General features: G+C 70.7%; 134 protein-coding genes and 2 tRNA genes (2 of these 136 cut by a window edge). 23 read left to right on the forward strand and 113 right to left on the reverse strand.

Annotated features, from left to right (window positions below; genetic code table 11):
• On the reverse strand, window positions 1-1,325 hold the start of the coding sequence (locus JOL79_RS11265; protein WP_210155698.1) for a coiled-coil domain-containing protein. Its footprint begins 3,850 nt before the window's first position; the window shows 1,325 of its 5,175 coding nt (coding positions 1-1,325); it begins with the start codon at window positions 1,323-1,325; the stop codon falls past the left edge of the window.
• Window positions 1,326-1,397: 72 nt separating this feature from the next.
• Here JOL79_RS11265 and JOL79_RS11270 point away from each other — a divergent pair, with 72 nt between their 5' ends.
• Window positions 1,398-1,991, forward strand: a complete 594-nt coding sequence (locus JOL79_RS11270; RefSeq protein WP_210155699.1) for a DUF4190 domain-containing protein — start codon at window positions 1,398-1,400, stop codon at window positions 1,989-1,991.
• Here the strand turns inward: JOL79_RS11270 and JOL79_RS11275 are convergent.
• From JOL79_RS11275 to JOL79_RS11385, 23 genes are all read right to left on the reverse strand, one after another.
• Complete coding sequence (locus JOL79_RS11275) at window positions 1,988-2,332, reverse strand: hypothetical protein (protein ID WP_210155700.1); 345 nt, start codon at window positions 2,330-2,332, stop codon at window positions 1,988-1,990. The two genes, JOL79_RS11270 and JOL79_RS11275, sit on opposite strands and share 4 nt — an antisense overlap.
• A gap of 53 nt (window positions 2,333-2,385) precedes the next feature.
• A complete protein-coding gene (locus tag JOL79_RS11280) occupies window positions 2,386-2,928 on the reverse strand; it encodes a hypothetical protein (RefSeq protein ID WP_210155701.1) in 543 nt (180 codons plus the stop codon).
• Window positions 2,928-3,407: a phage tail tube protein gene (locus JOL79_RS11285; RefSeq protein WP_210155702.1), complete on the reverse strand. Its 480-nt coding sequence runs from the start codon at window positions 3,405-3,407 to the stop codon at window positions 2,928-2,930. Before JOL79_RS11285 ends, JOL79_RS11280 begins: the two co-directional genes overlap by 1 nt.
• A 3-nt stretch (window positions 3,408-3,410) precedes the next feature.
• Entirely contained in the window at window positions 3,411-3,644 is a 234-nt protein-coding gene (locus tag JOL79_RS11290; RefSeq protein WP_210155703.1) for a hypothetical protein, read from the reverse strand.
• Window positions 3,645-3,655: 11 nt separating this feature from the next.
• A complete protein-coding gene (locus tag JOL79_RS11295) occupies window positions 3,656-3,982 on the reverse strand; it encodes a hypothetical protein (RefSeq protein WP_210155704.1) in 327 nt (108 codons plus the stop codon).
• Between the two features lie 70 nt (window positions 3,983-4,052).
• On the reverse strand, window positions 4,053-4,487 hold the full coding sequence (locus JOL79_RS11300) for a hypothetical protein (RefSeq protein ID WP_210155705.1): 435 nt from the start codon (window positions 4,485-4,487) through the stop codon (window positions 4,053-4,055).
• Window positions 4,480-4,929 (reverse strand): HK97 gp10 family phage protein, encoded by a 450-nt coding sequence (locus tag JOL79_RS11305; protein WP_210155706.1) that lies wholly within the window; start codon window positions 4,927-4,929, stop codon window positions 4,480-4,482. Before JOL79_RS11305 ends, JOL79_RS11300 begins: the two co-directional genes overlap by 8 nt.
• Before the next feature lie 3 nt (window positions 4,930-4,932).
• A complete protein-coding gene (locus JOL79_RS11310) occupies window positions 4,933-5,367 on the reverse strand; it encodes a DUF6093 family protein (RefSeq protein ID WP_210155707.1) in 435 nt (144 codons plus the stop codon).
• 8 nt (window positions 5,368-5,375) lie between these two features.
• Complete coding sequence (locus JOL79_RS11315) at window positions 5,376-5,744, reverse strand: hypothetical protein (RefSeq protein WP_210155708.1); 369 nt, start codon at window positions 5,742-5,744, stop codon at window positions 5,376-5,378.
• Window positions 5,745-5,754: 10 nt separating this feature from the next.
• Window positions 5,755-6,084 (reverse strand): hypothetical protein, encoded by a 330-nt coding sequence (locus JOL79_RS11320; RefSeq protein ID WP_210155709.1) that lies wholly within the window; start codon window positions 6,082-6,084, stop codon window positions 5,755-5,757.
• A gap of 1 nt (window position 6,085) precedes the next feature.
• Entirely contained in the window at window positions 6,086-6,397 is a 312-nt protein-coding gene (locus JOL79_RS11325; RefSeq protein WP_210155710.1) for a hypothetical protein, read from the reverse strand.
• Between the two features lie 2 nt (window positions 6,398-6,399).
• Window positions 6,400-7,617: a phage major capsid protein gene (locus tag JOL79_RS11330; RefSeq protein ID WP_210155711.1), complete on the reverse strand. Its 1,218-nt coding sequence runs from the start codon at window positions 7,615-7,617 to the stop codon at window positions 6,400-6,402.
• 12 nt (window positions 7,618-7,629) lie between these two features.
• Complete coding sequence (locus JOL79_RS11335) at window positions 7,630-7,974, reverse strand: DUF2190 family protein (RefSeq protein WP_210155712.1); 345 nt, start codon at window positions 7,972-7,974, stop codon at window positions 7,630-7,632.
• A gap of 6 nt (window positions 7,975-7,980) precedes the next feature.
• A complete protein-coding gene (locus tag JOL79_RS11340; RefSeq protein ID WP_210155713.1) occupies window positions 7,981-10,608 on the reverse strand; it encodes a hypothetical protein in 2,628 nt (875 codons plus the stop codon).
• Entirely contained in the window at window positions 10,608-11,684 is a 1,077-nt protein-coding gene (locus JOL79_RS11345) for a structural protein (RefSeq protein ID WP_210155714.1), read from the reverse strand. The genes JOL79_RS11340 and JOL79_RS11345 overlap by 1 nt, the downstream gene beginning before the upstream one ends.
• Before the next feature lie 166 nt (window positions 11,685-11,850).
• Window positions 11,851-13,704, reverse strand: a complete 1,854-nt coding sequence (locus tag JOL79_RS11350) for a DUF7218 family protein (RefSeq protein ID WP_210155715.1) — start codon at window positions 13,702-13,704, stop codon at window positions 11,851-11,853.
• A gap of 28 nt (window positions 13,705-13,732) precedes the next feature.
• A complete protein-coding gene (gene terL / locus JOL79_RS11355) occupies window positions 13,733-15,250 on the reverse strand; it encodes a phage terminase large subunit (protein ID WP_210155716.1) in 1,518 nt (505 codons plus the stop codon).
• Window positions 15,247-15,552, reverse strand: a complete 306-nt coding sequence (locus tag JOL79_RS11360; RefSeq protein ID WP_210155717.1) for a hypothetical protein — start codon at window positions 15,550-15,552, stop codon at window positions 15,247-15,249. The genes terL and JOL79_RS11360 overlap by 4 nt, the downstream gene beginning before the upstream one ends.
• Window positions 15,553-15,554: 2 nt before the next feature.
• The gene (locus JOL79_RS11365) at window positions 15,555-17,801 is read right to left on the reverse strand and encodes a hypothetical protein (protein ID WP_210155718.1); all 2,247 of its coding nucleotides are present in this window, start codon (window positions 17,799-17,801) and stop codon (window positions 15,555-15,557) included.
• Window positions 17,802-17,865: 64 nt separating this feature from the next.
• On the reverse strand, window positions 17,866-18,510 hold the full coding sequence (locus JOL79_RS11370; RefSeq protein ID WP_210155719.1) for a hypothetical protein: 645 nt from the start codon (window positions 18,508-18,510) through the stop codon (window positions 17,866-17,868).
• Between the two features lie 249 nt (window positions 18,511-18,759).
• Window positions 18,760-19,014: a hypothetical protein gene (locus JOL79_RS11375; protein ID WP_210155720.1), complete on the reverse strand. Its 255-nt coding sequence runs from the start codon at window positions 19,012-19,014 to the stop codon at window positions 18,760-18,762.
• 181 nt (window positions 19,015-19,195) lie between these two features.
• A complete protein-coding gene (locus JOL79_RS11380; RefSeq protein WP_210155721.1) occupies window positions 19,196-19,627 on the reverse strand; it encodes a hypothetical protein in 432 nt (143 codons plus the stop codon).
• A gap of 239 nt (window positions 19,628-19,866) precedes the next feature.
• On the reverse strand, window positions 19,867-20,244 hold the full coding sequence (locus tag JOL79_RS11385) for a hypothetical protein (protein ID WP_210155722.1): 378 nt from the start codon (window positions 20,242-20,244) through the stop codon (window positions 19,867-19,869).
• Window positions 20,245-20,464: 220 nt separating this feature from the next.
• Between JOL79_RS11385 and JOL79_RS11390 the strand changes: the two genes are divergently transcribed.
• The 3 genes from JOL79_RS11390 to JOL79_RS11400 all read left to right on the forward strand — a co-directional run bounded on the left by JOL79_RS11390 (window position 20,465) and on the right by JOL79_RS11400 (window position 21,548).
• Window positions 20,465-20,668, forward strand: a complete 204-nt coding sequence (locus JOL79_RS11390) for a hypothetical protein (RefSeq protein WP_210155723.1) — start codon at window positions 20,465-20,467, stop codon at window positions 20,666-20,668.
• A gap of 85 nt (window positions 20,669-20,753) precedes the next feature.
• On the forward strand, window positions 20,754-21,239 hold the full coding sequence (locus tag JOL79_RS11395) for a hypothetical protein (protein ID WP_210155724.1): 486 nt from the start codon (window positions 20,754-20,756) through the stop codon (window positions 21,237-21,239).
• A gap of 84 nt (window positions 21,240-21,323) precedes the next feature.
• Window positions 21,324-21,548 carry a hypothetical protein gene (locus tag JOL79_RS11400; protein ID WP_210155725.1) on the forward strand — a complete coding sequence of 75 codons (225 nt, stop codon included), beginning with the start codon at window positions 21,324-21,326 and terminating at the stop codon, window positions 21,546-21,548.
• Here the strand turns inward: JOL79_RS11400 and JOL79_RS11405 are convergent, their stop codons facing one another.
• The 31 genes from JOL79_RS11405 to JOL79_RS11555 all read right to left on the reverse strand — a co-directional run bounded on the left by JOL79_RS11405 (window position 21,549) and on the right by JOL79_RS11555 (window position 36,762).
• The gene (locus JOL79_RS11405; protein ID WP_210155726.1) at window positions 21,549-21,824 is read right to left on the reverse strand and encodes a hypothetical protein; all 276 of its coding nucleotides are present in this window, start codon (window positions 21,822-21,824) and stop codon (window positions 21,549-21,551) included. It abuts the gene before it with no gap.
• 62 nt (window positions 21,825-21,886) lie between these two features.
• Window positions 21,887-22,327: a hypothetical protein gene (locus JOL79_RS11410; protein WP_210155727.1), complete on the reverse strand. Its 441-nt coding sequence runs from the start codon at window positions 22,325-22,327 to the stop codon at window positions 21,887-21,889.
• Between the two features lie 166 nt (window positions 22,328-22,493).
• The gene (locus JOL79_RS11415) at window positions 22,494-23,087 is read right to left on the reverse strand and encodes a hypothetical protein (protein WP_210155728.1); all 594 of its coding nucleotides are present in this window, start codon (window positions 23,085-23,087) and stop codon (window positions 22,494-22,496) included.
• Window positions 23,084-23,872 carry an FAD-dependent thymidylate synthase gene (gene thyX, locus JOL79_RS11420; RefSeq protein ID WP_372446749.1) on the reverse strand — a complete coding sequence of 263 codons (789 nt, stop codon included), beginning with the start codon at window positions 23,870-23,872 and terminating at the stop codon, window positions 23,084-23,086. Before thyX ends, JOL79_RS11415 begins: the two co-directional genes overlap by 4 nt.
• Window positions 23,869-24,321, reverse strand: a complete 453-nt coding sequence (locus JOL79_RS11425) for a hypothetical protein (protein ID WP_210155730.1) — start codon at window positions 24,319-24,321, stop codon at window positions 23,869-23,871. Before JOL79_RS11425 ends, thyX begins: the two co-directional genes overlap by 4 nt.
• A gap of 44 nt (window positions 24,322-24,365) precedes the next feature.
• Entirely contained in the window at window positions 24,366-24,569 is a 204-nt protein-coding gene (locus JOL79_RS11430) for a hypothetical protein (protein ID WP_210155731.1), read from the reverse strand.
• A gap of 44 nt (window positions 24,570-24,613) precedes the next feature.
• Complete coding sequence (locus JOL79_RS11435; RefSeq protein ID WP_210155732.1) at window positions 24,614-24,994, reverse strand: hypothetical protein; 381 nt, start codon at window positions 24,992-24,994, stop codon at window positions 24,614-24,616.
• A complete protein-coding gene (locus JOL79_RS11440) occupies window positions 24,991-25,434 on the reverse strand; it encodes a DUF6221 family protein (RefSeq protein ID WP_210155733.1) in 444 nt (147 codons plus the stop codon). The genes JOL79_RS11435 and JOL79_RS11440 overlap by 4 nt, the downstream gene beginning before the upstream one ends.
• Window positions 25,427-25,606: a hypothetical protein gene (locus JOL79_RS11445; protein WP_210155734.1), complete on the reverse strand. Its 180-nt coding sequence runs from the start codon at window positions 25,604-25,606 to the stop codon at window positions 25,427-25,429. Before JOL79_RS11445 ends, JOL79_RS11440 begins: the two co-directional genes overlap by 8 nt.
• Window positions 25,596-25,736, reverse strand: coding sequence for a hypothetical protein (locus JOL79_RS11450; protein WP_210155735.1), 141 nt, complete (start codon window positions 25,734-25,736; stop codon window positions 25,596-25,598). Before JOL79_RS11450 ends, JOL79_RS11445 begins: the two co-directional genes overlap by 11 nt.
• A 51-nt stretch (window positions 25,737-25,787) precedes the next feature.
• Window positions 25,788-26,954 carry a hypothetical protein gene (locus JOL79_RS11455; RefSeq protein ID WP_210155736.1) on the reverse strand — a complete coding sequence of 389 codons (1,167 nt, stop codon included), beginning with the start codon at window positions 26,952-26,954 and terminating at the stop codon, window positions 25,788-25,790.
• 53 nt (window positions 26,955-27,007) lie between these two features.
• Window positions 27,008-27,295 carry a hypothetical protein gene (locus JOL79_RS11460; protein WP_210155737.1) on the reverse strand — a complete coding sequence of 96 codons (288 nt, stop codon included), beginning with the start codon at window positions 27,293-27,295 and terminating at the stop codon, window positions 27,008-27,010.
• Window positions 27,288-28,013, reverse strand: a complete 726-nt coding sequence (locus tag JOL79_RS11465) for a hypothetical protein (protein ID WP_210155738.1) — start codon at window positions 28,011-28,013, stop codon at window positions 27,288-27,290. The genes JOL79_RS11460 and JOL79_RS11465 overlap by 8 nt, the downstream gene beginning before the upstream one ends.
• Window positions 28,006-28,242: a hypothetical protein gene (locus tag JOL79_RS11470; protein WP_210155739.1), complete on the reverse strand. Its 237-nt coding sequence runs from the start codon at window positions 28,240-28,242 to the stop codon at window positions 28,006-28,008. The genes JOL79_RS11465 and JOL79_RS11470 overlap by 8 nt, the downstream gene beginning before the upstream one ends.
• Complete coding sequence (locus JOL79_RS11475; protein ID WP_210155740.1) at window positions 28,235-28,594, reverse strand: MazG-like family protein; 360 nt, start codon at window positions 28,592-28,594, stop codon at window positions 28,235-28,237. The genes JOL79_RS11470 and JOL79_RS11475 overlap by 8 nt, the downstream gene beginning before the upstream one ends.
• Window positions 28,591-29,034, reverse strand: a complete 444-nt coding sequence (locus tag JOL79_RS11480) for a hypothetical protein (RefSeq protein WP_210155741.1) — start codon at window positions 29,032-29,034, stop codon at window positions 28,591-28,593. Before JOL79_RS11480 ends, JOL79_RS11475 begins: the two co-directional genes overlap by 4 nt.
• Window positions 29,027-29,182 (reverse strand): hypothetical protein, encoded by a 156-nt coding sequence (locus JOL79_RS11485; RefSeq protein WP_210155742.1) that lies wholly within the window; start codon window positions 29,180-29,182, stop codon window positions 29,027-29,029. Before JOL79_RS11485 ends, JOL79_RS11480 begins: the two co-directional genes overlap by 8 nt.
• Window positions 29,175-29,540, reverse strand: a complete 366-nt coding sequence (locus tag JOL79_RS11490; protein WP_210155743.1) for a hypothetical protein — start codon at window positions 29,538-29,540, stop codon at window positions 29,175-29,177. Before JOL79_RS11490 ends, JOL79_RS11485 begins: the two co-directional genes overlap by 8 nt.
• Window positions 29,533-30,534: a hypothetical protein gene (locus JOL79_RS11495; protein WP_210155744.1), complete on the reverse strand. Its 1,002-nt coding sequence runs from the start codon at window positions 30,532-30,534 to the stop codon at window positions 29,533-29,535. Before JOL79_RS11495 ends, JOL79_RS11490 begins: the two co-directional genes overlap by 8 nt.
• Window positions 30,535-30,688: 154 nt before the next feature.
• Window positions 30,689-30,877, reverse strand: coding sequence for a hypothetical protein (locus tag JOL79_RS11500; protein WP_210155745.1), 189 nt, complete (start codon window positions 30,875-30,877; stop codon window positions 30,689-30,691).
• Between the two features lie 61 nt (window positions 30,878-30,938).
• Complete coding sequence (locus JOL79_RS11505; RefSeq protein WP_210155746.1) at window positions 30,939-31,163, reverse strand: hypothetical protein; 225 nt, start codon at window positions 31,161-31,163, stop codon at window positions 30,939-30,941.
• A 23-nt stretch (window positions 31,164-31,186) separates the two neighbouring features.
• Window positions 31,187-31,900 (reverse strand): hypothetical protein, encoded by a 714-nt coding sequence (locus JOL79_RS11510; protein WP_210155747.1) that lies wholly within the window; start codon window positions 31,898-31,900, stop codon window positions 31,187-31,189.
• Window positions 31,893-32,357 (reverse strand): hypothetical protein, encoded by a 465-nt coding sequence (locus tag JOL79_RS11515; RefSeq protein ID WP_210155748.1) that lies wholly within the window; start codon window positions 32,355-32,357, stop codon window positions 31,893-31,895. Before JOL79_RS11515 ends, JOL79_RS11510 begins: the two co-directional genes overlap by 8 nt.
• 73 nt (window positions 32,358-32,430) lie before the next feature.
• On the reverse strand, window positions 32,431-32,703 hold the full coding sequence (locus JOL79_RS11520; protein WP_210155749.1) for a hypothetical protein: 273 nt from the start codon (window positions 32,701-32,703) through the stop codon (window positions 32,431-32,433).
• Window positions 32,703-33,494: a hypothetical protein gene (locus JOL79_RS11525; RefSeq protein ID WP_210155750.1), complete on the reverse strand. Its 792-nt coding sequence runs from the start codon at window positions 33,492-33,494 to the stop codon at window positions 32,703-32,705. Before JOL79_RS11525 ends, JOL79_RS11520 begins: the two co-directional genes overlap by 1 nt.
• Window positions 33,491-33,784 carry a hypothetical protein gene (locus JOL79_RS11530; RefSeq protein ID WP_210155751.1) on the reverse strand — a complete coding sequence of 98 codons (294 nt, stop codon included), beginning with the start codon at window positions 33,782-33,784 and terminating at the stop codon, window positions 33,491-33,493. The genes JOL79_RS11525 and JOL79_RS11530 overlap by 4 nt, the downstream gene beginning before the upstream one ends.
• A gap of 3 nt (window positions 33,785-33,787) precedes the next feature.
• Entirely contained in the window at window positions 33,788-34,225 is a 438-nt protein-coding gene (locus tag JOL79_RS11535) for a hypothetical protein (RefSeq protein WP_210155752.1), read from the reverse strand.
• On the reverse strand, window positions 34,222-34,692 hold the full coding sequence (locus JOL79_RS11540; protein WP_210155753.1) for a hypothetical protein: 471 nt from the start codon (window positions 34,690-34,692) through the stop codon (window positions 34,222-34,224). Before JOL79_RS11540 ends, JOL79_RS11535 begins: the two co-directional genes overlap by 4 nt.
• Complete coding sequence (locus JOL79_RS11545; RefSeq protein WP_210155754.1) at window positions 34,689-35,084, reverse strand: hypothetical protein; 396 nt, start codon at window positions 35,082-35,084, stop codon at window positions 34,689-34,691. The genes JOL79_RS11540 and JOL79_RS11545 overlap by 4 nt, the downstream gene beginning before the upstream one ends.
• A complete protein-coding gene (locus JOL79_RS11550; RefSeq protein ID WP_210155755.1) occupies window positions 35,081-35,689 on the reverse strand; it encodes a zinc finger domain-containing protein in 609 nt (202 codons plus the stop codon). Before JOL79_RS11550 ends, JOL79_RS11545 begins: the two co-directional genes overlap by 4 nt.
• The gene (locus tag JOL79_RS11555; protein ID WP_210155756.1) at window positions 35,686-36,762 is read right to left on the reverse strand and encodes a phage replication protein O; all 1,077 of its coding nucleotides are present in this window, start codon (window positions 36,760-36,762) and stop codon (window positions 35,686-35,688) included. Before JOL79_RS11555 ends, JOL79_RS11550 begins: the two co-directional genes overlap by 4 nt.
• Before the next feature lie 75 nt (window positions 36,763-36,837).
• Between JOL79_RS11555 and JOL79_RS11560 the strand changes: the two genes are divergently transcribed.
• Window positions 36,838-37,071 carry a hypothetical protein gene (locus JOL79_RS11560; RefSeq protein WP_210155757.1) on the forward strand — a complete coding sequence of 78 codons (234 nt, stop codon included), beginning with the start codon at window positions 36,838-36,840 and terminating at the stop codon, window positions 37,069-37,071.
• 2 nt (window positions 37,072-37,073) lie between these two features.
• On the opposite strand, the gene JOL79_RS11565 is transcribed toward JOL79_RS11560, so the two are convergent.
• The 25 genes from JOL79_RS11565 to JOL79_RS11685 form a co-directional block, all read right to left on the reverse strand.
• Entirely contained in the window at window positions 37,074-37,649 is a 576-nt protein-coding gene (locus JOL79_RS11565; RefSeq protein WP_372446751.1) for a helix-turn-helix domain-containing protein, read from the reverse strand.
• Window positions 37,650-37,689: 40 nt separating this feature from the next.
• Window positions 37,690-38,622 carry a DUF5131 family protein gene (locus JOL79_RS11570; protein ID WP_210155759.1) on the reverse strand — a complete coding sequence of 311 codons (933 nt, stop codon included), beginning with the start codon at window positions 38,620-38,622 and terminating at the stop codon, window positions 37,690-37,692.
• On the reverse strand, window positions 38,622-38,849 hold the full coding sequence (locus JOL79_RS11575) for a hypothetical protein (protein ID WP_210155760.1): 228 nt from the start codon (window positions 38,847-38,849) through the stop codon (window positions 38,622-38,624). The genes JOL79_RS11570 and JOL79_RS11575 overlap by 1 nt, the downstream gene beginning before the upstream one ends.
• Window positions 38,839-39,075 carry a hypothetical protein gene (locus JOL79_RS11580; RefSeq protein WP_210155761.1) on the reverse strand — a complete coding sequence of 79 codons (237 nt, stop codon included), beginning with the start codon at window positions 39,073-39,075 and terminating at the stop codon, window positions 38,839-38,841. The genes JOL79_RS11575 and JOL79_RS11580 overlap by 11 nt, the downstream gene beginning before the upstream one ends.
• Window positions 39,066-39,689 (reverse strand): winged helix-turn-helix domain-containing protein, encoded by a 624-nt coding sequence (locus JOL79_RS11585; RefSeq protein WP_210155762.1) that lies wholly within the window; start codon window positions 39,687-39,689, stop codon window positions 39,066-39,068. The genes JOL79_RS11580 and JOL79_RS11585 overlap by 10 nt, the downstream gene beginning before the upstream one ends.
• Window positions 39,686-39,847, reverse strand: coding sequence for a hypothetical protein (locus JOL79_RS11590; RefSeq protein WP_210155763.1), 162 nt, complete (start codon window positions 39,845-39,847; stop codon window positions 39,686-39,688). Before JOL79_RS11590 ends, JOL79_RS11585 begins: the two co-directional genes overlap by 4 nt.
• A gap of 32 nt (window positions 39,848-39,879) precedes the next feature.
• Entirely contained in the window at window positions 39,880-40,629 is a 750-nt protein-coding gene (locus JOL79_RS34975) for a hypothetical protein (protein ID WP_210155764.1), read from the reverse strand.
• Window positions 40,626-41,033, reverse strand: a complete 408-nt coding sequence (locus tag JOL79_RS11600) for a hypothetical protein (RefSeq protein ID WP_210155765.1) — start codon at window positions 41,031-41,033, stop codon at window positions 40,626-40,628. Before JOL79_RS11600 ends, JOL79_RS34975 begins: the two co-directional genes overlap by 4 nt.
• On the reverse strand, window positions 41,033-41,251 hold the full coding sequence (locus JOL79_RS11605) for a hypothetical protein (RefSeq protein WP_210155766.1): 219 nt from the start codon (window positions 41,249-41,251) through the stop codon (window positions 41,033-41,035). Before JOL79_RS11605 ends, JOL79_RS11600 begins: the two co-directional genes overlap by 1 nt.
• A complete protein-coding gene (locus tag JOL79_RS11610) occupies window positions 41,248-41,694 on the reverse strand; it encodes a hypothetical protein (RefSeq protein ID WP_210155767.1) in 447 nt (148 codons plus the stop codon). The genes JOL79_RS11605 and JOL79_RS11610 overlap by 4 nt, the downstream gene beginning before the upstream one ends.
• Entirely contained in the window at window positions 41,687-41,920 is a 234-nt protein-coding gene (locus tag JOL79_RS11615) for a hypothetical protein (protein WP_210155768.1), read from the reverse strand. Before JOL79_RS11615 ends, JOL79_RS11610 begins: the two co-directional genes overlap by 8 nt.
• A gap of 33 nt (window positions 41,921-41,953) precedes the next feature.
• Window positions 41,954-42,097, reverse strand: coding sequence for a hypothetical protein (locus JOL79_RS11620; protein WP_210155769.1), 144 nt, complete (start codon window positions 42,095-42,097; stop codon window positions 41,954-41,956).
• A complete protein-coding gene (locus tag JOL79_RS11625) occupies window positions 42,094-42,771 on the reverse strand; it encodes a hypothetical protein (protein WP_210155770.1) in 678 nt (225 codons plus the stop codon). The genes JOL79_RS11620 and JOL79_RS11625 overlap by 4 nt, the downstream gene beginning before the upstream one ends.
• Before the next feature lie 75 nt (window positions 42,772-42,846).
• The gene (locus JOL79_RS11630; protein ID WP_210155771.1) at window positions 42,847-43,992 is read right to left on the reverse strand and encodes a glutathionylspermidine synthase family protein; all 1,146 of its coding nucleotides are present in this window, start codon (window positions 43,990-43,992) and stop codon (window positions 42,847-42,849) included.
• Window positions 43,992-44,330 carry a hypothetical protein gene (locus tag JOL79_RS11635; protein WP_210155772.1) on the reverse strand — a complete coding sequence of 113 codons (339 nt, stop codon included), beginning with the start codon at window positions 44,328-44,330 and terminating at the stop codon, window positions 43,992-43,994. Before JOL79_RS11635 ends, JOL79_RS11630 begins: the two co-directional genes overlap by 1 nt.
• Window positions 44,323-44,637, reverse strand: a complete 315-nt coding sequence (locus JOL79_RS11640) for a LexA family protein (RefSeq protein ID WP_210155773.1) — start codon at window positions 44,635-44,637, stop codon at window positions 44,323-44,325. Before JOL79_RS11640 ends, JOL79_RS11635 begins: the two co-directional genes overlap by 8 nt.
• Complete coding sequence (locus tag JOL79_RS11645) at window positions 44,634-45,329, reverse strand: hypothetical protein (RefSeq protein ID WP_210155774.1); 696 nt, start codon at window positions 45,327-45,329, stop codon at window positions 44,634-44,636. Before JOL79_RS11645 ends, JOL79_RS11640 begins: the two co-directional genes overlap by 4 nt.
• On the reverse strand, window positions 45,326-45,847 hold the full coding sequence (locus JOL79_RS11650) for a hypothetical protein (RefSeq protein ID WP_210155775.1): 522 nt from the start codon (window positions 45,845-45,847) through the stop codon (window positions 45,326-45,328). The genes JOL79_RS11645 and JOL79_RS11650 overlap by 4 nt, the downstream gene beginning before the upstream one ends.
• Window positions 45,844-46,509 carry a hypothetical protein gene (locus JOL79_RS11655; protein WP_210155776.1) on the reverse strand — a complete coding sequence of 222 codons (666 nt, stop codon included), beginning with the start codon at window positions 46,507-46,509 and terminating at the stop codon, window positions 45,844-45,846. The genes JOL79_RS11650 and JOL79_RS11655 overlap by 4 nt, the downstream gene beginning before the upstream one ends.
• Window positions 46,502-47,071: a hypothetical protein gene (locus JOL79_RS11660; protein WP_210155777.1), complete on the reverse strand. Its 570-nt coding sequence runs from the start codon at window positions 47,069-47,071 to the stop codon at window positions 46,502-46,504. Before JOL79_RS11660 ends, JOL79_RS11655 begins: the two co-directional genes overlap by 8 nt.
• Window positions 47,064-47,717, reverse strand: coding sequence for a hypothetical protein (locus JOL79_RS11665; RefSeq protein ID WP_210155778.1), 654 nt, complete (start codon window positions 47,715-47,717; stop codon window positions 47,064-47,066). Before JOL79_RS11665 ends, JOL79_RS11660 begins: the two co-directional genes overlap by 8 nt.
• Entirely contained in the window at window positions 47,710-48,210 is a 501-nt protein-coding gene (locus JOL79_RS11670) for a hypothetical protein (RefSeq protein ID WP_210155779.1), read from the reverse strand. Before JOL79_RS11670 ends, JOL79_RS11665 begins: the two co-directional genes overlap by 8 nt.
• An 80-nt stretch (window positions 48,211-48,290) precedes the next feature.
• Entirely contained in the window at window positions 48,291-48,428 is a 138-nt protein-coding gene (locus JOL79_RS11675; RefSeq protein WP_210155780.1) for a hypothetical protein, read from the reverse strand.
• Window positions 48,425-48,763: a MerR family transcriptional regulator gene (locus JOL79_RS11680; RefSeq protein ID WP_210155781.1), complete on the reverse strand. Its 339-nt coding sequence runs from the start codon at window positions 48,761-48,763 to the stop codon at window positions 48,425-48,427. The genes JOL79_RS11675 and JOL79_RS11680 overlap by 4 nt, the downstream gene beginning before the upstream one ends.
• Window positions 48,763-49,065, reverse strand: coding sequence for a helix-turn-helix domain-containing protein (locus tag JOL79_RS11685; RefSeq protein WP_210155782.1), 303 nt, complete (start codon window positions 49,063-49,065; stop codon window positions 48,763-48,765). The genes JOL79_RS11680 and JOL79_RS11685 overlap by 1 nt, the downstream gene beginning before the upstream one ends.
• A gap of 198 nt (window positions 49,066-49,263) precedes the next feature.
• Between JOL79_RS11685 and JOL79_RS11690 the strand changes: the two genes are divergently transcribed.
• The 4 genes from JOL79_RS11690 (at window position 49,264) to JOL79_RS11705 (ending at window position 52,837) form a co-directional block, all read left to right on the forward strand.
• Window positions 49,264-49,830, forward strand: a complete 567-nt coding sequence (locus tag JOL79_RS11690; RefSeq protein WP_210155783.1) for a hypothetical protein — start codon at window positions 49,264-49,266, stop codon at window positions 49,828-49,830.
• 194 nt (window positions 49,831-50,024) lie between these two features.
• Window positions 50,025-50,363 carry a hypothetical protein gene (locus tag JOL79_RS11695; protein ID WP_210155784.1) on the forward strand — a complete coding sequence of 113 codons (339 nt, stop codon included), beginning with the start codon at window positions 50,025-50,027 and terminating at the stop codon, window positions 50,361-50,363.
• Window positions 50,360-51,103: a hypothetical protein gene (locus JOL79_RS11700; RefSeq protein ID WP_210155785.1), complete on the forward strand. Its 744-nt coding sequence runs from the start codon at window positions 50,360-50,362 to the stop codon at window positions 51,101-51,103. The genes JOL79_RS11695 and JOL79_RS11700 overlap by 4 nt, the downstream gene beginning before the upstream one ends.
• Before the next feature lie 111 nt (window positions 51,104-51,214).
• On the forward strand, window positions 51,215-52,837 hold the full coding sequence (locus JOL79_RS11705) for a site-specific integrase (RefSeq protein WP_210155786.1): 1,623 nt from the start codon (window positions 51,215-51,217) through the stop codon (window positions 52,835-52,837).
• Window positions 52,838-52,844: 7 nt separating this feature from the next.
• Here JOL79_RS11705 and JOL79_RS11710 read toward each other — a convergent pair.
• From JOL79_RS11710 to JOL79_RS11725, 4 genes are all read right to left on the reverse strand, one after another.
• Window positions 52,845-52,918, reverse strand: a tRNA-Thr gene (locus JOL79_RS11710).
• 68 nt (window positions 52,919-52,986) lie between these two features.
• On the reverse strand, window positions 52,987-54,513 hold the full coding sequence (locus JOL79_RS11715; protein WP_307848486.1) for an alpha/beta hydrolase: 1,527 nt from the start codon (window positions 54,511-54,513) through the stop codon (window positions 52,987-52,989).
• A 135-nt stretch (window positions 54,514-54,648) separates the two neighbouring features.
• Window positions 54,649-55,314: a response regulator gene (locus JOL79_RS11720; RefSeq protein WP_210155788.1), complete on the reverse strand. Its 666-nt coding sequence runs from the start codon at window positions 55,312-55,314 to the stop codon at window positions 54,649-54,651.
• Window positions 55,311-56,516: a sensor histidine kinase gene (locus tag JOL79_RS11725; protein ID WP_307848487.1), complete on the reverse strand. Its 1,206-nt coding sequence runs from the start codon at window positions 56,514-56,516 to the stop codon at window positions 55,311-55,313. Before JOL79_RS11725 ends, JOL79_RS11720 begins: the two co-directional genes overlap by 4 nt.
• 119 nt (window positions 56,517-56,635) lie before the next feature.
• Here JOL79_RS11725 and JOL79_RS11730 point away from each other — a divergent pair, with 119 nt between their 5' ends.
• On the forward strand, window positions 56,636-57,718 hold the full coding sequence (locus tag JOL79_RS11730; RefSeq protein ID WP_210155790.1) for a DUF418 domain-containing protein: 1,083 nt from the start codon (window positions 56,636-56,638) through the stop codon (window positions 57,716-57,718).
• Here JOL79_RS11730 and JOL79_RS11735 read toward each other — a convergent pair whose 3' ends face one another.
• Window positions 57,719-59,104, reverse strand: coding sequence for a sensor histidine kinase (locus JOL79_RS11735; RefSeq protein WP_210155791.1), 1,386 nt, complete (start codon window positions 59,102-59,104; stop codon window positions 57,719-57,721).
• Window positions 59,105-59,380: 276 nt separating this feature from the next.
• Entirely contained in the window at window positions 59,381-60,028 is a 648-nt protein-coding gene (locus JOL79_RS11740; RefSeq protein WP_210155792.1) for a hypothetical protein, read from the reverse strand.
• 654 nt (window positions 60,029-60,682) lie between these two features.
• Here JOL79_RS11740 and JOL79_RS33935 point away from each other — a divergent pair.
• From JOL79_RS33935 to JOL79_RS11760, 4 genes are all read left to right on the forward strand, one after another.
• Window positions 60,683-61,810 carry a lectin gene (locus JOL79_RS33935; protein ID WP_307848488.1) on the forward strand — a complete coding sequence of 376 codons (1,128 nt, stop codon included), beginning with the start codon at window positions 60,683-60,685 and terminating at the stop codon, window positions 61,808-61,810.
• Between the two features lie 150 nt (window positions 61,811-61,960).
• Window positions 61,961-64,045 (forward strand): lectin, encoded by a 2,085-nt coding sequence (locus JOL79_RS11750; RefSeq protein WP_210155793.1) that lies wholly within the window; start codon window positions 61,961-61,963, stop codon window positions 64,043-64,045.
• A gap of 168 nt (window positions 64,046-64,213) precedes the next feature.
• Window positions 64,214-66,202, forward strand: a complete 1,989-nt coding sequence (locus JOL79_RS11755; RefSeq protein ID WP_210155794.1) for an alpha-L-fucosidase — start codon at window positions 64,214-64,216, stop codon at window positions 66,200-66,202.
• Window positions 66,203-66,469: 267 nt separating this feature from the next.
• Window positions 66,470-67,597, forward strand: a complete 1,128-nt coding sequence (locus JOL79_RS11760) for a lactonase family protein (RefSeq protein ID WP_210155795.1) — start codon at window positions 66,470-66,472, stop codon at window positions 67,595-67,597.
• A 355-nt stretch (window positions 67,598-67,952) separates the two neighbouring features.
• Here the strand turns inward: JOL79_RS11760 and JOL79_RS11765 are convergent, their stop codons facing one another.
• The 7 genes from JOL79_RS11765 to topA form a co-directional block, all read right to left on the reverse strand.
• Window positions 67,953-68,810 carry a PSP1 domain-containing protein gene (locus JOL79_RS11765; protein WP_210155988.1) on the reverse strand — a complete coding sequence of 286 codons (858 nt, stop codon included), beginning with the start codon at window positions 68,808-68,810 and terminating at the stop codon, window positions 67,953-67,955.
• Between the two features lie 175 nt (window positions 68,811-68,985).
• Window positions 68,986-70,452, reverse strand: a complete 1,467-nt coding sequence (locus JOL79_RS11770) for a hypothetical protein (RefSeq protein WP_210155796.1) — start codon at window positions 70,450-70,452, stop codon at window positions 68,986-68,988.
• On the reverse strand, window positions 70,449-70,961 hold the full coding sequence (locus JOL79_RS11775) for a SigE family RNA polymerase sigma factor (protein WP_230984637.1): 513 nt from the start codon (window positions 70,959-70,961) through the stop codon (window positions 70,449-70,451). Before JOL79_RS11775 ends, JOL79_RS11770 begins: the two co-directional genes overlap by 4 nt.
• A gap of 97 nt (window positions 70,962-71,058) precedes the next feature.
• Window positions 71,059-72,237, reverse strand: coding sequence for a DNA polymerase III subunit delta' (locus JOL79_RS11780; RefSeq protein ID WP_210155797.1), 1,179 nt, complete (start codon window positions 72,235-72,237; stop codon window positions 71,059-71,061).
• Window positions 72,238-72,316: 79 nt separating this feature from the next.
• The gene (gene tmk, locus JOL79_RS11785; protein WP_210155798.1) at window positions 72,317-74,377 is read right to left on the reverse strand and encodes a dTMP kinase; all 2,061 of its coding nucleotides are present in this window, start codon (window positions 74,375-74,377) and stop codon (window positions 72,317-72,319) included.
• Window positions 74,378-74,562: 185 nt separating this feature from the next.
• Window positions 74,563-75,885, reverse strand: coding sequence for a metallophosphoesterase (locus JOL79_RS11790; protein ID WP_307848489.1), 1,323 nt, complete (start codon window positions 75,883-75,885; stop codon window positions 74,563-74,565).
• Window positions 75,886-76,005: 120 nt separating this feature from the next.
• Window positions 76,006-78,711 (reverse strand): type I DNA topoisomerase, encoded by a 2,706-nt coding sequence (topA, locus tag JOL79_RS11795; protein ID WP_210155799.1) that lies wholly within the window; start codon window positions 78,709-78,711, stop codon window positions 76,006-76,008.
• Between the two features lie 231 nt (window positions 78,712-78,942).
• Between topA and JOL79_RS11800 the strand changes: the two genes are divergently transcribed.
• On the forward strand, window positions 78,943-79,149 hold the full coding sequence (locus JOL79_RS11800) for a DUF5703 family protein (protein ID WP_230984638.1): 207 nt from the start codon (window positions 78,943-78,945) through the stop codon (window positions 79,147-79,149).
• 237 nt (window positions 79,150-79,386) lie between these two features.
• Here JOL79_RS11800 and JOL79_RS11805 read toward each other — a convergent pair whose 3' ends face one another.
• The 3 genes from JOL79_RS11805 to JOL79_RS11815 all read right to left on the reverse strand — a co-directional run bounded on the left by JOL79_RS11805 (window position 79,387) and on the right by JOL79_RS11815 (window position 83,605).
• On the reverse strand, window positions 79,387-81,381 hold the full coding sequence (locus JOL79_RS11805) for a chaplin family protein (protein WP_210155800.1): 1,995 nt from the start codon (window positions 81,379-81,381) through the stop codon (window positions 79,387-79,389).
• Between the two features lie 207 nt (window positions 81,382-81,588).
• Complete coding sequence (locus JOL79_RS11810) at window positions 81,589-82,119, reverse strand: hypothetical protein (RefSeq protein WP_210155801.1); 531 nt, start codon at window positions 82,117-82,119, stop codon at window positions 81,589-81,591.
• Window positions 82,120-82,306: 187 nt separating this feature from the next.
• On the reverse strand, window positions 82,307-83,605 hold the full coding sequence (locus JOL79_RS11815) for a M20/M25/M40 family metallo-hydrolase (RefSeq protein WP_210155802.1): 1,299 nt from the start codon (window positions 83,603-83,605) through the stop codon (window positions 82,307-82,309).
• Window positions 83,606-83,811: 206 nt separating this feature from the next.
• On the opposite strand from JOL79_RS11815, the gene JOL79_RS11820 reads away from it, so the two are divergent.
• Window positions 83,812-83,897, forward strand: a tRNA-Leu gene (locus JOL79_RS11820).
• 106 nt (window positions 83,898-84,003) lie between these two features.
• Here the strand turns inward: JOL79_RS11820 and JOL79_RS34980 are convergent.
• Together JOL79_RS34980 and JOL79_RS11825 are read right to left on the reverse strand one after the other, a co-directional pair.
• The gene (locus tag JOL79_RS34980) at window positions 84,004-84,135 is read right to left on the reverse strand and encodes a hypothetical protein (RefSeq protein WP_269143787.1); all 132 of its coding nucleotides are present in this window, start codon (window positions 84,133-84,135) and stop codon (window positions 84,004-84,006) included.
• A 240-nt stretch (window positions 84,136-84,375) separates the two neighbouring features.
• A complete protein-coding gene (locus tag JOL79_RS11825) occupies window positions 84,376-85,290 on the reverse strand; it encodes an SDR family oxidoreductase (protein ID WP_210155992.1) in 915 nt (304 codons plus the stop codon).
• A 235-nt stretch (window positions 85,291-85,525) separates the two neighbouring features.
• Here JOL79_RS11825 and JOL79_RS11830 point away from each other — a divergent pair, with 235 nt between their 5' ends.
• Window positions 85,526-85,900 (forward strand): DUF8711 family protein, encoded by a 375-nt coding sequence (locus JOL79_RS11830; RefSeq protein ID WP_210155803.1) that lies wholly within the window; start codon window positions 85,526-85,528, stop codon window positions 85,898-85,900.
• A gap of 110 nt (window positions 85,901-86,010) precedes the next feature.
• Here JOL79_RS11830 and JOL79_RS11835 read toward each other — a convergent pair whose 3' ends face one another.
• From JOL79_RS11835 to JOL79_RS11850, 4 genes are all read right to left on the reverse strand, one after another.
• Window positions 86,011-86,613, reverse strand: coding sequence for a hypothetical protein (locus JOL79_RS11835; protein WP_210155804.1), 603 nt, complete (start codon window positions 86,611-86,613; stop codon window positions 86,011-86,013).
• A 78-nt stretch (window positions 86,614-86,691) separates the two neighbouring features.
• Window positions 86,692-87,501 carry an SAM-dependent methyltransferase gene (locus tag JOL79_RS11840; protein WP_210155805.1) on the reverse strand — a complete coding sequence of 270 codons (810 nt, stop codon included), beginning with the start codon at window positions 87,499-87,501 and terminating at the stop codon, window positions 86,692-86,694.
• A gap of 119 nt (window positions 87,502-87,620) precedes the next feature.
• Entirely contained in the window at window positions 87,621-88,448 is an 828-nt protein-coding gene (locus tag JOL79_RS11845; RefSeq protein WP_210155806.1) for a GNAT family N-acetyltransferase, read from the reverse strand.
• 128 nt (window positions 88,449-88,576) lie between these two features.
• Window positions 88,577-89,509, reverse strand: a complete 933-nt coding sequence (locus JOL79_RS11850; RefSeq protein ID WP_210155807.1) for an RNA polymerase sigma factor — start codon at window positions 89,507-89,509, stop codon at window positions 88,577-88,579.
• Window positions 89,510-90,269: 760 nt separating this feature from the next.
• Between JOL79_RS11850 and JOL79_RS11855 the strand changes: the two genes are divergently transcribed.
• Window positions 90,270-91,649, forward strand: a complete 1,380-nt coding sequence (locus JOL79_RS11855; RefSeq protein ID WP_307848491.1) for a lectin — start codon at window positions 90,270-90,272, stop codon at window positions 91,647-91,649.
• Window positions 91,650-91,733: 84 nt separating this feature from the next.
• Here JOL79_RS11855 and JOL79_RS11860 read toward each other — a convergent pair whose 3' ends face one another.
• Window positions 91,734-92,198, reverse strand: coding sequence for a carboxymuconolactone decarboxylase family protein (locus JOL79_RS11860; protein WP_210155808.1), 465 nt, complete (start codon window positions 92,196-92,198; stop codon window positions 91,734-91,736).
• Between the two features lie 99 nt (window positions 92,199-92,297).
• Between JOL79_RS11860 and JOL79_RS11865 the strand changes: the two genes are divergently transcribed.
• Complete coding sequence (locus JOL79_RS11865; RefSeq protein WP_210155809.1) at window positions 92,298-93,170, forward strand: sigma-70 family RNA polymerase sigma factor; 873 nt, start codon at window positions 92,298-92,300, stop codon at window positions 93,168-93,170.
• A gap of 71 nt (window positions 93,171-93,241) precedes the next feature.
• Here the strand turns inward: JOL79_RS11865 and JOL79_RS11870 are convergent, their stop codons facing one another.
• The 3 genes from JOL79_RS11870 to JOL79_RS11880 form a co-directional block, all read right to left on the reverse strand.
• A complete protein-coding gene (locus JOL79_RS11870; protein WP_210155810.1) occupies window positions 93,242-93,808 on the reverse strand; it encodes a copper resistance CopC family protein in 567 nt (188 codons plus the stop codon).
• Window positions 93,805-94,446 (reverse strand): hypothetical protein, encoded by a 642-nt coding sequence (locus JOL79_RS11875; protein ID WP_210155811.1) that lies wholly within the window; start codon window positions 94,444-94,446, stop codon window positions 93,805-93,807. Before JOL79_RS11875 ends, JOL79_RS11870 begins: the two co-directional genes overlap by 4 nt.
• A gap of 75 nt (window positions 94,447-94,521) precedes the next feature.
• The gene (locus JOL79_RS11880; RefSeq protein WP_210155812.1) at window positions 94,522-94,752 is read right to left on the reverse strand and encodes a hypothetical protein; all 231 of its coding nucleotides are present in this window, start codon (window positions 94,750-94,752) and stop codon (window positions 94,522-94,524) included.
• 84 nt (window positions 94,753-94,836) lie between these two features.
• Between JOL79_RS11880 and JOL79_RS11885 the strand changes: the two genes are divergently transcribed.
• Window positions 94,837-96,699 carry an Ig-like domain-containing protein gene (locus JOL79_RS11885; protein ID WP_210155813.1) on the forward strand — a complete coding sequence of 621 codons (1,863 nt, stop codon included), beginning with the start codon at window positions 94,837-94,839 and terminating at the stop codon, window positions 96,697-96,699.
• On the opposite strand, the gene JOL79_RS11890 is transcribed toward JOL79_RS11885, so the two are convergent.
• Together JOL79_RS11890 and JOL79_RS11895 are read right to left on the reverse strand one after the other, a co-directional pair.
• On the reverse strand, window positions 96,692-97,471 hold the full coding sequence (locus tag JOL79_RS11890; protein WP_210155814.1) for an MIP/aquaporin family protein: 780 nt from the start codon (window positions 97,469-97,471) through the stop codon (window positions 96,692-96,694). The genes JOL79_RS11885 and JOL79_RS11890 overlap by 8 nt on opposite strands.
• A 17-nt stretch (window positions 97,472-97,488) precedes the next feature.
• Window positions 97,489-98,151: a hydrolase gene (locus JOL79_RS11895; protein WP_210155815.1), complete on the reverse strand. Its 663-nt coding sequence runs from the start codon at window positions 98,149-98,151 to the stop codon at window positions 97,489-97,491.
• A 122-nt stretch (window positions 98,152-98,273) separates the two neighbouring features.
• Here JOL79_RS11895 and JOL79_RS11900 point away from each other — a divergent pair, with 122 nt between their 5' ends.
• Window positions 98,274-98,618 (forward strand): winged helix-turn-helix transcriptional regulator, encoded by a 345-nt coding sequence (locus JOL79_RS11900; RefSeq protein ID WP_210155816.1) that lies wholly within the window; start codon window positions 98,274-98,276, stop codon window positions 98,616-98,618.
• 84 nt (window positions 98,619-98,702) lie between these two features.
• On the opposite strand, the gene JOL79_RS11905 is transcribed toward JOL79_RS11900, so the two are convergent.
• Window positions 98,703-100,187, reverse strand: a complete 1,485-nt coding sequence (locus JOL79_RS11905) for a glycoside hydrolase family 10 protein (protein ID WP_210155817.1) — start codon at window positions 100,185-100,187, stop codon at window positions 98,703-98,705.
• 613 nt (window positions 100,188-100,800) lie between these two features.
• On the opposite strand from JOL79_RS11905, the gene JOL79_RS34985 reads away from it, so the two are divergent.
• Complete coding sequence (locus tag JOL79_RS34985) at window positions 100,801-104,463, forward strand: hydantoinase B/oxoprolinase family protein (RefSeq protein ID WP_307848492.1); 3,663 nt, start codon at window positions 100,801-100,803, stop codon at window positions 104,461-104,463.
• Between the two features lie 36 nt (window positions 104,464-104,499).
• Here JOL79_RS34985 and JOL79_RS11915 read toward each other — a convergent pair whose 3' ends face one another.
• A complete protein-coding gene (locus JOL79_RS11915; protein WP_210155818.1) occupies window positions 104,500-105,360 on the reverse strand; it encodes a hypothetical protein in 861 nt (286 codons plus the stop codon).
• A 4-nt stretch (window positions 105,361-105,364) separates the two neighbouring features.
• Window positions 105,365-106,009 (reverse strand): hypothetical protein, encoded by a 645-nt coding sequence (locus JOL79_RS11920; RefSeq protein WP_210155819.1) that lies wholly within the window; start codon window positions 106,007-106,009, stop codon window positions 105,365-105,367.
• Window positions 106,010-106,185: 176 nt separating this feature from the next.
• On the opposite strand from JOL79_RS11920, the gene JOL79_RS11925 reads away from it, so the two are divergent.
• Entirely contained in the window at window positions 106,186-106,656 is a 471-nt protein-coding gene (locus JOL79_RS11925) for a hypothetical protein (protein ID WP_210155820.1), read from the forward strand.
• Between the two features lie 41 nt (window positions 106,657-106,697).
• Here JOL79_RS11925 and JOL79_RS11930 read toward each other — a convergent pair whose 3' ends face one another.
• Both JOL79_RS11930 and JOL79_RS11935 read right to left on the reverse strand, forming a co-directional pair.
• Window positions 106,698-107,372, reverse strand: coding sequence for a V-type ATP synthase subunit D (locus tag JOL79_RS11930; RefSeq protein ID WP_210155821.1), 675 nt, complete (start codon window positions 107,370-107,372; stop codon window positions 106,698-106,700).
• Window positions 107,369-107,881, reverse strand: the 3' portion of a protein-coding gene (locus JOL79_RS11935) for a V-type ATP synthase subunit B (RefSeq protein ID WP_210155822.1). 855 nt of this gene lie beyond the right edge of the window; only the last 513 of its 1,368 coding nucleotides appear in the window; the start codon falls outside the window, past its right edge — the gene reads right to left on this strand; its stop codon occupies window positions 107,369-107,371. Before JOL79_RS11935 ends, JOL79_RS11930 begins: the two co-directional genes overlap by 4 nt.

Genomic DNA, 107,881 nt, shown 5'->3' on the forward strand with positions numbered 1-107,881 from the left:
TCTTGGGCGTCGCGGACCCGGTCGCTGGCCTCGGCCAGGGACAGGGCCTGCTGCGCGGCGCGGGCCTGCTTGGACGCCAGGGACTCCGCCGCCCCGCCGGCGCCGCCGGCGGACGACTCCTGCTGCTTGAGGGCCTCGTTGACGCGGCCGAGGGCGGGCACGGCGACCGCGGCGAACCCGGCTGCGCCGGCTCCGGCCGCGCCGAACGCCGCGGCGGCGACACCCACGGTCGTGGCCGCGGGCAGGGATGCCAGCGCGGCCGCGACGAGCCCGATGTTCCGCAGGGCCCCGGACACGTCGGCGTCGACCCGCGGGCGGGCGGTGCGGGACCCGACCTGGGCCAGCTCGGCCTGCATGGTCCGCACGTCGGCCAAGGCGCGGGCGCTGTCGATGCGGATCTGCGGGTTGGCGTTGCTGCGGTTGAGCGCCTCCAGGGCGCGCTGGATCTCCGACAGTTCGGCTTTCGCCGCGCCGGCGTCCAGGTCGACGCCGATGGTCCGGCCCCGCAGGGTGTCCAGGCGGGCGCGTAGGTCGTCGAGCTGCCGCTGCGCCTGGTCGGCGTTGAGGCGGTTCAGTTCGTCCTGCAGGGTGCGGAGATCGGCCAGGGCGCGGGCAGAGTCCACCTGCAGCCGGGGGTTGACGTTGGTGCGGTTCAGGCTTTCGAGCTGCCGCTGGATGTCGGCCAGCTCCGCCTTCGCGGCGCCCGCGTCAAGGTCCACGCCGATGGTGCGGCCGCTGAGGGAGTCCATCCGCGCCCGCAGCTGGTCCAGCTGCCGCTGCGCCTGGTCGGTGGTGAACCGGTCGACCTCCGCCTGCAGCGCGGTGATCTCGCCGAGCGCGGCGCTGGTGTCGATCCGCAGGTCGATGTCGGAGGAGGTGTCAACGGTCTCCAGTTCCGACTTGATGGCCTGGAGCTCGGTCAGGGCGGTGGCGGCGTCGATGTCGACACCGACCGTCTTGGTCGACAGCTCTTGCAGGGCGCCGCGGAGCTTTTGGACCTTGATCTGGGCGTCGGTCGAGTCGGCGTTGACCTGCGCCTTCGGCAGGGCGCGGAATGCGGTCTCAAGGCGGCGGGAGAAGGAGCGGGCGAACGCGCCGGCGGTTTCGTCGCCGTCCTTGGTCGGGCGGTCCTTGGGGACCTTGGGGAGGGGCAGCTCCTTCGGCATCTTCGGGAGCGGCCACTCTTTGGGCAGGCCCTTAAAGGGGTCCGACAGTCCTTCGAGGCTGTCACGGAACCGTTTGGCGGCGGCTTCGGCCTGGGCCAGGCCGGCGATGAAGCTCTTGTTGTCGAGGCGCAGTTTCACCGTTACGGTGCGGTCCGCCAAGGAGCTCACCCCCTCGCGGCCTGGGTCTGGTATCGGCTGATTTCCGGATGAAGGGGGTGATGGTGTGGGAGCGTGCCAACCGATCCGGCGTGCGAGGCGTCCTACGCCCTGTCGGCCCCCAGCCCTCTGGAGCACCTCATGAGCACTCCCTACGGCCCGCAGGGGCCGCAGCAGCCCCTGCCGCCGTTAGGCGGTCACCGGCCCGGCCCTGCGCCCTACCCGCAGCAGTACGCGCCGCAGGGGCCGTACCAGGGCCCGCCGCAGGGGCCCCCGCCCGGCTTCTACGCCACCCAGCCCGCGCACGGGTATCCGCCTCCGCCGGCAGCGGAGCCGCGCAACGGGTTGGGCTTGGCTGCGATCATCTGCGCATTGGTGGCTGTGCCCTGCGCCTGGGTGCCGATCCTTTTCTTCGTCGGCGGGCCGCTGGCGATCGTCGCGATCGCGCTCGGCGCCGCCGGGCAGGCCCGGGTCAGCCGCGGTCGCGCCACCAACGGTCGGATGACGGCGTTCGCGATCTTGCTCGGCATCTTCGCCTTGCTCGGCGCGTTCAACAACGCCCGGACCATCCTCACCTACACCGACAGCGTGAAGGACAGCCAGCAGCAGATGATGGACTGCGTGAACAAGGCCACCAGCCCGGACGAGATCGCCGCCTGCGCCCCCTAACGCTCCTGCAGGCGGGCGTGGAACAGGTGCCCCGGTTCCACGTCGTTGGCCCGGTACGGGGCCTTGGCCTTCTCGAGCGCCCGGCAGGCGAAACACACCGTCGGCTGGGGGACCTCCCACTGCCCCGCACGGTCAGGGTCGGTCGACTCGTCCAGGTAGTTGCCGCACCCGGCCGGGCACATGCTCGCGGCGTTAGCCTTGTCCGCTTGGGCCCAGGCCCGGTCCTCCTCGGTCCACGCCGCGTCATGCACGGTGACCGACCGGATCAGCCGGCCGCGGAGCACGACCGCGCCGGTCTCGTCTACCAGGTCAGGCTCATACTCGTGTGTCGTCTCCGACACGCGGCGGCGGCCGAGGAGGACCGACCGGGGCACCTGGTAGGCGCGGGCGAGGGTCAGCTCGTCTTGGTGCCGGGCAGATGCTCGGAGGCGCTCCTGGAGAAAGGGACGTCGACGGAGCTCCTGTTGAGCAGCCAGCACGTGTTGAACAGGTCGTTCCATTGGCCCTGCGTGATGGCGTCGACGAGCCGCCCCGCCTGCTCCTCGGTCATCTCCGGCGCCGCAGCGCTGGCCGCGAGCAGCGCGACGCCGAAGGTGTCCGGGTTGAAGATCTCGTCCTTGCCCTTGCGTGCGGGGTGTGCGGCCAGCAGGTCGGAGAACCGTTTGGCGGAGAGGCCGCGCAGCAGCAGCGTTTCGGTGCTGGCCTCCATCTCCTCTTCCAGCGCCCGGCACTGCTGGGCCAGCTCACGCGTCTTCTTCGACTTCCCGGCCAGGGAGTTGACGTTCTCCCGTTCGGCGAGCTTGAGCTGCCGCTCGGTCTCCTCCCACTGGGACTGCAGGTCGGCCCGCAGGCACAGCCGGTAGGTCCGCTCGGGCCGCTGGATCTTGCCGAGGATGGCGTCGATACCCAGCGTGGTCGGGGCCGCCTGGTCGGCCATCAGGCGACCACCGCGACCGGGTCCGGCGCTGTGTGGTTGAACAGCTTGACCTTGAAGGTCTGCGGCGTGTTGATGGCCGGCGGCTGCTTGCGGGGACGGCCGCAGCGGACGGGGTAGATCTCGACGGGGTCGCCGGCCTCGTAGTCGTCCTCGTGGGGGCGGTTGCGGCGCACCGCCAAGTAGAGCTTCTGCCGGTCGACGAGGGTCGTCGTGCCGACGTCGTCGACCTCGTCCTCCTGGATCTTCACGGTGAGCTCCAGGGAGTATTTCGTCGTCCCCGCGTCTTCGGTCTCGTCGCGGGACGCCAGGGAGGTGTTGTCAACGGCGGCCTGCTCGGGGCTGATGTCGAGCCCGTCCTTGGTCAGGACTTCCTGCAGGTCGACGCCGGCGTTGAGCTCCGCGGCGGGGGGGTTGGAGAGGTTGGACAAGGTCGGGACGACGGTGACCTTGATGTTGCCGTCGCCGAGGAGGTCGGACATGGGTTACTCCTTGTCGTTCTTGCCGGGGGCGCGGCGTGCGGGCGCGGGGGCGGGAGGGGCGGCCGGTGTGGTGGGCGCGGCCGGGGGGTTCTCACCGGCGGCGGGCGCGGAAGCCTGCGTCCCCGCCGTCGGGGCCGGGGCGGCGTCGACGCGCTCGTAGTACTCGGCGAACAGCGGGAAAGCCTGTTCGGAGACGTATGTGGTGTCGCCGCTGAGCTTCGACCGAACCTTGATCATCCGGGCGGGCATCAGCCGATCACCGCCCACGTCACGTCGGTCGTCGCCGACCACGACAGGGCGATGAGGTTGCTGTCGGCCGGGTCCCGGTACGACGGGAGCAGCAGCAGCTGGAACGTGCTCGTCGCCGGGATCGTGTACGTCTTGGCCGGGTTCGCCACCCCGTACTCGGTGGTGCCGGGCGGGTCGATCGTGAGAGTGACCGAGGAATCGCCGTCGTTGACGACGGTCATCCGGGTGGTCTTCTTGATCCCGGACACCTTGTCCCCGGCCGCGGCCGGATGCATCGTGATCGCGGCGCCGTTGACGACCGCGACCTGAGGTCCATGGGTAGCCATGCGGGGGCTCCTTCAGGGCATGCGAAACAGCCCGCGCATCAGGTGATGCCGGGCCACGAAATGGGGGCCGTCAGACGGCTTGGGAGCGGAAGGCGATCTCCACCACGGCGCGGAACTCCGGCGGTGGAGGGGTGTCGATCCGGGCGGTCGGAGGTGACCCGGGCGGTTGCTGCACCGGGTAGCAGGACCGGCCCGGCACGGTCAGCCGTTTGCCGATCAGCGGGGCCCTGACCTGGTCCGCGCACGTCTCCGCCTGGTCGGCGTCCGCCCCCCAGCAGTTGATCTGCGCGGTGTAGTCGAGGTAGGCCACCGGCTCGGCGACGTTGCCGTCCGGCACCCCCGGCGACGGGTAGATCACCGCGTACGGCACGTAAGGCGAGTGACCGGGCTCGCCCTGCCAGCCGCCCCCCTCGGGTGCCGTGGCCCGCCCGACGAGGACCCCGGCGGCTTCCAGCGCGGCGACCACCGCGGCGGTGTGCGGCGCGCTCGGGGCGACGTCACCCATCGAGGGCCTTCTGTCCGACCTGGGCGAGGATCTCGGGCAGCGGTTCGATCGCGGCGTCGAACGATGGCCGCATGTACGGCTGCGGGCTGGTGCCCGGGTGGTGCACCACCCGGGCGAACACGTCGTCGCCGTGCTCGTTCACCCAGTGCAGCGCCTTGGCGTTCCGCGGCCGGATGACGTGCGGCTTCGTGCCATATTCGCTGTGGGCTCCGTAGGAGGCGGTGGGGCCGGCTTCGAAACCGAGACCGTCGTCGTCGAAGTCCACGCCGATCGTCGATTTCAGGTGCCCGGTGTCGACCGCCACCCGGTCCTGCCCGCCGGCCACCGTGTCGAAGCCGGTCTTCCGCACCACCACCGAGCACAAGGCGTCAGCTTTCGGCCCGGCCGCGACCAGCACCTTGATGAGGTCGTTGACCTCGGAGGCGTCCCAGGAGGCGTCCACGGATCACACCTCCCGCCGGGTGAGGTCATCAGTGCAGGCCAAGATCCGCTCCCAGCCTTCGGAGGCGTAGCGGGCGTTGGTGACGCGAAACCGCCGCCCGGCCAGGCCGGGGACGGATGCCTCCAGCAGGGTCACGATGTCGCCCTCGAGGACCTCGGCCGCGTCCCACTCGATCGCGACCGTGTGGACCGTCGTGGACACCTGCCGGTCGCCCATGATGGCCGGGCTGGCGGTAGGCGCCGACCCGACCCTGCAGGGGCCGGTGTAGACGGTGGCCGGTGCGGCGGGGTGCCACACGTTGTTGGCGTCGGTGGCGCCCCCCGCGGTGGTGCGGGTGATCTGACAGCGGGCGGTCTGCAGCCCGGTCGATGTCGGCCGGTGGTGCTCCGACCAGCGGGGGTGGATGGGGGTGTGACCGGCGAACGGCACCCGGATCACCCCCCTTTTCACCAGTAGTGCCGGTGGTGGCGGCGGTATGCGGCGGCCGGGTCGAAGTCCACGATGAGGAGCCCGGCGTTGTCGTCGCCCAGCCCTTCGGCGACCTGGTCCCGTAGCGCCTGCGCGCGGGCGCGGAGCTCGGCCGCGACGGCGGGCCCGTCGGTGGACGCCCCGTCGATCGTGGTGAGCTTCTTGCTGATCAGCGCCTCGGAGCTGGCGACGGCGTCGAGGGCCTGGGCGGCGGCGAGTTTGACGTCGCCGCCTTCCATGGCCAGGTAGCCGCGGATTTGGGCGTCGTCGAGGAGCAGGTTCGGCTCGTCGGTGTCCGGGATGAGGAGACGCACCCGCCCGACATCCGACTCGTAGTCGATCGCCATGCGCCGCCTCCTACTGGAAGACCGAAACCTTCCAGGTCGCCGATGACGGGTCGATCGAGCCGCCGGTCGGGTTGTAGAGGCGGATCGTGACCGTGTTCGCCGCGCTGACATGGGCGCACCACATAAGGCTGGCGTTGACGGTGGTCGGCGCGCCGACCGCCACCCGGTCCCCGGCAGCCGCGCCGGCGACGGTGATGGTGAGCGTGGCGACGGTCCCCGCGGAGATCGAGGGGAAATCGAGGGTGGCCGACCCTTGAAGGGCCACCTGCGAGGCGGGGAGCTGCCCGGATGCGTTGAGGGTGGCAAGGCCAGACGGCTGGCCCTTGGAGGTGATGCCCATGTCAGGTCTCCGTGTTCTTCGTGCTGGTGCGGGACCGGCCCTGCCCGCCTGAACGGCGGGCAGGGCGCTTCGCAGCGGAGGTAGGCGCCGCCTGGTCGTTCCCGGAGGCCGGGGCAGCTGCGGGAAAGCCCGGCCCGGGCGCCGCCGATTCCGCCGGTTCGCGGAGCTCGACCACGCCGTTGTCGGCCTGCTGGTCCGGCTGTGCCGGGGCGCGGTCGATGAGGGCGCGCAGCAACTCGTTCGTCTCCCCCAGCCGCTCATGCACTGCGGCGAGGTACTCCTCAGCTCCGGTGATCGGCCGCGGAAGCGCCATGGTCAGGACCCGGCGCCCGTCGAGGCGACCGCCATCTTCGGGTCCATCAGCGTCCCGCCGAGGACGTGCCGCACCCGGTAGCGGATCCCGTCGTGCTCGAAGTCGCCTTCCTCCGGGTTGACCGCGCCGCCGCCGACGCGGACCGCGTCCGGCGACTTCATCCACAGCTCCGGCGTCTCGTGGCCGATGAGGAAACCCACCTCCATCGGGGGCCGGCCCGACGACGGGGAGGCGAACAGGTACCACGCCGAGTTGCCCGTGGTGGTGTCGATGATCGGCAGCCACGGGTTGACTCGCACGGTCACCCGGTTCCGCATCCAGTTCTGCACCCGCAGCTGGTCGTTGCCGGTCCCGTCGCCGCCGCCCGTGGCCGAGACGATCTCCGTGGAGTTGATGATGTTGTTCGCCGCGACCTCCAGGGCCGGGGGGACCTCAAGCACGACGGACTGGACGTAGATGGGGCCACCGTCGGAGTCGACCTGCTGGCCCATGATCTGCATCGCGTACTGCAGTCCGCTGATCGTCAGCGCCGGGTTGGTCGGCACGTCGGCGCCGCCGACCGTCGCGTTGATCAGGTTCTTGTTCGCGTTGGAGAAGAACGTGGAGTTCGGGCCGGAGGAGGTCACGTACAGGGCGGTCGCGAAACGCTCCTCGGTGCGGCGCGCGGCCAGGCCCAGGGCGCCCGGGAGTTCCGACAGGGCGTCCAGGTCGTCGTTGACGACCGTCTCCCAGCTGATGGGGATCTCCGCGCCGTGCTTGCCGATGGCGTATTCGTAGGCGCCGTCGACGACCGCCCGCGCCGTGTACGGCTCCAGCTCGCCGACGGGGGCCAGGACGCCCTTACCGCCGTCGAGGGTGAACCGTTTGACAGTGCGGAAGTCCCGCACCCGGCCGCGGCGGGCGGTGATCGACCAGTTCACCGGCATCGTGTTGTAGCTGCCGAGCAGCTGCCGGTCCAGGACGTCGCCGAACAGGAACTGGAAATCCGAGCGGGTCATCGCCTCCTGGAAGTCCAGGGCGGCGCGGCGGCTGCCGGTCAGGACCCGCTCGTACAACCGCAGCGCCTCCGACAGGGAACGCTGGTAGCGGGCGTCCTGGGTTCGGCGGTTGATGCGGCGGCCCTCACCGGCGTAGATACGGCCGGTGGAGGCGTCGTCGGTGCCGCCCGTGTAGGTGTCGAGCAGGCCGAGTCCGGGGCCGGCGTCGAGGGTGAGCGTCATGGGGTTGGTCTCCTAGTAGCCGACGCGGACGGGGATGGTGGTGGTGGCGCCGGACGACACCCCAGCGAGGGCGTAGCCGAAGCGGGTGCCGTTGGTGGAGTCCTTGTTGATGACCCCGAGGTCGTAGTACAGGGTGTCGCCGGCCGAGATGGCCGCGTTGGTCGTGGTCTCACCCTTGACGGGGAGGTTCCAGGTGCCGTCGAGCGCGATGGTGGTGTAGCCGTCGTCGTCCTCGTCGGTGAGGGCGACGCCGGGCAGCTGCCCGAACACCACAGGGTCACCGGAGGCTGGGGTGGTGGGTGCGGTGCACTGCACGCGCAGGGTCTCGTTCCACATGTGGACGTTGTTGGTCGCCATTGGTGATTACCGCCTTCCCGTTGCCGCGATCTTGGCGGCGTCGTCGCTGAGGCCGAGCCGCTGGAAGCTCTCGGCGAGGCTGGTCTCGAAGTCGGACTCGGTGAGGGGCTCGGCGCGGCTCTCGCCGAGGCCGCGGACGTGGCCGGCGCCGCTCTCCTCGAGGAGGGAGGCGATCTCGGTCTGCTTGTCGGTGATGGCCGACTCGACGACCGTGGTGAAGGCGTCGGTGTCGAGGCCGCCGGTGTCGGTGGTGGGCAGGTCGCGCAGGACGGACTCGATGAGGCGGCCCTGGCTGGCCGCGGGGATGCCGGGCGTGTTCTTGAGTGCCTCGGTGACGAGGCGGCGGGCGGTCTTCTCGTTCTCCAGCCGCTGGGCCTTGGCGTCGGCGGCGTCCGCGCGGGCGTCGGCCGCGTCAGCGCGCTCGGTCAGCTGGGCGATCTGCCCGGTGGCGGAGTCGAGCCGGGCGATCGCCTCGTTCAGGCTGGTCTTCAGGGTCGCGGCCTCGGCGAGCTGCCGGGCCTGCTCCTCGGTCATCTCGGGCATTGCGCCCTCCTCCATCTGTGCGGTGCCCGGCGCGGTGCCCGGCGCGGTGCGGTTGGTGGTCGTCCCGGTGCCGCGGTCGGCGGGCTCCGGTTGCGGCTCGTAGGTGGTCACGGCGGTCACCTCTGCCGGCTCGCCGGTCAGGGTGACCGTGCGGCCGGTCAGGGTGAACGGCTGCTGGAACAGGCCCCCGTCGGAGGGCTCGGTGTTGTCCTCCAGCGAGAACACGACCCACTCGTCGGTGTAGTCGCGGACCCACACCCAGATGTCCTTGCCGCCGTAGGTGTCCCGCAGCGCCTGGTTGAGGGCATCACGCAGGTCGTTCGCGGTGATGCCGGTCGCCTCGGCCAGGCGGCGCGCGGCCTCCGACATCGCGGCCGGGGCCGCTTCTTCAGCGTCGGGGTCGTCGTACAGGTCGCGTTGGAAAAGCTGCGGCTGCGCGGCCTGCACTTCGGCGGTGAACGCCATCAGGGCCTGGTTGATGCCGCCGGACAGGCTGATCCGCTCCTCGCGTGTCAGCCGCCCGTTGCCGTACATGTCGTCGGCCAGCTGGGTGAACGCCAGGTGCAGGCGGGATTCGATCCAGGCGCCGATGTTCCTGGACTCGGCCAGCGGAACGGGCATGGTGTGCTCCTTGGCGGTGGTCTCGGTTGGCACGGCGGGCGGGGCGGCGGACTCGCTGATGCCGCTGTTCGTGGAGATGGTGCTGACGGCGTCATGCCAGTCACGCTGCTGGGGGCCGTCGACGACGATGCCCCAGTCGCCCTGCTCCGGGAGGATCTCCAGCCGGTCCTTCAGCGGTCTGCCGCCCGTCCAGGTGCCGTGGATCTCGACCGACACCTTCCCGAGGTTCGTGGTGAGTTCCCGCTTCGTGGTCGGGTTCGTGATGTCCGGGTCGTCGATGTCGTCGATGATCCGGTCGATCGCCCGGTCGACCTTCGTCCAGGACGCCCGGTCGAACACGGCTTCGACTGGGGTGCCGTCGGTGCCGAGCATGCGGAACGCGATCTTTTTCCGGGCGGGTGAGTAGACGTCGAGGTCGCCGTTGCCCGTGTCGACGCGGGCCGCGGAGTCGAGGCCGTCCAGCGCCTGTTCGAGCTTGACGTTGTCCCGCCGGGTCAGGTTCAGGGTCGCGCCGTCGTGCAGGGTGACTTCGTATTGGCCGGCGCCGGTCTTGTGGATGCGGCCCACACCGTCGAAGGACTCTTCGTCGCCCTTGTCCCAGTCGTCGGCCAGGTCGAGCTGCCGGGCCAGGGTGTGGGCGTTGTCCCTACTCATGGCGGTGGTGTGGCCGTTGTGGGTGAGGGTGATGCGGTCGCCGTCCTGGTGGCGGTCCACAGTGAGGGTGCCGCCTGACTTCAGGGGGACCTCGGTGGTCGCGAGCACGCTGGGCATGCCGCGGCCGGACCCTCCCCCGCCGCCGGTCGAGCCGGCCCCGGTGGTGGGGGTGTGGCCGCTCGACCCCCCGCCGCCGTGGTCGGAGCCGGTGTGCGAGGCGCCGCCGCCGTGGCCGAACCGGCCGTGGTAGCCGCGCGGGTGGTCCTGTTCCTTCCAGGTCCCGCGTTCCGCGAGGGCCTGGGCGCGGGCGGACTCCAGCAGTTCGACGATCCGGCCGCCGCGGCCCGCCTTCGTGACGAAGTCCACCGATTCCACCGAGGTGATGGCCGTGACGATCGGCCCTTCGCGCCCCTCGGCCTGCCCATACTCCACGGTGCCGGACGCCCGGATGGATACGCCGATGTGTTTCTTCATCTCGGCCAGGAACTGCTGGTAGGCGGGGAGCACCTCGTTCGTGGCGAACAGGCCGCGCTCGGCCGGGTCATACACGGCGGTGCTGTCCAGCACGGCGGCCAAGTCCCGCAGCGACCGCTCCGGCCGCTCCTCATCTTCGGACCGGGTCGGGTGGTCGATGTACTGGTGGATGCCTGCCTCGAACAGGGGGGCGGCCCGGCGGAGGACGTCCGCCGAGTAGTAGCCCGAGCTGCCCCAGCCTTCGGAGATCAGCAGCAGGCGCTGGCGTCTGCCCAGCTGGTCGATGCTGGTGGTGGCGGCCTCGGCGAGGAGACGCGACTCTGCGAGCGGCTGGTTGGGCATCACGCCTCCTCTCGGGTGCGGTCGATGAGGTCGGCGACGGGCGTGACGTGCCATGAATCCCGCCAGTCCGGTGTGGTGCGGCGCACGGACAGGTCGGCCCACTCGATCGCGCCGTCATCGAGGAGCTGGAGCCGGGCGGGACCCATGATCTGCAGCTGCTCCTCCCGGGGCAGGCTGTCGAAGATGGCGCGGGCGTCGGGCAGCTCGTCGGCCGGCTCGTCCAGGTCGAAGCCGAGGTCGGCCCAAGACTTGGTCTTCGGGGTGCGGGAGCAGCGGCCCTGGTGGTGGTCCAGCGGGCCGGGCTCCGACATCGGGTGCAGCGTGCCGTGCTTCGACCAGCAGGACGGGCACGTACGGGCGCGGCTCGGCCCGGTGACCTCCGCGTGCCACACCCAGCCGTCGAGGACGTCGGCGTGGTCCTGCTGGCCGATCTCCGCCGCCTGGCGGTGCGCGTCCAGCGTCTCGGTGCGGGCGATCACCAGGGCCCTGCTGAGCCCGCCGTTGAACTGCCCTTCGACGCGTTTCACCATCGCGTCCGCGGCGTCGCGCGGGTTGTCGCCGGTGACGACGCCGCGGACCAGTTCGCGTTTCATCGCTTCCGTCGCGGCGGGTTCCAGGTGCCAGGCGCGGACGGTGACCTGTTCGGCCGTGCGGCGGACGATCGTGTCGACGGCGTCGGCCTGGTGCTGCCGGTGCTCGGCGGCGGCGGGGAGTGTCGAACCGTACGGCAGCTGGGAGGACACGATGTCCGTCTGCCCGGTCAGGCCGATGGTCGCGGCTTGCCGGGCGGCGGCGGGCACGTCGTCGCGGACCTGGGTCGCGAGCCGCTCCAGGGCGGCGCTGGACTGCTCCAGGGCGTGGAGGGTGCGTTCGGCGCGTAGGACGGTGCCGCGCGCCGGCCACTGGTCGGGGCTGCCGCTGAGGAGGTCTTGTACGGCGGTGAGGAAGAGGGGGGAGAGGTCGTCCCAGGTGTGGACCCAGGAGGCGGTGAGGCCGCGGACGAGGTCGTCGGTGATGCGGTCGACAGCCCGTCGCATGCGGGCGATGAGGCGGAGCGTTTTGCGGGTGATCGGCATGGCGGTCACCTCGTTTCATGCGCCTCACGGCCGTCGACGGGGCGGTGGATGACCGCCGGCCGGATCGAGCCGTCCTCACGCTCGAGTGGGCGTTGCTGCGGCCCGCATGGGCAGGTGTCGGTGGTTTCGTGCTCGATGAGGTCACCGAGCGGGATGACGTGGAGGCTCACCCGCCTCGCGCCTTCCGCGTCCGCGCAGCTTTCCTGGCCATGCGGGACCGCTGCTCGCGCGTGCGTCCCGCGTTCGCGATCTTCGCGGCTTTCGCCTTGCTGTACCCGCGGTCCCGGAGCGCCCGGTAGGTGTCCTCCCGGCCGGAGGTGATACCGCGCACATGCCCGGCGCCGGCTTCGCTGACCGGCGCGCCGCCGCCGTCTCCCGCGTCCTGGCGTGGTTTCGGTGGTCTCGGTGGGGCGTTCCCCGCGACGCTCGCCGGGTCCTCACCGCGGCGGAACGCGTCCGCCGCAGCCTGACCGGCCGACACCCCTGGGGAGACGAAATTGCCGTCGGCGTCCGTCAGCTTCTTGAGGATCCCGTCGACGTCCCGCACGCCGAGAGCCTCCAGCAGCAGCCGGGCGGTCACCTCAGGCGGGAAGTGCGACGTCGAATCGGCCTTGACGATCGCGTCCACCAGCGTCGCGATGTCGACGTCGTCAACGTCGGGGAAGCTGATGTCGACGATCGTGTCGGCGCCGCCCCGCAGCCTGACGGTTTCCCGCCCGTCGTAGGGGTCGACCTCGATGACGCCCTTGAGGATGCCCTGCGGGGCGCGGACGGACTCCAGGATGACGTGCCGCAGGATGGCCTGGTAGGCGTCGGCCCACACGTCCTGCCGCAGCTCCATGGTCCGCTCAGTCGGCGTGTCCAGCGTTTCGGCGGTGGCGCGGGCCCCGGTGGTGCCGGGGTCGCCCAGCAGCATCGTCACGGGTACGTCGAGCGCCGCGGCGGTCATCGCGGCGAGCGGCCGCCCGGACTCGGAGTCGATGGTCGCCCCGCTCTTGGGGACGGCTTCCAGCGCCATGTCGGCGGTCATGATGGCGGTCGCGCCGGCGTGCTGGGCGTCGCCCGTGACGGGGTCGCGGGTCGGGGCGGCGGCGATCCGGGCGCGTGCGGCCTGCTGCTTGGACCCCTTGCTGGTGAGCCTCCACGCGAACCGCGACAACGCCTTGACCAGCCGCGCCCAGTCGGTCAGGAAGTCCTTGTAGGCGTGGGCCCAGTCGATCGCCGCGTAGCAGTCGCCAAGGCCGAACTTCCACCCGTCGTGGCCGCCGACACGCACGTGGTAGACCGGGGCGTCCCATCGGACGGGCCCGGTGCTGCCGTCCCGGCCGCGGATCGTCTTCGGCCGGGACTTCGGCTTGTAGCCGAGGGCGGGGTAGAACACGATCCGCCGCTCGGTGATGACGGCGCCGGTGGCCGGGTCGAGGCGCTCGGTCCACCCGTCCTGCTGGTAGTACCACGGTTCGGACGCGTCGTCGGGGTTGGTGATGACGTCGACGATCTCGTCCCACGGCAGGCGCCGAACCTGGACGCGGCCGGTGGTGGGCGCGGTGAACAGGGCGAACATGACGTTGCCGTCGGTGAACAGGCCCCTCTCCAGTGTTTCGTGGGCCTGGCCGCCGGTCAGGGCGCGCTGGTTACCGGGGTCGTCGAGGAAACGCTGGACGACGTCGTTGACCTTCTTGTCGCGGGCGACGATGTGGACGCCTTGCCCCCACACGTACGCGGTCCGCAGGGCGAGGCCGCGCTTGAGGAGGGGCGACTTGAGGGTGCTGACGCGGGCGACGGCGGTGATCTGCCGGAGCCCGTCGCGGGTGAATTCCTGCTCGGCGAGGGCGGTCAGCCGCCGCCAGCCGGGTTCGTACATGCGGTTTTCGAGGTCGCCGATGCTTTCGCGGAGCCAGGCGTTGTCTGCGCGTTCCTGGCGGATCTGCTCGGCGAGGTCGGCGTTACCGGTCAGGCGGGCCAGGCCCTCCCGGATGGGCAGGACGAACGACTCCCGAAGGGCGGCTACAACGGCCATCCGGCTCACCTCCCCTGGCGATCCACGGTCAGTAGGGCGATATCTCGTATCCGTCGAGTTCGTCGTCCAGGTCCTCATCGCCGACGATGTGGTCACCGGACAACAGCGGGGCAAGGAGTAGCCGGTTCAGCGCTTGAGACATCGCGTCGACCTGGTCGTCGTGCGCGCCGTTGGGGAACGCCGCCGCCTCGTCGATGAAGTCGCCGACCCAGGGGCACAGCTTCGGGTCGGGAAGGAATACCTGCCCGGCCTCGATGAACGGCACCACGGCGGACGCGCGGGCCGCTTTCCCGCCGTCCGGTTCAACGGGAACCATCCCCTGCACGGACCGGGCCAGGCTGTTGATGACCGCTGTGCCGTTGGCCTTGTCTTCGACCAGCTTCAACACGGCCTGCGGCCACTTCGCGGCGAGCGCCTTGAACGCCTTGCGGGTCTCCACGAACGCCATGCGGGCGCGGATCTGGTCCAGCAAGAACGCCTGCAGCCCCCACCGCCCCCACACCTGGCCGACGACGTAGTCAGAGGAGTCCAGGTCTTTGAACGTCATGTCCCACGACAGCAGGAGCTCGTCGGCGCCGATCGCCCAGTGGGAGCCGTCGTCCCGGACCACCCAGCGGGGATCGCGGTACTCGCGCCACCACGCCCGATTGAACAGGTCACCCTCAGGTGGGGCGGGTTTGCCCTGGTAGAGGGCGTTCCAGACGCGGGAGCCAACCGCGACGCGGATCTGCTGCCACTGCTCGACGCTTCGGCCGCGGGCCGATTGGAGGAACTGCCCCGGCTCCCGGCCCAGCGGGTCGGCCTCACCCTTGGCCGGGTCGTGGTCGGCCTGGGCGGGGATGTTGAGGACTCGCCACCGGCCGGCGTCTTCGGCGTCCAGCACGCGGCCGGCGAGGTCGTCTTCGTGCCAGCGCGTCAGGATGATCACCACGGGGGCGCCGGGCGCCAGCCGGGTGTTGGCGACCGCCTGCCAGAACCCCCACACCACTTCGCGCCAGGCCTTGCTGTCGGCGTCCCGCATGTCCTTGATCGGGTCGTCGATGAACAGAGCGTCGGCCGGCTTGCCGGTCAGGCCGGAGGTGATGCCGACGCTGCGTACGCCGCCGCGATGCCCGTCCAGGCGCCAGCGGCGGGCTGCGCCGTTGTCGGGGGCGATCCGCAGCCCGAGGTCGAGGGTTTCGTCGGTGCCGTCGTTGGTGGTGATGTGGTTGCGGATGTTGCGGCCGAACTCGTCGGCGAGGTCCTGGGCGTAGCAGGCGATCGCGATGCGGAGGTCGGGGTTGCGGGTCAGCATCCACAGCGGGCCCATGGTGGTAACCCGCGTGGACTTCCCTTCCTGAGGCGGCATCGTGATGACGAGCCGGTCACAGCGGCCTTCGGCGACGTCGACGAGCGCGGCGTCGATGAGGTCGAGCGCGGGAGTTTGGATGGTCGTCGGGTCGATGGCCAGGGCGAGCTGCCCAGGCGTGGCCCACTTCGGGGCCTCAGGCTCAGCGGGTGGTTGGAATTGCCTGGAGGCAACCTCCCAGGGGGACAGCACGGTCATGTGATGTCCAGCGGTTGCCCCTCGATCACCGGGGCCTCGTCATCCGTGGTGACCCGCACCCACGGAATGTAGGTGCCGGGCGCGCCGGAGAAGTCGAAGCCCGTGCCGGGGCCTATGAGGATCTTCGCGATCGTCTGGCCGTCGTCGTCGACGTCCCACGCGGCCTGCTGCCACTCGTCTTCGCCGGGGCGGACACCGTACGGCAGGACCTGCATCTCGACGGGAAGGCCGGTGAGGGCCTGGTCGCCTTCGACGGCGACGGGCAGGTACTCCCGCGACTCCCGGGGGATCCGTTCAGGCACTGTCAGCTCCCCTCCGGTGTGTCCCAGCTGCGGCCGGTCTGCCCGGACCATGGCCGGCCGGGCCCTGTCGCGGGCGGCCAGCCGCCGGTGCGGGTCTGCCCGGACCAGCGGCGGCCCGATGCTTGGCCGCGCCAGAGCCGCTTGGTGGCGGCCGGGCGGATCGTGATGTCGTCGATCTGGCCGGGCACGGTCACGGCCGCGGCCTCGGCCATCACCGCGCCGTCGGCGGTGCCGGCCTGCGCGGCGACTGTGGCGAGGAACGCGGCCAGCGCGGCGTCGGTCAACGCAGGCGCGGCGAGGACCTGCGCGAGGTCGTCCAGCGTTGCGGTGTCGGCAGCGGTGAGGTCGGTGCCGGGCACGGTCACGGATGCCGTTTCCGCGAGCGTGGCCAGGTCCTGCCCGGACATGGTCGCGGTGAGGTCGGCGTGTTCGCTGGTGACCGCCTCATCCGGGCCGGCGGGCTGCGCGGTCAGGTCGGCGGTGTCGGTGACGGACGCCGCGTCGTCAGCGGTTGGGCCTGCGGTTTCCTCGGTGGTGGCGTTGTCGTCGAGCGACGCCGCGTCGGCGAGGGCGAGGTGAATGCTCGCGGCGTCGGCCAGCAGCGCGCCGTCCGCGAGGTCCGTGGTGGCGGTGACCGTCGCGGAGTCGTCCAGGGCCGCCGCGTCGCCGGCGGCCGGGCCGGCGGACTGCTGGACGGCTGCCACCTCGTCGAGGGCCGCGAGGTCTGCGCCGGTGAGGGTGGCGGCCGCGGTGCTGGCGTCGAGCAGCTGCGCGGAGTCCGCCGCGCCGGTGGCGGCGTCCAGGCTGCTGGTGGTGGTGAGTGCGCCTTCGTCGGAGGTGGACGTGCGTTCGGTGCGGGCGACGTCGGCGAGCTCGTCGAGGGACGCCGCTTCGGTGCTGGTTACATCGGCGGTGAGGGCAGCGCTGTCGTCGGCCGCGCCGGCGTCTGCGGCGGGGATGCCGAGGGTGGCGGTCTCGGCGAGCGTCCCGGCGTCTGTTCCGCTGGCCGTGGCGGTGACCGCGGCCTGTTCGTCTGCCGCCGCCTGGTCGGTGACGTCCTGGCCGATGATCGGCTGCTCAGCAAGGGCGGCGGCGTCGCCGGCTGACAGCGCGGCCGCGGTAGAGGCTTGCTCGTCGAGCTGTGCGGCCTCTGCCGCCGGCGCGGTGATGGTGGCCGTCTCGCCCAGGCCGGCGCTGTCCCCGATCGCGAGGGCGGCCGCCGGGGCGGACTGCTCGACGAAGACGGCCGAGTCCGTGAGGGTGCTGGCGGAGGCTACCGCTGTCGTCTCGCTGAGGACACCCTGGTCCACGCTGGGGAGAGCAGCCGCGGCGGCCGCTTGGTCGCCGAGAGCGGCACTGTCGGCCGTGGACAGGGCGACGGTCGCGGTCTCCTGGACGGAGCCCGTGTCGGTGGCGGCGAGAGCCGCAGCGGCGGCGGATGTCTCGCCCAGGGTGGCGGAGTCCGACGTTGCGGCCGCGGCCGTCTGCTCGACCGCCGCAGACTCGGCAAGGGCGCCGGTGTCAGCGCGGCCCGTGGACGCGGTCAGGCTGCGCGACTCCGACAGTGAGCCGCTGTCGCTGGCGGTCTTGTCGACGGGGGCGGAGACAACCGGGCCGAGCCAGTCGACGTCGGTGGCGCCGATGTCGTCGAGGGTGTAGGCGGTGCCGAGGCCTTGCCAGCCGACGACTGTGGGGAGGGTAGTGCCCAGGTTCTTGCTGGTCAGCGTGATGCTGTCGGTGGCCGTATCCGAGTCGGCGCTGTTGTACAGCCGCAGCTCGGCCGCGCCGTTGCTGGTCGTCGTGCCGATCACGAGCTTGGCCTCGACCCGCACCCACTGGTTCAGCGTGATCGCTGTGGCGACGGTGCCGAGAAGCGTGTTGCCGTTGTTCCGGATCTCAAGCTTGCCGGACGACGAGATTGATATGAAATTCGCGGCGCTGTAGGCGGAATTGGACGCGTAACCGAGGTAGATCTGCGAGGGCGGGTTCGCGGCCAACCGGATGTACGCGCGCATGTACACGGTGCGCGCGGCCAGGGTCAGGCCCTGCCACTCCAGGCTGGGGGTGGTACCTGAGCCGGGCATGCTCGCCGCCATGGGCGCGCGGTTCCCAGTGGCGTTGGTCGAGGTGTAGGTCGGTGACCCGCCGACGAGTTGAAACGCGTCCCCGCTCGAGCCGCCAGAGTTGCCCGTGGTGATCGTCGTGCCGTTGGAGCCGCCAGAGAAGGTGTTCGCGCGGAGCAACGTCACCCCCTGGTGGTGCGCGCTCGCGGGTGCATCAGGTGAGCGGGGGCGGCGTGTCCGCCGCCGATCCTCAGCTCAGGGACAACGTGCAGGTCAGCACCCATGAGGCGGCCGAGGACTTCGTGCCGAGAGACTCCACCTTCCGATTAAGCATGCGCCCGGAGCTGGAGGCGTTGAAGATGCCCCACTCCTCCCAGGCGAAGTTCGCGTCCGAAGTGCCGAACGTCGAGCGGAACACGGTGGACGCGGCGCCGGAGGTGGTCGCGTCCGTGTGCTGGGGATAGGTCGAGTCCATCGCCTTGCGGAGGGTGGACGAGCCCTGCAGGTTCGTCTGGGTCGCGGCGGCGGCCGAGGAGGTGCTGTTGTTCCCGACACCGAGGTAGGCGTTGCTGTTGTTGAAGAACGTCAGGCTCTGCCCAGCCGTGCTCGTGCCGTTGCCCAGCAGGCACTCCCACAGGTTGCTGGCGCCGCCGTAGGTGAGCAGCTGCGGGGTGCCAACGACCGTCTCGTACGGCACGGCGAGCCCGCCGGCGATCTCCTCGGCAGTGGGCTCGCCGTGGTACTTGTCGACGCGGGCGCGGCCGACCCAGACGGCGACGTCGAGGCGCCTGGCGTCGTCCAGGACGCGGCGCTGCTCCTCCCACTTCGGGGTGGTGAGCTCGATGACCCGGGTGATGCGGGCCGTCTCGGCGATGTTGGCGGCTTCGATGGCCACGATGTCCTCCTGGGCATGCGGGGGTAGCCGCTGCGTGCGGCTGGGGTGAGGTGTGGTTCGGCTCGCCGCCCGTGGACAGCGTCCGGCGAGCCGAGGTCAAAAGGGGGGGTGGTGCAGGCCCGGGCCGTGGACCCCCCAGCCGTACGGCCGGGCCTGCACCGGGGGCCGGGGCCCGTGTCGTACGGGGAAGCCGGCGCGGGACCCCGGTTGTCGCCGGCCCCCGGGGCGGGGTGGGGGCGGCGTTCGTTTTCAGGCGGCGCGTGCGGCGGCGCGGCGTTGCGCGCGCAGCTGGTCGCGCTCCTCGGGCGTGGGCGGAACGGGTTCGCCGCGGTAGATGCAGCCGTCGATGGTGGCGACGTCGCGGAAGTCGACGTAGGTCAGCCGGCCGACGGTGCCGAGGCGGCGGGCGTTGTAGCGGGTGACCCAGTCGCGGAGGGTGGAGGCTGTCCGGTCGAGCCGGGCGGCGGCCGCGGCGTAGGTGGTGGGTTCAGGCTGGTCGTCCACGGGTGCTCACCCCCTGGACATGCGAAAGCCCTCGGCCAGATCGAGGTCCGAGGGCATTGATCACCACTTTCAGTGGCCTACTGTCGCACCTGGTCAGGGTGTTGCGCAAGTTCCGGTCGCCCAATACATGCGCGTGGCCGGGGTGGGCGCCCGTCCGAGCGTGGCCGGTCGGAGCCCTAGGTCACCTTCCGACGCAGGCCGCTTGCGCGGCGGACAGCGCGTTGTCCTTTTGGGCAAGGCCGTCGTCGAGGTTCGTGGGTTGCATAACGCTGGCGGCCTGGACGAGCTGCCAAGCCACGTTGCCCCAGTCGCCGGTCAGATTCTGGACCTTGAGTGCGGCCGCTTCGAGTGCCGCCTGGTGTTTGGCTTTCCACACGTCGGCCACGCGGATCGGATGCGCGAGCTGAGTCTGCAGGGTGGCGTCATTCTCGCGCTTCGCCTCACCGGCGGCGTCGTTGTAGGCGGCCACGAAGGTGCGGCAAGCGTCGCCGATGGCGGCCGGTGCGGCGTTCGTGCTGAGAGGGCCGGCCGCGGTGAGGATGCCGATGGTCGCTACGGCGGTTATTGCCGTGGCGGCGGTGACGGCGAGAATCATGCGGGCGGGGCCGGTCAATGTCGCTCCAATTTGGCGCTGCGCCTGGCTGGGTTCGGCTTACGATAGGCGCTGAGGCTCCTCTCGGAGGGGTTTTCAACCTGCAGGGACCGGCGAGGTTTCCGATGTAGAGTGCCCCGTTTTCGGGGCGCTCCGCCTCGCCGGTCCCTTCCTCATGTGAGGTGCCGGGCCGGGCTGAAGTTCAAGAGTGAGAGCGGTGGGGTGCCGCCCCGCGCTGGTTGCCCGGGGCGGCGAGGTGATCACTCGGGTTGCGTGTCGTCCAGCTCGTCGAGGGCTAGGACGCACAGGGCCGCTGCCTGCTGGAGTGCCAGGGATGCGGCGCGTGCCCTCCACGGTTGGTCCGTCGCGTCGAATGAGACGACCAGGTCGTGGGCGGCGAGCCAGAACGTCAGCGCTTGGGCGATGAGGTCTCGGGCTCGGTCGCTGATCGGCTGGTCGAGCACTATCTCAGCGGCGTGTGCCGTGGCGTTGAGCGTGTCGCTCACCAGGTCCTCGCTGATGGCGGGGATGGCGATCGGGACGGGGAGCTCTTCGAGTAGCTTGACCAGTCCCAGGTGGAGGGTTGCCCATCGGGTGATGAGGTCCTTGACGCGCTCTTCGTGGTGATCTGAGGTCACCGTTTCTCCTCTCTTGAGTTTTCAACCTGCCTGTCGGTTTGGGGTTCCGACCCCCTTGCCGACGTGTCTATTATGGCACACTATCCTTGTTTATGACAAGGTTTTTCTTGCCTCTCCGGCCCCCGCCTCCTCGAATCCATCGAGCACTAACCCTTGTCACAGGATAGAATTTATGGCAGGATAATCCTTGACGGCGACAATGGAATGAGGTGAGAATCAAATGGCAGACAGGATGGACCAGCTCATCGCAGCGGCAGTCCGCCAGGGCTTCAAGGTCTGGCAGACCGAGCGCGGCGTGTGGTACTTCCGCCGGGACCTGATCACGGTCACCGCCGTGCGCACCCCCCAGGTAGCGCGCGAGTGGGTGCAGCTGATCGGAGCCCTGCGAGGTGCCGGGCTGGACTTCCCGCCCAGCGGGGAGTGAACCCCCGGGGGCCGCGTATCGGCGCGGCCCCCGGGCCATCCGTCCCACATCGTTCGACGGCGACAAAGGAAGGACCGAACCCATCATGCCCACGTGGCGTACCGAGGTCACCAGCGTGACCCCCGAAGCCCTCACCGAAGACCAGCGCGAGGCCCTCGCCCTGGCCCTGCCCGGCTTCAGCACCATCACCGACGACGAGATGACCCGCAGCGTGATCATCGCGTTCGACGTCGAGGCCCGCACCCCTCGGGAAGCCGCGGCCCGAGCGTCCAAGGCCCTCACCGACGCAGCCCGCCAGGCGCTCGGTGACGTCCTGCCGTTCCTCGGCATCCGGGCCGGCCGTGGCGACACCGCGCCGAAGCCTGCCATGCCCGAGCTGCTCGGTTACGCCGAGATCGCGACAGTCCTGCAGGTGTCTCGGCAGCGGGCCCGCGAGCTCGCCGAGACGCACCCGGACTTCCCGCCGCCCGTCTCGCGGCTCAGCATGGGGCCGATCTTCACGCTGGAAAGCGTGATGGACTTCGCGAAGGGCTGGGAGCGGCGCGCAGGCCGGCCGCGTAAGACGGCCTGACCAGCGGGCTGGGACGTTAGCCGCCGAATGTGCTCTCCTCCTCCCGTCGGGTGCCATCAGGGTGCCTGGAGACGGGAGAAGGTCATGCCTACTCGGCCGCACGACAAGGCCAACGAGCTGTTCGAAGTAGTGCGGGTGATCTCGCAGCTTCTGCAGCTCGACACTTCAGAGGTCGCCGGCCTCGCGCTGGAGCTCGGAAAGAAGCGGGACGACTGGGACTCGGCGGAACAGTCGCTCCTCGCCGTGGGCGTCCTTGCGGGAAGGCGCCTCGAGGCGGAGGGCGGGACGCCGGTCCAGCTGATCCTGTGATCAGGCGCGCGGGTCGTGGAGCAGCGTGAAGCCGTCCGCGTTGACCTCGGTCAGCGTGGCCACGGCGAAGCGCCGGCCGGGCAGCTCGTTCACGGGCAGCCCGGCCTGCTCGGCGATCCTGGCCGCGGGGATCCGCAACGGGCTGGTGGCGGGGTGGAGCGCGGTGACAAGGTGGGCCTGGTCCCCGACGGTGAGCAGGACGAGCGCCTGGTCGGCCGGCCGGCCTCCAGTGGCAGTGGCCAGGGAACGGCGGGAGAGCTTTTCGGGGGTCAACATGTCCTCCTTGGCTTGATAGACGGGTCTGGTGGCCCCCGCAGAAGCGGGGGCCGTCGTGGGATTCAGGACAGGCCGGTGCTCTTCGTGATCACGCCGCTTGCCACGTCGACAAGAACGTCTCGTCCTGCACCTCCGAACCAGGCAGCGGTCCGCTTGAGCCACCCGCGCCGCTCTTCGTCGCTCTCGGCGTCGGCCGCCGCGCTAAGGCCAGCCACGATGCGGTCAGCGAGGCTCTCCGGCGTGGGCCAGGTGCCGACTGTCCGACGGGCATGGCCCGTGACGTCGAAGACCATGAGGATCTCTTTCCGCCCGTAGCCGGGGGTGTCCGTGTAGCCGAAGAACGGCGGCTCCTCGTGGGCGAGCGCCCTGAGCGCCCGCTGTACTTCATCGTGCCCCATGCCGGTGCGCTCTTCGATGAAGCTTCGGTCGATACGATCCTCTCCCTCATCGGCGAGTTCGACGATGGCCTTGAGGACCGGAAGGTCTCTGGATTCCCAGGTCAAGTAGTTCTCCCTGCGCTGCGTCTGCCCGGCTCTCGGGCAGTGCTTCTAGCGTGGCAGCTCAGCAGATCCGGATATAAATGCGCAGCTCAAAGGACTGGTTCGTCGCTGTCCCGGGGCTTAGGCGTCGCCCGGGTTCGCCGTCTCGCGGTCTCCCGAACCTCCAGGGTCAGTCTGTCAGCCGCTCGTTGAGGAATCGGCATGTCATGAGGCTTTCGACCCGCACCCCGCCCTGGCCGCCCCCGCTCATCCGGACCGGCCTGATGAAGCCCGTGCCGAACAGCTCTCCCTCGCTGTGCCGGATCCGGATCGACACCTCGCGGTCGCGGCTCCCCAGGGTGGCGAGCGGCTGGGTACTGATCACCGTGACCTCGGCCGTCGTCCCGAGCGGGATCGGCACGCCCATGGTGCGGGCACGGGCGTCGGGGATGTAGGCGGGTTCGATCTGCTGCCCGCAGATGCGGCAGGTCCACCGTGTGATGGTGTAGCCCTCGCCGTTGCAGGTGTCACCGCAGGATCCGTCGCAGGGCACGGGGACGCGTTCCTCGTTCAGCGTCGGCAGCTCTTCGCCGCCGGGGCGTTCTGCGAAGGCGTGGAAGTGGCCGGCGTCGTCGGTGAAGGTCCAGTCGGTGTCGGGCTTGACCGCCCCGGAGGACTGGACGTAGTCGATGCGCTCGGCGATGACGAATTCGCAGGGCCATTCGCCGTCGTTGTCGATGGTGGCGACGCCGGTTCCGGAGAATGTGTTCGCGTCCGTGCTCATACTTTCCTCCATCCGGGGGTCCAGGCCCCGTCATCGGTCACGGTGTAGTCGCCGAACAGGGCCGGGGCTTCCTGCCTCATGATCTCGCCGACGCGGTTGAAGACGAGGCGGATCTCCTCCTCGGCGCTGGCCGCGGTGCGGGCTTCGATCACGTTGCGGAGGGTGCGGACGTTCGCGGTCCAGACGAGGCCGGTGGCGACGCCCTCGGGGGCGAAGCGCCGCATGAATGACGTGCGGTGCTTCTTCTCCGCGAACGGCACGCCGGGGTCGTCGAGGCCGAAGTGGCCCGCCATCCAGGTCTGGAATTCCTCCATGCGGTCGAGCAGCTCGCCGGCGCGTTTCGTCAGCTCGGCGTCTTGGCGAGCCCAGTCGGGGAACCAGAACGGCAGGTCCGCGAGCCGGACGAACCGCAGTGATTCCTGGGAGATCGCGACGCCGGGCCGGTGCCGGACCAGCTCGTGGGTGAGCACCCTGGAGACGTTGTGCAGCACGAAGCTGAAGCTAAGGTGCTCCAGCACGGACCCGTGGGCGGAGGCGAGGATGTTGCGCAGGTACGCGTCCTGGTCCTGGCGGATCCGGGTCACGTTGGGGTTCAGGCCCGGCTCGAACGATCGGTAGCACAGGCGGCCGGCGAACTCGGCGAGGTCCTGCGGGGTGAGCTGGTCCCGGTCGAGCCGCTCAAGCCAGCTCTCCCCGCCGATCTCGTGGAGGTAGCGGGCCAGCTCGTCGTAGTCGACGGACGGTTTGGCGACGAGGAACACCTCGGGCTCAACGTGGCGGGTCATGCCAGCCATACCTCCGTTTCGTGGTGCTTACAGCCGCAGGTGTGTGGACAGATTCGCCACCAACCCCAACCGAAGTGGGCCTGACCTTCTGGGAAGCGCCGCCACTCGTAGCACTTGAGGCACTCATCGGGCGGCGGGCCGGTGGCGGTGCCGTCGCGGTCGGCGATCCTGCCCCACCAGCGCCACCGGGAGCCGCAGCGCGGGCACGGCGGCGTCTCGGACCATTTGTCGGCTCGCATGGGCGGGTCGGCGAGGCCGCAAGAGGTGCACCAGGAGCGCGCGGTGTCCTCGGCGCCGTCGGGGAGTTCGGCGGGAAGGTGCTGGGGGATGCCGATGATCGGCTCCGGCGGCCAGCTTCCCTCCTCCTCGTCTGCGCGCTGCTCGGCCGCCTCGCGGGTCGCTTGCTCGGCCTCGGCGATCAGTCGGCGTGCTTTGGCGCGGTTGGCCATTCGTTCTTCCCAGGTGTCCCCGGGCACATCCGAGGCGCTCACAGTTACCGCCCGTCCGAGGTGTCCGGCATGTCGTCGTAGAAGCCGCGCATCTGGAGATCGAGGTACGCGAGGTCGGGATGCGCGGCGATGTCGGCAGCGTCCCCCTCGGCCATCGCCTGCGCCAGGGTGGAGAGTGCGGCCCCCGCGCTGACAATCGCCGCCTGGAGGTCGAGTCGGGCGGCGGTGGTGCGGTGCATCGCGGCCATGAGCCGGAGCCTGGCCGCAGCGTCCTCGGGCTCAACATGGCGGGTCAAAGCTGCTCGCCCTCGCTGATCCGGCGGGTCAACTCCACCGCCTCGCGCTGCCACGTCTCGATCTCAGATTCCCCCCGTTCGGCGGCCAGCCGGCGTATCAGGTGCTCGATGATGTCCATGCTCGCGCGCTGGGCGAAGAGGCCGCCCAGCGGTACCGGGTCGTGAAGATCGCGGAGGAGGCCCATGACCGTGCTGTGAGCCTCCTCGCGGTCCGCGGTCGCATCCAGTTGCACCAGGTAGCTGATTGCGCTGATGACGCCCAATGCCTTCTCCCGCACGAGCGCCTCAGCGAGGGCCTTCTCTTCGGACGTCGGCTCGCCGTCGCCGCGGGCTTCTTGCTCTTGGAGGAAACGGCGGAGGGTTTCGTGGAAGTTCACGGCGCCCATCCTTCCTGCCAGCCGGGCCGGTGGCGGTAGCCGTACGCCAGGATTTTCAACGCGTAGTCGCTCGCTCCTGCGGCGAGCACGTACTCCTGCCGGGGGTCCTTCGCCGGGTCGGCGAGCTGGTGGAGCTTGGCGTTCTGGTCGAGTAGCGCCAAGTCGGCCTTGCAACGGGCGATCGTGTCACGCGGCTGCTGCGCGACGACGTGCTCCGCGTCGGCATGGCGGAGCTCGGCGGCTACGTCCGGCCCGGCCAGGTCCGTGACACTGATGTTCCAGCCGTGGCCGCGCGTCGTGTTCTCGCCTGGGTAGGCCGGGGTCGGCAGATACTCGTCGTCGCCGTGGCCGAACATCGCCCAGTCGCCCTGGGTGGCGGCGCGGGCCTTGGCGAGGTCGCCTTCGATCGTGGCGCGTAGCCAGGTGATCAGGTCATCCATCGCTGCTCCCGTCGAGTTCGGCTTCCAGCTCCGCGAGCCGGGCGCGGGCCCGCATCCGGGCGAGGTTCATGTCCACGAGCGCGTGCCGGGCCGCGTCACGTGTCGCAGGCGCGACCCGCCCGGCGAACAAGTCATCCACCGTGTCGAAGAACGCGCGCACGTCAGGGTCCATCAGCGGTCTCCTCGTCCAGGGCGAGCAGCGCCGCGGCGAGTTCCCGCCGCGCGGCCGGGGACAGGCGTACGGGCCATAGGGCGGGCAGCAGCAGCACGTCGTCCGTGCCTTGGCACGGTACGACGGTCACAGGGCTGGTGGGAGAGGGCAGCACGATGGGCCCATTGTCCCGTGTCCGGAGTCACGCCGCCCGGCCTTCCGCACCGCACCCAGGCTCGTTTTCCTTCCCCGCGCACCGCCACGGGCCGGGGACTTCCTCCCGCGTTGGGGGCAGCGGGGGCAGGGTTCTAGCGCCGACGACCGCAGCGGGTTTTCCCACGCGTTCGATGGTGACGTGGTCGACTTCGATCGGGGCGCCGCAGTTGGGGCATGGCGGCCACGGCAGATCCTGCCATTCGTCTTCGGTGAGGGGCCGGTTGTACGGGGCGCGGAAGATAAGCCGGTAGGTTTCCGGGTCGATCCGGATGGCGTCGACGACGGGCAGGGTGCCGGCGGTGCGAGGTTCGCTGTCGTCGCCCTGGGCGGGAACGAGCGGCCGGTGCTCCACGCTGGGCGGTGGTGGCGTGGCGGCGCGGGCGGTTTCGACGGCGTCGGCCTGGTCGTGCTCGTACTGGTCGTGTTCGTGTTCGTAAATGATCTGGCCGCAGGCGCCGCAGGTGTAGTAGTGGTGTTCGTCGTCCCAGGTGATGCGCCGTTCGCCGCACGAGGGACGGGGGCAGCGGATCGGGGATGAAGGGCTCGGCCGCTGGTCTTTATTGAGGTGCCGCAGGACCCGTTCCCACCGGTAGATCGTGCGCGGCAGTTCGAGGAAGTCGGGGTGGGCGAGGATGTCGGCCAGGTGCTCGGCGAGCCAGCCGATGGTCTTCGAACGGGGGTGGGAGCCGCGGGGGCCGCGCGTGGCCGGCGGGCGGGGGGCGTAGCCGCGGAGTTGCCGCCATTCGTCTTCGGTGTCGAAGAGGTCGCCGAGGAGGCGGTCGAGGATGTCAGCGACGGGGGACACGCTGGGTGTGGTCTTGGAGCCGGACACCTTGCCGTCGGCGGTGCCGGTGCCGCGGTGGCCGTCGGAGGCGGCGGACAGCTGGGCGGCCTGCGGGTCGAGTTCGAGGAGTGAGCGGCGGGCGGCTGCGATGTCGCGGCCGCAGAACAGCGGGTTGCCGGGGTACCAGCGGAGGCTGGGCTGGTCGGGTTCGGCCGGCGGTTGGCCGTGCTCGCCGTTGCGGTACCAGGCGTCGACCGCGTCGGCGTGGTCTTCGACGGCCTGGCGGTATGCGGCGAGCGTGGTCCTGTTCCTGTGGTTACACCCGCCATGGCAGGCACCAGCGGGTGTGAGCTGGTCTGTGGTGGGCATGTGGCCTCCCCCGAGTCGTGTTGATCAAGGTACCTGTGGTCTGGTGGGTGCGTTTACCGGTGTTTGCGGTGGTAGGCCGACTTCACCCGGCGGCTGTGCGGGTGCCGAAGGCCCGGGAAGAGCAAGGCGTAGCCGTCCCAGGTGAGGCGACCCCGCAGGCGGATGGTGACCGGGGACTCCGGCCGGGCGGCCCGCAGGATCGTGAAGGCTCGAGACTCGGGGAGTACGTCCTCGACGTCGGCCTGGAGATCGCGCACAAACGTCGTGTCGCTCACGTAGCCACCCAGCTCCACCGGCAGCTCGCCGTCGCCTGGGACGAAGTAGATACGTGTCTTACCCACGCTGCAGCCCCTCCTGTGTAGGAACCCACCGAGCACCCGCCGGGATCGTCTGCAGCTCACGCACCCGAGCGAGCCGTTCGGGCTGCATCCCCCAGGGACGGAACCGGCCGCAGTGGAGACACCGGCCGTAGCCCTCGTGTTCGGTGAGGGGGTCCTCGCAGGCGCAGGCTCGATGCGCGGTGGCGATGCCGGAGCAGTCGCCGTGGAACAGGCCGGTCTCGCCCTGCCACCAGCGTCCACGTGGCCTGCCCCACTGGTGTGAGACGTTCACAGGGTCGCCCTTGACGTGCTGCCCCCGGCACCACTCGCAGCGGGTGAGCAGGCGGCGGCGTAGCGCCTGCAGTGGGGGGAACTGCAGGCGCCAGTGGTGGATGTGCCAGCGCCAGCCGCGGCTGAACTTCCATGTGCCGTCGGCGCGCTGGGACCGCTTCTGGCACATGGTGAGGGCGTCGCGGCCGCCGGGCTCGCGGTGCCAGATCGTGATCAGCGACGGCCAGTAGAAGTCCCGCCCGGCAAGCCGCCAGAACGCCGAGTAGCTCGACGGCCGCCACCAAGGGAACGCGCCCTGGCGGTGAGGCGGGTCGTTCTCGCATCCCGCGACATGGGTGTGGTGCAGGCGGATGCGCCACCGGATCGAGTTGTGGCCAGCGGCGGGCAGGGGCGAGCGCTGCGGCCAGGGGCGGCGGATCTCGAATGCGACGACGAGCGGGTCATGCATGGGGGTTGGTCTCCTTGGTGGTGTCGTCCGGGCCTGGGCGGTCGTCGATCCCGTTGTGGTCGTCCGCACACAGGAACCCGTATTGGAAGCTGTGCCACAGGTGGGCGTCACAGAAGATCTCGCCGCACCCCTGGGCACCGCCGTCCGCTGCTCCACCGCAGCGGTTCTCGTCCGTGGCGGGTACCTCGGCGGTGCATCCGCCCTCAGCGCAGACGGCAGTCTCAGGCATGGGGGTTGGTCTCCTCGATGGTGGAGCAGACGCCGACGCGGGCGGCGACGCCGGCCAGGTGTGCGGTGAACGTGGCCTGCGGGTCCGGGGTGAACGAGTGCAAGGCCACGAGGGCGGTCAGGGCAACGTCGCACAGTTCGGCCGCGACGTCCTCGTAGGTGTGCGTGCGGCCCTTACGCGGGTTCTGGCCGACTGTGCCGATGTAGGCGGCGGCTACTTCCCCGGCTTCCTCGACAAGCTTGAGGAGCCGCATGGAGGTTTCGTGCGCTCCGCTGCCGTTGGTGGTGTTCAGCCAGTCGACAAGGGCGGTCAGGGAGGGCCACACAGGGACGGTCGGGGGTGCAGCGGTCACGGGGTCTCCTCGGTGGTGGCGAGCGCGGGCTGGGGACCGTGAAGCTGGACGACGCGGCCGCTGGACATGGCCTTGGTGAGGGTGGTCTCGCGGCCGTCGGGCAGGCGCAAGGCGCATTGGCTGCCGAGCCAGAAGGCGGCACCGTGGTGCTGGACGGCGGCGAAAACCGTGCAGTCCCCCGTGTCCTCGCGGGGGTTGACGAGGACCTGGACGTGAACGTCCAGCGGAGTGTCGCGCTCGTCAGTCAAAGTGGCGGAGCCCTCGTAGATGGGCCTCGGCGGGAGCTCGATTACTTGGTAGCCGTGCTCGGCGAGAGCCTCCAGGAAGTCACGGGGGTGAGCCGATGAGGTGAGGATGCCGTGGTTGCGGGCGAGGTGGTCGTCGAGGGTGTCCGAGACCGCTCGTTCGAGGGGCGGAAGATCGTCGCGGCGCTCAGGCATGGGGGTTGGTCTCCTCGATGGGGGTGGTCGGGGTGGCGTCCCAGGCGCAGAGGCCGCTGGTGGTGCCCGGGAACGCGAGAGGGCCGGCGGGTTCGATCGCCCCGCTCGTGGTGCTCGGGTAGGCCCACGGGATGACGGGATCAGCCATGCCGGCCCCCTGCCGCGGTGGGGACGAACTGCTGGCGGTTGATGTCCCACGTCAAGCGGCCCTGCGCCGCCTCCTGGTAGAGGCGGTTCAGGTCGAGCACCGCCTCCGAATGATCAGGCGGGCACGGGATGAACCCCTCGTAGGGCACGAAGTACGCCCACCAGCCGAAGCGCTCGCATTCGTCCTTGCCGGGCCAGCGCCCGGTCCAGATGGAGAACAGCTCGGCGCCCTCGTGGGCATGGCAGGTGAGGCGTTGGAAGCCGCAGACGGGGCAGCGGGCCACGTCGCAGCCGAGATGGTGCGGCGCACCCGGTGTCACGCCGCAGTCGGGGCAATCAGGCAGGCGCTGGTCACCCATTGCCGCCTCCGGTCTGCTCCTCGGAGGCGGCACCGGCACCGTCGAGGGTGTTGTGGAGCTCGCGTTGGATGGTGTTGATGGGGCGGGCGGCGGCCTCGCCGTACGTGGCTTCCAGCCCTTGGGCCATGCCCGTGAGGATGTTGGCCAGAACGCGGATGTTGTTGAGGGCGGCCTCGGCCTGTTCGGCGAGGCGGATCGTCTCCTCGTGGATCGCCCGTTCCTGGCTGATCAGGTCGTTGAGGTCGTCGGCGGACTCTCGGAGGCGGTCCCGCTCGGCTTCCGCCCGGATGCGGCGGCCCACCTCCGCGCCGTGCGCCTCCCGCTCCTCATGCAGCTCGCGGAGGGCGATCTGCTCACGGCGGCGGTACAGCTCAGCCCCCGCCGCGTCCAGCGCGGCGAACTCGGCCCGCCGCTCGGCCTTCTCAGCGCGCTGCACGGCGGCGGCCAGTTCGTCGTCACGGATGGCCAGCAAGGCGTCAAGGTGATCGGCTATGCCCCGCTGTGGCGTGAGGGAGCGGGAGAGCGCGTCGGCGTACCGGCGGCGGAGCCCGCCATGCTCACCACCATGCGAGCTAGCAAGCTGGTGAGCATCCTCCGCGAGCACGGCGGCGCAGACCTCGGCGGCCTCGTTGCAAGTGACCCCCCAGAACTGTGTGCAGCCGTCCCCGGCGACGAGCTGGACGCTCATCGTGCGGTCAACACGGTCGGCGGGGTCCGGGTCGGCGAGCTCGTCCGTCGACCGGCCCTCGACCATGCGCGAGGCTGGGCGGGTGAAAGCAGCGGCGAGAGCCTCAGCCATGCGGCTACGAAGACGGTCCACCTCGCTGTCCGGCCGCTCCGCGAGGTCGGCACGGCGGACCACCGCCAGGCCAGCCACGCCCAGTGCTGCCTCAACGACCTTCCGGGCAAGGGCCTCGTCTGACTCACTGCTGAGGATCTCCTCCGCCAGCACGCGGGCGGCGGCTTGTAGGGCTTCCTGCGGAATGTCAGGCATCGAGTACGTCTCCGATCTTCGCGTCGCATTTGTCCAGCAGTCGCAGACACGTGTTGCCGGGCATCGAACCTCCTAGCTCTTTACTGGCTGGTAGCTTGTGGGAACTTCCATTCCCGTGGGTGATCCCGGGCGGCGGTGACACAGCGTGATCCGGTCACTGGGCGGCTCCACGTTCGGCCTCGACGGGCTTGACGGCGCGCGCCACCCGGATGTCGGCGACGAGCACGACGGCGTTGATCGCGAAGGAGGCGAACCACATGGCGGCCAAGACGGCTTCACCCCGAAAGGCGTGCCCGACCAGCATGAGCACGGACAGGGCGACGATGGTCACACGTAGCTTCATGGGCTTCTCCTTCGTGGGTTTCAAGGCGGCGGGCCCGCAGACCGCGGGCCCACCGGGGTTGTCACGCGGGCTCGCTTCCCTGCGCGGCGTAGTGCGCTTCGGCCACCTTCAGCTGCCGGACCGCCCGGGCCTTGCCGACCACCACGTAGATGCCGGTCACGAACGCCGCCGCCCACACGAGGGACCAGACGAGGTCACCGGCGGCGGCGTGATCGGCGAGCATCAGCGCCGGCAGGACCACAAGGAACCAGAAGTCGCCCACGACGAGGGCTCGGATGAGCTTCATCGCGCGCAGCATGCGAAAGGTCTTCACAGGGTCGGGCCTTCCTCGTGTTCGGGGGTTGTCTCCCAGGTCATGGATGCGACGTTCCGGCGGGCCGCCTTCGGGCAGTCGGGGTTCCAGCACGCCGCAGGGCAGGTGCACGGGAAGCCGTCAGCGGCCTTCGCCCCGTCCTCGCAGTAGTCGCAACCTGCGCCCTGGGTGGTGGCTGGAGCCTTGACGAGTCCGGTGGCGATCAACGCGCGAGCGATCGCCTCCGGGGCGTCCTTCGCGTAGTGCTCGCGTAGGTCCGGTTCAACCTCGTCTACGAGCCGGGCGATCTCCCGCACGGCCGGGGACGGGTCTGCCTGCTCCGCCTGCTCGTACTCGCGGGCCCGGAAGGCGGCATGAGCCAGGTGCGAGGCCGGTGACAGTGCGTCCTGCCAGTTCAGCCCCACCAGGAAGGCGAAATCGATCGCGTCGCGGACGACCTTGATCCGCAGCCCGGTGCTGTGCTCCACCTCGTCGCGGCCGGTCGGCCAGTCCGGGGGAGGCACGACGAGCTGGCCGAGGCCTGCGGCGGCCAGGAGCGCTCGGGCGACGTCGCCGACCTGTGTGGCGGGGATCTCTGCCCCGGTCGGGGCGGTGACCTTCACGCAGGGGGCCGGGATGGTGGCGCCGCAGGTGGTGGTGACGGGGCCGGTCGTGGGGTGCACGGCGAGTTTGTCGCCGCGGGCGTCTTCGTAGACGTACGGCTCAGCCACGGCGGGCCGCCTCCTCGGCCGGGCCGACTTCCGGCCCGTCGAGCCAGACGACGCGGGTGAGGCCGCCGTGCCCGTGCACGTGGACGGCGTGGGCGAGGTCCTGCCAGAACACGACAGACGGCTTGTCGCCCCGCCAGCGGATCGAGACGGTGCCGTCCGGCCACAGCACGCCGTCGGCCACGACCCCAGTCCCCGAGACGCCGGTGACGTCCACCTGGCGGACGAGCTGGAACCGCAGCGGCCGGGTGTCGTCGCGCTCAACCGGGGTCTCCTGGTCGGCGAGGCCGTCGATCACGTCGGCTGCCGTGGCGTAGAACGCAGCGTACTCGCGGGCCTCGTCTGGGGTGAGGTCGTCCGGGCCGTTCATCGGGACGAAGATCTGGACGCGGCCGTTGCTGATCCAGCCGCGTCGGTGGACCTCGGCTGCGTCGAGGCGGGGCAGGATGATCGGGTTCATCGGGGCTTCTCTCTTGGTCAAGTGGGATGGGGGTTGGTTTCGGCGGCGCATCGTCATGCGCCACGAGGGGCGCTCATGACGCATCTCCCGGTGCGACGAGGGGATCGAAGCGCCTGCGCAGCCTCCACCGGTGCCCGCACTTCGCGTTGTCGCAGACGGCATCGATGCCTACCGTCCGGCTGTTGTCGTCCATCACGGCCGGCATGTTCAGCGCCTTGCGGTCCCGGGGACGGACAACGCCGTCCGCGTCGATGACTGCGAGGCCCCAGTCGAGGAAGCCTTCGACGACCTCGACGACCGCGGCGGGCGATCCGCAGCGGGTGCATGCGAGCGGCTTCGCGGCCATCAGGCCTCGCCTCCGCTCGTGACGGCGGCGATTTGCTGCGGGACGATCTGGGAGAGCCAGCCCGGCCACGCGGCGCGGACCGCGTTGTCGAGCGCGGCGGCGAGGCGCTCCCCCACGGCGCCTTCGCGGCCGGCGGTCTCCGCGACGAGGCCGACGACGGCGAGGAGGAGGGCGTCGGCGGTGCGGCGGATCACCTCCGCCAGCTGCTGCCCCGTCTGCTCGGCGAGCCGGACCTGAGCCTCCGCGATGCCCATGTCGTGCGCGGTCTTCGCGTACCGGACGACGCGGTCGCGTTCCTGCCCTTCCAGCGTGGTGAGGGCGCGGGCGGCTTCCCCGGTGACGTAGATCCCGATGTCCTTGACCGCGCCGTGGGTGTGGCCGACGAGGCCGGCGCCGGGGCCGAGCTCCGGGTCTCCCCCGCCGAGCCCGGCCGGGCCGCCGGCCGCGTCCTGGTCCTGGGCGGTGGTGAACTGCCGCTCGAGCAGGCTCGCGTACAGGTGGGCGCGGAGCCACGACATCTGCAGCATGCCGAGCACGGCTTCGGTATGCGAGATCACCGGCCGGCCGGACAACGCGGACCACGCCGTGACGGCCTCGCCCTTCGCCTTCAGGAGCTCCGTCGACTGCCCGCCGTGGTTCCGGCACACCTTCGTTCCGCGGATCGCGGAGGCGTGACAGTGGTCGCCGGGGCGCCGCTTGGAGCGCTTTGTGCACTCCCAGCGCTTGTGCTCCTCGCACCAACGGGCCCCGGCTTGCCTCATGAGGTCGTCGCTGCTCAAGGGGTTAGTCACGAGTGGTGTCCTGGGGGAAGTCGCGGGCCTTGATCTTGGCCGGTGAAGCGATACCGGGTGCTCACGCGGTAGCCGTTCGTGGGGTCGGGCTGCCTTATGACGTCGACGAGCTTCTCGGCTTCGAGATGCGCGAGGGATCTGCGCGCCGATGTGGTTCCGAGGGCCAGGACGCGGCCGAGTTCGAACGCCGTGAACGAGGTCGTGGGGTGCGCGGCCAGGTGCTCGCGGATGAGCGTCCGCGCGCGCTCGCGCAGCTCGCGCAGCTCGCGGTGGGTGTGGGTCACGCCCATTGGTCAGTCCTCCCTGGGGGTGATGAAGAGATGGCGGGCGGCGGCGAGGGGTGAGCCGAGCTCGTCGATGGCCTCCGCGAGGAGGGCGAGCACCTGCGTCTCGCTCAGGCCGTCGGCGCGGCATGGCGGGCGTTCGTCCGCGCCGAGTGGCGGCGCGGCGGGGATGTCCTCGTCGGGTTCGGCGACGGGGCGGGGTCCCCGCCACCCGGCGGCGGGCGCGGCGTCCGGCGCGCTGGCGGTCGGGGCCGGCCCGGTGCGGGTCGACGGCGGAGACGTGGAGGGCTCGGCCGGGGCTTCGTCGTCGGGGTCGGGCTTGTCCGGACCGGCGAGGGCGTCGTGGGTGGCCTGGTGTTCGCGGAGCATGCGGCCGGCGGCCGCGCCGGCGGTGTGGCGGTGCGCGGCCCAGAATCGCGCCAGGTAGGCCAGCAGTCCGCGGTTCATGAGCGGCCCCAGCCGTCGTTGGCCGGGCGGTATGCCTCGGCCGGAAGGTCCTCGCCCGTGGCGGCGGCCCACCATCCGCGGCAGACCAGGGCGCCGAGCGGCTTGCCGTCCGCCCAGGCGGTCGGGGCGTATGCGCCGTCGACGACCGGCATGCCGTGGTGGCAGTAGAACGGGTAGTCGGCCGGAGGCTTCTCGTCTTCCTCCGGGGCGCCCGGGCGGAACGCGCAGTCCCTGCACGGGGTCTTCATGACGGCGGGCGGGATCGGCGTGCGCTTCAGCTCGGCGCGGTCCCACTCGCCGAGGTCTTCCTCGTTGACGGCGCCGCGGCCGCCGCACAGCATGCACTGCAGGCCGTCGTCCCACGTCCCCGTGCCGTCGCAGGATGGGCAGACCCAGGGCAGGATCACCACGCCCTCGCTGGACGGCGGAATCTCGGGCTGCGGTCGGCCTCCACAGATGAATGTCACGATCGTCTCCTGGCGGATCTCGTGGGCGGGGCGGCACGTCGGCGGGAGGGGTCGAAGCGGAGGACGTTGGGCGGCAGGGTCGCCTGGGGTGGGGGCGCGGCGGTCTCCGGCTGGGCGGGCGGCGCCGCCGTGGTGGTGGCCGGGGTGGGGCGCTGCTGGCAGGTCGCGACGTGCGGCACGAAACGGGCCTCCCAGGGCGCAGGCTCCGGAGCCCCCGACCCGTCCAGCGAGCGGGACCGCCACAAGCCGCCCGGGTCCTTGTAGCAGGCCTGGTTGCCTGTCTCGTCCGGGGTCGGATCCACCGCCAGGCGGCGGACCGCCGCGGTGGTGGTCCACAGGATCGGGCGGGCGCAGACCCGGCACGGCCGCAGCTCCGACGGGGCGGGGATCATGCGGGCTCCTCGTAGCCGCGTAAGACGGCGCGCTGAACGCCGTTGACCTCGGCCCAGTCGGCCAGCCCTGCGGCGACGAGGCGGGCGTCGTGGCCGTGCCCCGGCAGGCGACGTCCGCCGGCTGTGGTGCATGCGGATCCGATCGGGGCGCCGCAGGTCGCCCAGGGGCAGCGGACTTGCAGGGCAGCCAGGCGGAGCGGGTCGCGGTCGGCGCCGCGCGCCTGGTCGTACTCGGAGGTGGGCCGTGCGCCGTTGCCGGGCCTGGGCAGGGCCTTCGGCAGGGCCGTGCCGTCGGCGACGAGCTTGAGCCGGACCTGCAGCTCCGCCCGGTAGGCGGGCGGGTCGTCGGTCAGCTGGGGGGCGGGCTCGGGGATGGGGCAAGCGGCGAGGCGGAGCTCGCGGGTGTGCCGGACGCGGGTGCGGACGTGGGCGGGCATCAGCCAGTCGGTGGTGGCGGTGTAGTGCGCGACGACGGCGGCCTGGGCGTCGGCGAAGTCGAGGTCGCCGACGGCGGCCATCCACGCGATCACGTCGGCCTCGCCGACGGTGCGCCGGTCGAACGCGGCAGCGGTCGTGAGCAGGTCAATGACCTCTTCGGGCGTCATCGGGGAAGCTCTCCTGCGATGTTCGGGGGCGGGGATGCGGCGAACTTGGACTTCAGGGCCTGGGCCTGGGCGACGCGCTTGTCGGTGGTGGCCTGCTCAGGCGAGTCCCGGCCGCCGTTGCCGGTAGCAGCGGCGGCCTTGAGGCGCAGCTGGTCGTACTTCTCGCGCAGCGTCGGCATGCTGAGGATGTTGGAGCGCCAGAACTCGTCGTTCTGGCACCAGTCGATCGCCCGGTGGACCTGGTCTTCTGTGCGGCCGTCGCGGTCCATGAGCAGCCGGGCGGCGTCTCGCCACGTCTTGGTGATCGTGGGGCGCTTGGAGCCGTTGGCCTCGATCCGATCGGCGAGGTGCGCGCAGACCCGCTCGACGTCTTCGCGGATCGGCTGGGTCTCCTCCTGGTCGGGCGCGTCAGCGCCGGACGAAGAGAGAGAACCTTCACCACCTACGGCGGGAGAGTTACTTCCCTTACCCCTTACCCCTTTCCCCTGCGAAGGGTCCGGCGAAGGGTTAGCCGAAGGGATGTCGGTAGGGAAGGTGGCCTTCTCGCCCAAGTCTTCGAGGAACTCCGCGAGGACCCTTCGGGCAATCCTTGAGTCGGACTCCTCGATCGGGATCCGCTTCAGCTCCTCGGCCAGGGCCGTGCGGATCCCCGGGGACTCGATCAGCCGGGCGGCCTCCCGAGCGGACTTCATGATGTTCGGCTGCTTCCAGATGCCGTCCCGGCGGATCAGCGAACGAACGAACACCTCTTCGGTGTCCTCGTCCACGACGATGAACGGCTTGGACGAGGTGTTGGCGAGGGCCTTGAGGTCGGCGCGGATGTCGTCGGCCGTCATGCCCTTCGCCTTGCGCGCCCACCGGCTCTCCCGCAGCGCGATCACTCCGCAGTAGGACAGGTCCGGCTGGGAGAGCAGGAAGAGGTAGAGGCGCTGGGGGCCCGGCTCCAGGTCCAGGTAGTCCTGGTCGCTCCAGATCGCCGAGAAGATCCGCGCCTCGTCGCGTGCCATGTGGTTCGCTGCTCCGATCCCCGGTTCGTACAGGTGGTCGAGTCCGATCCTATGCCACATCAGCATGTGGCCTACAAGACGATAGGCCGAATGTTATGGTGGCCACATTGAAGATGCGAACATGAGAAGGTGTCCGACCCGATGACCGGAATCCGCGAAGCGAAAGCCGCCCTCCAGCAGGCCGAGCAGCGGGCGAAGCTGCAGGCGAAAGCGATCATCGACGCCGCACGCATCGACCTCGGCCGCGCCATCCTGAAGGCCCGATCCGACGGCATCCCCCAGAAGGACATCGCCGAGGTCCTCCAGCTCACCCGCGAACAGGTCCGCCGCCTCCAGGTCGCCGCGCAGAAGGCCGGCGACACCGCCGAGTCCTGACCTCATGAGGCCGCCCGCGCGGGGACGGCGGCCTCACAGCACTCCCCGTCCGGGGCCGGACACCCGTGCAGGCACCGCCCACACGAACGGGTAGCGCAGTGCTCCCCCGACTCATCCGTACGGCACCAGAACGGGTCACACGAGCAGCAGCGCGGCCGGTCGAACACCAGCGCCAAGGCCAAACCCACCGAGTTGGCGTAGTTCTCCGCCGTCGGCAGGCGAAGCCGCTCCGCGTTCTGCTCGATCTCGTGGATCTGCTGCCCGGTCGCACCCATCCGCCGCGCCACGTCGCCCCGCAGCATGCCCTCGCTCTTACGGTGCGCGGCGATAGCGCTGATCAGGGTGTCGGGGTCGCTTGACAACGTCTGCCGGTTGGCCGGGTTCACCACGGCCACCAGCAGCCCGACTACGCGCGCATACGCGATGAGGTTGCGTAGCGCAGGATCGGACCGGCCTTTCTCCCAGGACGCCACCATCGTGGCTTGAAGGCCGGCCGCCTTGGCTGCCGTCTTCTGGGGAATACGCAGCCGCATCCGGCGCCGGTGAATCTGCGCAATGAGAGGGTGCGGGGCCGTCATCGCTTAGCCCACCTCGGGTCAGGAACCCAGCACATCTGCATCAGCGCACCACCACCGGGTACTCGTCCCAGGTGCGGCCGTCGAGCTCGCGCCCGGCGGCGCCCTTGCCAACGCGCTCCATGACGACGGCGTCGGGCTGGTCGATGCCCCACCCGGGCCACGGCGTTCCGCGGTCGCGTCCATCCGGCATGACCACGTGGTGGCGATCGTCCGTGGAGTAGATCGGCCGCGGTTTCCAGGCACCCCACTGCTTGAACAGGAACGCTGCGCGCCCCTCGCACTGGTCGCGGAGCTGGCGGAACCAGTCCGGGTGCGGCGGTCGCGCGCCGGGGCCGGATTCGCCGCCGGCGACGACCCAGTCGAGCACGCTCGGCGTTCCGCAGTACGGCGTGCCGTCGGAGTCCTTGCGGACGGCGGCCGGGGTGTCGAGCAGCGCGGGGATGCGGGTGTCCGCCCACTGCTGGGTCTCCACGCTGACGCCCAGCCAGACGTTCGGCAGCACGCGCGGGGTACCGAGGTGGTCGTTGAGGATCTCGTCGCGCTGCACGTAGGCCACGGAGCCGCGCACGCCCTGGGTGCGCTCCTCGCCTGTCGGGGTGCGCCACGCGATACGCCGCACGATGGAGCGCATGCGAGCGTGCCTCTTGGTCAAGATCTGATACGTGTGCTGCGGCGTCTTCTCCATGACCGTCCACACCTGGGCGATGAAGTCCTCAGGGACATCCGGGTGGAAGAGATCACTCATTGAGTTGACGAAGATCCGGCGCGGCTTCCGCCACTTCAGCGGCTCCTCCAGCCGCTCCGGCCGGAGAGTCAGGTCGAACCCGCTCTCGAAGTAATGGCCCTGGGTGCCGCGCCAGCGCTCGGCGAAGGTTTCGGCGTAGCAGTGGTCGCACCCGGGGCTGACCTTCTTGCAGCCGGTCACGGGGTTCCACGTGGCATCGGTCCACTCGATCTTGCTCTTGTCGCCCATCAGGGCACCTCCGGCACGCCGGCGAGCCTGCGGATCGTCCGCGAGACCATCTGCAGCGTCTCGTCCATCACCCGCTCGGCGGCGCCCTCGATGGTGCGGGGCCGCATCGCGTCGAACGTCGCGGCCAGCTCGGCGGCGAACTCGGCCCGCGCGGCCTCCGCCACGACCTCTTCCAGGTGCCGCGCGGTCCCGGTCAGCCGGACGGCGAGCGCCTCGCTACTGGCCACGGAGCGCCTCCATCTCCGGGGCGCGGTTCGGCGCCGACAGCAGGCACGCCAAGGCCTGCGCCACGTCGTCGGGGGTGATGTCACGGCCGTGGAGCACGGCCAGGACGCGAGTTCCGTCCGCGGAGTACACCGCACGGGCCGGCTCCCGGTCCCTCTTCGGCTTGTAGGTCTTGCCGCGGCGGACCTGCTCCCGCTCACGGCCGAGCGACCGGTCGCTCACTGGCATGTCCCTTCGATAGGTGGTGAAGACGGGGCGGTCGGATGTTCGCCGCGGAGCCGGTCGACGGTGCGCTCGAGCGCCTGGATCTGCCGACGGAGTTCGGCCTCGAGGTCGGCCCACCGCTGCCGGTCAGCGGTCAGCCGCCGGTCGGCGGCCGCGACCCGCTCTCCTGCGGCGCGCTGCGCGTCCTCGATCACCGGGGCGGCGAGCTCCTTGGCCCGGGCCTGGATGTGCTCCTGCATGCGGTCGATCAAGTCGGTGAGGGTCTCGCGCAGCCGAGCACCGGACACCGGCGGCTCCGGGGCTGCGACGCTCACCGCCGACTCCAGGCGGTAGCCCACGCCTCGCACCGTCTCGATGTGGCCCGGGGCGTTGCCCGAGTCGCCAAGCCTGCGCCGCAACGTCGAAAGGCACATGTCGATCGACTTTTGCGCCAGGCGGCCCCCCCAGACCTTCTGGCTGATCTCGTCCCGGCTGACGACCCGGCCGGTGTTCGCCGCCAACAAGGCGAGCAGCTGAAACTCCTTCGACGTCAGAGCGAGAGGCTCGGCGCCGATCCACGCCTTGTAGGCGGACGGGTCGATACGCAGCTCCGGGACGCCCGGCGGAGGCGTGCTCACCGGCCCAACCGGGGGTCGTCGATCCGGGCAAGGTGCCGGCGGAAGGCCGCGGTCCGCTCGAAGATCGTGCGGAGGTTGCGCGCGATCGCCTCCTCGCGTTTGAGCTCGCGCAGCTCCCGCGCCGCGCCGCGGCGGTGGCGGCCGTACCAACGGGACATCGGATCCTCCTCGAGGAGCTGGGGGGCGGCCACTACCGGACCGCCCGGAAACATGCCTTGCACCACGGCGACAGCCCGTCAGCTGTCTGCGTGGATCGGTAGAACTCGGCGTGGGGCTTGGGGTCCCCGCAGCGCCCGCAGTCCTTCGTCGGCACCTCCGGCTCGGCCGGCGCTTCCTCCGCAGGCTCGGCGGCCGCGGAAGGCTTCGGCGGCGCGGGCACGGTGACCGGCTCCGGATCCGGCCGGACGTCTTCCTGCGGCGCCGGACGCGTACGCCGCGCGGGCTTCGCGGCGGGCGCGGCCTCCTCGACGGGCGGCGGCGCGGCCACGGGAGCCGGGCCGATCAGCCCGGCCAGGACTGCGGGCACCGCAGGCTCGTCGACCGGCGGTAGCTCAGGGTGGACGTCGACCAGCTCGGCCACGCGACGCGGAGCCGGGGTCACCGGCTCGGGAGCCGGCTGGGTGGCTGCCACGCCCGGGCGCCGCGTCGGCGGCGGAACCTCCCGGGCGGGCGGGCGCGGCGCGGGCGCGCCCTGGAGCAGCTGCTGCGCCCACTCCAGATGCTCCCGGTGCACCCCGTCCGGCACGGTGGTGATCCGAACCCTGCCGGGGCTGCTGACCCGGTTGTCCTCGCCGATCAGCCACCCGCGCTGCGCGAGAGCCAGCTTCCGGACAGCGCCGACAGGCCACCGCAGGTGATCAGCGACCGCTGACAGCGTGTGGCCGACCACCAGCATCGCCAACGCCTTAGACAGGGGCTCGGGCATCGGCTTGACCGTCATCGCGCCTCCCCCCTCAGAGCCCGGGCCGTACGAGCCGCCGGGCAGTGGTCGGGCACCCACATGCACTCCCGCGCCTGATGATCACCCGCGTGGTCTTCCAGCCATTCGGCCAGCGGCCCGCGCACGGCGGCCGTGACCGCGGGAGAGCCGGCCCGCAGCACCCGGGCCGCGGCGTCCAGCTCATCGGCGGCCGCCGCCGGAGAGGACCTCAACGCCGCCTCAGCCTCCGCGGTCAGATCCGCCGGGAGTCGCACCGCCAGGGCGCGCTCCCGCTCCCGAGCGAGGGCGGCGTGCGCCCAGGCCGCGCGGTCGTCGGCCTCATCGAGGAGGCGCCGCAGATCGGCGACCTCCTCGACCAGGTGTGACTGGGTGGTCAGCCACCCCCAGATGCGTGACCCGTACATCAGTCGATCTCCTGGGGGAACACGTCGTGGAGGTCGGCGGCCACGATCGCGCGGAACGCCGCGTCCGTCTTCTTCTGGCACCGGCGGGCCTTCCACGCCTGCCGGGCAACCCTCGCCCCCATCCCGATGATGACCAGGATGATCAGGGCGGCGAAGCAGCCGGCCACCGCGAACCACGCGGCGGCATCGTCGCCGTGCAGACCCTGCATCTGCCTCACCTGACGTCTCCCATCCGGGTGTCCAGCAGCTCCCGCAGCTGGCGGACACACGCCCCCGGCACCGCCGGGTGCAGCCGCTCCCAGTCGGCGGCCAGGCCCTCGATGTCGCCGGCGACACGCGCCAGCTCGGCCTCCGTGCGGGCCGCCGCGTTCTGCCAGTCCGCCGCCCGCTGCTCCGCCGCCCGAACCCGGCCGGTCGCCTGCTCCTGCGCGGATTTGATGCCGTACACGCTGCCCCAGCCCCACATGGCGCCGGCGATCACGCAGCTGGTCACGATCACCGCCACCGAACCGGTGAGCACGGCGGCCAGCACGATCACACCGGCCAACGCCCCCAGGCACAGCGCCGAGACGTACTGCGGCACCCCCGCCGCGGCGCGGCCCGCCAGCTCGGCGTAGGAATCCGGGTCACGGCCCGCCTGGGCCTCGCCGAGCTCAGTCACGGCCGCCCCCGATGTGCTCGCGGACCGCCTCCAGCGCGCCGGGCCCCAGGGTGATCCACCCCGTGTGGCAGCCGGAGTGCTGGCGGGCCGCCTCCAGCAGCGCCTGCAGGTCCACCCGGCGGACCTCGACCCACTCGCTGGAGTCGACACCGGCCTCCACGTCCAGGGCGGCCGCGTGCTCCAGGTCCTCCTCGACGCCGGCGATCAGAGCGGTCAGGTTACGCATCCGCGTCACCGCCCCTCTCAGCCTGCTTGCGGCTCATCGTGTGCTCCTTGCGTGCTTGGGGGTGTACGCCCGGGGGCGCGGGGCCAGCCGGCCCAGCGCGGCCCGGGCGCCGCCTCGGAGGTGAACCGCGCGGGCGGCCAGCACGGCCGCCCACAACGGGATCTGGATGGTGCTCACCGGGTCGCGTCCGGCAGCTGCGGCAGGACGGCCGTGGACTCGGCCGGGCGGCGCTTGCACTCCTCGCCCGCCCGCACCCACCCGTCCTGCTCCTGGTGGATCAGTCCGTGCTGCGGGTCCGCCACCATGGGGTCGCCGCAGGCCGGGCAGTCGGCGCCCGGCGGATAGGCCGCGCCCGGTTCCGGAACCGGGCCCGCGACCCGCAAGTCCGTGGCCGGCTGCGGCGCGGGAGGCGTGGCCACCGTGGAATCGGACCGGCCCGGCCAGCAGATGTACCCCTCGCCGAGCAGCTCCCGCCCGCGGTGGGACCAGATCCCCTGGTCGTGGCGGATCGCCAGCAGCGCGCCGCAGCCGGTGCAGTTCAACGGGACCGGCGGCATCTCCTGCCCGACGGCGATCAGGACCGGGCGCGGGACGACGAGCTCCATGTGGGGCTTGCCGATGACGTCCTCACCGAGCTTGGCCCGGTACCGATCGATCGACTTTCGGATCTCGCTGATGACGTCCCTGCAGGCGGTCAGGTTCCCCTCGAGGCGGGCCTCCTCGGGGAGCAGGTCGGCGAGCTTGCTTTCGGCGTGCTGGATCAGCTCGCGGTACTGGGCGGCGGCCGCCGGGTGGATAGCGGAATCGCTGTGGGCCACGTCGGCGTAGGGCCGTGAATTGAGGGCGGACACGAGGTCTCCGATCGGAGTTGGGATGGGTGTCGGGCCCCGCTGCTCAACCCCGAAGAGCAGCGGGGCGGGGCGTGATCAGTCGTGGATCAGGTGCGGGACGAAGGAGGAGGTGTCGTCAGTGATGAGGCCGGCGGTCTCTCGGATACCGAGCCCGGCCGGAGTGTCGCCGACGACCCAGGCGCCCAGGACCGGGTGCCAGCCATCGACGTCGGGCAGGGGCCAGAACTCCTGGAACAGGTAGCCCTCCGCGCCGTACGGGCCGGCGGTCTCAATGACCTGGTGGGGCTGGACGATCCGCATGCCGGCGCCCTCGCGACCGAGGAGCGGCTTAGCGATGTAGGACGTCATGCCGTGCGGGGTGCCGACGTAGGCGGGCAGCAGGTTCGGGTGGTCGGGGTACAGCTCCCACAGCACCGCAAGCAGCGCCTTGTTCGACAGCAGCATCTTCCACAGCGGCTCAACCCAGGGCTGGCCGCTCTGGGCGTCGACCGCGGCGCGGCCGAACCCCTCGGTGGTGACCCATTCCCAGGGGTAGAGCTTGAACAGGTGCTCGATGGGGTGGTTGCCGAGGTCGTAGAAGCCGCGGCCGTCGGACCCGATGGCCTCCATGGTCAGGTGGCGAACCTGGAGCCCGGCCTGGGAGGCGACGTCGGCCATGTAGGCGACGTTCAGGGCGTCCTCGCCGGCCTCGTCGGTGTCGGTGTGCGCGAGATGCAGCATGGTCCCGGGGCGGAGGATCTCGCGCCACCGGCCGATCAGCGCCTCGTGGAGGGAGTTCCACTGGTCGGCGGCCGGGTGCGCGTCCTGCTTCCAGTACCACTGGATCACCGAGCTCTCGACCAGGCTCGTCGGGGTGTCGGCGTTGTACTCCAGCAGCTTGGCGTGGCCGGTGCCGTCGTAGCACAAGTCGAACCGGCCGAACAGGTGCGGGTCGCGCCGCTCCCACGAGCGGGTGATCGGCCGCCACAGCCACTCGGGAATGCCGTACGCGGCGAAGCCGCGGGTCTTCACGACGTGGTCGACCGCCTGCAGGCACATGTCGTGCAGTTCGCTCACGACGAGCTCGAGGTCCTCAACCTGCCCCAGGGTGAAGGCGTAGTGGACTGACTCATCCCAGTACGGCCTGCCCTCGCCCTGCGGGACGTTGCGGTGAAACCCGAGGCCCTGCGCCTCGATGGTCTTCTCCCAGTCGGGGCGGGGCTGGCCCGTGACGCGGCGCATCAGGAGCCGGCCCCGGCGCGGCCGCCGAACCCACCGCGGGAGATGACCTTGCCGGAGCTGCTCGTGATGTTCGCGTTCGCCGGCCGGGTGAACGACCCGCCGGTGACGCGGCCTCCGTTGCCGTGGGAACCGCCGTAGATCCACACGAACGTGCTGCCGCCGCCGTGGTGGTGGTCGTCGCAGTAGTCGTCGTCGACCTGCTTGTAGGAGCCGTCGGCCTGCTTGACCACGCAGTCCGCGGTGACGTCGGGCCCGTCGTCGGAGCACGCGGTAGCCGCGCAGGCGAGCGACAGGGCCGCCAGCGTGGTGAGGGTGAGAGAGGTGGTGGCCTTAGCCATCGTCGTCTTCTTTCGAGGAGATGGGGCTGACACAGGTGTGGGTCGCCGGCATGTCCTGGCCGCAGGCGTCGCACCAGGCGACCGGGACGACCTGCAGCACCGGGACGAGCAGCCGCAGCGCCCGCCGGTTGGTACGGCCGCGGGCGATGTAGCCGAGGTCCTGCAGCACCGCCAGGTCCCGAGCCACGTCCCCCGGGCAGCGGTTCACCCGGACCGCGAGCTGCGCCACCGTCGGCGCCCGGTCCCGGGTGTTCAGGTGCGTGGCGATCGCCTGCAGCAGATCGCGCAAGGGCGGGGTCAGGCTCATTCCGCCTCCAGGAGAGTCACGACGAGCAGCTCGGCCCCGCACGCGCATGTGAGGACCTCGTCAAGGCGGAAGCTGTGACCGCCGCAGTCGAGGTGCCCGAACCGGGCGAGCGCCCTGTCCACGGCGCCGGTCTCGCCCAGGTCGTACTCCCGCCGGCTGATCTGCAGGACCGGCAGGAGGTGCTCCCCGCGGACCGCCGCGGCCGGCGCCGAGCGCCACCCGCCGTGGTCATCGAGCAGCACCCAGCCGTACCCGGCGTGGAGCACGGGCACCTCGTGCGGGCGGGCCAGGCCATGGCGGTGGATCTTGTGGCCCCGCAGGTACGCGTCGGTGACCTTCGCCCGGTCCACCCGGTCGTGATCTCGCCTACACGCGTCCATGAGGTTCGACGGCGAGTTCGACGCCGCTCGGCCCCGGCCCCCCGGCCCCCCGGCGCCCTTGCCCGTGCGGTGCGCCCGCTCCACCGCCTGGGCCAGCCCGCCGCACTCCAGCCCGATCTCGCACAGCCCGCCGGAGCGGGCACGGACGGCGGCCACGACCTTCACCGGCAGCGGCCGCGGCCCAGCCGATTTCTTGCCGGTGGTCTTGCCGCTCTTCGGCGCGCCCGTCGAACGGATCGGCGCCTTCCTGGACAGCTGCTTCGAGCCGCGCGACATCGGCTGGCGGCGAGGGGGCATCGGGGAGCGCTTCATCGCGAGGGCACCTCCGCCGCGGTGTCCGGGGCAGCCGCGTCGGCCGGACAGCCGGGGCTCTCACCCGCCGCGGGCGTCGACGAGGCCGTGCGGGGCACCAGGCGGACCCAGGTCTCCCCCGGCCGGTTGATCCGCCGGGCCGGCTGGTCCGCCTCCATGGGCTGGACCATCACCACCGAGCACCGGCACACCGGACACGGCCGCGCGCCGTCCAGCACCAGGACCTCCGCCGCCCACCCGCGGGCGGCCGCGTCCCACACCTGGGCGTGATCCGCGCGCCGCAGCCCCGTCAACCGGGCATGCTCGAAGCACCCGCCGATCGCCCGGCACCTGGGGGCGAGGCACATGTCCGCCTCGTCCTTCAAGTCGCAGACGAGCTGGAGAAGGCGGCGCTCCTCGGCCAGCAGATCCGGCGACGGCACCAGGCCGCGCAGGAGGATCTCCCCGGCCAGCAGCAACTCGCCCTCCAGGGTGTCGAGCTGCCCGACCATGACCGCGAGCGAGGCCGGGGCCGTCACCGGGCACCGCCGACAGGCAGGACGAGGTGGTGCCGGTCCACGAGCACGTCGACGGCGGGGCGCTGGGCAGTCACGTCCTGGTAGCGGACGGCGGCCTCCACCGCCTCCCCGGCCGGGGTCGGCGCACGGAGGATCCGGACCGGATCTCCGTCGTGCCACTCGATGAAGCTGACGATCTGGCCCTCGATCAGCGTCTCGGCCGCGACGAAGTGGGCCGAGCAGATCTCGCCCTTGCCCTCCGGATCGGGGACCCAGCAGCAGCCGCCCGGGCATGCCTGCATCTCGGTGCAGCCGCAGATCCGGCACGCCGGCTCGTCGTCGGGCAGGTCCACGATCACGACGGGCGGCGCCGTCGGGGCGTTGGCCTCGATCAGGGGTCGCACCCAGTCCGGGAGGTCGATGTCCCAGTCGCTCATGAAGCCCTGCACGTGGGGCGACCAGTCGCCGGTGGTCTTGCGGTAACGGCGGCCGCGGAAGGACCACATGAGGCGCCACTCGTCGCCGGTCCAGTACCAGCTGAGGTGCAGGCGGGTCGCGAGCATCGTGAACGGGCGCGAGGAGCCGGGCTTGGACTCGATGATGACTTCGCTGGTGATGTCGAAGTCGACTTCGTGCCGGACCTCAGCGCCGAACTTGTCAGCGTGGAGTCGCAGATCAGGCATCGCGCACCGCCTCGCCCTGCTCGGCAGCGATCTCCTGAAGCTTCCGGGTGCCGTACTCCGTCATCTGGGCGAGGTTGAACGCGACCACGTAGCCGGGGAAACCGAGGGCGAGCAGCTCGCGATTCACGATGTCGGCCTGGGCGATCGCGCCCATCAGGGCGCTCTTGAAGCCTGAGGCCGGGTATCCACCGTCCACGCCGAGGTGGAACAGCACGTGAGCCGCAATCTCCGGCGTGATCGGCTGGTTGACGTCCTCGGCCGACCCCAGCGGGCTCACCTGGCTGACCACCCCGCTCTCGGCCTGGCCGTACAGGGCGCGTCCGATCCGGTAGGACTGGGAGTTCCGCGTGACGTACGCGGCGACCCCAGGCCCAGCGGCCGGCTGGTCGTTGCGGTCCAGCTGCCTGGCGAGGTTAGCCAGCGTGTTCTGGAGCTGGCGCATCTTGTCTCGGGCGTAGTACCAGTTGCCGTCCTCGATAGCGCCGAGCATGCGGGACGTGAAGTCGATCGCGGAGACGGTCTCCTCGGCGATGCGGGCTTCCCTCGGGTTGATCTCAGCCACGGGACTCAACTCCCTTCCCGCACGGGCAGTCCGGCCCGCACGCGGTGACCGGCCACGCGATGAGGCCGATGGGAACGTCCTGCCGCGACCAGTCGTCGCGCGTCATGAGCGGCTGGTAGCTCTCGTCAGGGGTCTCCGTCGTGAAACCGCCCGCCCAGTGCCAGCGGTCGCCGTTCGCGTCCGTGACATGGCGGCCGAGGTCCCAGACCTGCCCGGACGGGTCGACGGCCCGCGTCGTGCCGTCCTCCTGGTAGGTCCAGTCGCCCTTGAGCGGGCCGTCGGCCTGCGGCGGAACGTCGCGGACCAGGGTGATCGGCCCCGTCGGGCCGGTGTGAACGTTGCGCCAGTGCTGCGACCGGCCGTCCCAGCAGTTCAGCCAGACGTCTCGGGATCCAGACATGGACGCGTACCACTCGGTGTTGTGGCGGTCGGCCCAGATCTGACCCGGGCGGGGCTCGCCGTCGGCCGGAGCCAGCCGCTGCACGGTCACGCCGGGCTCGGTCACCACGATCGACAGCAGCTGCTCGTTCAGGTTCTGCTGCGTCCCGTACGTGCCGTGCAGCACGCCGTCGGAGGCGTGATGCACGGCGACGTCGACGGTGACGCGAACGCGCTCGTTCGGTTGGAAGACGGGAGTGTCAGCCATGAGTCACCGCCTCGACCTGCTCGGCGGCGGCGCCGGCGAGGATCGGGTGGCACACCCACTCGACGTCCTCGATGGTCACGGTCGTCTTGACCTTCGGCAGGGAGGCGACGGCGGCCGGGTCGGGCTCCTCGATCTCGACCTCACGCGTGCCGGTCACGACCCGCTCGCACACGTCCTTCCGGAACGCCGTCAAGAGGAAGTACAGGCCGTGCAGGTTGCCCTTGAGGTCGAGGTACGTGTCGCCGTCGCGGGCGTCCTTCTCCAGCGGCACCCCGAGCGCGCGGCGGGCGGCAGCCATCTCAGCGCGGGGGTTCTCGCTGCTCAAGAAGTGGAAGGACAGGCGGCCGTAGTTGGGGTGGCTCCCCTGGTAGGGCAGCGGCAGTTCGGGGTGGTTCTCCAGCGCGTCGGCCAGGGCGCGCAGGCCCCGGATGTACTCGTGTCGGGGGTCCGCCGCCTGGGCGGCGGCGTCCTGCTCCGGTACGGTGGTGGTCATCGATCCACCACTCCTCTCTCATGGGATCTGCTGGTGGGTCACGGGGTCCTCGCCGTGCACTCGGTGGGGACCTCGGTGTTTCAGAGGGTCAGAGCGGCCTCGTCGGCCTGGCGGTCGTACTCGCGCAACTCCGCGAACAGCCGGGACAGCCCGGCCTGCGCGTAGACGTCGGCGTCGAGCAGGTGCAGGCCGGGGACGAGCACAGTCACGGCGTTCATCTCGCCCACGCTTTCGGCGGCTTGGCGACGAGGGTGCGGACGTTCGACCGCGGCTCCTGCGGGCCGACACGGTCGGCCGGCCGGGTCCGCTTGCGTCGCGCGGGGGCGGGCTTCGCGCGCTGGTCCGGCTGCTCCGCGGGCTGCTGAGCAGCCCGCGTGGCCGTGCGCGTCAGCTCGTAGATCCGCGTGATGTCCTCGTCGGTGAAGACGTAGGCGTTGGCTGGGCGGTGGCTGGGCCACTTGCCGGACCGGGCGTTCTCGACGACCGTGCGGGCGGAGATGCCGAGGAGTGATGCGACCTCGGCGCTGGTGCGCATGGGCGTGGGGAGAGCCATCACGCTTCCTCCTCGCCGTCGAGGCTGTCCGGCTCAGCCGCTGCTGCGGTCGCCTCGTCCCCGTCGGTGGATGCGCGCATGGGGCGCGACTCGCGGTCGAAGGCCTCTATGGGGGTCTCCAGTTCGGCGGCGATCCGGCCGAGGAGGGTGGTGGAGACGTTCTTCACCTCGCGCTCGATGTTGGTGAGCGTCGAAGGCTGGATCCCGAGCCGCTTCGCCAGGCGGTAACCGCTGAGGCCTCGGGCTGCGCGGACGCCGCGGATGGCCCAGCCGTTCTGTCGTGTCGTTCGGGTAGGTGGCACAGGTCAAAGGTAGGACTCGGTTTCCTATCTCACAAGACTTCCGTGACATCGGTTTCCTATTTTTGGAAACACAATCCTAACCTTGACGGCTATAGTCAAGGCTGTGAACTGCGAGGACTCCGTTTCCGTTCATAGGTTGACGAGGTCGCACGTTTCTTAGAAACTGACTCCGGCACCTACCGACCGAGGGAGCGCGCCGTGACGGCCCAGCCCGCCTGGAAGGCACTCGGCCAGCAACTCATCGCTCGACGTGTCCAACTGGACCCCGCCTACCGCAATCGCCGCACCTTCTGCGAGGCGACCGGCATGGAGTACCGGATCCTGTCGGACGCGGAATCAGGCCGGCGGGCCAACTACTCGAAGACGACTCTCCGGGCGCTCGAACAGGCCTACCAACTGTCCGCAGGGAGCATCGATCGCTTCATCGCGGACGGCGGCCCCCTGGAGACCATGAGCGTGGCGCCTGGGCGGGATCGGCCGGCGGCGGGCGAGCGAACGACCCTTGAGGCTCTGGCGGGTGGCGAGGGTTCGTCAGATCCGAGCATCGTCGAACAGGTGTACGAGAAGGTTCTTGAGCAAATGAGGGCCGCTCAGGATTCCCGGGTGGCCGCGCAGCTTGAGGAGCGCAACGCCCGGGTCGACGAACTGCAGAAAGAAGTTGACCGAAAGTCACGGGAAATTGACCGGCTCAATGCTGAGATCAAACGCTTGAATACGGGCCGTGACGCACACACCACTCCCGACAGTGGGCGCGAAAGCGCATGAGCACTACCAAGGTCACCGCTTCATAGCTGGGCAAACATGGGCATAGCGGGGCGACCGCGATTACGCCTAGGTCACGACTCAGGTATTAGGGAAACCCTTACTAGAACTTTCAACGACGGAGAGTCACAATCGGAATCCCTCTCCAAGGGCGCACCAATCCACCGTTTGAGGACAACCCTGACTAGGAGGCGGACGTGGCAACACGGACCCCCCTGACCGAGCACCCCAAGCCCAGCACCTCAGTGGAGAGCGCCAGAGCACGCGCCATCGCCATCGTCCGCGCCCGGCTCGCCGGAAGCGAAAAGACCGCCCGGCTGATACAGAACCTTCCGCCCGACGAGCTGGTTCTCGCGCTCCGCTCGCCCGCCGGCGCCCCCCGGATCGTCGCCCTCCACGTGGACGGGAGTCACGTGGTAGCCGACGTCAACCCCAACGGGCACATAGACCGGGAGGCCGAACAGCGGGCCTGGGAGTGCATCCAGAACATCGCACGGAGCGTCTCCCCCGACGCGGCCGCCGGGGCTGCGGCATGAGCGTCAGCAACCTGCGGCGCGAGCAGATGGACCGCCAAGTCAACGCCGTGAAGGTCGAACCGCAAGACGACGACGCTCCGACGCTCGTCGTATCGACCGAAGCGGACCGCACCGTCCTGGCGCGGATCAACGACTACAAGCGGCGCGCCCATCACGCCCTGGTGCTCCTGCCCGGTCTCCACCTCATCGCCGAGAACGTCCGGCGGGCGTGCGCGTCCAATCCCGCGGCGGCGGCCGTCGCCGGCATCGCGGCGGTCGCCGTGGGCGCGGGCGGCGTCGAGCTCGCCGTCATGCCGGCCAGGCCACCCGCCGTGATCCGGGAAGAAGGGCGGTCGCTCGCCAGTCTCGACCCTGTCCTGCGGACGACGCCCGCGGCCGCCCTGCGGTCCTGGCCTACCGCGCGCGCCACGACTGGCGGCCGGCGCGCCGAGCGACCGGCCGAAGAGCCCAGCCCCGAACCGTCTCCGTCGCCGAGCGCGGAGCCTTCACCTCCGGCGCCGACACCCGAGGTGACCCCCACGGTCAACGCCGAAGACTCCTCCGGGTGGCGGCCGGTCCGTCCCTACCGGCGGCATCGGCGGCACCGCCACGATCCGCCCGTCGCGCCCACATCGCCGGCGCCGGTCACCTCTGTGACCGTGGAACGGTCCGATTCGCCGGATGCCGCGACCGCGTCGCCCGACGCCGCCACAGTAGAACCGTCGCCCGCGCCATCTGCGGACGACACTCCCACCACCTGAACCCGGGGGTCATCCAACGATGAGAACACGGAGGTCTAGTTGGGCTGGGCTGAGAAACGAGGCGACTCCTTCCGGGCCCGCTGGCGGGCACCCGACGGGAAGCTGGAAAGCATGCCGGGGTTCGTCACCAAGCGGGCCGCCGAGCAGTACGCCGACGACCAGGAAGCGAGGATCCGCGACGGCCGCTACATCGACCCGAAGGCCGGGCAGATCACTGTCTCCGAGTGGGTGAACCTGTGGTTCAAGGGCCTGGACCTGGAGTGGTCCACGATGGAGAACTACGCCTACTACCTGCAGCGTTACGCGCTCCCCGCGTTCGGTAACCGGTCGTTGGCGTCGATCGCCCCCGAGGAGGTCGAAAGCTGGGAGAGGGACATCGTCCGCGACCTCCGCAAGTCGAAGAAGACCGCGGGGACGGCGCGGACGGTTCTCGGGGTGGCGCTGGGTGCGGCGGTCCCCTCCCGGATCCAGCTCAACCCGGCGGCGAGGAAACGTGCTACCGGGAAGAAAGCGGACCGCAGAGTCGAGAAGATCATGGAGAAGCGGCGGGAATGGGCGACGCCGCTCGAGGTCCTGCTCATGGCCGAGCGCATCGCGACACTGTCGGGCCATCAGAGCGACTTCGTCATGACCGTGTTCATCGGCTGGACTGGTGCCCGCTGGTCGGAGGCGGTCGGCCTGAGACCGCCCTTCCTGCAGAAAGAGCACGTCGATTTCGACTGGAAGCTGTACGAGCTCGACGGCTACTTCTACTTCGGGCCGCCGAAGGACGGGTCGATCCGCGCCGCCGACCTGCCGCCGTTCCTGAGGCGTCTACTCGACCGCCACCGCGAGGACCAGGCCATCACCCGGTGCACCTGCCTCAAGGACGCCGAGGAACCCTACTGCTCGGGCGGGGAGTTCCTGTTCCTCGGCCCGGCCGGTGGCCATCCCCGCCGGTCGGACTTCGCGCGCCGGTTCTTCCGGCCCGCGGCTGACGGCTGGTATCCGGAGGAAGGCGGTAAGGCGGCCCGGCCGGCCATGCCCGTCCTGGCCGATGTGACGGCCTCGTGGCCGGGCGTGCCGCTCGTCGGCGCGGTGCCCGCCGCAGGGGAACCATATGAGGTGGCGTCCGGGATGCGGCGGCGGCCGGTCAAGTTGCCGGTGAACAGCCGGTCTTCGCGCGCCGACCTGGTGGCGTACGCGGTCGCGCAGGGAATGCCGGGCGAGGAGGCCCGGCTGCTCGGCCGGGACCAGCTGCTCGACCGGTACGTGCGGCCGGCGGCCCCGGAGGCGGTCGCCGCGTGGATGCCCGTGATGAAAGACCTCACCCCGCACGGGCTGCGGCATTCCATGGAGACGTGGATGGCCGAGGACGGTATCGCCGAGGCGCTGCGGGACGAGCGGATGGGTCACATCGGCGACGGGTCGATGCGGTCGCACTACACGCATGTGTCCGAGGGGATGCGGGGCAAGCTCGTCGGGGCCCTGGAGGAGCGGTGGGAGCGGGCGCTGGCGGGGCGGGCCGAGCTGGAACGCGCGTGGGCCGGGCGGGGTCTTCCTGCGCGGTCGTCGGTGCCGCTGCTGGAGGAGCTCCTGGTGCCTTACCGGGAGAACGTCACGCCGATTACTCAGGCGCTGTCCGCGCGTGGGCTGCGGAGAGCACCCCGGGCAAGATCCACTCCCATTCTGCGCCCAAAAACGGACATCGGGAGGAATGGGAGAGGCCGTTCCCAGGCTGGGAACGGCCTCTGACCTGCGGAGCCGCCTAAGGGAATCGAACCCTTGACCCCTTCATTACGAGTGAAGTGCTCTGGCCGACTGAGCTAAGGCGGCGCGCCGCGAACGGCTTCGCCAGTCTACAGGCTCGCGCGCGCCGCCGTACACGCGCCACACGCCGCCGGCTACGTGATCTTCGGGCAGACCGTTCCGCTCTTCGGCACGTGCAGGGAGATCAGGTAGTTCTCCACCGCCGTGTCCACGCAGCGTGATCCGGAGCGGTAGCCGGTGTGGCCGTCGCCGTCGAATCCGAGCAGGACACCCGACTTGAGCTCCGACGCCAGCCCCTTCGCCCACTCGTACGGCGTGGCGGGGTCGCGGAGCGTGCCGACGACGAGGATCGGCGGTGCGCCCTCGGCCTTGATCGGCTCGTCCGCGCCGGTGGGCTTGACCGGCCAGTACGCGCACGGCAGCGAGCTCCACATGACGTACGACCCGAAGTGGGGCGATTCGACGGCGGCCTTGTCTGCGGCCTTGCGATAGTCACCCAGAGCGGTCGGATACGGGTGATCGAGGCAGTTGACCGCCATGTTGGCCTCGGTCTGGTTGGAGTATGACCCGTCGGCGTGCCGGTCGACCAGGAGGTCGGCCATGCGCAGCAGGGTGGTCCCGTCGCCCTTGAACGCGGCCTTCAGCGCCCGCCGCAGCGCCGGCCACGACTGTCGGTCGTAAAGGGGGGTGATGACCCCGAGGACCGTCCACGCCTCGCCGAGCCGGCGGCCGTCCTTGAGGTCGTTCCGCAGCGGCTGCCCGTCGGCCCGCTTGAGCAGGGCTCCGACCTCGGCGAGCGCGCCGTCGACCGTACGGCTGGTGAACGGGTTGTCCTGCTGCTTCAGCGAGTCTTCGACGAACGCCCGCAACGCGACCTCGAAGCCCTCGGCCTGCACCTCGTTGGCCCTGAGCGACGGTACGGCCGGGTCGACCGCGCCGTCGAGCACCAGGGCGCGCACCTGCTTGGGGAACAGCCCGGCGTATGTCGCCCCGAGGAAGGTCCCGTACGACTTGCCGAGGTAGGTGAAGCCGGGATCGCGGACGACGCCGCGGAGCACGTCCATGTCGCGTGCCGCGTCGACGGTGCTCACGTGCGGCAGCAGCCGGGCCGACTTGGCCTCGCAGCCGGCGGCGAAGTCTTTCGAGCCCTTCTCCAGCGCCTTCACCTCGGCGTGGTCGTCCGGGCTCGCGTCGAGGCCCACGAACGCGTCGAGTTGCGAGTTCGACAGGCACTTGACGGGAGACGACTCGCCCACACCGCGCGGGTCGAAGCCGACGACGTCGAAGCGGGCGCGCAGGCTGTCCGGGAACAGCGAGCGGGCGGCGCGGGTGTACTGGACGCCCGACCCGCCGGGGCCGCCGGGATTGATGAAGAGCGACCCGATTCTCTGGCCCGTCGCGGGCAGCCGGATGACGCTCAGTGAGATCCGCTCCCCCGAAGGGGCGGAGTAGTCGAGCGGCACCTCGACACGGGCGCACTGGAACCCGCCCCCGCAGCCCGTCCAGGAGGGCCGCTGGTCGTAGAACGGCTGCAGCGCCGCGGTGGGTGCGGTGATCCGCGCCGGTGCGGAACCGCCGCCGCCCGGCCCCTGCCCGGTGGAGCATCCGCCCACCAGCAACAGTGCCGCCGCCGCCAGGCGGCAGAGGGCGGTACGCCTCACAGTGTGGCTGGCCGTTCGCATACGTGTCGCTTTCTGTCCCCTGTCGCGTCCGTCGCCGATAACGAACGCGCATCGAGACCAGCATGCCGTCCTGGAGCGGCTCGGGCCACTAAGCGGCGCGGCCTGCCGCGATATCTACCTGGGCGGTTGTGTTCCGGCGACGCCGTTCTCCCACGCCCAAGCGGCTACTTCGACCCGGTTTCGCACCCCAAGCTTGGCCTGAATTCCCGCTATGTGGGTTTTGACGGTGCTCAGCGAGATGAAGAGCTCCGCGGCGATCTCCTGGTTGGTACGACCCCTGGCGACGGCCCTGACGACCTCGGTCTCGCGCTCGGACAGCGGCCGCGCCGGACCGGCGGAGGCCGGGGCCGGGGTGGCGGCCAGGCGGCGGAGCAGCCGCAGGGTGACCGAGGGCGAGACGAGGGCGTCCCCCGCGCCGGCGGCACGCACCGCCTCGACGAGCATGACCGGGCCCGCGTCCTTCAGCACGAACCCGACGGCGCCGCCGCGGAGCGCTCCGTAGACGTAGTCGTCGAGGTCGAAGGTGGTGACCACGACCACCCGCAGGGGGTCGGCGACGCCGGGGCCGGCGAGCGCGCGAGTGACCTCGATGCCGTCCAGGCGGGGCATCCGGATGTCGACGAGGCACACGTCGGGGCGCAGCCGCCGGGCCAGCTCGATCGCCTCGACCCCGTCGGCGGCCTCCGCGACCACGCTGATGTCGGGCTGGTTCTCCAGGATCAGCCGCAGGCCGCTCCGCACCATCGCCTGGTCGTCGGCGAGCAGCACCCTGATCGTCATCGGCGGTCCCGGACGGGAGCGGGCAGCGTGGCCCGCACCGACCAGCCGCCGACGGCGCGCGGGCCGGCGAACAGGGCGCCGCCGAGGGCCTCGGCCCGCTCGCGCATGCCGACCAGTCCGTATCCGCCGCGCCGGGGCAGTCGCGCGGCGGCGGGCGGAGCGTCGTCGAGGACCTCGACGACGAGGGTGTCGCCGTCGCGAGTCACGCCGATCGTGACCGCGGTCGCGTTCGCGGCGTGCCTGGCGATGTTGGTCAGCGACTCCTGCACGATCCGGTAGACGGTGCCGGCGACCTCGGGCGGCCAGGCCGACTCGTCCTCTCCGTCGGGCAGGCGCAGGTGTACGGCGGGGCCGTGCCCGCCGAAGCGTTCGACCAGGTCGCCCAACCGTTCGCCGAACGTCGCGGGGGCGGCGTCGTCGGCGTCGCGGAGCAGCCCGACGACGCGGCGCATCGCGGCGAGCGCCTCCGACCCGGCGGACTCGATGCCCGCCAGGGTGTCGTCCAGTTGCCCGGGACGGGGCCCGGGATGCCGGCCCGCCACAAGCCGGGCCGCCTGGGCCTGGAGCACGATGGCGGTGACGTGGCGGGCGACCACGTCGTGCAGTTCCCTGGCGATCTCCAGGCGTTCGTCGCGTCGCACCTTGTCGGCGACGAACCGGCGGCGGGCGGCCAGCAGCCGCAGGCCCAGCCCGACGGCGACGGCGGCCAGCCACGTCACCGCGTTCAGCGACGTCACGGCGGGAACCCCCGCGGTGAACGCGTGGGCGGTGACGACGCTGCCACCGGCCACGGCGAGCCCTCCGGCCGCGACCGCGCAGGCCGCCCGGGCGGGCAGGGCGCTGATCGCGGATCCGACGAGTACGGAGAGGGCCAGGGCTGTGGCGGGGCCCGGCTCGCTCGGCAGGCCGGCGAACCGGGCGACCGGAAGGGCGACCGCGGTAACTGCCAGGCCCCCTGCGGCCGCCCACGCCCGGTTCCACCGGCGAAGCAGTGCGATCGTACTTACGACGGCCCCGGTCGCGCAGTCGAACGCCCAGTAGGCGCCGCCCCATCTGTCGGCGATCTTGCCGGCCCAGAAGGCGAGGACCCCCGCGAGCGCGACGCCGAGCGCGACGTCCGCCGCGATCGCGGCCCGCCGCCCCCGCGAGGCGTACGGCGGGGCGATCGGGTCGGACGGAAGCCGGACGGCGGAAGCGCTCACGCCGTACAGGCTAAGAAATGCCCGGCGGCGGCAGAACCGGCCGAAAGTATGGTCGGCGCCGCGGGAACCGGGATTTCGGCCGATACCGGCCCCGATCCGGAGCCCGCACGATCGGGCCCATGCCATCTGAAGACCTTCATCACCGCCGACGTACCGGCCCGGCTCCGGTCTCCGCCGGCGCGGCACCCACCACCACGGCGGGACGGCCGCGCATCACGGCGCTGGACGTGATACGCGGCTTCGCGCTGTGCGGCATCCTCGTCGCGAACGTCAAGCCGATCTCCCATGTGGGGCTCGCCGCCGTCGGGGCGGTGCCGGCCGGCTCCCAGGACGCGGCCGCCTGGCCGATGTTCTTCGTCGAGCAGCGTTTCTATCCGATCTTCTCGTTCCTCTTCGGCGTGGGCTTCTCCCTGCTGTTCGAGTCCGCAGCCGACCGGGTGGCCCGTCCCCGGGCGATCCTGCTGCGCCGGCTCCTGGTGCTGCTCGGTCTCGGCCTGGCGCACATGTTCCTGTTGTGGCGTGGCGACATCCTCACTGTCTACGCGGTCACCGGGCTGGTGGTGCTGCTGCCGTCCACCTGGCTGCCCCGGTGGGCGGTGGCCGGTCTCGCCACGGCGTCTCTCGTGGCGGCGCTGGTCTTCCAAGGCGGCCAGTTCGCCGTGATCCCCGGGCTGTTCCTGCTGGGCTCCGCGCTCACCCGGTACGGCGTGATCGGCCGGATCGAGCGGTCCACCCGGGTGCCTGCCCTGCTCGGCCTGGCACTCGCGGCCGCCGCGGCGCCCACCCTGTGGGCGCAGGCGCGTTTCCAGAGCACGGACCCGCTGGGGGACGGTTTCCGCGTCTCCTTCCCGCTGGGCGGGCTGCTGGTCGCGGGCGCGTACGTGTGCGTGCTGCTGGTCCTGCTCAGGACGCCGCTGCGGCCGGCGCTGCGGGCCGTGTTCGCGCCGCTCGGCCGGATGGCGCTGACCAACTACCTCACCGCCACGATGCTCGTTCTCGCGGTGGGCCACGTCGCCGGCGGCTCCGACGCCTGGTCTGACACCACCGTTCTCCTGATCGCCGGAGCGATCCTCACGGTGCAGTGGGGCTGGTCCACCCTGTGGCTGCGCCGGTTCCGGCAGGGGCCGCTCGAATGGCTGTGGCGCTGGGCCACCTGGGGCCGCCGCCCGCCCTTCGTGCGATCACACCGTCCGGAGAAGTGACTATCGGCAGAGGGGCAGGCGGACGACCAGGCGCGCGCCCTTGGCGCTGTCCGCCACGACGAGGTCGCCGCCGTGGATCTCGGCGATCCGCCGGGCGATGGGAAGCCCGAGCCCCACGCCTCCGGCCCCCCTGCTGCGGGCGGTGTCGACCCGGGCGAACCGGAGGAAGACCCTTTCGCGTTCGTGCTCGGCGATGCCCTGACCGTCGTCGGCCACCTCGATGACCGCCGCGCCGTCCCGGAACCGCCGGCCGTACGTGGGATCCCCGGGCTCCGCCCGTACGGTGACCGTGACGCACGACTCGGCATGGCGATCGGCGTTGTCGAGGAGCCTGACGAGGAGTTGGGCGAGCCGGGCGCGGTCGGCGAGGACCGTCACCCCGGGGGCCAGCCGCCGCACCACTTCGCTGGACATGTGCCGGCGGCGCACCTCCGCCGCGACGAGCTCCGACACGTCGATCTTCTGCCGGTGGAGGTCGACGCCGTGGTCCAGCTGGGCCAGCGTCAGCAGGTCGTAGGTGATCGACTGAAGCCGCTCCAGGCTGGGCAGCACGGCCTCGCACAGCCGGATCGGGTCGGTCTCGGCGGGCGCCAGCAGCGCGTCCTCCACCTGCGCGCGGATGGCGGCGATGGGAGTGCGCAGTTCGTGGGAGGCGTCGGAGGTGAAGCGGCGTTGCTGCTGGAGGGCGCCCTCCAGCCGGTCGAGTGTGTGGTTGACGCTGCGGGCGAGCCGGTAGACCTCGTCCTTCGCCGAGGGGATCGGGACGCGCCGTCCCACGTCGCCGCCGCTGATCTCGTCGAGCTCGGCCCGGATCTCGTCCACCGGCCGGAGCGAGCTGGTGACGGTGCGCCGCGTGGCGCAGGCGACCGCCACTGTGAACCCGATCGTGCCGGCGATCAGCAGAGCCAGCGCGGACCCGTAGGTATAGAAGGGCAGCACCGGCGCCGCACTGTAGACGACCCAGTCTCCATCGCGATACACCTGCCGGGCCACCACGATGTGGCATCGGCGGAAGACGGAGTCGCAGACCTCGCCGCTGGCCGTCTGCCGGGGCGGCTTCGGTCTGAAGCCAGCCATGGGAGGCTTGCCACGGAGATCGGCGGTCGACGCGACCACCCGGCCGCTGGGGTCGACCACCTGGACGGGGCGGATCTCGTTCTTCGGGATGGGCGGAAGCGGGTCGATGATCTCTCCCCGGTCCACGTAGTAGGCGGTCAGCTCCCCGACGTCGCTCACGTCCCTGATCAGGTTCTGGGTGGCCATCCGGTTCAGGGAAAAGAGCATGACGGCGGAGAACGTGATGCAGAGCAGCCCCACCACGAAGGCCGTGAGCGTCGTCAGGCGGGCTCTCATCGAGAGCCCGCCGACGAACGTCCTGGCCGCCATCCTGATTCTCTCCGCCGAGATGGGAAGGGTTACGTGGTCACGCCGATCGGGCGGACACCGATGAGACGTCACGCCCGAGGGCTTGAGCCATAAGAGATGGTTTCATTGCCAAGCAGCATGAAGCATGACAATCGGGACATTTTGCCCTATGTATTCGGACATTATTCGCCAAGATTGAAGAACCGCCTGAGTTTGGTACGCGCCGGTTGGACGTCCGATGACGTCCAACCGGCGCGGGTCCTCAGGGGGTGAAGCGGGTGTGATCCCGTGGCCGGATCAGCTCCGGCTCCACTTCTGGCGCAGCGGCGCGGTGGTCCAGCCCGTGCCGCCGGAGCCGGCGACGACCTTCAGGTTGTCGAACTGGGCGGTCTCATCCTGGCTGGTCCCGTACCCGACCTGTCCCGCGCCGAAGGCCGAGTCGGTGACGGTCCTGACCGCGGTGCCGTCGATGGTGGCGGTGATGGAGCTGCCGGAGAACCCGAGTGCGAGGGCGTGCCAGCGGTTGGTGCCCAGCACGGTGGTCGTGCCACTGGCGATCGTGGTGAACGCGCAGCTCGTGCTGTTACGCAGGATCGACCAGGCGCCGGCGTCGGCGGCGTGGACCATGAAGTCGGCGGTGTTGTTGGAGTTCAGGTTGGTCGACCACACGTGCACCTGGCCGGTGGACAGCCCGCCGGTGACGGTGAAGTTCAGCGTCTGGGCGACCGTGGCGTCCATCGTCTCGATGATGGTGCTGTAGTCGCGGTTGTCGGTCGACTTCAGCGACACGTAGCCCTCCATCAGCCACCGCTCGTACCCGTGGTCGCAGTTCAGGTCACCACGGGCGTGCGCGTGGCTCGACTCCGCCCCACTCGTGAAGTTGGTGGCACCGCCGTACCCGGGTTTGAACAGGTAGTCGAGTGCCGACTCGGCTATTACCGACAAGGCCGGCGACACATCGGGTCTTTCGCGTCACCCGAACAGGGCCACCCGCGTGTCGACGGCACCACCATCGCGAGGATTTCAGCATCCTTCATAACTCAACAGAAATGCCCACGCAATACATCGGATGTCGTTAGTCGTTAGCGCCGCCGTCAAGCCCGGTAAGCGAGAGAGGCGTTCCGGCTGGGAGCGGCCCGCCGGACTCCCCTGTGATCACGCCCGCACCCAATGAAACTTTCATCACTTCCCCGCCCGCCGGGCGGTGCGCCCTGCGCAGGTCATCTGGGCGAGCCTCTCCAGGCCGCGCGGACGGCGGCGCCGGCCGTCTCTCCGGCCCTCTTGACGGTGACCGTCCGGTCATGTTTGATCCGCCACACCACCACCTGAAATCCCGGAGGAGAGGAGCTCTCTACGCCCCAGGGACATTTGTTAGCGCTAACAATTTCCTCCCCAACCCGCTGTCGGCCTCCAGGGGCACTTAGGTCTGATCGGGAAACGTGGTCTGGGGCGACGCCACACCGCGTCAATACATTCGCGCGCCAACGCCCGTGTATTTCGCTACCTGAAACCGCCGAAGAAAGGGCTGAACACGGCATGTTAACGCTATCAAATCGAGCCTACTCGGCCTGTCCGTTTCGACTGAGGAGGGCCTGAGCCGTGCGTAGATTGAGACAGTGGTGCGCCGCGGCGGCACTGGCACTGGGAGTGGCGGCGGTGGGCGCGATGGCACCCGCCAGCTCCGCGATGGCGGAGTCCAACGGCGGGGTGAAGGTCATGCCGCTGGGTGACTCGATCACCGAGGGCACCCAGGTGCCCGGCGGATACCGCATCGGGCTGTGGCAGCGCCTGGCCTCCGGCCGTTACACGATCGACTTCGTCGGATCGCAGTACAACGGCCCCTCCAACCTGGGCGACCACGACCACGAGGGGCACCCCGGCTGGCGCATCGACCAGATCGACGCCAACATCACCGGCTGGCTGCGCACCTACAACCCCCACACCGTCCTGCTGCACATCGGCACCAACGACGTGCTGCAGAACTACAACGTCTCCAGCGCCCCCACCCGCCTGTCCACGCTGATCGACCACATCACCACCACCGCGCCCAGCGCCGAGGTGTTCGTCGCCACCATCATCCCCCTGGCCAACTCCGGCCAGGAGTCGGCCGTCCGCACCTTCAACGCCGCCATCCCCGGCATCGTGCAGAGCAAGGTCAACAACGGCAAGCACGTCCACCTCGTCGACATGCACAGCCAACTCACCGCGTCCGACCTCATCGACGGCATCCACCCCACCGCCAACGGCTACGACAAGATGGCCGCCGCCTGGTACGCCGCACTCCAGACCGTCCCCGGCAGCATCGGCGATCCCGGCGGCAGCTCGAGCCCGCCACCGGCCGGAGGCGGCGCGATCAAGGGAGTGGGGTCCGGCCGGTGCCTGGACGTGGCCAACGTGTCGCAGACGAACGGCGCACAGGTGCAGATCTGGGACTGCAACGGCCAGAACAACCAGCAGTGGACCCTCACCAGCTCCGGTGAGCTGCGGGTCTACGGCACCAAGTGCCTCGACGTCAACGGCGGGGGCACCGCCGACGGCACCGGTGTGATCATCTGGGACTGCAACGGGCAGAACAACCAGAAGTGGCGCTTCAACTCCGACGGCACCCTGACCGCCGTCGGCGCGAACAAGTGCCTCGACGTCGTGGGCGCCGGCACCGCCAACGGCACCAAGACCCAGATCTACTCCTGCTGGGGCGGATCCAACCAGAAGTGGACCCGCGTCTGACCCCGCTCCGTCACGCGGCACACCCTCGCCGGGGACACCCCCGGCGGGGGCCGGCCACTCCGTCTATCTGACGCCTGTCGTCCCGGACCGCGCGCCCATGTCGTGAATGGTCCATCTCGCCATGTCTTCCCCCCGCAAGGAGTAGAACAGATGTACCCATCCCCCGTCCGCTCTCCCGGTCGTGGGCGGCGTTCGCCCGCGAGCGTCGCGGCGTGTCTGGTAGCGGTGCTGGCCACGGTCCTCGCCGCGGCGCTGACGTGGGCCGCACCGGCGTCGGCGGCGGCGACGCCGCTGAAGAGCGCCGCGTCTGGCCGTTGTCTGGACGTGAAGGGCAACGTCGACACGCAGGGCACGGCGTTGCAGATCTGGGACTGCACCGGTCAGGCCAACCAGGCGTTCGAGTTCACCTCGGCCGGTGAGCTGCGGACGTTCAACGGCACCCGCTGCGTGGACGCCAACGCCGGGGGCACCTCGCCCGGCACCACGGTGATCATCTGGGCGTGCAACGGCCAGAACAACCAGAAGTGGCAGCAGAACTCGGACGGCTCGATCAGAGGTGTCCAGTCCGGCCTGTGCCTGGACGTGAACGGCGGGGGCACCGCCAACGGCACCGCCGTCATCCTGTGGACCTGCAACGGCCAGAACAACCAGAAGTGGAGCAGCGGCGGAAGCCAGCCGTCGTCGAGCCCCTCCGCGAGCCCCTCGGCGAGTCCGTCGGCGAGTCCCTCAGGACCGTCGTCGACGTACTCCAACCCGGTGCTGTGGGAGGACCTCGCCGACGCGGACGTGTTCCGCGTGGGCGACACCTACTACTACTCCGCCTCGACGATGCACTACTCCCCCGGCGCGCCCATCCTGCGCTCCTACGACCTGGTGCACTGGGAGTTCGCCGGGCACTCGGTGCCCACGCTCGACTTCGGCTCGAAGTACGACATGAACGGCGGACGCGGCTACGTCAACGGCGTGTGGGCCTCGTTCCTCAACTACCGCAAGAGCAACAGCACCTTCTACTGGGGCGGTTGCATCGACTTCAGCAAGACCTACATCTACACGGCCAGCTCGGTCGAGGGCCCGTGGAACCGGCACACCACGATCAACAAGTGCTACTACGACGCCGGCCTGCTGATCGACGACGACGACACCATGTACGTCTCCTACGGCAACACCAACATCAGCGTGGCCCAGCTGTCGGCCGACGGCAAGACCGAGGTCCGCAGCCAGCAGGTGTTCAGCACGCCCTCCAGCGTCGGCACCCTTGAGGGCTCCCGGATGTACAAGATCAACGGCAACTACTACATCTTCCTCACCCGCCCCGCCAACGGCCAGTACATCCTGCGCTCCACCAGCGGCCCCTTCGGCCCGTACACCATGCAGCAGGTCCTGCTCAACATGCCCACCCCGATCTCCGGCGGCGGCACCCCCCACCAGGGCGGCCTGGTCCAGACCCAGAACGGCGCCTGGTACTACATGGCGTTCGTCGACGCCTACCCCGGCGGCCGCGTCCCGGTCCTCGCACCGGTCACCTGGAACAACGGCTGGCCCGTCATCCAGACCGTCAACGGCGGCTGGGGCGCCACGTACCCCGTGCCCAACGTGCCGACGCCGCCGCGTCAGGTGAAGTCGCCCACCGGCACCGACACCTTCGCCGGCACCAGCCTCGGCCCGGAGTGGGAGTGGAACCACAACCCCGACACCACCAAGTTCTCGGTGAACAACGGCCTGCGCCTGCAGACCGCGACCGTCACAGGCGACCTGTACTCGGCCCGCAACACCCTGAGCCACCGGATCCTCGGCCCCAGCTCCACCGCCACCATCCAGCTCGACTACTCGGCGATGAAGGACGGTGACCGGGCCGGCCTGGCCATGCTCCGCGACTCCTCCGCCTGGATCGGCGTCAGACGCGACAACGGCCAGTACCGCCTGTCGGCCGTCAACAACATCACCATGAACGGCAGCTGGGCCACCACCAACACCGGAACCGAGGCCGCAAGCACCCCGATCTCCGGCGGGAAGATCTGGCTGCGGGTCAACGCCGACATCCGGCCCGGCACCGGCAGACAGGCCAAGTTCTCCTACAGCACCGACGGAGTCAACTTCACCTCCTTCGGACCCGCCTTCACCATGGGCAACGCCTGGCAGTTCTTCATGGGCTACCGCTTCGCCATCTTCAACTACGCCACCCAGTCACTCGGCGGCGCGGTCAGCGTCAGCCGCTTCGACCTGACCACTCCGTGAGCACTGCCTGAGCACTCCCTGAGCGCTTCCGCCCCGCCCGGGGCGGAAGCACCGGCCCGCACGTTTCCGGCCGCACGTATCGGCGCGGCGGGCGGGGTCTGCCCGCCCGCCGCGCCTGGTCCCCGGAAGAACGAAGCATTCAGCCGTCCCCAAGAAGGGATCCCCCCGATGTCTTCGCCCTCGTTCCAGTTCACCCGCCGCTCTCTGCTCGCCGGGATCGGCGGCGCCGCCGCCGTGAGCCTGCTGGGAATCCGCGACGCATGGGCGACCGCCGGTCCACAGAGCTACACCGCGAGCTGGTCGTCGGTCGACCAGCACCCGGCCGCCGCCGAGTGGTTCCAGGACGCCAAGTTCGGCATCTACTACCACTGGGGCGTCTTCAGCGTTCCGGCGTTCGGCAACGAGTGGTACCCGCGCAACATGTACATCAGCGGATCGAACGAGAACAATCACCACAAGAGCGTTTTCGGTGATCCGTCCGCGTGGCCGTACCACAACTTCATCAACGGCGCCCGCGACAAGGCGGGCAACTGGGTGCAGTTCGCGCCGAAGCTGACGTCCGCGGGGGGCAACTTCGACCCGAACGAGTGGGCTCAGCTGTTCGCCGACGCCGGCGCCAAGTTCGCCGGGCCGGTGGCCGAGCACCACGACGGCTACTCCATGTGGAACAGCAGCGTGAACGAGTGGAACTCCGTCGCCACCGGTCCCAAGCTCGACCTGCTGCGGCTGCACGCCGACGCGATCCGCGGCAAGGGCCTCAAACTGCTGACGGCCCTGCACCACTGCTACAACTTCACCGGCTACTACGACCACGTGCCGGCGCAGTCGACGAACTCGCTGAAGAAGCTGTACGGCCAGCTCGACGCCAACACGGAGTATCAGCTCTGGTACGACAAGCTCAGAGAGGTCATCGACGGGTACCAGCCCGACATCATCTGGCAGGACTTCAACCTGAGCCGGCTCCCGGACGCACAGCGGCTGAACTTCCTGTCGTACTACTACAACCGTGCGGTCTCCTGGAACAAGGACGTCGTCGCCACCTACAAGGACGGGTTCAACACCAACGGCGAGGTCGTCGACTACGAGCGCGGCGGCCCGGCGGGGATCCAGAACCCCTTCTGGCTGACCGACGACAGCATCTCCAGCTCCAGCTGGTGCTACACCGTCGGCATCGGCTACTACTCGCTCAACGCCATGCTGCACTCGCTGATCGACCGGGTCAGCAAGAACGGCAACATGCTGCTGAACATCGCCCCCATGGCCGACGGCACCATCCCGTCGGGCCAGCGCACGGTCCTGCTGGGCATCGGCGACTACCTCAAGCGCTTCGGCGAGTCCATCTACTCCACCCGGGCCTGGTCGGTCTACGGTGAGGGCCCGACGCAGATGGGCGGCGGCTCGTTCGTCACCCCGCGCGCGGGCACCAACACCGACATCCGGTTCACCCGCAGCAAGGACAACACCGTGCTGTACGCCACGGTGCTGGGCTGGCCGGGCAGCACCCTCAACATCACGACCCTGGGCTCGAACCGGATCAACCTGAACAACCTCGCCTCGGTGCAGCTGCTCGGTTCCTCCGCCGGCCAGTACACCAACCTGCCCAACCGCACGCAGGACGGTTCCGCCCTGCACATCTCGATGCCGTCGTCCAGCGCCCCGTTCAGCGCCCCGGCGTACGTGGTGAAGCTGACCTTCAACGGCCAGATCCCCTCCCCGGGCTCCGGCAGCGGAACCGGTGTCCCGACCGGCTGGGCGCGGATCTCCAATGTCGCCACCGGGCTGGTCCTGGACAGCGGCGGCAACGTCGCCTCCGGGTCGAACCTCAAGCAGTGGAACTGGGACGGCAGCAACAACCTGCAGTGGCAGCTCGTCGACCTGGGCGGCGGCTGGTACCGCATCGTCAACCGGACCAACGGCATGGTCGCCGACAGCTGGGGCAACACCGCCAACGGCGCCGTCTGCCGCCAGTCGGCCTGGAACGGCGGCAACAACCAGCAGTGGCGCCTCAACGACACCGGCAACGGCCGCTACCAGATCATCAACCGCGGCACCGGCACCGCCCTCGACGGCATGGGCAGCACCACCGCCGGCTCCACCATGGGCATGTGGACGCCCAACACCAACGCGAACAACCTGTTCACGATCACCGCGGTCTGATCGCCGCCGGCCCCCCACGCGTAGTCGTGGGCCCGTCGCCGGCAGCCCGGCCTCGCGTGGATCACCACGACGGCTCCTGACCGGGCCGGGCCGCGCGGCCCGAATGATGATGCCGATTTTTCGGGCCGCGCGGCCTCTCTCCCTTGATCGGAGGGCAAATCTTACGAACCGAAGAACTGATCGTTGAATCGGCGTCCCGCCGGTAAGCATCCGGGCCGCATGGCCACTAACGGACGTTCGTCTTACCCATCCTTGAACGAGGAGACCATGAAGACCACCGTCCGTGCCCTCAGCCTGGCCGGCGTCGCCGTCATCGCGGCCGCCGCACTCGCCGCCCCCGCCTCCGCATCGGCGCGGAGCGAGGCCGCCCACCCGGTGTTCGTCCAGACCGACGACCCGCAGGGCAACACGGTCGTCGCCTACGACCGTGGCCGCGACGGCTCCCTCACCCAGGCGGGCACCTACGCGACCGGCGGCCTCGGTGGCGTACTCGACGGCTCCGTCGTCGACCACCTCGCCTCCCAGGGCTCCCTCACCTACGATCAGCGGCACGGCCTGCTGTACGCGGTCAACGCGGGCAGCGACACCGTCACCGTCTTCGCCGTCCACGGCGACCGGCTCACCCGCACCCAGGTCGTGTCCTCGGGCGGAAGGTTCCCCGCCAGCGTCACCGTTCACGGAGACCTCGTCTACGTGCTCAACAGCCTGGACGGAGGGTCGATCCAGGGCTACCGCCGGATCGGCGACCGCATCCTGCGCGTTCCCTCCTGGAACCGCAGGCTCGGCCTCGACCCCGCCGCCACCCCGCAGTTCACCACCACCCCGGGCCAGGTCGGCTTCACCCCAGACGGCGACCACCTCGTGGTCACCACCAAGGGAAACGGCCACGCCATCAAGGTGTTCGCCGTCGGCCCCCTGGGTCCCTCCGCCAAGCCGGTCACCACCACGGAGGACGGCACGGCCCCGTTCGCCTTCACCTTCGACGACGGCGGCCGGATGGTCGTCACCCAAGCGGGGCCCAACGCCGTCGCGACCTACACCCTCGGCCGCACCGGCACGGCGACCCAAATCCAGCAGATCGCCACCGGCCAGGCGGCGACCTGCTGGATCGTGAAGACCGGCCCCTGGCTGTACGCCTCCAACGCGGGCAGCGGCACCCTCTCCGGGTACCGGGACACCGGAAGAGGCACGGTCAATGCCCTCGGCACCACCGCCACCGACGCCGGCACCGTGGACGCCGCCGCCTCCTCCGACGGCAGCTACCTCTACGTGCAGACCGGCAAGGACGGGAACGTCAACGCCTTCCGCGTCAACTCCTCCGACGGCTCCCTCACCCGGGTCGGCACCGTGACCGTGCCCGGAGCCGTGGGCGGCGAGGGAATCGTCGCGCTCTGAACGGCCCGGCCCCAGTGGTCCGGCACGTGAACCAGGACGCCATCCAGCACGTGATCAGGTGCGTCCGCACGGTGTGACGGCTCTCGGAAACGCCGCACAGAACCCCGCGGCGGGCGCCCTTGCGTAGCCGGGCGTCCGCCGCGTCCCACCGTCGTCTCCGCCGTCCGCTCGCGGAAGGCGCCCTCAGAAGGAGGGCTTGGTAGCTCAACTGATTCTCGGCACGACGAGCGTCTCGCCGGATCAGGGGGTCAGGCGGCGGAGCGCTTGGCGAGCGGGCGCGAGCACGATGAGGGTCCCGTCCAGGGAAGTGGTGGACGAGCTCTTCGCCACGGTATGGAGCGGTCGGCATGAGGGCTCATTGGACGTCCTCCGGCTCGCTGACGGCCACCGTCTCGGCTTCGCCGTACATCGCGTCGTGTTGCTTGCGGGGGGAGCAGACGGAGGCGGAAGGGCACGCGCACCGGCGGCCGCCCTCGTTCAGCCGGACCGTGACGGTGTCGGAGGGCACGTTGCGGCCCACCACCGTCCCGGAGCCCTCCGGCGTGTCCACATTGGCCCCGACGCGCGGCATCCTGGTGTGGGACTCCACGTAGAGCGGGTGCTCATACTTCAGGCAGCACATCAGCCGGCCGCAGGCGCCCGCGATCCTGAGGGGGTTGACAGGCAGGTCCTGATCCTTGGCCATGCGGACGGAGACCGGCTCGAAGTCCTTGAGGAAGGTGGCGCAGCACAGGTCGCGCCCACAGGGCCCGATGCCGCCCTGGAGCCTGGCCTCGTCGCGCGGCCCGATCTGCCGCAGTTCCACGCGGGCGCGGAGGTTGCGGGCCAGGTCGCGGACGAGAGCCCGGAAGTCGACCCGGTGGGGCGCCGAGAAATACACGGTGTAGACGTTGTCGGCGTCGAGGTAGTCGACGCCGACGACCTTCATCGGCAGTTCGTGGCGCTTGATCAGCCGCTTGGACACGCTCCGCGCCTCCGCCCGGCGGCGGCGGTTGGCCTCGTCACGGTCGAGCTGTTCATCGGTGGCGATACCGGCGCAGACGGGCAGCCCGTCCACGTCGTCACTCACGTACTGCGGCGCCCAGACGCACTCGGCGACCTCGGGCCCCGAGTCCGTGGGCACGAGCACCTTATCGCCGATCTTCGGAGTGTGGCCGCCGGGATCGAGGTAGTACAGCCGCCCATAACGGGTGAAACTCACCGCCATGATCATGCCCACGATCCTGGCCCTCCTCGATCCGTACGGCCCGCCCCCCAACGATACGTTCCGTTTACCCCGCCGAGACACACCCGAGTCCGTCGGCGGCCTGCCGGCCGGGGTCCGGAGACCGCCGGGGGGCCGGCTCTTACGTGCGGCGGGCCGCGCCGAGGACCCGGGTGTCACGGGCCTACCAGGCGATGCCGAAGATCCGGCCCTCCGCCCTGTCGTCCCGGCTCAGCGTCCGGTATCCCTCGTCGCTCACCTCTCCCACCTCCGTGAACAGGCCGACGAGCAGGTGCCTGCCGGTGCCGTCGATGTCGAAGTTGTCGCCGTTCACGGTGCCCTCTCCGCGATAGATCGCCTCGGCGGGCCTGCCGTCCGACACGTCGTAGGCGGTCACGTCGATTGTGGAGGCGGGCGTCTTCGTCCTGGGCGCGGTGACCTCGGCCGGGAAGCTGTTGAATACGCCGAGGACACGGGTGCCGTCGGGCGACAGGGCCGTCCCGGCTATCGCACCGTCGCCCAGCTCCGGGCTCGGATCGAGGGTGATGATCCGAGCCTGATCGAGACTGCCGCCCTCCGCGGCCGTGTCGAGCAGGCCCACACTCCACCGGGCAGGGGCACAGGTCTCGGCGTCGCCGGCGGCCGTGCCCAGTGCCGACGCGGCCAGGGCCCGGACCGGCGGGGGACAGATGGTGCTGGCGGCCCTGGCCCGCACCGGGACGGGCGTCACGACGGCACCGGTACGGGGATCCACCCGGACGGTCGTCGGCACGGGATCGACCGGCTTCGACGGCGGAGCGACGAGCTCGGAGTGCTCGGAAGTCGGCTCCACCATGGGCGCCACCGGCGTGGGGGGCGCAGTGACGAACTCGGGGAGCCCGGGGCTCGGCTCCACCGTCGGAGTCGCCGTCACTGGGGACGGAGTGCCGGGCTCGGCAAGGTCAGGCACCGTACCGAACAGCACATACCGTCCGTCCGCGCTCATGGACAGATCGCGGAACACACCCGCCTTCGCGGACGTCCACGTGCGGGTCTCACCCGTGCCCGTGTCGGCGACCGCGACGACCGGTCTGTGGTCGCGCAACTTCGTACAGGAGTAACCGCTGACGGCGAGCCTGGATCCGTCCCCGTTCACCGCGATACCCCTGATCGCGAGATCCTCGCGCGAACGGAGGGGCGACTCGCTCCAGGAGTCGATCGCGCCCGCGTCGTCCAGGACGAAGCGGTAGAGCAGGGACCCGCACTCACCCTTCGTGTTGCTCATCACGTAGAAGAGGCGGTTGTCCTGGGCCGCCTGGACTGCGCTGTAAGTCTCGCCAGCCGTGGGCAGGCGCCGGGCCGTGACGTCCCCGGTGTCCGCACTCCTGATCGTGATGCCGTTCGGACCCGTCTCGGCGTAGTACGTCGGCGCGGACGCCGCTCCGGCCGCCGCGACCCTGCTCGTGCCGTGACCCTGCCGGGCGAACGTCACTCCCGCCGCGACCGCGATCGTCACGGAGGCGGCCGCCGCCACGGGGACGAGCCAGGCCCGCCTCGGGGCACGCCTGCGATGGATCTCGGCCGCGGCGTCCGGTTCGAACGACGGCGGCTGCTGGACCGTCTCCCCCACCGCTCGGGTGGCGTCACGGAGCCGGTTGACGATGTCACTCATCGGGTCTCTCCCAGGAGGCGGCCGAGCGCGTCGAGCGCACGGGAGGTGGTGGATTTGACGGTGCCCCGGCTGACGCACATGACCTGCGCCGTCTCCTCCTCGGAGAGCTCGGCGTAGTAGCGGAGCACGAGAGCCTCGCGCTGGCGCCGGGGCAGCCGGTGGAGGGCCTCCATGACCTCGCGCCGCTCGACGCTCAGCAGTACGGCCGCCTCGGCGGACCACACGGGAGGGTCGTAGGCTCCGGCGAACCAGGACGGCAGCCGCCGTCGCCGCAGGACGCTGCGTGCCTGGTTCAGCACCGCCGAACGCAGGTAGATCACGGCTCTGTCCTGATCACGCAGATGCGCGAACCGCCGGTGCAGGCCGAGGAAAGCCTCCTGAACCACGTCCTCCGCGGTCTCGCGGTCGCCCACCATGATCAGCGCGAGCCGGGTCAGGCCGAGGGCGTGCCTGGCGTAGATGCCGGTGATCGTCGCGTCGGCCCCGGGGGACGGTGGCGAGGCGCTCATCGGCTCTCCAGGGGGGTCGTGGAGATCCATGGGTTTGGCCTTCATGTACCAGAGACGCGAACGACCCGGCGGGGTTGCCTCGCCGTCCCCGATCCGTTCAGCCGGGGGTGCGCAGGGCCATGGTCATGGCCTCGACCGCGATCTGGGGATTGACGTTGGCCGCGAGCCGTTCCCGGCATGTCATCAGGGCGGCGACGCGCCGCAGCGTGTCCTCCGGAGACGACGACCTGGCCACCGCCTCCACATCGGAACGCCGGTCCTCGTTGGCCAGCTCCACGGCCGCGCCGAACTGCACCGCGAGGACATCGCGGTAGAACCCCACCAGATCCAGCAGGGCGAGGTCGAGGGAGTCGCGCTTGATCCGGGTCGCCCGCGACTTCTGCATGGTCTCCAGCTCCTTCAGGGCCCCGGCACCGCCCCGCACCAGCCCCCTGTTGAGCCCCTTGCCCGACGACCCCTCTCCGTAGACCTTGCGCAGTTCGCTCGTCTCGGCCTCGTTGAGCGCCGTCGTGGCGGCGTCGGCGTCCTCCGTGGACGTCTTCACCAGCCGCTCGGCCGCCGTGACGCACTCGGCGACACCCGTGAGGGACCGCGGGATCGACAGCACCTCGTCACGCCGCCGCCGGGTCTCCGCGTCGAGGGCGAGCCGCCTGGCCCGCCCGATGTGGCCCTGAGCCGCCCTGGCCGCCGGCAGGGCGGCCTCCCACGGCACGCCGTCCCTCGTCATCAACATGTTGGCCACCGACTCGGTGGACGGGGTGCTCAGAGTCACGACCCGGCAGCGGGACCGGATCGTGATGATCATGTCGTCCGGGGAGGGGGAGCACAGCAGCCACACGGTCCGCGGGGGCGGCTCCTCGATCGCCTTGAGCAGGGCGTTGGCCGCGGCCTCGGTCACCCGGTCGGCGTCCTCGAACAGGACGACCCTCCAGCGGCCGAGTGTCGGCGCCCCGGCCGCCTTGAGCACCAGGTCACGGGTCTGCCGCACGCTGTACGACAACCCCTCGGGGCGCACCCACGTCACGTCCGGGTGGGAGCCGACCTCCACCTGGTGGCAGGCGTCGCAGTGCCCGCACCCCTGATCGGGGCAGAGCAGGGCGGCGGCGAACGCGCGAGCCGCCGTCGACCGGCCTGATCCGGGCGGGCCGGTGAACAACCAGGCGTGCGTCATGCCGGCGCCGCGGCCTCCCGCCACGACCTCGGCCGCGGCGGAGGCGGCCCGCTGGAGGGCGGCGATCGCCCGATCCTGCCCGACCAGGTCTCCGTACACGCTCACGGGCCAAACCTACCCTCGCCGCGCCCACCCGGCGGCCCGCCTTCCACAGCCTGTGGACGGCGTGGACGCTGTGGACGAATCAGTCGCGGATGGCGGGCATGGTGCCGGTGGCCTCCTCGGCCTCCTGCGGCACCGGATCGGGAAGGATCTCGCGGACCCGGTCCTGGATGAGCCGGGAGATCTCCTCCTGGGGCAGCGCACCGTCCACGACGAAGTAGCGGTCGGGGTCGGCCGCGGCCAGCGCCCGGAACTCGCGCCGCACCCGCTCGTGGAAGTCCATCGGCTCGGCCTCGATGCGGTCCGCCGGCGAGGCCATCCGGCGCAGCCCGACCGACGGGGACACGTCGATCAGCACGGTCAGGTCGGGGCGCAGGCCGCCGGTGGCCCAGGCGTTGACCCTGATCACCTCGTCCCGGTCGAGCGACCGTCCCGCACCCTGATAGGCCAGCGACGAGTCCACGTAACGGTCGGAGATGACCGTGGAGCCCCGCTGGAGCGCCGGCCTGATCACCTTCTCGACGTGTTCCGCCCGGTCCGCGGCGTACAACATGGCCTCCGCGCGGGACGACAGACCCTGGTGGCTGGCGTCGAGGAGGATCGCCCGCAACCGCATGCCGACCTTGGTGGAGCCCGGCTCGCGGGTCTGCACCACGTCGTAGCCCTGGTCGCGCAGCCAGATCGCGAGCAGCCGCGACTGGGTGGTCTTGCCCGAGCCCTCTCCGCCCTCGAACGCGACGAACAGCCCGTGGGGCTCCTCCGCCGCCTCCTCCGGGACCGACGCCTGACCCCGGAGGGCGGCCAGCAGGTCCGCCCCGATCGGGACGCCGCGGCGGTCGTCCATGTGCCGCAGCGCGAGGAAGCCGACGATCACCGCCACCACGGCGGCCAGGATGAGGACCAGGTTGGTGCCGTCGAACTGGTAGGTCAGGTGGCCGACGGAGAGGACGTGCCGCCCGAAGATCGCGGCGAGCGTGGACGCCACGGCCACGACCAGCAGCAGCACGACCCGGGCCAGCGACTGCAGGAACGCGAACGTGCGGCCGCGCAGCCCGTCCGCCACCTCCAGGCCGATCGTGGTGTAGCCGATGATCCACGCGATGCCGGCGCAGGCGCCGAGCAGCACCGTCAGCATGACCACGACCGCCAGCTCGTGGATCAGCGCGATGGCGGCGAGCGTCACCCCGGCCACCACGATCGCGAGCCCGAACAGGCGGCGCCGCGACAGCCCCTTCAGCAGCCGCGGGCCGAAGAACATGCCGCCCGCCATCCCGAGGAAGACCGCGCAGAAGACGGCGCCGTAGCCGGCGTCGCCGCCGCCCAGCGTCCACACGTACGCCTTGGCGACCCCGACGACGGCCCCTCCGGCGGCGAACGCGCCCAGCATGCCGATGACCAGCCCGCGCACCACGCGGTCGCCTCCGGCGAAACGCCACCCCTCGACGATCTGCCGCAGCACCGACGGCGTGGACGAGTGGCCAAGGTGGTTTCTGGGGAAGCCGCGCAACGTGAAGATCAGAACGGCGGAGACGACGTAGGCCAGGGCGTTGATCCACAGCGCCAGGTCGGTGGCCTTGGCCGGGAACCCGGGCGCCGCCGAGGACACCATGGTGACCAGGCCGGACACGAGCGCGAAGACGGCGGCGGCGACGGGCGCCGTGCCGTACGTCACGAGGAGGTTGAGCTGGTTGGCCTCCTCCAACCGGTCCTTCCGCACCAGATTGGGCACGGTCGCGTCCTTGGCCGGCACCCAGAACAGGTTCACGCACTCGACCAGGAAGGTGGCGATGATCACCCACTGGTAGTCGCCGACGAACGGGATCGACACCACCACGGCGAACCGCAGCAGGTCGGCGACGACCATGGTCAGCCTGCGGTCGAACCGGTCGGCCACCGCCCCGGCGAGCGGGCCGAGCAGGATGGCCGGCAACATCTTCGCCACGAAGACGCCGCCGATGGCCAGGCTCTGCGCCTGGAAACCGGACCGGGCCGTGAGGTTACCCGCCAGAGCCGTCAGCGCGATGATGTTGAGCCAGTCGCCGAGGCTGCAGACCGCCATCGCCGTCCAGAGCCTGCGGAACGGCTGATTGGTCAGCACGTGCGGCGCCTTGCGTCGCGCGGCGACCCGGCCAGGGGTGCTCATGATGTCAGCGTATCCAGGTGCTCGCTGGGCTGGGAAAACGGCGAGCGAGCCGGATTTGCCCGGCCTGCTCGTCGCCTGAGGGTATTACGTCTGCCTCTCCCCCGCAGTCCGGACGCGAGCATCGCTCTGCTCTTTTCCCCGCCCGTCGCACGACGGGCCTCTCACCTGGCTCGTTCCGCCGGCGGTCAGGCCCTGAGCTCGATCAGGGTGATCTCGGGTGGGGCGCCGACCCGCACCGGCGGCCCCCAGAAGCCCGCGCCCCTCGTCACGTAGACCTGGGTGGCGCCGCCGCCCGCGCGGGGCACCTCGGCCAGCCCGGCCACGACCGGCTGCTGCAACGGGACAACCAGGTTGAACGGCGCCATCTGCCCCCCATGGGTGTGGCCGGAGAGCTGCAGATCGACGCCGTTCGCGGCGGCCTGCGTCACCTGCACCGGCTGGTGCGCCAGCAGCACCACCGGCCGCGCCGCGTCCCTGCCGCCCAGGGCCTTCGCCAGGTCCGGGCCGTCGCCCGACGACTGCCCGTTCAGGTCGTTCACCCCCGCGAGATCGAGTACGGCTCCCGCGTGCCTGATCTCCACCCGCTCGTTGCGGAGCGGCCGGACCCCCAGGGAGCCCACCTCGTCGATCCACTGCTGGGCGCCGCCGGGTGTGTAGTACTCGTGGTTGCCCGTCACGAAATAGGCCCCATAGCGGGACTCCAGCGACCGTAGCGGCGCCGCCAGGGGGCCGAGCTCGGCCACCGTGCCGTCCACCAGGTCTCCCACGATCGTCACCACGTCGGCCTCCAGGCCGTTGATCATGCGGACGATGCGCTCGGTGTGACCGCGCCCGGTCAGCGGGCCGAGGTGGATGTCACTCACCACCGCGATCTTTAGCCCGCTCATCCGCGGGTCGAGCCGGGCCAGTCGCACGGGCACCCGCTCGATCACCGGGTCGCCCAGGGCCATGCGCGTGCCGTACCCCACCGTGGCCAGGGCTCCGGCGCCCACGATCGCCGCGGCCGTACGGGCGACGAAGAGCCGCCGGTCGACGACGGGCCCCGCCTCCACGGGGTGGTCGTCCGCCGGGGCGACGCGCTCCGCCGGCGCCGTTCCCGCGCCGCGGCCGCCCACCTCCGCGAGCCGCCCGGACGGCTGAGCCGCCCCGGCCAGCCGCGACCCGGCGCGGGTGGCCTCGGGGCTCTCCCCGGGTCCGGCCGGCCGCGCGCGGCGGACGAGCAGGCCGGCCACCGCCCGTGGGATCTCCATGACCAGCGTGAACACCAGCAGATAGAACATGATCGCCAGCCAGAGGTAGCCCGGCCAGGCGACGATGCGCTCCAGGCCGAACCCGCCGACCCGGCCGCCGATCATCGTGATCGCCATCACCGCACCGAAGGCCACCAGGGCCCAGGTCAGCACCCGCCGCGGCACCGAGCCGGGCCTGGTCGTCGACCGGACCAGCCGCCGCCACAGGTAGTAATGCGCGACGATCACGACTACCGGGATCATGGCCAGGAACCCCACCGCGAACTCCCCTCAACCGGCGATCGATCGCCGGTTGAGAATGATCCCACGGGCGGTGCGAGGTCGATCCGGCGCCCGGAGGCGGCGGGGGCATCGCCCGCCGCCCGGGCCGGGCCGGGGTCAGGACTTGGCTGCGGGCTTCTTCGCCGTCGTCCTGGCCCGGGTGGCGGTCCGCTTGGGGGCGGGGGCACGCTCCCTGCGCTCGGCGAGCAGCTCGGCCGCCCGCTCGATCGTGATGTCCTCCACCGTGTCGCCCTTGCGCAGCGACGCGTTGGTCTCGCCGTCGGTGACGTACGGCCCGAAGCGCCCCTCCTTGACGACCACCGGCTTCTTGGAGTTCGGGTCTTCACCGAGCTCCCGCAGCGGCGGCGCGGCCGCGGCCCGGCCCCGCCCGCGGGCCTTGGGCTGCGCGAACAACTCCTTGGCCCGCTCGATCGTGACCGTCAGCAGATCGTCCTCGGAGGCGAGCGAGCGCGAGTCGGTGCCCTTCTTGATGTACGGCCCGAAGCGGCCGTTCTGGGCGGTGACCTCCTCGCCGTCGATCGCGCCGACCACGCGCGGAAGCGTCAGCAGCTGCAGCGCCTGCTCCAGCGTGATGGTGTCCAGCGTCATGGTCTTGAACAGCGAGCTGGTCCGCGGCTTGACCGCGTCGGCCTTCCGCGTCCGCTTCTTGCCGTCGGCCGGCGGCTGCTCCTCGGGGAGGATCTCCGTCACGTACGGGCCGAACCGGCCGTCCTTGGCCACGATGGTCCGGCCGGTCGCCGGGTCGACGCCCAGGTCACGGTCGCCGCTCGGCCGGGAGAACAGCTCCTCGGCCTTCTCGGCCGTCAGCTCGTCCGGCGCCATGTCCTCCGGGATGTTGACCCGGGCGCCGTCCCGATCGAGGTAGGGGCCGTAACGGCCGACCCTGATCACGATGTCGGTGCCCGCGATCGGGAACGAGCTGATCTCCTTGGCGTCGATCTCGCCGAGGTCGGTGACCATCTCCTTGAGGCCCTCGTCGCCCTCCTCGCCGTAGTAGAAACGGCGCAGCTCGGGCAGCCGCTCCGCCCGGTCGTTGGCGATGTCGTCGAGCACCTTCTCCATGTCGGCGGTGAAGTCGTAGTCGACCAGGTTGCCGAAGTGCTGCTCCAGCAGGTTGACCACGGCGAACGCGAGGAACGACGGCACCAGGGCCGTGCCCTTCTTGAACACGTAACCGCGGTCGAGGATCGTCCCGATGATCGACGCATAGGTGGACGGGCGACCGATTTCCCGGTCCTCCAGCTCCTTGACCAGCGACGCCTCGGTGTAGCGGGCGGGCGGCTTGGTCGAGTGGCCCATGGCTCTCAGCTCCGCCGCGGTGAGCCGGTCGCCCTCGCCGAGGGTCGGCAGCCGCTTCTCGGAGTCGTCCCGGTCGGTCGCCGGGTCGTCCGCGCCCTCGACGTACGCCTTGAGGAACCCGTGGAAGGTGATCGTCCGGCCGCTGGCGGTGAACTCCGCCCGCTCCCCGGCGCTGGAGACGCCTGCCACCTTCACGGTCACCGACTCGCCGACCGCGTCCTTCATCTGCGACGCGACCGTACGCTGCCAGATCAGCTCGTAGAGCCGGAACATGTCACCGTTGAGGCCGGTCTCGCCGGGCGTGCGGAACTCCTCGCCGGACGGCCTGATCGCCTCGTGGGCCTCCTGGGCGTTCTTCACCTTGCTTGTGTAGACACGCGGCTTGTCCGGCACGTACGCCGAGCCGTACAGCTTGATCGCCTGGCTCCGGGCCGCGGCGACGGCCGTCTCCGACAGCGTGATGCTGTCGGTACGCATGTAGGTGATGAAGCCGTTCTCGTAGAGCCGCTGGGCGATCTGCATGGTGTACTTCGCGGAGAAGCCCAGCTTCCGGCTCGCCTCCTGCTGGAGCGTCGTCGTCCGGAACGGCGCGTACGGCTTGCGCGTGTACGGCTTGCGCTCCACGGATCTGACGACGTAGGACGCCCCCGCGAGCCGCCCGGCGAGGGCGGTGGCGGCGGCCTCGTCCAGGTGGAGGACGTCGGAGGTTCGCAGCCGGCCGGTGGAGGCGAAGTCGCGGCCCTGGGCGACCCGGCGGCCGTCCACGCCGGTCAGCGTGGCGCTGAAGGTGCGCGGATCGTCGGCGGCCCGGCCGGTGTCGAAGAGCGCCTGGAGGTCCCAGTAGTTGGCCGCGGTGAACGCCAACCGCTCCCGCTCGCGCTCCACCACCAGCCGCGTCGCGACCGACTGGACGCGGCCGGCCGACAGCCTCGGCTTGACCTTCTTCCACAGGACCGGGCTGACCTCGTAGCCGTACAGGCGGTCGAGGATCCGCCGGGTCTCCTGCGCGTCGACCAGCCGCAGGTTGAGGTCGCGCGGGTTGGACACCGCGTCCCTGATGGCGTGCGGGGTGATCTCGTGGAAGACCATCCGGTGCACCGGGATCTTCGGCTTGAGCACCTCGCGCAGGTGCCAGGCGATGGCCTCGCCCTCGCGGTCCTCGTCAGTGGCGAGATAGAGCTCGTCCGCGTCCTTGAGGAGCTGCTTGAGCTTGGACACCTGGGACTTCTTGTCCGGGTTGACGATGTAGAGCGGCTCGAACTCGTGATCCACGTTCACCCCGAGACGGGCCCACGCCTCGCCCTTGTACTTCTCCGGGATGTCCTCGGCCTTCTCTGGCAGGTCACGGATGTGGCCGATGCTCGACTCGACGATGTAGCCGCGCCCGAGGTACCCGGCGATCGTCTTCGCCTTGGCAGGCGACTCCACGATCACCAGGCGGGTTCCGCCGGCGTTGCCGTTGCTGGCTGGCACGCTGCTTCCTACCTCGCTGTCCGCTGTCATACCCCGTGTTCCGGGTTCGTGATCCCCGGCTCCGTGGTCCCTCGTCCTCCCGGCTCGCCGCCGGCACGTCCTTCGTCCTGCTCCCCTCGCCGCGGTCTTCGGGACCGCTTTGAAAGGTACCTGCCGCCGCGAGTTGTTCCCTCTCGGGGCTACCCGGTTATGTCAGAGAATGCAACTCGCCTGGACCTGTTATCCACGAGGACGCAGAATAGAGCCAACGAGTTCCCTAGCATGCCCCGGAGACTAATGGCAGTGCTCGACTACTCCTACTTGGATCTGTATCTACCCCGCGGCACCACTCGTGAGGTGGCGCGGCAGATCATGACCGAGCACGCCGAGTATGGTGACTGGGAGCTCGAGCGACTGCGACTGTATCCCGACGGGAGCAGGCGTGTCCGACTGCGCCGCAAGATCATTAAGGCCTCTCGTACGCTGTGACCTTTGACAGCGCCGCCCACGGGCCGCCCGAAGAGATGACAAAGCGCTTTGCCCGTCCCGGGCCGCGCCCCCGGAACGGGCAAAGCATCCTTGCTGCCCTCCACTGGCTGGGAGGGAGCGTCTTCGTGTCGCCCGTGCCGGAGGCCAGTGCCCGAGCGACCGATCGGCCCCTCGGGGCCGGGCACGCGAGCCGCTGGTTCGCCGCCGCGTCCCCGGCACGAGCGAGTGATATATCCCTTACTTCCGGCCGAAGCGGAAGCGACGGGTAACGGCGAACAGGCTCGCCGAGGCGGCGAATATGGCACCGAGGACGAGGGCGGCGAACGAGCCGGGGTTCATCCCGGTCAGGCCGGTCGGCTGCTCGGCGCTCATCAGGCCGAGGTTCTTCAGCGGCAGCGCGTCGGTGGCCTGGCCCAGGTCGGCGACGGGCAGGCTGCGCCCGGCGTCGGTCAGGCTGCCGGCGACGGGCAGCGAGCGGGTCGCGCCGTCGAGCGACTTGGTCGGCAGCGTACGGGTGGAGCCCCCGAGCGCGCCGGCGACGGCGGACGCCGGCTTGCCGGCGTCGCGCGAGTTCCGGGACGAGCCCGACGTCGGAACGGCGGGCAGCTTCGGAGCGTCGGGCATGCCGAGCATGCTCGGGAGCTGCTCGACGACCGGACCGGACGGCGCGGCGGCGGCGGTCATCCGCTGCCGGGCGCCTGCGGCCTCGCGCATACCCGACAGCAGCGGGGCGGCGGGCATGGCGGGCATGACCGAGCCGTGGGAGACGCTCCGGTAGTAACCGTGGCCCCACGTGTGGGCACCGCCCACCCGGGCGCCGCCCAGGCATCCGGCGGCGGCGTCACCGAGGACGGCGACCGCGTTGCCGCAGACGTTGATCGGAGCGATGATCGGGGCGACAACCTGGTTGCCGCCCAGGATGCTGTGCCGCCCGGAGGTGACGTTGCCGCCGGCGCCGACGCCGCCGAGAACGGACGCGCCGCCCTTGCAGCCGGCGCGGGAGTGGCCGAGCACCGCCACCGCGTTGCCGCAGACGTTGATCGGAGCCGTGATGGGGGCCACAACCTGGTTGCCGCCCAGGATGCTGTGCGCCCCGCTGGTGCGGTTGCCCCCGGCGCCGCCGCCCGTCCAGTAGCCGCCGTAGCCCCAGCCACCGCGACCCCAGCCGCCGTGGACGGTCGCGCCACCCTTGCAGCCGGAGAACGCGCCGCCGAGAACGGCCACCGAGTTGCCGCAGATGTCGACCGGCAGGGTGATCGGCGCGACCACCTGGTTGCCGCCGCCGATCGAGGAGGTCCCGGAGGTGCGGTTGCCGCCGCTGCCCCAGCCGACCGGCCTCGGACGGACCTTGACGCCCGGCTTGTACGGCGTGAACACCTGGCCGCCGCTGCCGGGGACGTAGCGGGTGTCGCTGTCGTGACCGGTGGAGCCCGGACGGTGCCAGTGGCCCTTCCAGCCGTGGCTGCCCTTGCCGCCGTACGTCGGACGGTGGTGGCGGCCGGTGCCGACGGACGAGCCGCCGTGGCACCCGGAGAAGGCCGTGCCCAGCGCCGCGACGGAGTTGCCGCAGACGTTCACGGGAACGGTGATCGGCACGACCACCTGGTTGCCGCCCAGGATGGACGAACGCCCGGAGGTGCGGTTGCCGCCCGCACGGACGGTCGCCTTGGCGGCGTTGACGTAGGAGCCGCCCCGGCACCCGGCGACGGAGTCGCCGAAGATCGCCACAGCGTTGCCGCAGAGGTTGACCGGAGCGGTGATGGGGGCGACCACCTGGTTGCCGCCCAGGATGCTGTGCCGCCCGGAGGTGACGTTGCCGCCTGCGCCGCCGGTCCGGCCGGAGCCCTTGACCGCCGCGCCGCCCTGGCAGCCCGCCCTGGACCGGCCCAGCACGGCCACAGCGTTGCCGCAGACGTCGACGGGCGCCGTGATGGGGGCGACCACCTGGTTGCCGCCCAGGATGCTGTGGGCGCCACTGGTGGTGTTGCCACCCGCGCCGCCGGCCCCGCCCAGGACCGCCGCGCCGCCCTGCGAGCCGGCCGCGGCGTCACCCGCGACCGCCACCGCGTTGCCGCTGATGTCGATCGGCAGGGTCACCGGGATGTTGACCTGGTTGCCGCCGCCGATCGAGTGGCTGCCATCGGTGTCGGCCCAGGCAGCACCGCTGCCGAGGGTCATGACGCCGAGCGCGAGAAACGCCGCGGGGGCCGAGCCCTTCGCCCACGTTCGCATAATGAATACTCCTATGTAATTTCTTAGGGGGATTTGCCTGACAGCTCGCGACACCTGTCCAAGCCGAGACACAGCGGGGCCATGGACGCCACAAGCGATGGGAGATTCCGCTTCACCCGCGAGGGAGCCGGCCGACCGGGCACCACGGTGCGACGCACGCTCCAGTACCGGTCTACGCCTGAGCGGGGACCGGCGTGAGATGCGGGATCAGTCGGGGGAGAAAGAAGGGTCGTCCGCCGCTGTGCGGACCACCGGGGGAACAACCGCAGCCAGCGGAGCTGGCAGCGTGGCGAAGCGCGGCTCATGAGGGGTCCGCGCGACGTCCCCGAACAGGAAAGATCCACCGCTCGTCTGGGGAACAAGCCCCCGATCACCAGGGGCGTGGTCCGCGGTGGATGGTGCGGGCAGCACAGGCTTCGACTGGCTGGTGAGCCCGTCGACCGTGCGCCCCGCCATCGCCTCGGCGTTCACCGAGGAGTTGTCGATCGCCGTGGGGAATCCATCGGACCTTCCCGGAGAGGCGGCCCCGGTGCTCGACGCGAGCGATCCGGCGAGATCCGCCTTGGGGAAGAGATCGGGAAGAACCGATCCGGCGACATGTTGTGAGGGCGCCACCTCGGTCACGGACGCCGCCGAAGCGGAGGCGCCGAAGACCACACCGAGCAGCCATCCGAGGGCCATGAGCCCACCGATGACCAGCAGTCGACCCAGTCGGGAACCGGCCGCGAACCGCGCCATCCGGCCCCCCACGCGGGACTCGGGAGGCAACGTGGGCGCACACGCGTCAGCGGAGGACTGAGTCCTCCACTGCTCCTGCGGCGCGCCTGACACGTGACCTCCCGAGCCCGCTGGGTCCGCCCGGTGCGGATCCAACCCTCAACGCAGAGTCACTGTACCGGCACGGCACGTGATCGCAACAGATTTCTCAGCAGTAATCGAGGAAATGGTCAAGCACTCGGACCCCAAATCGGAGCGAATCCACCGGAACCCGTTCGTCAATGCCATGGAACATCCCGGAAAAGTCCAAGTCCGGGGGAAGTTGCAGCGGCGCGAAACCGTACCCGCGGATGCCGAGGCGGCTGAACGCCTTCAGGTCGGTGCCGCCGCTGAGTGTGTACGGCACGGCCCTCGCCCCGGGGTCCTCGGCCTGGAGCGCGTCCGACATCGCCTTGACCAGCGGGCCCTTGAAAGCGGTCTCCACGGCCACGTCGTGATAGACGAACTCGCGGGTGACGTCCGGGCCGAGCAGTTCGTCGACCGTCTGGAAGAACTCGTCCTCGTAGCCGGGCAGGAACCGTCCGTCCACGTGGGCGGTCGCGATCTGGGGGATGACGTTGGCCTTGTAGCCGGCCTGGAGCATCGTCGGGTTGGCCGTGTTGCGCAGGGTCGCCCCGATCATGCGGGCGAGCGGCCCGAGCGCGGCCACGGCCGCCTCGGCGTCCTCGGCCTTCACCTCGACCTCGAAGACCTCCTCGAAGAACGCCTGGACGGTCGGCGTGAGCCGTACCGGCCATTCGTGGCGCCCGAGGCGTCCGACGGCCTCGGCGAGCCGCGTCACGGCGTTGTCGTCGTTCAGCATCGAGCCGTGACCGGCCCGGCCCTTCGCGGTCAGCCGCATCCACGCGATGCCCTTCTCCGCTGCCTCGATCAGGTAGAGGCGGCCCTTGTCTCCCAGGGTCACGCTGAAGCCGCCGACCTCGCCGATGGCCTCGGTGCAGCCCTCGAAGACCTCCGGATGCTTCTCGGCCAGCCACTGGGCGCCATAGTGGCCGCCGGCCTCCTCGTCCGCGGTGAACGCGATGACCACGTCGCGTGACGGCCTCCGGCCTTCGCTCAGCCGCTGCCGTACGACCGCGAGGATCATGGCGTCCATGTCCTTCATGTCCACGGCGCCGCGTCCCCAGACGCAGCCGTCGGCGACCTCGCCGCTCAACGGGTGATGGCGCCAGTCGGCGGCGTCGAACGGCACCACGTCGAGGTGTCCGTGGAGAAGGAGCGCGTCCCGTCCGGGGTCGGCTCCCTCCACTCGGGCGATCACACTGGCCCGGCCCGTGTCCGACTCCAGAATGCGGGGCTCCAGGCCGACCTCGGCGAGCTTGCCCGCCACGTATTCGGCGGCCTCGCGCTCGCCGGGACCCTGGTTGTCCCCCGCGTTCGTCGAGTCGATCCTGATCAGGTCGGAGCACAGCTCGACGACCTCGTCCTCCCCGTTGATGGGGCTCATCACGCCTCCTCCAGTGACGGCCGGCCCTCCTGTCGTGGGGCCGGGCGCCGGTTAGCTCCCTCCATTCCCTCACAGACTGCCCCCGGATCCCGCCACAGGCCCGCATCGGCTGTGGGCCCGCCCGGGATTCCCGGTATGAAGCAACCCGGCGGCAGTGCTAATCTGTATCAGCCGACGCGGGATGACGATCCCGCGTGAGGCACCACGTCCGGGTGGCGGAATAGGCAGACGCGCTAGCTTGAGGTGCTAGTGCCCAGTGATGGGCATGGGGGTTCAAGTCCCCCCTCGGACACAATCGATTCACCTGTGGAGTCCTGGTCGCTCACCGAGCCGGCCAGGACTTTTCTCTTTCGAGGGTGGCGCGTCAGCCTCAGGCCGAGCTTCGCGTACAGACGGGCCTACCTGACCGGCTCAGCCTGGCGGCGCAGCTGCACCATCTCTCCGAGCGCGTGCGTCATCTCGGCCAGGTCGTCTCTGGTGAGGCTCCGGCGGGGAGCGGGTACATACCGGTCCTTCAGCTCACCGCTCACCGGGCGGGTAACACAACCGCAACCAAGTGGGGTCGGGATCGCTCCACATGCCAGCCCAATTCGCCGACGAGGCCGGCCTTCTTGACCAGGCGGCCCCAGCGGGGGCTGCGGGCGAAGGCTTGGGCGATGGCGACGCCGCTGGGCAACTCCCCGAGGTATCAAGGTACGGCTGAGCCCGGCCGGCCTGCGCGCGGATGGCCGAGGCAGCCGGCCGGCTGGCGCGGATATACGGCGCGGAGATCAGCGGTAGCCGGTGACGTCGGCGGGCTTACCGGCGTCCTGGACCTCGACGAGATACCGCCAGGCGTCCGGCCGGCTGCCGTCGACGTCACTGAACCCGTACACCTGGGCGAGCTGCCCGCTCGACAGTGACCGCCCGTTCCAACGGCTCACCTCCGGATCCGCGGCCAGGGCCGCGACCGCCCGTCCCACGAACGCCGGCGTCTCGGAGATCGCGAAGTGCGGCTGTGCCGCCAGAGCGTCCCGCCAGGTGGCCTCCGTCACGCCGAAGTGCTCCAGCATGATCTCTGAGCGGAGCCAGCCGGGAGTGAGCGACACGGCCGTCGCCCCGTGCGGCGCGAGCTCCTTGGCCTGACTGAACGCGATCCGGTTCACCGAGATCTTCGCCAGGTCGTAGAAGAACGAGACGCGGTAGTTGGCCGCGTTGTACTCGGCCGTGCCGTCGGTCACCTCGACCACCAGGCCGCCGGGCCGCCGGATCAGCAGCGGCAGCGCGACATGGCTCGTGATGATGTGCGTGTCCACAGCGAGCCGCAGGATCCGCAGGCCGTCGTCGAGCGAGTGCTCCCACAGCCGGTCGGTCCAGCTGAACAGCAGCTCGCCGCCCCAGATGTCGTTGACCAGCACGTCGAGGCGGCCCTGCTCGGCGTCGATCCGGTCGACCACCGCGCGGACCTGGGCGGGGTCGAGGTGGTCGGCGGGTACGGCGATCCCCCGGCCGCCCGCGGCCGTGACCAGCTGGGCCGTCTCCTCGATCGTCTCCGGGCGGTTCATCTCCGACCGCCGCTCCCGGGTGCTGCGCCCCGTCACGTATACCGTGGCCCCCGCCGCGCCCAGCTCCACCGCGATGCCGCGGCCGGCTCCCCGCGTCCCCCCGGCGACCAGCGCGATCTTTCCTGCCAGCGAGTTCGTCATGTCGGTCATACTGGCAGCGAAGGCTGACAATCGGCGTCGGCTTTTCCGAGCGGTTGGCATGGAAGATCACCTGGTGGGCGAGAGCCGCGTCCGCCTCGCCGACGCACGACCTCGTCTCTGAATCTTTCAGACGGCGGCGGCCCTCGACGTGGAGATTCGCACGTGTCTTCGCCGGCCACGGCATCCGGCGGCCGATTCGGCGACCGAACCCCTTCGCCATCGCTACGGTACCGCCGTGCGATTAATCCCATATGCGGCCTTGACGCTGGCCACGGTGGCACTCGCCTCGTCCTGCGGAACGAGTCCGGCACCGGCGGTGTCCAAGGAATGCAGCGAGGCCCCGCCGCTTATCGGCGGCAAGCTCTCGGCCTTCAGCGCCAGCGCGGAGGACCCCGCGAAGCTCAAAAAGGCGCTGTCCGGCGCGGCCACCGAGCTGGAGGCCAGGGCGACCGCGGCCGGTGACGCCACGATCAGGCAGGTGTTCCAGGACTTCGCCGCCGAACTGAAGCAGCTCAAGATCACGAACAGGAAGTCGGCGGTCGAGGCCGCCCAGAAGGCCATCGCCGACGGCACCACCAGCCTGAAGAAGATCGGTGATGCCTGCGCCTGAGCCTGCTCGGGGAGCAGGGGAGCAGACCGCCCAACTGCGCGGGCTCGGCCGCCGCGCACGGTTCGGGCGCGGCGAGGAGACACCGGCCGATCGGGACGGCGCAAGGGCGGCTATTCGTCGCCCTTGCTCTGGCTTCGGAGCTCCTTGTACAGCTCCCTGCACTGCTTCGTACTCATGTCGTCGGGAGCGCACAGCCGCACGTCCAGGGCGAAATCGACGGTGCGCTGCCGGCCCGCCGAGGTGTAGAAGAGCCGAACGCTCTCGGCTCGCGCGGTGGCGTCGCCGATCTTCCCGTACTGCAGGCCGAGCTCGGTGAGGAGGACGTCTTCCTGGCCCTTCCGGCAGACCGTGGTGATCGCGGGACTGCGAGCCGGGAAGCCGAGCTCGGTCAACGGCCGCTCGGCGTTGCCGAGCATGGAGTGTGTACGGCTCTGCGGCCGAGATGAGAACGCCTGCATCACGATGCCGCCGCTCGGCCTGATCAGGTCGATTCTGTCGATGGTGACCGAACCGGGCCGATCAAGGCACATGACCCAGCCACCCAGAGAATAGGGCCGGTGAGCGACGGTGTCGGGCAGCACGACGCCGATCGAGACCTCCTCGTCCGCGTCGGGACTGTTGTTGAGATACAGGCGCGGGCCCTCGCCCACGCACCCGGAACTCATCACCCCGACCATGACGATCGGCAGGACGAGAGCGGCAGGGACACGCATGACGGGAAGCTCCTGATTTCGAGGCGCTCTCTCAGTTATCTGACGAGTGTGCATCCCGCCGACGGGAGTACGCCCCGGTCAGAGCTTCCTGGCGACACCGCCGTAGGCGCTGACCTCCTCCGGCTCGCCCCACGCGGTCACCTCAGGACGCCACCGTGAGACCGACACCACGCCGGGGTCGACGAGCTCCAGGCCGTGGAAGAACGCGGAGATCTGGTCGGGGGTGCGCAGTTTGTACGGGTCGCCGGCCTCGGCCCGTGTCTTCTCGGCCTGAGCGGAGGCCTTCGGGTCGACGGCGTCGCTGCCGTCTTCCAGGACCAGGTAGCTGCCCGGCGGCAGCGCGGCGACCAGGTGGTCGCGGATCGCCGCGGCCTCCTGGTCGTCCCAGACGTTGCCGAGGATGCCCAGCATCATCAGCGCGACCGGCCGGCTGAAGTCCAGCGTGGCGACGGCTTGGGTGAGGATGTACCCGGGGTCGCGGACGTCGGCGTCGATGTAGTCGCAGGCGCCCTCCGGGGTGCTGGTCAACAGCGCCCGCGCGTGTGCCAGCACCAGCGGATCGTTGTCGACGTAGACGATCCGGCAGGCCGGGTTGACGCGCTGGGCGACCTCATGGGTGTTGTCGACCGTCGGCAGCCCGGTGCCGATGTCCAGGAACTGGGTGATCCCGGCCTCGCCCGCCAGATAGCGGACGGCACGGCCGAGGAACGCCCGGGCATGGCGGGCGACGTCCACGATTCCGGGGTAGACCTGGCGGACCTGATCGCCGACCTGCCTGTCGACCTCGTAGTGGTCCTTGCCGCCCAGCCAGTAGTTCCACACTCTCGCCGAGTGGGGGGTGCTGGTGTCGATCTTGAGGCTGGACGGCGGAGGCATGTCGTTGGTCATGGCAGCGCTTTCAGCTTGACGACGGATCACCGGGTGATCGTTTATTCTCGCCGATCACCTGTGCCATGACCACTGTGTACGCCTACGGGGCTACGCCGGGCCCCTTCCGGCGTGCCGGCTCATGATATGCCGCCTGGGCTCCAGATCCAGCTCTGCCTGGTGTAGAGCCGCTGGAGACCGGCCCTGAGCATGTTGTTGAGCGACGGGTTGCCGACGCCCTCGGCGGGCTCCCCGGTCTCCGCCACGAGCCAGCGGCAACCGGCGCTCGCGGCCTCCCGGACGCGCGCGGCGATCAGGGCCGACTGCGCCCCGCGGTTGCGGTGATCGGCGAGGACCGCTCCGGAGTTCAGCGAGGCGACCTCACCGTGGAGGAAGAGGCTGGCGCCGCCGACGATCCGGTCGCCCTCCCACGCCGCGAACGGCCGCCAGTTCGGGTGGCCGGCAACGGCCACAAGCATCTCCGCGAGACCTTCCTCCGGCATGCCGAACCCCTTCAGGACGACCGACGCCCAGGCGCGGGCGTCGCCGGGACCGACGTGCTCGATCCGCAACGCGGTCTCTCCGGCGGGTGTGAAATCCTCAATCGGGCAGGCCAGCTTCACGATGCGTCCCCCCGGCCGCAGTCCGTGGCGGCGGGCGATGTCGGCCCAGTCAGCGGGCAGTACGGAAGGGGCGATCTGGAGGACCGCTCCCACGCTGCCCTCCGAGCGGTAGAAGTCCAGTACGCGGTCGACGAGGCCGGCGGTGACCGGCTCGTCGAAGCCGAATCCGAGCGCCTTGCTCCAGTAGCCGGTCGGGTCGTGCCGCATCGACAGGGCGACACCGCCGCCGATGCGGGTGGTGGTGATTCCGAGGGCAGCCGCGATGGACGGCGGCGCGCTCGACTCGTACTGATACATGAACTCCGCCTCGACGGCTTCGGCGCGTGCGGCAAGTTCTTCGGGCATGGGGTGTTTCCTCACTGCGTGACGTGACGTCGGGGCTCGGCCCGCGGTGGGATCGCGGCAGGTGATGCGATCCACGCAGGCAAGACGCGGCGGACGCGGCGGAAGTTCGATCGGCCGGTGACTTTCTCTCAGACCGACGCGATGGCCTTACGGGGGTGGAAGAGCCGTATTCGCCGTACCCGGCCCTCTTCGAGGAAGTTCACCCATACGACCGACGGCGGGCAGTGGAAGGGGTCGTCGGGCGGGCTGATCATGTCGTCCTCCCAGATGACGATGTCGCGCCCGGCGACGACGCCGGACAGGCGATGGACGACTCCGTCGGCCAGGTCGTTCTCCATCGAGCGCACCGGATAGTCGTATCCCCGCGTGACCTTGCCCGTGGGCCAGACGGTCTCCACCGCCGGGCACCAGGAGGCCCGCAGCGCCTGGGCGAAGTAGCCGCGGCTCGCCTCCCCCAGGATTTGCTCGGCTTCGCCGCGGCGGGCCGCGGTCAGCGCGGCCACGTCGTCGTGGGCCAGGTCCGCCGTCGCGAGCAGCGCCTCCGACAGCTTGGCCCGTGCCTGGCTGAGCCTGCTGCGCACGGTGCCGACGGGAATCGCGCACACCTCCGCGATGGCCGCGTAGGTCGTGACGCCGGTGAAGTAGCGCAGCATCGCCACCAGGCGCAGGTTTGACGACAACTCGCCCATGGCGTGCCAGATCCAGTCGCGTACGGCATGCCGGTCAAGGAGTTCGTCCAGGCCCGGCACGTCCGGCAGTACGGCGACGTCGAGGGAGGACAGCGGCCGTCTTGTACGCAGTTGCGTGCGGCACGCGTTGCGAACGACCGCCTTCAGCCACGGCGCCAGGGCGTGGGGATCGCGAACGTCCCCGATGCGGCGCAACGCGATCAGCGCGGCGTCCTGGACGGCGTCTTCGGCGTCAGGCCCGTGGCCGAGGATGCTCAGCGCCACCGCGCGCATGTCCGCCTGGTGCCGCGCCAGGAGGAGCCCGAGGGCGTGAACGTCGCCGAGCTGCGCTTCGCGTACGAGATCGACGTCGGCCTGCTCCCCCTTGTGCATGCCGCCAACAGTACATAAGCCACCAAATGTCCGGATTCCGATCTAGGCGCGGCCCCGCATGGGATCGAGCCGGGGGACGCCGGGAGGAGCGTCCTCCCGGTGCTTGGCTCCTAATTACGGCCCGCACGACGACTCGACAAGGCCTTAAGAACGCTTATTTCGGATTCCGCACACAACGGCGCTCGGCGATGTCAGCTCCGCCGCCCAAATGAGCAGCGCGAATATCCAACCCACCTCGCCGGGGGCCGGACATATCCGCGCGGCGGCCCAAAAATGTTTCGTACTTAAAATCATGGGCGCGACGCGGCGCGGACCGCGCCGCTCCGGGCGTCCGGGTCCGTCGCCGGAACCGATGGCGCTCGCCCGGGCCGTGAAAGTTTCATGACGGCGAGCGGGCAACGGCCACGGCCGCTCCACCAGGCAGATGCGGACGCGACGGGCCGTCCCCCGGCGGAGTCCGGAGCGTCGAAAATGCGCACCCTTGACAGGTCTCGTCATGGTCATATTTGCTCCGCTGCACCCCGCCCCGGGCCATCCGGAAGAAGGGAGATCTGATCGCGCGGCGTTGATTCGGCGCTGACACTCCACAACCCGGCGGTCGGCCGCCGATCGGCAGAACACAGCGCCACACATCGACCCGAGCATTTACCGAGTCGGCGAAACAGAAATTCCGACCGGCCGGCGCCCTCCCCACCGGACATATGGACGGAATAGCTTCCCCATCTATGCGTGCCACCCTGACAACGACAAAGGAATGTGCGTGACGTTGAGGAATAGATCCCTCTTCACCGCTGTCGCGACCGCCGCCCTGCTGGTCCTGGCCACGGCGCAGACGGCGCTGGGTCAGAGCGCGACCAAGCCGCTCACGAATCAGCGCGCCCTCGCGGCCACCGCGGGATGCGGTAAGACGCCGACGCTGCGAAGCGGTACGCAGTCGATTACGACCAGCGGGAAGAACCGCAGTTACATCCTGCGGATCCCGGACAACTACAACAACAACAACCCCTATCGGCTGATCTTCGGATTCCACTGGAACGGAGGCACGGCAAACGACGTCGACTCCGGCGGAACCAGTGGATATCCCTGGTCCTATTACGGGCTCAGGGCACTGTCGAACAACACCACGATTTTCGTGGCGCCCCAGGGCTTCAACAATGGCTGGGCCAATTCCGGCGGTGAGGACACCGTCTTCGTCGATGACATGATCCGGCGGATCGAGTCAGATCTCTGTGTCGACACCTCCCAGCTCTTCGCCATGGGCTTCAGCTACGGCGGCGGCATGAGCTACTCGCTCGCGTGTAACCGGGCGAACGTCTTCCGCGCGGTGGCCGTCTACTCCGGCGGACAGCTCAGCGGGTGCAGCGGCGGCAACGATCCCATCGCCTACATCGGCCTGCACGGCCTCAGGGACCCGGTGCTGAACATCTCCACGGGCCGGTCGCTGCGCGACAGGTTCGTCCGGAACAACGGCTGCACGGCCCAGAACCCGCCGGAGCCCGCGCAGGGCAGCCTGACTCACATCGTCACCTACTACTCGGGGTGCCGGGCCGGATATCCGGTCGCCTGGGCGGCGTTCGACGCGGGTCACACGCCCAACCCCGTGGACGGGAAGTCGGGCGACTTGGAGCCGGGTGAGAACTCCTGGACCAGGCCGGTGGTGTGGAGCTTCTTCACGCAGTTCAGCGGCAGCAACCCGTCGCCGTCGGCGACTCCCACGAGCTCTCCCTCGAGCGCGCCCACGGGCAACCCGCCGGCGGCGGGCGCGATCCGCGGCGTGGGGTCCGGCCGGTGCCTGGATGTCAGCGGCGCCTCGCAGTCGAACGGCGCGCAGGCGCAGATCTGGGACTGCAACGGCCAGAACAACCAGCAGTGGACCCTCACCAGTGCCAGTGAGCTGCGGGTCTACGGCAACAAGTGCCTGGACGTGAACGGCGGCAGCACCGCCAACGGCGCCACGGTGATCATCTGGGACTGCAACGGGCAGAACAACCAGAAGTGGCGCTTCAACTCCGACGGCAGCATCACCGCGGTCGGCGCCAACAAGTGCCTCGACGTGCCGGGCAGCGCCACCGCCAACGGCACCAAGCTGGCCATCTGGGACTGCAACGGCGGCTCCAACCAGCGCTGGACCCGGGTCTAACAGAAATCGGCCAGGAAGTCCGGCCTCACGACCCGCCTTCGCCGGGGGGGATCCATCCCCCCGGCGAAGGCACCGGTCGTCGGGTCAGTCCCAGGTCTGCCCGGCGGGTTCCTTGATCGTGGCGTTGAGCCGGTTGAACATGTTGGTGACGGCGATGTTGAGGATGACGGCCGACAGCTGCCTCTCGTCGTAGTGGCCGGCCACCGCCTCCCACAGCTCGTCCGGCACCGCGTCACCGGACCGGTCGGCCATGTTGCGGGTCATCGCCTCGGCCAGCGCGAGCGCCGCCCGCTCGGCGTCGGTGTAGAACGGGGCCTCCTGCCAGGCGGCCACGTTGCCGACGCGCTCGTCGCTCTCCCCGGCCTTCTTCAGGTTCCGCACATGGGAGTGCACGCAGGCGCTGCATCCGTTGATCTGGCTGGCGCGCAGGGCGGTCAGCTCCAGCACCTCCTGAGGCGCGCCGCCCGAGTAGACGCCCTTCATCATCGCCTGGATGCCCTTGAGGCTCTCGGGCAGCACGTGTGCCGGGTTCTTCATTCGAGCTTCCATCACTGTTCTCCTTCTGACGACGCCGGGGCCCTGCCCCGTCACATCGGCTCGTTTTCGCGGGTCAGTGAGGTGACACACCACGAGGGGAGAATGTGACCGGTGAACGAAGCGGAGTTTCTGGCGGCTAGGTTCGAGGAGCAGCGGCCCCGCCTGCGCGCGGTGGCCCTGCGGGTGCTCGGCTCGGCGAGCGAGGCCGATGACGCCGTGCAGGAGGCATGGCTCCGGCTCAGCCGCACCGACACCGCGGAGGTGGACAACCTCGCCGGATGGCTCACCACGGTGGTGGCCCGGGTGTCGCTCAACATGTTGCGCTCCCGCGGCAACCGCCGTGAGGACCCCTGGGACGGCAACCCGACCGTTCACACCGCCGCCGCCCCGGACGGCGCCGACCCCGAGCAGCAGGCGGAGCTGGCCGACTCGGTGGGCCTGGCGCTGCTGGTGGTCCTGGACACGCTGAACCCCGCGGAACGGCTGGCGTTCGTGCTGCACGACATGTTCGCGATGCCGTTCGAGGAGATCGCCCCGATAGTGGAGCGGTCGCCGGCCGCCACCCGCCAGCTCGCCAGCCGCGCCCGCCGCCGGGTGCAGGGGGCGTCAACGGCCGGCGAACCCGACGCCGCCCGTCACCGCCGGGTCGTCGAGGCCTTCCTGGCCGCCGCACGCGGCGGCGACTTCGACGCGCTGCTCTCGCTGCTGGCCCCCGACGCCGTACTGCGCAGCGACCCCGAGGCCCAGCGGCTGGGCGCGACCGGAGCCCTCGGCGCGGACGCCATGGCCCGTAGCTTCGCCGGCCGCGCCGTGGGCGCGCATCTCGCCCTGATCGACGGCGCACCGGGCATGGCCTGGGCTCCGGGCGGGCGGCCGCGCGTCGTGTTCGACTTCACCATCACCGATGGGAAGATCACCGCGATCGACATCCTCGCCGACCCCGAACTGCTCGGACGGCTCGACGTGCGCCTGCTGGACGACTGACCCGGGACGCGCGCGGCACCCGGACGCTCTCGCGAGTGGCGTCAGCGGGTGCCGGCTCCCGGCTTGAGATATCAGGATTCGGGGTCCGGGTCCGCGGCCGTTTCGGCGGGCTTCTTCGCCCGCCCGGTCAGCAGCGCCCCCGCTCCGACAAGCACCAGCCCCGCCAGAACGACCCATATCCAACCGGGCATGCCGCCGCCCTGGTCGTCGGTCGCTCCGGTCGCGGCCACGGGCGTACCGGCCGGCGCCGGGTCGCCCGCCGCCGGAGCCGCCGACGAGCGCACGGTGAACGGGATCTCGCCCTCCACCGGATGGCCGTCGGAGGAGACGACGCGCCACGCGACGGTGTAGCCGCCGGAGGGAAGCGGCCCGGCGACATCCACCGTCACTTTGGGGCCGTCGGTCCGCGGGGCGCCCGATTCGAAGCGGCGCCCGGCCGCATCGTGGAGCACCACGACAGGGAAGCTGACGTGGGCGCTGAACTCCAGCTCGATGTGGTCGAGGCCGGAGACGACGGCGTTCTTGCCGGGTGTGCTCGCCCGCAGGCTGTCGTGTGCCAGTGCCGGCGTGGCGCATATCGCCAGCGCCGCGCACAAGAGGCCGAACAGGAGGGACGCAGTGGTGGATCGCTTCTTCATGGCATCTCCGTGTGGGGGTGCGGGAAAGACGCCCGCGATCCGGCCGCCGTCAGGGGCGGCCCATACGGGCGAGCCGTCGGCCGGTCGGCGCGAACGGCGTCCCCGCCAGGCGTACGCACGCGGGCCCCGGCCCAGAGCAGCGTGAGCAGCGTGAGCAGCGTGAGCAGCGGCACGAGCCCGTCAGCCGCGCCCGCGCCGATCCCGCGCAGGATCGACCACAGCAGCGCCTCCCCCCGCGACAGCCACCAGCCGGTGAGCAGCGCCGCGACGAGATGGGCGGTGAACATTCCCGCGTGCACACTCAGCGCGTGACCCTGGGCGTACACACTCAGCGCGTGGTCGTGCGCCCCGGGCATGGCCGCGACGGGGACGCGCGGCGCGGAGAGAGGCCGCACGGGCTGCGCGAGAAGCTCGTGCAGGAAGATCTGGGCCGCCAGGACGAGTCCGATGACGGCCGCAGGCGACCGCTCCCGGCCCGCGAGCGTGGTCGCCGCCCCCAACACGGTCAGCCCGCCCACCAGGAGGACCCAGGGGGCGAGCCCGCGCCCCCGGCGAAGCGGTGCGCGCCGACGGCGAGAAGTACGCAGACGATCGAGAAGGACCGACCGCGCGAGCCGTACGGAAAGGGAGGCACGCATGACGAAGCCGACTATTTCACACCGATCGCCCGGCCCGGCGTCAGAACATGAGCGGCTCGCGTTCGAACCCAGGCGTCAGTGGCCGCCGGTGAGCTGCCCGGCCAGGGTCTTGTGGAGTTTGGCGCTGGGCTTGTTGAGACCGACGACCGTGACCTTCTTGCCGCGCGTGGCGTACTTGTTCTCCACCGCGTCCAGGGCGGCCATGGGAATCTTCGAGACCCACTGGCCGAAGACGATGCACAGCACCATCAGAAAGACGCCGGCTGCGAAGGTGGACAGCCGCGTGCGAGCGCCGCCGGTCCTCACATTGAAGATCAAGATGGCGGCGACACGAGATCACATCGCCCGCCACCTCGGGCAACATTACGATTACTTACAGTAACGTCCCCGATGAAGTCGATCTACGAGGGCATCCTCACGACACTCGGGGGTTCACTGTTGATGTCACGACGACCCAGACTGGCGCTGACCGCGCCGGCCGGCGTCCTGTTGGCACTGCTGGCCACGCTGGGAGCGCAGGCGACGGCCGTCACCGGTGCGCACGCCGCCACCGCTGAGCGGGAGACCGCGACGCGCGCCGCCGCCCCCTGCGTACGGCAGGGGCAGGCGAACTACCCGGTCGAGTACTACTGGAAGAACGCGCTCGGCATGCGGCTGGGCAACGGGGCGGTGTCCGTCGTCACCTCTCCGTCGCTGTGGGGCGGGCAGATCACGCCGGGCGGCACCTTCACCCTCACGGTGACCCACCGCACGGCCCAGTGGCCGCTGCTGGTCAGCAGGTACACCACGATGTGGGACCTGTCGTCGTTGCTGGCCAACGCCGACATCATCGGCCAGTCGGGCGCCGGCACCGTCTCCGGCACCACGTTGGCGATCACCTCGGCGGGCGTCAAGAGCGACCCGGCGCCGAAGGTCATCATATTCCGGGTCAAGCCGGGCACGGTCGGGCGCAGCATGACCATCCGGCCGACCGGGATCAACAGCGTCGTCGCCGCACCGGGGCAGCTCGGAAACAACACGCCCGCCCCGCCGATCCAGATCGTCAACGGGCAGTCCATCTCGCCCACCAGGGCCGTCGACGACACCGCCACCACCGGGCAGGGCACGCCCGTCACCGTGGACGTCCTGGCCAACGACACCGCGACCGCGCCGGCGATCAGCGGTGTGACCAAGCCCGGTCACGGCACCGCGACGATCTCCGGCGGCAAGGTGGTCTACACGCCCGACCCGAGCTTCGCCGGCGTCGACACCTTCTCTTACACCGTCACCACCGCCTGCGGGACCGGCACCGCCACGGTCACCGTCACCGCGAGCTGTGACTACGTCCCGGTCAACCTGGTCAACGGCAGCTTCGAGGCGCCGCCCGTGGCCACGGCCGACTGGAACATCCCCGACGCGTCCACCAACCCGGGCGTCGGCTGGCACACCACCGCCGCGGACCGCAAACTGGAGTTCTGGCGGAGCGGTGCGGGTGAAGGGCCGTCAGCCGACGGGCAGCAGTTCGCCGAACTCAACGCCAGCTATGTGTCCACGCTCTACCAGGACCTGCCGACCGTCCCGGGCACACGGATGACCTGGTCGCTGTATCACCGCGGCCGCCTCGGCACCGACGTGATGCAGGTGCTCATCGGCGCGCCGGGCGCGGCCGTGCCGCAGACGCCGACCGGGGCCGCCACCCCGGACCTCTCCGACGACAAGACCGCCTGGGGCCACTACACCGGCGTGTACGTCGTCCCGCCGGGGCAGACCGTCACGCGGTTCGCCTTCCACTCGGTGTCGGCCGCCGGCGGCAGCCCGACGGCCGGCAACTTCCTGGACGGCGTGACGTTCACCACGCCGACCTGCCTCAACACGGCCAAGAGCGTCGTGAAGGCGAGTGGATCCCCGGGCGCGCAGATCAAGCCGGGCGACATCCTGGAGTACACCTTCACCACCACCAACACCGGGCCCACTGCCATGGTCGGCGCCACTCTTCATGACCCCGTGCCCAACGGTGGCCGGTACGTGCCCGGAAGCACCACGCTCAACGGAGCGGCCGTGCCCGACGCCGGCGGCGGGTCCCCGTACGCCGCTCCGGCCCCGATCAACGGCCCCAACGCCACACGCGGCATGGTGGCTCCGGGAGCGACCGCGGTGGTGAGATATCGGGTCGAGGTCGACCCCGGCGCCCCGCCGACCGGGATCGAGAACTGCGGCACCGCCGCGGCGGAGAACGTCATCCAGCCGCAGCGATCCTGCGCCCTGATCAGCTGATCTCCGGGTCGCCGTCCACGGCCGCGCGTGCATCACGGTGGTCGCCGACGCGGTTGAGAACTGCGGCGGCGACCACCGCCCCGGCCATGGGCGCGAGCAGGTAGACCCACAGGAAGTCGAGGTGACCGGAGACGATCGCCGGCCCGAACTGCCGCGCCGGATTGACCGATCCGCCCGTGACGGTGCCCAGGCAGGCGATCGCCGTACCGACCAGAAGCCCGACCAGCCAGGGCACGAACGGCACCAGCCGGGGTTTCCGCAGGAACGTGCCGACGAGGGTGACGACGACGCCCATGCTGACGGCCTCGGCCGCGAACAGCTCGGCGTCCGACCAGCCGGGGCCCGGCCGCAGCACGGCGTACGCCACCGGCGGCCGCCCGGTCGTCGGACCCCACACCGCGCGCGCCGCGAGGACGCCCAGCGCCGACCCGGCCAGCTGTGCCGCGATGTACGGCAACACGGCCGCGCCGGGGAAGACACCGAGGCGCCACATGGCGAGGGAGATCGCCGGATTGGTGTGCGCTCCCGAGACCTTCCCCGGCCGGCTGAGGATGAGCCCTGCCATCAGCGGACCCACACAGGCGCCGATCAGCAGCAGCCGCAGATGGATCCCCGGGATCGCGTGGGCGATGGGCGAGGGCCCCATGACCCAGCGAGTGATCGTCGTCACCGCGAACAGCACTGCGAACGTCAACAGGAACTCCAGCCCGCTGTTGATCGCGATCGTGCCCGCCGCCGGTGCGACGCCCCGCTCCCGAAGGGGGCGTCGCACCGGCTGGGCGGTAGGGGTCACTTCTTGACGAAGCCCGCGCTGACGTAGTTGACGCCCTGCCCCCAGGCGCCCATGTGGTCCTTGACGATGGTGTTGACGGCGTCGTACGTCTCCACCCGCGCCCAGTCCCGCTGCAGCTCCGACAGCACGCTCGCGGTGCTGACGGGAACGATGCCCTTCTGGGTCATCCGGATGATCGCGGCGTCGTGCGCCGCGGTGCTGGAGCCCGCGGAGGAGTCGATGACGGCGAAGACCTCATACCCCGCCTCGGCCGCGGACAGCGCGGGGAAGGCCAGGCAGACCTCGGTCCACAGACCGGCGATGATCAGGCGGCGCCGGCCGGTGGCCTCCACCGCGGCCCGGAACGCCCCGTCCTGCCAGGCGTTGATGTGGGAGCGGTCGATGACCTCGATGTCCGGGAAGACGCGGGTGATCTCCGGGATCAGCGGTCCGGAGAAGGTGTCGGCCGCGATGGACGTGAGCACCGTGGGGATGTTGAACACCTTGGCCATCTTGGCCAGGGCGGTCACGTTGTTGACCAGGCTCTGCGGGTCGGCGCTGCGCGCCCCGAAGATCATCTGGGGCTGGTGGTCAACGAGGAGCAGAGCGCTGTCCTGAGGGGTGAACAGGCTGGCGATCGCGCTGTCGGGCAGGTCCTGCGGGGTGGCGGTGGTGGACATGGGGATACCTCTTCACGAGTAGGTACGAATGGATAGCGACTATCCATTGGATGGCGCCTTCCGAGAAGCTAGCGCGAGTGACTGGTAATGCGCAAGTCGCTATCCATTGGTAAGCTGGCTGCGTGTCCACATACGAGCCTGACTTCTGCCCTCGCTACCACCAGGCCGTTGAGATGATCGGCCGCCGGTGGGCCGGGGTGATCCTGCGCGAGCTGCTCCGGGGCGCCACCCGCTTCCGGCAGATCAGCGACGCCATCCCCGACATCACCGACAAGCTGCTCTCCGAACGGCTCAAGCGCTTCGAGAGCGAGGGCGTCGTCGAGCGCGTCGTGCTCCCGACCACTCCCGTGACCATCGAGTACCGGCTCACGGACAAGGGCCGCGCCCTGGAGGCCGCCGTGCGGGAGCTGTCCGTCTGGGCCGAGACGTGGCTGCCGGTCGACGCGGAAACGGCCCCGGTCCGCTGACCCCCTGACACGGGCCGAGCCCGGCACTCCCGTCGTTTCGACGGGGGTGCCGGGCTCGGCGTCTTCCGCTTGGGTATCCGGATATCAGGGGCTGGTGCAGGTCACGGTCGGGGTGGCCGCGGATCCGTTGGCGAGGAACCCGAAGCTGGTGGACGCGCCCGCGGCGACCGAGCCGTTGTAGGACACGTTGCGGACGGTCACGTTGGAGCCGGAGGTGCTCAGGTCACCGCTCCACGCCTGGCTGATCGTCTGCCCGCCGGTCCAGGTCCACTTCACCGTCCAGCCGTTGATCGCCGAGCTGCCCGCACGGACGGTCACGTTCGACTGGAACCCGCCCGGCCAGCTGTTGACCGTCTCGATCGTCGCCGAACACGCACCGGAGTCCGGAGGCGGAGACGACGACGGGGACACCGAGGGAGACGCCGAGGGGGACGCCGAAGGAGACACGGACGGCGAAGCCGAAGGAGACGCCGACGGGGACGCCGACGGAGAGACGCTCGGCGACACCGAGGGAGACGGGCTCACGGTCGGAGCGGCGTTGAGGGCGTTCAGCACCGAGGTGTAGGCGGGCTTCTTGTTGCCGTTGCCGTCGAACAGCAGCGGGGTGTCACCCGAACGCCAGGAGTCGCTGTCGCGAACACCCCAGACGGTCATGCCGTTACACCGGGGGACGGCCAGGCAGTCGTTGGTGATGTTGGCGTACGTCGTGGCCGAGGCGCCCTGGACGTCCAGTTCGGTGATCTGGACGTCGACCCCGAGAGCGGCGAAGCTCTGCAAGGTCGTGCGGAAGTTGCTGTTGTAGGCGCTGCCGCTGTTGAAGTGGGACTGGAAGCCGACGCAGTCGATCGGCACGCCGCGCGACTTGAAGTCCTTGACCATGTTGTAGACGCCCTGCGTCTTGGCCCAGGTCCAGTTCTCGATGTTGTAGTCGTTGTAGCAGAGCTTGGCGGCGGGGTCGGCGGCCCGCGCGGTGCGGAAGGCCACCTCGATCCAGTCGTTGCCGGTCCGCTGGAGGTTGGAGTCACGTCGGCCGCCGCCGCTGTCGGCGTAGGCCTCGTTGACGACGTCCCAGCTGTAGATCTTGCCCTTGTAGTGGGCCATCACGCCGTTGATGTGGTTGATCATCGCCGAGCGCAGGTCGCTGCCCGACAGCGACTGCATCCAGCCCGGCTGCTGGCCGTGCCAGGCCAGCGTGTGCCCACGGACGCGCTTGCCGTTCTGCACGGCCCAGTTGTAGACCCGGTCGCCCTGGGTGAAGTTGAACTGGTTGCGGTTGGGCTCGGTCGCGTCGATCTTCATCTCGTTCTCGGGCGTCACCATGTTGAACTCGCGGTTCGCGATGGTGGTGTAGGCCGAGTCACCGAGCCTGCCGGCGGCGATGGCGGTGCCGAAATAGCGGCCGCTCTGCGCCGCCGCCGCGCCGAGCGTGCTCGCCGCCGCGTCGGCGGGGACCTGCGCCGTCAGCACCGATGCGACACCGAGCACGCCGAGCGCGCCGGCGATCAGAGCCCGCCGCAGACCACCGGCCGACTGCCGGGTTCCAGGCGGCGTTAAGGCGTTTGCGCCCATGCCTGAGCCTCCATTACTAATTCATGCGAAAAGGGGATAGACCGCGCGAATCGACGCCGCGTCCCGCATCGGGGGACGCACACCACAGTGACGTCCAACATGGCGGCCCCCTGCCCGTGTACCACCACCTGACAGGGGGAGGCCGCCTCGGGACTCAGTGTGGAAACCGACCCGAAACATGTCAAGGCCCTTCTGAAAGTTTTCGGAGGGCCCCCGCGTCCCGGGGCATCGCCCGGCCGTTTCCCCATGCCCGCTCCGCTTCTGAAAACTTGCGGGGACATCGCCGCACAGGGGCGGGGCGCCACTGGGTGAAATTTTCACCATCGAGCCCGTGCGGACCGAGCTCGGCGTCGCTCGATAACGCCAGTTGAGCCGTGCCCGGCTCAACCACCCGCCCGCACGACGCGCGCGGGCCGCTTGACGGGTCCATCGCCGCTCGTATTTGCTCCCCCCACACCACCACCTCCGCCCGCCCATGGAGAAAGGAACGCGGCAGACAGAAAGAACGTCGGCGCCGACCACCCGGCGCCTCGTCCAGAGAACGCCCCCGGAGTCCACCCGCGAGGGTGCCCCGCCGCCTGCCGGTGGCATGCCGGTGCTACAAGGGAAAGACGTGGCCGGCGTTGAGGGGGGCTCGGCGATGGCCGGTGAGCGCTGGCAGTTCTGGATCGACCGCGGTGGCACGTTCACCGACGTCGTCGCGCGACGCCCGGACGGCCGGCTGGTCACGCGCAAGCTGCTGTCGGACGACCCGGCACGCTACGCCGACGCGGCGGTGGAGGGAATCAGGCGCGTTCTCGGAGTGCCCGGCGGTGCGCCCGTCCCGGTCGAGCGGATCGAGGCCGTGCGGATGGGCACCACGGTGGCCACCAACGCGCTGCTGGAGCGTACGGGCGAGCGCGTGGCCCTGGTGATCACCAAGGGGTTCGGCGACGCGCTCCGGATCGGCTACCAGGACCGGCCGCGGATCTTCGACCGGCGCATCGTGCTGCCGGAGATGCTGTATGAACGCGTGATCGAGGTGGACGAGCGGATCACCGCGGAGGGGCAGCTGCTCCGCCCGCCGGACCTGGACGCCCTCGCCGCCGAGCTGCGGCAGGCCCGCCACGACGGGATCCGGGCGCTGGCCGTCGTCTGCCTGCACAGCCACCTGCACCCCGCGCACGAGCGGGAGATCGGCCGGCTGGCGCGGCGGCTCGGCTTCGACCAGGTCTCCTGTTCGAGCGAGGTCAGCCCGTTGATGAAGCTGGTGCCCCGCGGCGACACCACCGTGGTCGACGCGTACCTCTCGCCGGTGCTCGACCGGTACGTCCGGTCGGTGGCACGGGAGCTGCCCGGCGTGCGGCTGATGTTCATGCAGTCGAACGGCGGGCTGGCGGAGGCCGGGCACTTCCGCGGCAAGGACGCCGTCCTGTCCGGCCCGGCGGGCGGCATCGTCGGCATGGCCCGCATGTCCCGGCTGGCGGGCTTCGACCGGGTGATCGGCTTCGACATGGGCGGGACCTCGACCGACGTGTCCCACTACGCCGGCGAGTTCGAGCGGGTGCCGCGGAGCCAGGTGGCCGGCGTACGGCTGTGCGCGCCGATGCTGGCGATCCACACGGTCGCGGCGGGCGGCGGGTCGATCCTCCGCTTCGACGGCGGCCGATACCGCGTGGGGCCCGACTCCGCGGGCGCCGATCCGGGGCCGGCCTGCTACCGCAACGGCGGTCCGTTGTGCGTCACCGACTCGAACGTGATGCTCGGCCGGATCCAGCCCCGGTGCTTCCCCCGGGTGTTCGGGCCGGGCGGCGACCAGCCGCTCGACGCCGAGCGGGTCCGGCGCGGGTTCGCCGAGCTGGCCGCGGACATCCGCCGGAGCACCGGCGACACGCGGACCCCCGAGCAGGTCGCCGAGGGCTACCTGCGAGTCGCGGTCGCGAACATCGCCAACGCGGTGAAACAGATCTCGGTGCGGAAGGGCCACGATGTCAACGATTACGCCCTCACCACCTTCGGCGGCGCAGGCGGGCAGCACGCCTGCATGGTGGCCGACGTGCTCGGCATACGCACCGTGCTGGTGCCGCCCATGGCCGGCGTGCTGTCGGCCCTCGGCATCGGCGTGGCCGACACCACCGTGATGCGTGAGCAGTCGGTCGAGGCCCGCCTCGGCCCGGACGTCGTACGGCGCCTGGCCGATCTGGCGGACGGCCTGGAGTCGGCGGCCCGCCGGGAAGTGCTGGACGAGGGGGTGCCGCCGGAACGGATCCGGGTGGCCCGCCGGGTGCGGCTCCGCTACGACGGCACCGACACGCCCGTGCAGGTCGGCCTGACCGGGCTCCGGGAGATGACGGCGGACTTCGAGACCCGCCACCGCCGGACGTACTCCTTCCTGATGGACCGGCCGCTGATCGCCGAAGCGGTCTCGGTCGAGGCGATCGGCCTGACCGAGACGCCGGCGATCCCGGCGCCCCCGACGACGCCGGAGCCACCGGAGCCGCGGAAGCCGCGCGAGGCGGGCAGGGTGCGCCTGTACACGGGCGGCCGATGGCGCGACGTCCCCCTCTACGAGCGCGGGAGCCTCCGCCCCGGCGACGCGCTGGACGGCCCGGCGATCGTGGCCGAGGACGACGCCACGACCGTGGTCGACGACGGCTGGCGGGCGGCGGTCACGCCGGGCGGGCACCTGCTCCTGGAGCGGGCGCACGCTCCCTCGGCCGCGCCGGACGCCACCACCGCGGCCGATCCGGTCATGCTGGAGATCTTCAACAACCTCTTCATGTCGATCGCCGAGCAGATGGGCGCCCGGCTTGAGGCCACCGCGCAGTCGGTGAACATCCGGGAGCGGCTGGACTTCTCCTGCGCGCTGTTCGACCCCCGCGGCAACCTGATCGCCAACGCGCCGCACATCCCCGTGCACCTCGGGTCGATGGGCGCCTGCGTCAAGGAGGTGATCCGCCGCCGCGGCGCCGCCATGAGGCCCGGGGACGTGTACGCGATCAACGACCCGTACCACGGCGGCACCCACCTGCCCGACATCACCGTGATCACCCCGGTCTTCGGCACCGGACGTCCGGAGATCCTCTTCTACGTGGCCTCCCGCGGGCACCACGCCGAGATCGGCGGGATCAGCCCCGGCTCCATGCCCGCGGACAGCCGGAGCGTCCACGAGGAGGGCGTGCTGTTCGACAACTGGCTGCTCGCGGAGCGGGGCGCCGTCCGCGAGGAGGAGACGCTGCGGCTGCTCACCGAGGCGCCGCACCCCTCCCGCGACCCGGCGACCAACCTGGCCGACCTGCGGGCCCAGATCGCCGCGAACGCCAAGGGCATCGAGGAGGTCGGCAAGATGATCGATCACTTCGGGCTCGATGTGGTGCGGGCGTACATGCGGCATGTGCAGGGCAACGCCGAGAACGCGGTGCGCCGGGTGATCGGCGCCCTCGCCGACGGCGAGCACCGCTACGTGATGGACTCGGGCGCGGTGATCGCGGTGCGCGTCCTGGTGGACCGCGCCGGGCGGACCGCGACCGTCGACTTCACCGGCACCTCCCCGCAGCTGACCACGAACTTCAACGCGCCGTCGTCCGTGGTCACCGCGGCCGTGCTGTACGTCTTCCGGACCCTGGTGGCCGACGACATCCCGCTCAACGACGGATGCCTGCGCCCGCTGCGCGTCATCGTGCCCGAGGGCTCGATGCTGGCGCCCGTGTATCCCGCCCCGGTCGTCGCCGGGAACGTCGAGACCTCCCAGGCGATCACGGGCGCGCTCTACGCCGCGCTCGGTGTGCAGGCCGAGGGGTCGGGGACGATGAACAACGTCAGCTTCGGCGGCGAACGGCACCAGTACTACGAGACGGTCGCCTCCGGCTCGGGCGCCGGGGACGGCTTCGACGGGGCACCGGCGGTGCAGACGCACATGACGAACTCCCGGCTGACCGATCCCGAGGTGCTGGAATGGCGCTTCCCCGTGCTGGTCGAGGAGTTCGCCGTCCGGCGCGGCAGCGGCGGAGCCGGGCGCTGGCGGGGCGGCGACGGGGCCGTCCGCCGCATCCGGTTCCGCGAGCCGATGACCGTCACCGTCCTGTCGGGGCACCGCCGGGTCCCGCCGTACGGCATGGCCGGCGGCCGGCCCGGGGCGCTCGGCGTCAACCTCGTCCGCCGGGCCGGCGGCGCGGTGGTCGAGCTCGCCGGCTGCGACACGATCGAGGTGGGGCCGGGCGACCAGCTGGTGATCGAGACGCCGGGTGGCGGCGGGTACGGCGTCCCGCCCGGCCGGCCCGAGCGAGGGAGGCGGTGACGCGGACGGCGCATCCGGATGTTCCCGCCTCGGGGGTCACCTGACCGCCCTCGCCGGCCGCCGACGCCGCCGCCCCACGGACGACCCGGGCAGCACCAGCCGCCTGTGGATCAGATGGAGCAGACCGGCGCCCGGCCGGACGGCCACGAACCAGGCGAGCGCCAGCGCGGCCGGGACGCCCGTCCACCACCCGAACACGTCGATCAGCAGGCCGGCCGCGACGGCCAGGGCGAGCACGACCGGCAGACCGGCGAGCATCAGCAGCGTCCTCCCCGCCGGACCGGGAACGGCGGAGACCTGACCGCCCGCCCTGGCCAGCCGGTGCCCCTCCCCCAGCCACGCCGACATCATCATGGCGAGCACGACCAGCATCACGCTCATGCCCGCGAGCGTGTACGCGACGGGAGAGGTGAACCAACGGGCCGCCAGGCCGAGCGCCTGAGCCGGGGACGGATGCTCGGGCCAGTTCCCGAACGCGGCGCGGTCGGGCGACAGGAAGCGCTGGTAGCCCCGGCCGTCCCAGCCGTGGACGAGGACGAAGAACATCGCGCCGTAGCCGAGCAGCGGCTGGAGGAACATGAGATAGCCGCCGAGCCGCCGGGCGACGCGATATCCGATGACGGCCAGGCCGACGTCGGCCGCCGCGAACAACGCCACCAGCCAGGGAGCCAGCGCGGTGTGATCGCGAGCGACCTGCATGGTCTCCCAGTCCGGATATCTCCAGAGCAGCCAGATCCCGCTCGGCGCGAACAGCAGCGAGCTGAAGAGCACGGCCCCGGTGAGATGCGGGTCCGACCAGCGAGGAGCCGGGCGGGGGCCCGCGCACGCCTGCCACGACGAGGCGGCCGCCAGGCCGGCCCCGATGGCGTACGACCAGAAGACGTCGACCTGGACCATCGGGCTACTTCGGCGCGTCGACGGCGATGAAGGCGACGCCGCCGCTGCCCTGGACGCCGCCCAGGCCCTTGCTGGAGCACTGGCTGATGTCGGAGGTGGGCGTCGCCTTCCCGGCGATCCGCTTGCCCTTCATCTTTCCTTCCGTCACCTCGCCGACCAGCAGCATGTCGCCCGGGTTGAACGAGGGGATCGCGTCGAGGTTGGGCCGGATCGTGGAGGTGCCCAGCGTCTGGCCCTGGGCGTCCTTCCAGGTGATGGTGCCCGTGCCGGTGACGTTCTGGACTCCGGTGCACGACACCGGCCCGCTGCCCTGGAGGGTCACCTTCCCGGTGCTGAGCTTGGGGAAGCTCCCGTCCGGCGAGGTGCAGCCGGTCAGCGTCAGGGCGCCCTTGGCGGTCACGGTGTGCGACGCCTGGGCCACCGGCGGGTCGAACGTGATCGACGGAGCGGTGGCGGCCGCGCACGTCAGCACCGTGTGTCCGCCGGCCTGGCCCGGCGACGGGTCCGCGACGGGACGGCCGGCCGCGGACGCGCGGCCCGGCGCCCCCTCGGCCGTCGACGGGGCGACCACCAGGGCCACGCCCAGGACGGCCACCGCCGCGGCGCCGAGACCGCGGGAGACGTGGGGGCGAGCAGGAGGAACGTTCATGTGCGTCTCCCAAGTAGATAACCGTGGGTAATTGATTTTCCACAATGGGTAACACGCCGAGGCGTGGTTTGGCGCGGGACACGCGGGGGCGCGACCGGCCAAGCAGGTCTCCGCCCACGAGATCATGTAGGGGCCGGAGTTCTCCCTGCCCCCCGCACCCCAAGGAACCCCCAGGCATGAGCGCCATCTACGACCAGGCCGACGGCGAGAGAATCGCGGTCGGCGGCAGCGGTGACTCCGTGAGCATCGTCAACCGCTCAGGGCGGATCGTCATCGCGAAGAACGACGTCCGCCGGTTCGCCGAGCGGGTCCTCGCGGCGGCGGGCAGGGTGGCCGTCATCCTGTTCCCGCCGGCCCTGCGCAAGGAGACCCTGTCGGTGTGCGGCGCGTCGGGGCAGTGGAAGGTCGGCGTCTCACCGAAGAACGGCGCCCGGGTCGTCGTCGAGGTCGATCCCATGGGTCTCGGGCCGGTCGAAGCGTACGAGCTCGCCGCCGCGGTCGCCGTGGCCGCGCGCCACGTCGGCGACGCGGGAGAGGCCGACCGGCGCATGACGGCGAGGATCCGGGAGGTCATCGAGGCCAACCGGGGCCGGAACGCGGAGGAGGTCGCGGCGGAGATCGTGGCCCAGGTCCTGGACGCCACCTGACCGGGACGGATCCCGCCACCGGCCGCCGTCAGCCGCTGCCGTCAGCCGCCGCCGTCGACCGGATCTGGCGGCGGATCGGGCGGTGGGCCTGGGCGTGGCGCGGCGTCACCGGCCCGGCGGGCGGCGGCCCGGCGCGCCTGAACGGCCTCCGCGCGTTCGGCCTCGTCGAGCGACAGCTCAAGAACGCTCAGCGCGGCCTCCATGGCGGGCAGGACGTGGTCGCGCAGCGCCCGGATGCGGCGGCGGGTCGCGGCCTCCTCCGCGGCCATGATGCGCTCGGCCGCCGCGGCGGCCGCGTGCTCGACGGCGGCGCGCAGCGCGGCGAGGCACGCCTCCCTGGCGGGGATCAGAGCGGCGGTGAGCGGCAGCGACGCGGCGTCGCCGGGCTCCGGCGGCACGAAGACGACCCGGTCGGGACGGCTCGTCCCCATCGCGTCGGCCCAGTCCACCCGCACCTCGGCGAGAGGTCCCCCGCCGGCGAGCCGGATCGCCCTGCGGCCGCCGAGCGCGGCTGCCCGCGCCGACCAGACGTCGGCGGTCCGGCAGGCCGCCGTCCACTCCTCTCCTGTGCGGGCCGCGCGGTCCGCGAGCCGGTCTCGTTCCCGCCGCAGGACGCGGAGCTTGCGGTCGAGCACGGCCAGGCCGTGCCGTACGACGTCGAGGCGGTGGCGCAGCCACAGGCGGCCGGCCCGGCCGGGAGGGACGCGGAGCCTCATCTCTCCTCCTGGTAGTGCGCGTCGAGCGCCTCGTCCGGCAGCAGGGACAGCTCCCGCCGGGGCAGGGCGGAGACCACCCGCCAGGCGCGGTCGAAGGTCTCGTCGAGCGAACGGGACTCGTCGCGGCGCTGCGCGAGCAGCCGCCGTTCGAACGCGTCGGCCAGGGCGAGATAGCGGTGCTCGACGGGGCTGAGAGCGCTCTCGCCGGCCAGTTCGGCCAGCTCGGCGGCCTGCCGTGCGCGCGAAAGCGCGGCCAGGATCTGCGCGGCGAGGTCCATGTGCCCCGGCCGCGTGCGGCCCGGTCCGGTGCCCGCCCGCATCATCCTCGACAGCGACGACAGCGGATCGATGTGCGGATACGCGGACACGTCGCGGCTCAGCAGGATCTGGCCCTCCGTGATGTAGCCGGTCAGGTCGGGCACCGGGTGGGTGATGTCCCCGGCCGGCATGCTGACGACCGGCAGCACGGTGATGGAGCCGGGGCGGCCGCGCACCCGCCCGCACCGCTC

Origin of the sequence: Microbispora oryzae (assembly GCF_017896165.1) — a bacterium.
Taxonomy (GTDB): Bacteria; Actinomycetota; Actinomycetes; order Streptosporangiales; family Streptosporangiaceae; genus Microbispora; species Microbispora oryzae.

Bases quoted from the DNA above. Each gene is read 5' to 3' on its own strand.
- JOL79_RS11530 (WP_210155751.1), bottom strand. From the start codon at position 33,784: ATGGGCGTGACCCACACCCACCGCGAGCTGCGCGAGCTGCGCGAGCGC.
- JOL79_RS11870 (WP_210155810.1), bottom strand. From the start codon at position 93,808: ATGAAGAAGCGATCCACCACTGCGTCCCTCCTGTTCGGCCTCTTGTGC.
- JOL79_RS11875 (WP_210155811.1), bottom strand. From the start codon at position 94,446: ATGCGTGCCTCCCTTTCCGTACGGCTCGCGCGGTCGGTCCTTCTCGAT.
- JOL79_RS11345 (WP_210155714.1), bottom strand. From the start codon at position 11,684: ATGCCGATCACCCGCAAAACGCTCCGCCTCATCGCCCGCATGCGACGG.
- JOL79_RS11425 (WP_210155730.1), bottom strand. From the start codon at position 24,321: ATGGCCAACCGCGCCAAAGCACGCCGACTGATCGCCGAGGCCGAGCAA.
- thyX (WP_372446749.1), bottom strand. From the start codon at position 23,872: ATGACCCGCCACGTTGAGCCCGAGGTGTTCCTCGTCGCCAAACCGTCC.
- JOL79_RS11630 (WP_210155771.1), bottom strand. From the start codon at position 43,992: ATGCGCCGCGTCACGGGCCAGCCCCGCCCCGACTGGGAGAAGACCATC.
- JOL79_RS11760 (WP_210155795.1), top strand. From the start codon at position 66,470: ATGAAGACCACCGTCCGTGCCCTCAGCCTGGCCGGCGTCGCCGTCATC.
- JOL79_RS11495 (WP_210155744.1), bottom strand. From the start codon at position 30,534: ATGCCTGACATTCCGCAGGAAGCCCTACAAGCCGCCGCCCGCGTGCTG.
- JOL79_RS11300 (WP_210155705.1), bottom strand. From the start codon at position 4,487: ATGGGTGACGTCGCCCCGAGCGCGCCGCACACCGCCGCGGTGGTCGCC.
- JOL79_RS11325 (WP_210155710.1), bottom strand. From the start codon at position 6,397: ATGGCGCTTCCGCGGCCGATCACCGGAGCTGAGGAGTACCTCGCCGCA.
- JOL79_RS11295 (WP_210155704.1), bottom strand. From the start codon at position 3,982: ATGGCTACCCATGGACCTCAGGTCGCGGTCGTCAACGGCGCCGCGATC.
- JOL79_RS11905 (WP_210155817.1), bottom strand. From the start codon at position 100,187: ATGGGCGCAAACGCCTTAACGCCGCCTGGAACCCGGCAGTCGGCCGGT.
- JOL79_RS11805 (WP_210155800.1), bottom strand. From the start codon at position 81,381: ATGCGAACGTGGGCGAAGGGCTCGGCCCCCGCGGCGTTTCTCGCGCTC.
- topA (WP_210155799.1), bottom strand. From the start codon at position 78,711: ATGACAGCGGACAGCGAGGTAGGAAGCAGCGTGCCAGCCAGCAACGGC.
- JOL79_RS11455 (WP_210155736.1), bottom strand. From the start codon at position 26,954: ATGCCCACCACAGACCAGCTCACACCCGCTGGTGCCTGCCATGGCGGG.
- JOL79_RS11895 (WP_210155815.1), bottom strand. From the start codon at position 98,151: ATGTCCACCACCGCCACCCCGCAGGACCTGCCCGACAGCGCGATCGCC.
- JOL79_RS11490 (WP_210155743.1), bottom strand. From the start codon at position 29,540: ATGGGTGACCAGCGCCTGCCTGATTGCCCCGACTGCGGCGTGACACCG.
- JOL79_RS11520 (WP_210155749.1), bottom strand. From the start codon at position 32,703: ATGGCCGCGAAGCCGCTCGCATGCACCCGCTGCGGATCGCCCGCCGCG.
- JOL79_RS11480 (WP_210155741.1), bottom strand. From the start codon at position 29,034: ATGCCTGAGCGCCGCGACGATCTTCCGCCCCTCGAACGAGCGGTCTCG.
- JOL79_RS11515 (WP_210155748.1), bottom strand. From the start codon at position 32,357: ATGAACCCGATCATCCTGCCCCGCCTCGACGCAGCCGAGGTCCACCGA.
- JOL79_RS11400 (WP_210155725.1), top strand. From the start codon at position 21,324: ATGCCTACTCGGCCGCACGACAAGGCCAACGAGCTGTTCGAAGTAGTG.
- JOL79_RS11845 (WP_210155806.1), bottom strand. From the start codon at position 88,448: ATGCCCGAAGAACTTGCCGCACGCGCCGAAGCCGTCGAGGCGGAGTTC.
- JOL79_RS11645 (WP_210155774.1), bottom strand. From the start codon at position 45,329: ATGAAGCGCTCCCCGATGCCCCCTCGCCGCCAGCCGATGTCGCGCGGC.
- tmk (WP_210155798.1), bottom strand. From the start codon at position 74,377: ATGAGCACCCCTGGCCGGGTCGCCGCGCGACGCAAGGCGCCGCACGTG.
- JOL79_RS11735 (WP_210155791.1), bottom strand. From the start codon at position 59,104: ATGGCGGCCAGGACGTTCGTCGGCGGGCTCTCGATGAGAGCCCGCCTG.
- JOL79_RS11290 (WP_210155703.1), bottom strand. From the start codon at position 3,644: ATGATCAAGGTTCGGTCGAAGCTCAGCGGCGACACCACATACGTCTCC.
- JOL79_RS11655 (WP_210155776.1), bottom strand. From the start codon at position 46,509: ATGCCTGATCTGCGACTCCACGCTGACAAGTTCGGCGCTGAGGTCCGG.
- JOL79_RS11885 (WP_210155813.1), top strand. From the start codon at position 94,837: ATGAAGTCGATCTACGAGGGCATCCTCACGACACTCGGGGGTTCACTG.
- JOL79_RS11445 (WP_210155734.1), bottom strand. From the start codon at position 25,606: ATGGACCCTGACGTGCGCGCGTTCTTCGACACGGTGGATGACTTGTTC.
- JOL79_RS11680 (WP_210155781.1), bottom strand. From the start codon at position 48,763: ATGGCTCTCCCCACGCCCATGCGCACCAGCGCCGAGGTCGCATCACTC.
- JOL79_RS11535 (WP_210155752.1), bottom strand. From the start codon at position 34,225: ATGAACCGCGGACTGCTGGCCTACCTGGCGCGATTCTGGGCCGCGCAC.
- JOL79_RS11915 (WP_210155818.1), bottom strand. From the start codon at position 105,360: ATGGTCCAGGTCGACGTCTTCTGGTCGTACGCCATCGGGGCCGGCCTG.
- JOL79_RS11430 (WP_210155731.1), bottom strand. From the start codon at position 24,569: ATGGCCGCGATGCACCGCACCACCGCCGCCCGACTCGACCTCCAGGCG.
- JOL79_RS11920 (WP_210155819.1), bottom strand. From the start codon at position 106,009: ATGAACGTTCCTCCTGCTCGCCCCCACGTCTCCCGCGGTCTCGGCGCC.
- JOL79_RS11925 (WP_210155820.1), top strand. From the start codon at position 106,186: ATGAGCGCCATCTACGACCAGGCCGACGGCGAGAGAATCGCGGTCGGC.
- JOL79_RS11500 (WP_210155745.1), bottom strand. From the start codon at position 30,877: ATGAAGCTACGTGTGACCATCGTCGCCCTGTCCGTGCTCATGCTGGTC.
- JOL79_RS11850 (WP_210155807.1), bottom strand. From the start codon at position 89,509: ATGCACAAGGGGGAGCAGGCCGACGTCGATCTCGTACGCGAAGCGCAG.
- JOL79_RS11665 (WP_210155778.1), bottom strand. From the start codon at position 47,717: ATGGCTGACACTCCCGTCTTCCAACCGAACGAGCGCGTTCGCGTCACC.
- JOL79_RS11835 (WP_210155804.1), bottom strand. From the start codon at position 86,613: ATGCGTGTCCCTGCCGCTCTCGTCCTGCCGATCGTCATGGTCGGGGTG.
- JOL79_RS11800 (WP_230984638.1), top strand. From the start codon at position 78,943: ATGCCCCGGAGACTAATGGCAGTGCTCGACTACTCCTACTTGGATCTG.
- JOL79_RS11565 (WP_372446751.1), bottom strand. From the start codon at position 37,649: ATGACGGCCCCGCACCCTCTCATTGCGCAGATTCACCGGCGCCGGATG.
- JOL79_RS11560 (WP_210155757.1), top strand. From the start codon at position 36,838: ATGACCGGAATCCGCGAAGCGAAAGCCGCCCTCCAGCAGGCCGAGCAG.
- JOL79_RS11390 (WP_210155723.1), top strand. From the start codon at position 20,465: ATGGCAGACAGGATGGACCAGCTCATCGCAGCGGCAGTCCGCCAGGGC.
- JOL79_RS11580 (WP_210155761.1), bottom strand. From the start codon at position 39,075: ATGCCAGTGAGCGACCGGTCGCTCGGCCGTGAGCGGGAGCAGGTCCGC.
- JOL79_RS11280 (WP_210155701.1), bottom strand. From the start codon at position 2,928: ATGGCCGACCAGGCGGCCCCGACCACGCTGGGTATCGACGCCATCCTC.
- JOL79_RS11670 (WP_210155779.1), bottom strand. From the start codon at position 48,210: ATGACCACCACCGTACCGGAGCAGGACGCCGCCGCCCAGGCGGCGGAC.
- JOL79_RS11335 (WP_210155712.1), bottom strand. From the start codon at position 7,974: ATGGCGACCAACAACGTCCACATGTGGAACGAGACCCTGCGCGTGCAG.
- JOL79_RS11720 (WP_210155788.1), bottom strand. From the start codon at position 55,314: ATGACGATCAGGGTGCTGCTCGCCGACGACCAGGCGATGGTGCGGAGC.
- JOL79_RS11395 (WP_210155724.1), top strand. From the start codon at position 20,754: ATGCCCACGTGGCGTACCGAGGTCACCAGCGTGACCCCCGAAGCCCTC.
- JOL79_RS11815 (WP_210155802.1), bottom strand. From the start codon at position 83,605: ATGAGCCCCATCAACGGGGAGGACGAGGTCGTCGAGCTGTGCTCCGAC.
- JOL79_RS11405 (WP_210155726.1), bottom strand. From the start codon at position 21,824: ATGTTGACCCCCGAAAAGCTCTCCCGCCGTTCCCTGGCCACTGCCACT.
- JOL79_RS11315 (WP_210155708.1), bottom strand. From the start codon at position 5,744: ATGGCGATCGACTACGAGTCGGATGTCGGGCGGGTGCGTCTCCTCATC.
- JOL79_RS11330 (WP_210155711.1), bottom strand. From the start codon at position 7,617: ATGACGCTCACCCTCGACGCCGGCCCCGGACTCGGCCTGCTCGACACC.
- JOL79_RS11700 (WP_210155785.1), top strand. From the start codon at position 50,360: ATGAGCGTCAGCAACCTGCGGCGCGAGCAGATGGACCGCCAAGTCAAC.
- JOL79_RS11765 (WP_210155988.1), bottom strand. From the start codon at position 68,810: ATGATCATGGCGGTGAGTTTCACCCGTTATGGGCGGCTGTACTACCTC.
- JOL79_RS11505 (WP_210155746.1), bottom strand. From the start codon at position 31,163: ATGAAGCTCATCCGAGCCCTCGTCGTGGGCGACTTCTGGTTCCTTGTG.
- JOL79_RS11755 (WP_210155794.1), top strand. From the start codon at position 64,214: ATGTCTTCGCCCTCGTTCCAGTTCACCCGCCGCTCTCTGCTCGCCGGG.
- JOL79_RS11705 (WP_210155786.1), top strand. From the start codon at position 51,215: ATGCCGGGGTTCGTCACCAAGCGGGCCGCCGAGCAGTACGCCGACGAC.
- JOL79_RS11470 (WP_210155739.1), bottom strand. From the start codon at position 28,242: ATGCCTGAGACTGCCGTCTGCGCTGAGGGCGGATGCACCGCCGAGGTA.
- JOL79_RS11320 (WP_210155709.1), bottom strand. From the start codon at position 6,084: ATGGGCATCACCTCCAAGGGCCAGCCGTCTGGCCTTGCCACCCTCAAC.
- JOL79_RS11440 (WP_210155733.1), bottom strand. From the start codon at position 25,434: ATGGATGACCTGATCACCTGGCTACGCGCCACGATCGAAGGCGACCTC.
- JOL79_RS11770 (WP_210155796.1), bottom strand. From the start codon at position 70,452: ATGAGTGACATCGTCAACCGGCTCCGTGACGCCACCCGAGCGGTGGGG.
- JOL79_RS11570 (WP_210155759.1), bottom strand. From the start codon at position 38,622: ATGGGCGACAAGAGCAAGATCGAGTGGACCGATGCCACGTGGAACCCC.
- JOL79_RS11615 (WP_210155768.1), bottom strand. From the start codon at position 41,920: ATGCGTAACCTGACCGCTCTGATCGCCGGCGTCGAGGAGGACCTGGAG.
- JOL79_RS11285 (WP_210155702.1), bottom strand. From the start codon at position 3,407: ATGTCCGACCTCCTCGGCGACGGCAACATCAAGGTCACCGTCGTCCCG.
- JOL79_RS11840 (WP_210155805.1), bottom strand. From the start codon at position 87,501: ATGACCAACGACATGCCTCCGCCGTCCAGCCTCAAGATCGACACCAGC.
- JOL79_RS11340 (WP_210155713.1), bottom strand. From the start codon at position 10,608: ATGCCCAACCAGCCGCTCGCAGAGTCGCGTCTCCTCGCCGAGGCCGCC.
- JOL79_RS11640 (WP_210155773.1), bottom strand. From the start codon at position 44,637: ATGAGCCTGACCCCGCCCTTGCGCGATCTGCTGCAGGCGATCGCCACG.
- JOL79_RS11860 (WP_210155808.1), bottom strand. From the start codon at position 92,198: ATGGAAGCTCGAATGAAGAACCCGGCACACGTGCTGCCCGAGAGCCTC.
- JOL79_RS11635 (WP_210155772.1), bottom strand. From the start codon at position 44,330: ATGGCTAAGGCCACCACCTCTCTCACCCTCACCACGCTGGCGGCCCTG.
- JOL79_RS11750 (WP_210155793.1), top strand. From the start codon at position 61,961: ATGTACCCATCCCCCGTCCGCTCTCCCGGTCGTGGGCGGCGTTCGCCC.
- JOL79_RS11775 (WP_230984637.1), bottom strand. From the start codon at position 70,961: ATGAGCGCCTCGCCACCGTCCCCCGGGGCCGACGCGACGATCACCGGC.
- terL (WP_210155716.1), bottom strand. From the start codon at position 15,250: ATGACCGTGCTGTCCCCCTGGGAGGTTGCCTCCAGGCAATTCCAACCA.
- JOL79_RS11675 (WP_210155780.1), bottom strand. From the start codon at position 48,428: ATGAACGCCGTGACTGTGCTCGTCCCCGGCCTGCACCTGCTCGACGCC.
- JOL79_RS11810 (WP_210155801.1), bottom strand. From the start codon at position 82,119: ATGGCGCGGTTCGCGGCCGGTTCCCGACTGGGTCGACTGCTGGTCATC.
- JOL79_RS11465 (WP_210155738.1), bottom strand. From the start codon at position 28,013: ATGCATGACCCGCTCGTCGTCGCATTCGAGATCCGCCGCCCCTGGCCG.
- JOL79_RS11415 (WP_210155728.1), bottom strand. From the start codon at position 23,087: ATGAGCACGGACGCGAACACATTCTCCGGAACCGGCGTCGCCACCATC.
- JOL79_RS11550 (WP_210155755.1), bottom strand. From the start codon at position 35,689: ATGACGCCCGAAGAGGTCATTGACCTGCTCACGACCGCTGCCGCGTTC.
- JOL79_RS11350 (WP_210155715.1), bottom strand. From the start codon at position 13,704: ATGGCCGTTGTAGCCGCCCTTCGGGAGTCGTTCGTCCTGCCCATCCGG.
- JOL79_RS11930 (WP_210155821.1), bottom strand. From the start codon at position 107,372: ATGAGGCTCCGCGTCCCTCCCGGCCGGGCCGGCCGCCTGTGGCTGCGC.
- JOL79_RS11485 (WP_210155742.1), bottom strand. From the start codon at position 29,182: ATGGCTGATCCCGTCATCCCGTGGGCCTACCCGAGCACCACGAGCGGG.
- JOL79_RS11545 (WP_210155754.1), bottom strand. From the start codon at position 35,084: ATGATCCCCGCCCCGTCGGAGCTGCGGCCGTGCCGGGTCTGCGCCCGC.
- JOL79_RS11825 (WP_210155992.1), bottom strand. From the start codon at position 85,290: ATGACGAACTCGCTGGCAGGAAAGATCGCGCTGGTCGCCGGGGGGACG.
- JOL79_RS11730 (WP_210155790.1), top strand. From the start codon at position 56,636: ATGCCATCTGAAGACCTTCATCACCGCCGACGTACCGGCCCGGCTCCG.
- JOL79_RS11600 (WP_210155765.1), bottom strand. From the start codon at position 41,033: ATGTACGGGTCACGCATCTGGGGGTGGCTGACCACCCAGTCACACCTG.
- JOL79_RS11555 (WP_210155756.1), bottom strand. From the start codon at position 36,762: ATGCTGATGTGGCATAGGATCGGACTCGACCACCTGTACGAACCGGGG.
- JOL79_RS11590 (WP_210155763.1), bottom strand. From the start codon at position 39,847: ATGTCCCGTTGGTACGGCCGCCACCGCCGCGGCGCGGCGCGGGAGCTG.
- JOL79_RS34975 (WP_210155764.1), bottom strand. From the start codon at position 40,629: ATGACGGTCAAGCCGATGCCCGAGCCCCTGTCTAAGGCGTTGGCGATG.